100 protein-coding genes and 2 pseudogenes (1 of these 102 running past the window's edge) are annotated in these 115,343 nt (G+C 35.8%); 39 read left to right on the top strand and 63 right to left on the bottom strand.

Annotated features, from left to right (window positions below; all coding sequences use genetic code 11):
- From SP041_RS06600 to SP041_RS06615, 4 genes are all read left to right on the top strand, one after another.
- Positions 1–578 (top strand): transposase (locus SP041_RS06600; RefSeq protein ID WP_137297478.1); only part of this gene is annotated, 578 nt, incomplete at its 5' end.
- A gap of 179 nt (positions 579–757) precedes the next feature.
- On the top strand, positions 758–1,948 hold the full coding sequence (gene purT, locus SP041_RS06605; protein ID WP_205961176.1) for a formate-dependent phosphoribosylglycinamide formyltransferase: 1,191 nt from the start codon (positions 758–760) through the stop codon (positions 1,946–1,948).
- Between the two features lie 343 nt (positions 1,949–2,291).
- Positions 2,292–2,708, top strand: coding sequence for a SulA-like leucine-rich domain-containing protein (locus SP041_RS06610; RefSeq protein ID WP_025563705.1), 417 nt, complete (start codon positions 2,292–2,294; stop codon positions 2,706–2,708).
- A gap of 458 nt (positions 2,709–3,166) precedes the next feature.
- Positions 3,167–3,370, top strand: a complete 204-nt coding sequence (locus SP041_RS06615) for a YaeP family protein (protein ID WP_025563703.1) — start codon at positions 3,167–3,169, stop codon at positions 3,368–3,370.
- 812 nt (positions 3,371–4,182) lie between these two features.
- On the opposite strand, the gene serS is transcribed toward SP041_RS06615, so the two are convergent.
- Genes serS through fadR form a run of 6 tightly spaced genes read right to left on the bottom strand, consistent with a single transcriptional unit; the run spans position 4,183 to position 11,150 of the window.
- Positions 4,183–5,469: a serine--tRNA ligase gene (serS, locus tag SP041_RS06620; RefSeq protein WP_025563701.1), complete on the bottom strand. Its 1,287-nt coding sequence runs from the start codon at positions 5,467–5,469 to the stop codon at positions 4,183–4,185.
- Positions 5,470–5,477: 8 nt separating this feature from the next.
- The gene (gene crcB / locus SP041_RS06625; RefSeq protein ID WP_025563699.1) at positions 5,478–5,864 is read right to left on the bottom strand and encodes a fluoride efflux transporter CrcB; all 387 of its coding nucleotides are present in this window, start codon (positions 5,862–5,864) and stop codon (positions 5,478–5,480) included.
- A gap of 57 nt (positions 5,865–5,921) precedes the next feature.
- Entirely contained in the window at positions 5,922–7,250 is a 1,329-nt protein-coding gene (locus SP041_RS06630) for a replication-associated recombination protein A (protein WP_025563697.1), read from the bottom strand.
- Positions 7,250–7,864: an outer membrane lipoprotein chaperone LolA gene (lolA, locus tag SP041_RS06635; RefSeq protein ID WP_025563695.1), complete on the bottom strand. Its 615-nt coding sequence runs from the start codon at positions 7,862–7,864 to the stop codon at positions 7,250–7,252. Before lolA ends, SP041_RS06630 begins: the two co-directional genes overlap by 1 nt.
- A 2-nt stretch (positions 7,865–7,866) precedes the next feature.
- Positions 7,867–10,380 (bottom strand): DNA translocase FtsK, encoded by a 2,514-nt coding sequence (locus tag SP041_RS06640; RefSeq protein ID WP_025563693.1) that lies wholly within the window; start codon positions 10,378–10,380, stop codon positions 7,867–7,869.
- A 59-nt stretch (positions 10,381–10,439) separates the two neighbouring features.
- Positions 10,440–11,150, bottom strand: a complete 711-nt coding sequence (gene fadR, locus SP041_RS06645; protein WP_025563691.1) for a fatty acid metabolism transcriptional regulator FadR — start codon at positions 11,148–11,150, stop codon at positions 10,440–10,442.
- Between the two features lie 222 nt (positions 11,151–11,372).
- On the opposite strand from fadR, the gene dsbB reads away from it, so the two are divergent.
- Positions 11,373–11,891, top strand: coding sequence for a disulfide bond formation protein DsbB (gene dsbB / locus SP041_RS06650; protein WP_025563689.1), 519 nt, complete (start codon positions 11,373–11,375; stop codon positions 11,889–11,891).
- Positions 11,892–11,977: 86 nt separating this feature from the next.
- Here the strand turns inward: dsbB and SP041_RS06655 are convergent, their stop codons facing one another.
- The 3 genes from SP041_RS06655 to zipA form a co-directional block, all read right to left on the bottom strand.
- On the bottom strand, positions 11,978–12,238 hold the full coding sequence (locus SP041_RS06655; protein ID WP_025563687.1) for a DUF5062 family protein: 261 nt from the start codon (positions 12,236–12,238) through the stop codon (positions 11,978–11,980).
- 151 nt (positions 12,239–12,389) lie between these two features.
- The gene (gene ligA, locus SP041_RS06660; protein ID WP_025563685.1) at positions 12,390–14,405 is read right to left on the bottom strand and encodes an NAD-dependent DNA ligase LigA; all 2,016 of its coding nucleotides are present in this window, start codon (positions 14,403–14,405) and stop codon (positions 12,390–12,392) included.
- 90 nt (positions 14,406–14,495) lie between these two features.
- On the bottom strand, positions 14,496–15,434 hold the full coding sequence (gene zipA / locus SP041_RS06665) for a cell division protein ZipA (RefSeq protein WP_025563683.1): 939 nt from the start codon (positions 15,432–15,434) through the stop codon (positions 14,496–14,498).
- Between the two features lie 207 nt (positions 15,435–15,641).
- On the opposite strand from zipA, the gene cysZ reads away from it, so the two are divergent.
- The gene (gene cysZ, locus SP041_RS06670) at positions 15,642–16,421 is read left to right on the top strand and encodes a sulfate transporter CysZ (RefSeq protein WP_037048516.1); all 780 of its coding nucleotides are present in this window, start codon (positions 15,642–15,644) and stop codon (positions 16,419–16,421) included.
- 243 nt (positions 16,422–16,664) lie between these two features.
- On the opposite strand, the gene sodB is transcribed toward cysZ, so the two are convergent.
- Positions 16,665–17,249, bottom strand: coding sequence for a superoxide dismutase [Fe] (gene sodB, locus SP041_RS06675; RefSeq protein WP_025563679.1), 585 nt, complete (start codon positions 17,247–17,249; stop codon positions 16,665–16,667).
- A gap of 208 nt (positions 17,250–17,457) precedes the next feature.
- Here sodB and grxD point away from each other — a divergent pair, with 208 nt between their 5' ends.
- Positions 17,458–17,790 (top strand): Grx4 family monothiol glutaredoxin, encoded by a 333-nt coding sequence (grxD, locus tag SP041_RS06680; protein WP_025563677.1) that lies wholly within the window; start codon positions 17,458–17,460, stop codon positions 17,788–17,790.
- A gap of 120 nt (positions 17,791–17,910) precedes the next feature.
- Here grxD and SP041_RS06685 read toward each other — a convergent pair whose 3' ends face one another.
- Both SP041_RS06685 and rnt read right to left on the bottom strand, forming a co-directional pair.
- A complete protein-coding gene (locus SP041_RS06685) occupies positions 17,911–18,297 on the bottom strand; it encodes a fibronectin type III domain-containing protein (protein WP_025563675.1) in 387 nt (128 codons plus the stop codon).
- 255 nt (positions 18,298–18,552) lie between these two features.
- The gene (gene rnt / locus SP041_RS06690) at positions 18,553–19,161 is read right to left on the bottom strand and encodes a ribonuclease T (RefSeq protein WP_037048513.1); all 609 of its coding nucleotides are present in this window, start codon (positions 19,159–19,161) and stop codon (positions 18,553–18,555) included.
- Positions 19,162–19,287: 126 nt separating this feature from the next.
- Between rnt and SP041_RS06695 the strand changes: the two genes are divergently transcribed.
- The gene (locus SP041_RS06695; protein ID WP_025563673.1) at positions 19,288–20,157 is read left to right on the top strand and encodes an OmpA family protein; all 870 of its coding nucleotides are present in this window, start codon (positions 19,288–19,290) and stop codon (positions 20,155–20,157) included.
- A 72-nt stretch (positions 20,158–20,229) separates the two neighbouring features.
- Here the strand turns inward: SP041_RS06695 and SP041_RS06700 are convergent, their stop codons facing one another.
- The 5 genes from SP041_RS06700 to SP041_RS06720 all read right to left on the bottom strand — a co-directional run bounded on the left by SP041_RS06700 (position 20,230) and on the right by SP041_RS06720 (position 23,450).
- On the bottom strand, positions 20,230–21,003 hold the full coding sequence (locus tag SP041_RS06700) for an MnmC family methyltransferase (protein ID WP_025563671.1): 774 nt from the start codon (positions 21,001–21,003) through the stop codon (positions 20,230–20,232).
- Positions 21,004–21,006: 3 nt separating this feature from the next.
- Entirely contained in the window at positions 21,007–21,252 is a 246-nt protein-coding gene (locus tag SP041_RS06705) for a Rho-binding antiterminator (protein ID WP_025563670.1), read from the bottom strand.
- 53 nt (positions 21,253–21,305) lie between these two features.
- Positions 21,306–21,707 (bottom strand): phosphate-starvation-inducible PsiE family protein, encoded by a 402-nt coding sequence (locus tag SP041_RS06710; protein ID WP_025563668.1) that lies wholly within the window; start codon positions 21,705–21,707, stop codon positions 21,306–21,308.
- Positions 21,708–22,076: 369 nt separating this feature from the next.
- Entirely contained in the window at positions 22,077–22,700 is a 624-nt protein-coding gene (locus tag SP041_RS06715; RefSeq protein WP_025563665.1) for a MarC family protein, read from the bottom strand.
- A gap of 324 nt (positions 22,701–23,024) precedes the next feature.
- The gene (locus tag SP041_RS06720) at positions 23,025–23,450 is read right to left on the bottom strand and encodes a MarR family transcriptional regulator (RefSeq protein ID WP_025563664.1); all 426 of its coding nucleotides are present in this window, start codon (positions 23,448–23,450) and stop codon (positions 23,025–23,027) included.
- Between the two features lie 130 nt (positions 23,451–23,580).
- Between SP041_RS06720 and SP041_RS06725 the strand changes: the two genes are divergently transcribed.
- On the top strand, positions 23,581–24,342 hold the full coding sequence (locus SP041_RS06725) for a siderophore-interacting protein (RefSeq protein WP_025563663.1): 762 nt from the start codon (positions 23,581–23,583) through the stop codon (positions 24,340–24,342).
- A 258-nt stretch (positions 24,343–24,600) separates the two neighbouring features.
- Positions 24,601–25,614, top strand: a complete 1,014-nt coding sequence (locus tag SP041_RS06730; protein WP_025563662.1) for an LLM class flavin-dependent oxidoreductase — start codon at positions 24,601–24,603, stop codon at positions 25,612–25,614.
- Between the two features lie 234 nt (positions 25,615–25,848).
- Here the strand turns inward: SP041_RS06730 and SP041_RS06735 are convergent, their stop codons facing one another.
- The 3 genes from SP041_RS06735 to SP041_RS06745 form a co-directional block, all read right to left on the bottom strand.
- Entirely contained in the window at positions 25,849–26,478 is a 630-nt protein-coding gene (locus SP041_RS06735) for a LysE family translocator (RefSeq protein ID WP_025565409.1), read from the bottom strand.
- A 54-nt stretch (positions 26,479–26,532) separates the two neighbouring features.
- The gene (locus SP041_RS06740) at positions 26,533–27,195 is read right to left on the bottom strand and encodes a YoaK family protein (RefSeq protein WP_025565408.1); all 663 of its coding nucleotides are present in this window, start codon (positions 27,193–27,195) and stop codon (positions 26,533–26,535) included.
- 118 nt (positions 27,196–27,313) lie between these two features.
- Complete coding sequence (locus SP041_RS06745) at positions 27,314–27,787, bottom strand: Dps family protein (RefSeq protein WP_025565407.1); 474 nt, start codon at positions 27,785–27,787, stop codon at positions 27,314–27,316.
- 387 nt (positions 27,788–28,174) lie between these two features.
- On the opposite strand from SP041_RS06745, the gene SP041_RS06750 reads away from it, so the two are divergent.
- Positions 28,175–28,825, top strand: coding sequence for a hypothetical protein (locus SP041_RS06750; RefSeq protein ID WP_025565406.1), 651 nt, complete (start codon positions 28,175–28,177; stop codon positions 28,823–28,825).
- 66 nt (positions 28,826–28,891) lie between these two features.
- On the opposite strand, the gene SP041_RS06755 is transcribed toward SP041_RS06750, so the two are convergent.
- From SP041_RS06755 to SP041_RS06775, 5 genes are all read right to left on the bottom strand, one after another.
- Entirely contained in the window at positions 28,892–30,544 is a 1,653-nt protein-coding gene (locus SP041_RS06755; protein ID WP_025565405.1) for a bifunctional diguanylate cyclase/phosphodiesterase, read from the bottom strand.
- Between the two features lie 273 nt (positions 30,545–30,817).
- Entirely contained in the window at positions 30,818–31,294 is a 477-nt protein-coding gene (locus SP041_RS06760) for a BLUF domain-containing protein (RefSeq protein ID WP_025565404.1), read from the bottom strand.
- Between the two features lie 15 nt (positions 31,295–31,309).
- Positions 31,310–32,674 carry a bifunctional diguanylate cyclase/phosphodiesterase gene (locus SP041_RS06765; protein WP_025565403.1) on the bottom strand — a complete coding sequence of 455 codons (1,365 nt, stop codon included), beginning with the start codon at positions 32,672–32,674 and terminating at the stop codon, positions 31,310–31,312.
- 472 nt (positions 32,675–33,146) lie between these two features.
- The gene (locus SP041_RS06770) at positions 33,147–33,440 is read right to left on the bottom strand and encodes a hypothetical protein (protein ID WP_025565402.1); all 294 of its coding nucleotides are present in this window, start codon (positions 33,438–33,440) and stop codon (positions 33,147–33,149) included.
- Between the two features lie 198 nt (positions 33,441–33,638).
- Complete coding sequence (locus SP041_RS06775; protein WP_240791427.1) at positions 33,639–33,803, bottom strand: hypothetical protein; 165 nt, start codon at positions 33,801–33,803, stop codon at positions 33,639–33,641.
- Between the two features lie 475 nt (positions 33,804–34,278).
- On the opposite strand from SP041_RS06775, the gene SP041_RS06780 reads away from it, so the two are divergent.
- Complete coding sequence (locus SP041_RS06780; RefSeq protein ID WP_025565399.1) at positions 34,279–35,046, top strand: DNA/RNA non-specific endonuclease; 768 nt, start codon at positions 34,279–34,281, stop codon at positions 35,044–35,046.
- A 154-nt stretch (positions 35,047–35,200) separates the two neighbouring features.
- Here SP041_RS06780 and SP041_RS06785 read toward each other — a convergent pair whose 3' ends face one another.
- From SP041_RS06785 to SP041_RS06820, 8 genes are all read right to left on the bottom strand, one after another.
- On the bottom strand, positions 35,201–35,731 hold the full coding sequence (locus tag SP041_RS06785; RefSeq protein WP_025565398.1) for a hypothetical protein: 531 nt from the start codon (positions 35,729–35,731) through the stop codon (positions 35,201–35,203).
- Positions 35,732–35,979: 248 nt separating this feature from the next.
- On the bottom strand, positions 35,980–37,260 hold the full coding sequence (locus SP041_RS06790; protein WP_025565396.1) for a TRAP transporter large permease: 1,281 nt from the start codon (positions 37,258–37,260) through the stop codon (positions 35,980–35,982).
- Positions 37,257–37,769: a TRAP transporter small permease gene (locus SP041_RS06795; protein WP_025565395.1), complete on the bottom strand. Its 513-nt coding sequence runs from the start codon at positions 37,767–37,769 to the stop codon at positions 37,257–37,259. Before SP041_RS06795 ends, SP041_RS06790 begins: the two co-directional genes overlap by 4 nt.
- Positions 37,770–37,858: 89 nt before the next feature.
- Positions 37,859–38,890 carry a TRAP transporter substrate-binding protein gene (locus SP041_RS06800; protein WP_025565394.1) on the bottom strand — a complete coding sequence of 344 codons (1,032 nt, stop codon included), beginning with the start codon at positions 38,888–38,890 and terminating at the stop codon, positions 37,859–37,861.
- An 81-nt stretch (positions 38,891–38,971) separates the two neighbouring features.
- On the bottom strand, positions 38,972–41,167 hold the full coding sequence (gene eutB, locus SP041_RS06805; RefSeq protein ID WP_025565393.1) for an ethanolamine ammonia-lyase subunit EutB: 2,196 nt from the start codon (positions 41,165–41,167) through the stop codon (positions 38,972–38,974).
- Positions 41,168–41,184: 17 nt separating this feature from the next.
- A complete protein-coding gene (locus SP041_RS06810) occupies positions 41,185–42,624 on the bottom strand; it encodes an ethanolamine ammonia-lyase reactivating factor EutA (protein ID WP_025565392.1) in 1,440 nt (479 codons plus the stop codon).
- Positions 42,625–43,785: 1,161 nt separating this feature from the next.
- Complete coding sequence (locus tag SP041_RS06815; protein WP_025565217.1) at positions 43,786–44,028, bottom strand: hypothetical protein; 243 nt, start codon at positions 44,026–44,028, stop codon at positions 43,786–43,788.
- Between the two features lie 356 nt (positions 44,029–44,384).
- Entirely contained in the window at positions 44,385–45,296 is a 912-nt protein-coding gene (locus SP041_RS06820; protein WP_025565216.1) for a DUF6515 family protein, read from the bottom strand.
- 610 nt (positions 45,297–45,906) lie between these two features.
- On the opposite strand from SP041_RS06820, the gene SP041_RS06825 reads away from it, so the two are divergent.
- The 6 genes from SP041_RS06825 (at position 45,907) to SP041_RS06850 (ending at position 51,583) form a co-directional block, all read left to right on the top strand.
- Entirely contained in the window at positions 45,907–46,734 is an 828-nt protein-coding gene (locus SP041_RS06825) for a transporter substrate-binding domain-containing protein (protein ID WP_025565215.1), read from the top strand.
- Between the two features lie 399 nt (positions 46,735–47,133).
- Complete coding sequence (locus SP041_RS06830; protein ID WP_025565214.1) at positions 47,134–47,805, top strand: amino acid ABC transporter permease; 672 nt, start codon at positions 47,134–47,136, stop codon at positions 47,803–47,805.
- Positions 47,805–48,455: an amino acid ABC transporter permease gene (locus tag SP041_RS06835; protein ID WP_240791428.1), complete on the top strand. Its 651-nt coding sequence runs from the start codon at positions 47,805–47,807 to the stop codon at positions 48,453–48,455. Before SP041_RS06830 ends, SP041_RS06835 begins: the two co-directional genes overlap by 1 nt.
- Positions 48,452–49,174, top strand: a complete 723-nt coding sequence (locus tag SP041_RS06840) for an amino acid ABC transporter ATP-binding protein (protein WP_025565212.1) — start codon at positions 48,452–48,454, stop codon at positions 49,172–49,174. The genes SP041_RS06835 and SP041_RS06840 overlap by 4 nt, the downstream gene beginning before the upstream one ends.
- A 426-nt stretch (positions 49,175–49,600) precedes the next feature.
- The gene (locus SP041_RS06845) at positions 49,601–50,602 is read left to right on the top strand and encodes an XdhC/CoxI family protein (RefSeq protein ID WP_025565211.1); all 1,002 of its coding nucleotides are present in this window, start codon (positions 49,601–49,603) and stop codon (positions 50,600–50,602) included.
- A 285-nt stretch (positions 50,603–50,887) separates the two neighbouring features.
- Positions 50,888–51,583 carry a nucleotidyltransferase family protein gene (locus SP041_RS06850; RefSeq protein WP_025565812.1) on the top strand — a complete coding sequence of 232 codons (696 nt, stop codon included), beginning with the start codon at positions 50,888–50,890 and terminating at the stop codon, positions 51,581–51,583.
- A gap of 264 nt (positions 51,584–51,847) precedes the next feature.
- On the opposite strand, the gene SP041_RS06855 is transcribed toward SP041_RS06850, so the two are convergent.
- Genes SP041_RS06855 through SP041_RS06865 form a run of 3 tightly spaced genes read right to left on the bottom strand, consistent with a single transcriptional unit; the run spans position 51,848 to position 55,935 of the window.
- Positions 51,848–54,151 (bottom strand): molybdopterin cofactor-binding domain-containing protein, encoded by a 2,304-nt coding sequence (locus SP041_RS06855; protein WP_025564877.1) that lies wholly within the window; start codon positions 54,149–54,151, stop codon positions 51,848–51,850.
- Positions 54,148–54,615 (bottom strand): (2Fe-2S)-binding protein, encoded by a 468-nt coding sequence (locus SP041_RS06860; protein ID WP_025564878.1) that lies wholly within the window; start codon positions 54,613–54,615, stop codon positions 54,148–54,150. The genes SP041_RS06855 and SP041_RS06860 overlap by 4 nt, the downstream gene beginning before the upstream one ends.
- Positions 54,616–54,633: 18 nt before the next feature.
- The gene (locus SP041_RS06865) at positions 54,634–55,935 is read right to left on the bottom strand and encodes a cytochrome c (RefSeq protein ID WP_025564879.1); all 1,302 of its coding nucleotides are present in this window, start codon (positions 55,933–55,935) and stop codon (positions 54,634–54,636) included.
- Between the two features lie 494 nt (positions 55,936–56,429).
- Between SP041_RS06865 and SP041_RS06870 the strand changes: the two genes are divergently transcribed.
- Together SP041_RS06870 and SP041_RS06875 are read left to right on the top strand one after the other, a co-directional pair.
- A complete protein-coding gene (locus tag SP041_RS06870) occupies positions 56,430–57,392 on the top strand; it encodes a sensor domain-containing diguanylate cyclase (RefSeq protein ID WP_025564880.1) in 963 nt (320 codons plus the stop codon).
- Between the two features lie 421 nt (positions 57,393–57,813).
- On the top strand, positions 57,814–58,764 hold the full coding sequence (locus SP041_RS06875) for an AEC family transporter (protein ID WP_025564881.1): 951 nt from the start codon (positions 57,814–57,816) through the stop codon (positions 58,762–58,764).
- Positions 58,765–59,126: 362 nt separating this feature from the next.
- Here the strand turns inward: SP041_RS06875 and SP041_RS06880 are convergent, their stop codons facing one another.
- The 7 genes from SP041_RS06880 to SP041_RS06910 form a co-directional block, all read right to left on the bottom strand.
- Positions 59,127–60,158: an extracellular solute-binding protein gene (locus tag SP041_RS06880; RefSeq protein WP_025564882.1), complete on the bottom strand. Its 1,032-nt coding sequence runs from the start codon at positions 60,156–60,158 to the stop codon at positions 59,127–59,129.
- Positions 60,158–60,931, bottom strand: coding sequence for a spermidine/putrescine ABC transporter permease PotC (gene potC / locus SP041_RS06885; protein WP_025564883.1), 774 nt, complete (start codon positions 60,929–60,931; stop codon positions 60,158–60,160). The genes SP041_RS06880 and potC overlap by 1 nt, the downstream gene beginning before the upstream one ends.
- Positions 60,915–61,787: a spermidine/putrescine ABC transporter permease PotB gene (gene potB / locus SP041_RS06890; RefSeq protein ID WP_025564884.1), complete on the bottom strand. Its 873-nt coding sequence runs from the start codon at positions 61,785–61,787 to the stop codon at positions 60,915–60,917. Before potB ends, potC begins: the two co-directional genes overlap by 17 nt.
- The gene (potA, locus tag SP041_RS06895; RefSeq protein WP_025564885.1) at positions 61,771–62,877 is read right to left on the bottom strand and encodes a spermidine/putrescine ABC transporter ATP-binding protein PotA; all 1,107 of its coding nucleotides are present in this window, start codon (positions 62,875–62,877) and stop codon (positions 61,771–61,773) included. The genes potB and potA overlap by 17 nt, the downstream gene beginning before the upstream one ends.
- A gap of 540 nt (positions 62,878–63,417) precedes the next feature.
- The gene (locus tag SP041_RS06900; RefSeq protein ID WP_025564886.1) at positions 63,418–65,454 is read right to left on the bottom strand and encodes an FUSC family protein; all 2,037 of its coding nucleotides are present in this window, start codon (positions 65,452–65,454) and stop codon (positions 63,418–63,420) included.
- A 10-nt stretch (positions 65,455–65,464) separates the two neighbouring features.
- Entirely contained in the window at positions 65,465–66,325 is an 861-nt protein-coding gene (locus SP041_RS06905; protein ID WP_025564887.1) for an HlyD family secretion protein, read from the bottom strand.
- A gap of 5 nt (positions 66,326–66,330) precedes the next feature.
- Positions 66,331–66,534 (bottom strand): DUF1656 domain-containing protein, encoded by a 204-nt coding sequence (locus tag SP041_RS06910; protein ID WP_025564888.1) that lies wholly within the window; start codon positions 66,532–66,534, stop codon positions 66,331–66,333.
- 482 nt (positions 66,535–67,016) lie between these two features.
- Here SP041_RS06910 and SP041_RS06915 point away from each other — a divergent pair, with 482 nt between their 5' ends.
- The 3 genes from SP041_RS06915 to SP041_RS06925 all read left to right on the top strand — a co-directional run bounded on the left by SP041_RS06915 (position 67,017) and on the right by SP041_RS06925 (position 70,846).
- The gene (locus SP041_RS06915; protein WP_025564889.1) at positions 67,017–67,793 is read left to right on the top strand and encodes a haloacid dehalogenase type II; all 777 of its coding nucleotides are present in this window, start codon (positions 67,017–67,019) and stop codon (positions 67,791–67,793) included.
- A 604-nt stretch (positions 67,794–68,397) separates the two neighbouring features.
- Complete coding sequence (locus SP041_RS06920; protein WP_205961178.1) at positions 68,398–68,979, top strand: acyl-CoA thioesterase; 582 nt, start codon at positions 68,398–68,400, stop codon at positions 68,977–68,979.
- Between the two features lie 595 nt (positions 68,980–69,574).
- Entirely contained in the window at positions 69,575–70,846 is a 1,272-nt protein-coding gene (locus SP041_RS06925; protein ID WP_025564891.1) for an MFS transporter, read from the top strand.
- A gap of 134 nt (positions 70,847–70,980) precedes the next feature.
- Here SP041_RS06925 and SP041_RS06930 read toward each other — a convergent pair whose 3' ends face one another.
- Together SP041_RS06930 and SP041_RS06935 are read right to left on the bottom strand one after the other, a co-directional pair.
- Positions 70,981–71,391, bottom strand: a complete 411-nt coding sequence (locus tag SP041_RS06930) for a hypothetical protein (protein WP_025564892.1) — start codon at positions 71,389–71,391, stop codon at positions 70,981–70,983.
- A gap of 251 nt (positions 71,392–71,642) precedes the next feature.
- Positions 71,643–71,861 (bottom strand): annotated as a pseudogene (locus tag SP041_RS06935) (DUF1272 domain-containing protein); the annotation flags it as partial.
- Positions 71,862–72,349: 488 nt separating this feature from the next.
- On the opposite strand from SP041_RS06935, the gene SP041_RS06940 reads away from it, so the two are divergent.
- The 4 genes from SP041_RS06940 (at position 72,350) to SP041_RS06955 (ending at position 78,234) form a co-directional block, all read left to right on the top strand.
- Positions 72,350–72,931, top strand: coding sequence for a TrmH family RNA methyltransferase (locus tag SP041_RS06940; protein WP_025564893.1), 582 nt, complete (start codon positions 72,350–72,352; stop codon positions 72,929–72,931).
- A 524-nt stretch (positions 72,932–73,455) separates the two neighbouring features.
- Positions 73,456–75,009 (top strand): alanine/glycine:cation symporter family protein, encoded by a 1,554-nt coding sequence (locus tag SP041_RS06945; RefSeq protein ID WP_025564894.1) that lies wholly within the window; start codon positions 73,456–73,458, stop codon positions 75,007–75,009.
- Positions 75,010–75,300: 291 nt separating this feature from the next.
- On the top strand, positions 75,301–75,867 hold the full coding sequence (locus SP041_RS06950) for a hypothetical protein (RefSeq protein WP_025564895.1): 567 nt from the start codon (positions 75,301–75,303) through the stop codon (positions 75,865–75,867).
- Positions 75,868–76,245: 378 nt separating this feature from the next.
- Positions 76,246–78,234: a cation:proton antiporter gene (locus tag SP041_RS06955; RefSeq protein WP_025564896.1), complete on the top strand. Its 1,989-nt coding sequence runs from the start codon at positions 76,246–76,248 to the stop codon at positions 78,232–78,234.
- Positions 78,235–78,334: 100 nt separating this feature from the next.
- On the opposite strand, the gene SP041_RS06960 is transcribed toward SP041_RS06955, so the two are convergent.
- Positions 78,335–79,507 carry an MFS transporter gene (locus tag SP041_RS06960; protein ID WP_025564897.1) on the bottom strand — a complete coding sequence of 391 codons (1,173 nt, stop codon included), beginning with the start codon at positions 79,505–79,507 and terminating at the stop codon, positions 78,335–78,337.
- A gap of 289 nt (positions 79,508–79,796) precedes the next feature.
- Between SP041_RS06960 and SP041_RS06965 the strand changes: the two genes are divergently transcribed.
- From SP041_RS06965 to SP041_RS06980, 4 genes are all read left to right on the top strand, one after another.
- Positions 79,797–80,708 carry a LysR family transcriptional regulator gene (locus tag SP041_RS06965; protein WP_025564899.1) on the top strand — a complete coding sequence of 304 codons (912 nt, stop codon included), beginning with the start codon at positions 79,797–79,799 and terminating at the stop codon, positions 80,706–80,708.
- A 188-nt stretch (positions 80,709–80,896) separates the two neighbouring features.
- Positions 80,897–81,817 carry a LysR family transcriptional regulator gene (locus SP041_RS06970; RefSeq protein WP_025564900.1) on the top strand — a complete coding sequence of 307 codons (921 nt, stop codon included), beginning with the start codon at positions 80,897–80,899 and terminating at the stop codon, positions 81,815–81,817.
- Between the two features lie 133 nt (positions 81,818–81,950).
- Entirely contained in the window at positions 81,951–83,051 is a 1,101-nt protein-coding gene (locus SP041_RS06975; RefSeq protein ID WP_025564901.1) for an adenosine deaminase, read from the top strand.
- A 27-nt stretch (positions 83,052–83,078) separates the two neighbouring features.
- On the top strand, positions 83,079–84,410 hold the full coding sequence (locus SP041_RS06980) for an NCS2 family permease (RefSeq protein ID WP_025564902.1): 1,332 nt from the start codon (positions 83,079–83,081) through the stop codon (positions 84,408–84,410).
- A 296-nt stretch (positions 84,411–84,706) separates the two neighbouring features.
- Here the strand turns inward: SP041_RS06980 and SP041_RS06985 are convergent, their stop codons facing one another.
- The 3 genes from SP041_RS06985 to SP041_RS06995 form a co-directional block, all read right to left on the bottom strand.
- The gene (locus SP041_RS06985; RefSeq protein ID WP_137297479.1) at positions 84,707–85,060 is read right to left on the bottom strand and encodes a hypothetical protein; all 354 of its coding nucleotides are present in this window, start codon (positions 85,058–85,060) and stop codon (positions 84,707–84,709) included.
- 173 nt (positions 85,061–85,233) lie between these two features.
- Complete coding sequence (locus tag SP041_RS06990) at positions 85,234–86,199, bottom strand: TAXI family TRAP transporter solute-binding subunit (RefSeq protein ID WP_137297480.1); 966 nt, start codon at positions 86,197–86,199, stop codon at positions 85,234–85,236.
- A 408-nt stretch (positions 86,200–86,607) separates the two neighbouring features.
- Positions 86,608–87,900, bottom strand: coding sequence for an aminotransferase class V-fold PLP-dependent enzyme (locus SP041_RS06995; RefSeq protein ID WP_137297481.1), 1,293 nt, complete (start codon positions 87,898–87,900; stop codon positions 86,608–86,610).
- Between the two features lie 281 nt (positions 87,901–88,181).
- Here SP041_RS06995 and SP041_RS07000 point away from each other — a divergent pair, with 281 nt between their 5' ends.
- On the top strand, positions 88,182–89,126 hold the full coding sequence (locus SP041_RS07000; RefSeq protein WP_137297482.1) for a LysR family transcriptional regulator: 945 nt from the start codon (positions 88,182–88,184) through the stop codon (positions 89,124–89,126).
- Between the two features lie 392 nt (positions 89,127–89,518).
- On the opposite strand, the gene SP041_RS07005 is transcribed toward SP041_RS07000, so the two are convergent.
- From SP041_RS07005 to SP041_RS21345, 8 genes are all read right to left on the bottom strand, one after another.
- Positions 89,519–89,836 carry a DUF480 domain-containing protein gene (locus SP041_RS07005; RefSeq protein ID WP_240791429.1) on the bottom strand — a complete coding sequence of 106 codons (318 nt, stop codon included), beginning with the start codon at positions 89,834–89,836 and terminating at the stop codon, positions 89,519–89,521.
- 1,012 nt (positions 89,837–90,848) lie between these two features.
- Positions 90,849–93,161, bottom strand: coding sequence for a cellulose synthase subunit BcsC-related outer membrane protein (locus SP041_RS07010; RefSeq protein WP_025563237.1), 2,313 nt, complete (start codon positions 93,159–93,161; stop codon positions 90,849–90,851).
- 9 nt (positions 93,162–93,170) lie between these two features.
- On the bottom strand, positions 93,171–94,148 hold the full coding sequence (locus SP041_RS07015; protein WP_205961179.1) for a glycosyl hydrolase family 8: 978 nt from the start codon (positions 94,146–94,148) through the stop codon (positions 93,171–93,173).
- A 44-nt stretch (positions 94,149–94,192) separates the two neighbouring features.
- Entirely contained in the window at positions 94,193–96,490 is a 2,298-nt protein-coding gene (locus SP041_RS07020) for a cellulose biosynthesis cyclic di-GMP-binding regulatory protein BcsB (protein ID WP_051368454.1), read from the bottom strand.
- A complete protein-coding gene (gene bcsA / locus SP041_RS07025) occupies positions 96,490–98,694 on the bottom strand; it encodes a UDP-forming cellulose synthase catalytic subunit (protein WP_025563234.1) in 2,205 nt (734 codons plus the stop codon). Before bcsA ends, SP041_RS07020 begins: the two co-directional genes overlap by 1 nt.
- 3 nt (positions 98,695–98,697) lie before the next feature.
- Positions 98,698–99,138 (bottom strand): hypothetical protein, encoded by a 441-nt coding sequence (locus SP041_RS07030; RefSeq protein ID WP_025563233.1) that lies wholly within the window; start codon positions 99,136–99,138, stop codon positions 98,698–98,700.
- Positions 99,139–99,879: 741 nt separating this feature from the next.
- A complete protein-coding gene (locus SP041_RS21340) occupies positions 99,880–100,029 on the bottom strand; it encodes an aldehyde dehydrogenase family protein (RefSeq protein WP_137297484.1) in 150 nt (49 codons plus the stop codon).
- Between the two features lie 44 nt (positions 100,030–100,073).
- A complete protein-coding gene (locus SP041_RS21345) occupies positions 100,074–100,235 on the bottom strand; it encodes an aldehyde dehydrogenase family protein (protein ID WP_137297485.1) in 162 nt (53 codons plus the stop codon).
- 213 nt (positions 100,236–100,448) lie between these two features.
- Here SP041_RS21345 and SP041_RS21025 point away from each other — a divergent pair, with 213 nt between their 5' ends.
- From SP041_RS21025 to SP041_RS07060, 5 genes and pseudogenes are all read left to right on the top strand, one after another.
- Entirely contained in the window at positions 100,449–100,592 is a 144-nt protein-coding gene (locus SP041_RS21025) for a LysR family transcriptional regulator (protein ID WP_205961180.1), read from the top strand.
- A gap of 126 nt (positions 100,593–100,718) precedes the next feature.
- Positions 100,719–100,961, top strand: a pseudogene (locus SP041_RS21030) (LysR family transcriptional regulator); the annotation flags it as partial.
- A gap of 408 nt (positions 100,962–101,369) precedes the next feature.
- Positions 101,370–101,705: a hypothetical protein gene (locus SP041_RS07050; protein ID WP_025563230.1), complete on the top strand. Its 336-nt coding sequence runs from the start codon at positions 101,370–101,372 to the stop codon at positions 101,703–101,705.
- A 422-nt stretch (positions 101,706–102,127) separates the two neighbouring features.
- Positions 102,128–102,451 carry a Solitary outer membrane autotransporter beta-barrel domain gene (locus SP041_RS07055; RefSeq protein WP_025563229.1) on the top strand — a complete coding sequence of 108 codons (324 nt, stop codon included), beginning with the start codon at positions 102,128–102,130 and terminating at the stop codon, positions 102,449–102,451.
- Between the two features lie 145 nt (positions 102,452–102,596).
- On the top strand, positions 102,597–103,259 hold the full coding sequence (locus SP041_RS07060) for a Solitary outer membrane autotransporter beta-barrel domain (protein WP_081695327.1): 663 nt from the start codon (positions 102,597–102,599) through the stop codon (positions 103,257–103,259).
- Positions 103,260–103,861: 602 nt separating this feature from the next.
- Here the strand turns inward: SP041_RS07060 and SP041_RS07065 are convergent.
- Entirely contained in the window at positions 103,862–105,070 is a 1,209-nt protein-coding gene (locus SP041_RS07065) for an acetate kinase (RefSeq protein WP_025562926.1), read from the bottom strand.
- An 819-nt stretch (positions 105,071–105,889) separates the two neighbouring features.
- Positions 105,890–106,792: a LysR family transcriptional regulator gene (locus SP041_RS07070; protein ID WP_025562927.1), complete on the bottom strand. Its 903-nt coding sequence runs from the start codon at positions 106,790–106,792 to the stop codon at positions 105,890–105,892.
- Positions 106,793–106,973: 181 nt separating this feature from the next.
- Here SP041_RS07070 and SP041_RS07075 point away from each other — a divergent pair, with 181 nt between their 5' ends.
- Both SP041_RS07075 and SP041_RS07080 read left to right on the top strand, forming a co-directional pair.
- Positions 106,974–108,692, top strand: coding sequence for an L-lactate permease (locus SP041_RS07075; protein WP_025562928.1), 1,719 nt, complete (start codon positions 106,974–106,976; stop codon positions 108,690–108,692).
- Between the two features lie 296 nt (positions 108,693–108,988).
- Positions 108,989–111,820, top strand: a complete 2,832-nt coding sequence (locus SP041_RS07080) for an FAD-binding and (Fe-S)-binding domain-containing protein (RefSeq protein ID WP_037047987.1) — start codon at positions 108,989–108,991, stop codon at positions 111,818–111,820.
- 140 nt (positions 111,821–111,960) lie between these two features.
- On the opposite strand, the gene SP041_RS07085 is transcribed toward SP041_RS07080, so the two are convergent.
- From SP041_RS07085 to SP041_RS07100, 4 genes are all read right to left on the bottom strand, one after another.
- On the bottom strand, positions 111,961–112,824 hold the full coding sequence (locus tag SP041_RS07085; protein WP_025562931.1) for an ABC transporter permease: 864 nt from the start codon (positions 112,822–112,824) through the stop codon (positions 111,961–111,963).
- A gap of 10 nt (positions 112,825–112,834) precedes the next feature.
- The gene (locus SP041_RS07090) at positions 112,835–113,710 is read right to left on the bottom strand and encodes an ABC transporter permease (RefSeq protein WP_240791430.1); all 876 of its coding nucleotides are present in this window, start codon (positions 113,708–113,710) and stop codon (positions 112,835–112,837) included.
- Between the two features lie 5 nt (positions 113,711–113,715).
- The gene (locus SP041_RS07095) at positions 113,716–114,831 is read right to left on the bottom strand and encodes an ABC transporter ATP-binding protein (RefSeq protein ID WP_025562933.1); all 1,116 of its coding nucleotides are present in this window, start codon (positions 114,829–114,831) and stop codon (positions 113,716–113,718) included.
- A gap of 99 nt (positions 114,832–114,930) precedes the next feature.
- On the bottom strand, positions 114,931–115,343 hold the final stretch of the coding sequence (locus tag SP041_RS07100) for an extracellular solute-binding protein (protein ID WP_137297486.1). Its footprint extends 658 nt past the window's final position; only the last 413 of its 1,071 coding nucleotides appear in the window; its start codon lies off the right edge, out of view — the gene reads right to left on this strand; the stop codon is at positions 114,931–114,933.

The raw sequence follows: 115,343 nt of genomic DNA on the forward strand, positions 1-115,343 counted from the left end.
ATTTATTAATTGAAATGCCCGTATCCCCGCAAGCGAGAACTAAAAACCCAACATTACCAGAGACTTGGCAAGCAAGAATGATATGTTATCAAGATCCAAAGGGTGATATTAAAGGTTTTATTACCTCATTAATCGATCCGACAGCTTATTCAATGGAAGGTTTATTGTCTGTGTACTGGGAGCGATGGGAAATAGAGCAGAGTTTTGGGGAGCTTAAAAACAATCAGTTGAATGGGGAAATTACACTAAGAAGTCGTTTTCCCGAAGGAGTACGACAGGAGCTATGGGGGATATTATTGGGTTATAACTTGATCCGACTTGAAATGGTTAATATTGCGCGAGAAGCGAAGGTTGAACCTACACGGATCAGTTTCACTGCTGCCATTTGTATTATAGATACACAAATAAGAGCCTATGCACTATCAGGTAATGGGACCATTCCGAAAAAACTTCAACTTATGCGAGAAGATGTTAAACATTTTATTTTACCCAAAAAAAGAAAACACCGAACGTTTTCACGTTCAGTGCTCTATATTCCATCTAGATATCCGTTAAGATATAAGCCTAAAATCTCTTAACCGAACGGCATTGAGTTTAATGCTGGGCTTTTTTATGTATTACCTTTTCTTTTTAACACTATTTCACTGCATATAACTTCCTTTTTTAAGCGCTATTACTTTTCATAAACGCACACTTTAATAAATGTTATTATTGTTATCAGTTATCTTTTTAATTAATCAAACTGAGAGTGAATAACATGACGAGTTTAATTTTAGGCAGTGCAACAGCAAACAGTGCAACTAAAGCATTATTATTAGGATCAGGCGAACTTGGCAAAGAAGTGGCTATTGAGTTACAGCGCTTCGGTATAGAAGTCATTGCAGCAGACAGTTATGAAAATGCCCCAGCTATGCAAGTAGCTCATCGTTCACATGTAGTAAGCATGCTGGATGAAGAGCGTTTAGCAGAGATCATTCGCCTTGAACAACCTGATTATATTATTCCAGAAGTTGAAGCCATTGCCACAGATACCTTATTAGCCCTAGAACAAAAAGGCTTTAATGTTGTCCCTACTGCACGCGCTGCAAAATTAACGATGGATAGAGAAGGTATTCGTCGTTTAGCAGCTGAAACGTTATCTGTAAAAACCTCCCCTTATATTTTTGCAGATACTAAAGAAGAATATTTACAAGCAGTAAAAAATATCGGCCAACCTTGCGTGATTAAACCCGTCATGAGTAGCTCAGGTAAAGGCCAGAGTATTGTGAAAAGTGATGCTGATTTAGACTACTCTTGGACCTATTCACAGGAAGGAGGACGCACAGGCGAAGGTCGTATCATTATTGAAGGTTTTGTACCTTTTGATTATGAAATAACGTTATTAACGGTTAGTGCTGTTGACGGTATTCATTTTTGTGCTCCTATTGGCCATCGTCAAGAAGATGGCGACTATCGTGAATCATGGCAGCCACAAGTTATGTCAGAAAAAGCACTGCAACAAGCACAAGAAATAGCACGAAAGGTAGTGACTGATTTAGGTGGGTACGGCCTATTTGGTATGGAGTTCTTTGTAAAAGGTGATGACGTTTATTTCAGTGAAGTCTCACCTCGCCCACACGATACAGGATTGGTCACTCTCATATCTCAAGATCTTTCTGAATTTGCTTTGCATGTACGAGCTATTTTAGGTTTTCCTATCGGAGAAATTACACAATACGGCCCTTCCGCTTCTAGTGTAATTTTAGGAAATGGGGTTTCAAAGGATATTAAATTTGAAAATGTAGCCGACGCGTTAGGCAAAATATCAGGGTCACAGATTCGTTTATTTGCTAAACCTAATATTAATGGCGGACGACGATTAGGTGTGGCGATAGCACGTGGTAAAAATATTAAAGAGGCGATTGAAAATGCCAAACAAGTGAGTCAAACCGTTAAAGTAGTTTATTAAATAGCGCAGAAATATTTGAAATAGAAAATTAGTTTAATTTAAGGTAATTAGTTTAATTTAAGGAAATAGTTGAAAGACATAAATTCAACTAAATTAAACATCTTAATGACGAATAATACCGATTACATTAAATATGTTATCTAAATTTTGCACTTTTTATAAGGCAATACAGTCAATCTGTATTGCCTTTTTTTATTACTAACGATACTTAGAAACCCCATAAACGTCTATTAATTAGACATAAAACACAAAAAATGAGCTAATTATGTAATTTAAGCTTGATCAATAAACAAAATAACATTACTGTTGTTTTATACAGTGTTTATTTATACAGGTGAATCACATGCTATCTACATTATTGACAACAACACAAGCTAACCCATATTTATTACGCGATTATGACAATAGTGATGCAAAATCAAATGCATTAGTTAATGTGCATTACCAAGAAAATAACTACCAAGCTTTGTTAGAACACATACAAACAGGACAAGATCACGGTTGGATTTTATTCCTAGCTCCTCCTGGTAAACCGAATACACAGTTTTTCCAAAAGGCAGGAATCGATAAAAGTCGTGTATTAATGATCGATTCAAGCAAGGTCGGAGATAACCTTTCACTATTATCGACATTACTAAAAAGCAGCAACTATTGCACCGTAGTGACTTGGGTAAACGAACTATCAGAAACAACACGTTTAGCGATTGAAGCAGATGCTCAATCAACGAATACAAGCTGCTTTGTTTACTGTAAACAATAAAAACGTCTTTAATACATAGAAATTTATAAAGTAAAAAGTGTAGGCAACAACAATCGCTTAATGAAATAAGAACGGATTTTTTATTTCACAAAAAGTTAATGTAGGTGTGATGCAGGTATTGGTGTAGGTGTTAATAAAAATGCGTACTGAGCTTAATAGCCACAAAATACTCCACAGACCAATATGAATAACTTGTGACAAAATTGATTAAAATCAGTGATCACTTAATCAAATTAACTATAATCGTATCAACTATTAAGAATGCTCTAACAACTTAATATTAATAACTTAAGGTTAATCTTTTATAGTTTAAGTAATAATAAAGTAGTTTGAGATTATTAAATGAATAGTAATAATGCTTAAGTGTTAAAATAAGCCGAGATAATAAATACAATAATTTATCATTAATAAGTGTTTTTAATAAAGATCATTACTAATGGCACAACACAGGAAAGATTATGTACCCGTACAGTGATAAAACAAAGAATTTAATAAACTTGATTGGTAGTGGTGATGCAGCCTATGTACCTAAAGCAATTACCTGTGCAATTAAAACATTAGATGAAATAGCAAACGATACAAGCCTCCCTGAAACAACCAGAGAATCTGCAGCCTTTGCAGCCGCTAATTTAGTGTTAAGTGATTACAACGATAACGATTAAAGTGTATTCATGATTAATCATTAAAAGCATCGACAATACAGCATCATATTTTGTGTAAATAGATCAACGATTCAACAAGAGCATCACTCCACTACTTATACGCATGACTTAGACGCATGAGATTAATTATCCATAATAGGCATATTTCACTAGTTTTAGATTAATAGGTGCAACTGAAGGCATAAATTAGTAGATGATCATTGATAGGCCTTAATGAAAAAGTAGCGTAATAAGACCAATTACATTAAATAAGTGTTCTAAATTTTGAGCTGAATAAATGACTTAGCTTAAGGCGTAAATGGAGGCCTTTCGAAGATTAACTTAGTTAATCATCTGCCGGAGAATTAACTAAAAAATGTTAATTTTTGAATAGTTGTCTCCTTTACGGAACCTACAACGAAAAAATAAGTTATTTTGACAAGTAAAATAGATCAGTTAATTAGTGTGATTGATAAAACTAAAGCTATAAATGACTATTAATGGGTGATGTTAAAAAACCTATAAATAAAAGCATAGCTGTATTTATTAAATGGCTAAAAAGCTAAAAAATAATAGCGAGCTATTAGCTTTTACAGCAGAAATAAAAAGCATTGATAAAAAATATAAACCTACCTATCGCACCCATCGTATAACAAAAAAAAGTAAAAAATGAAAAGTAAAAAAGGAGCCGAAGCTCCTTTTTATGTATTTGATTACTAGCTAGTGCTTACTTGTTAATAGTTAATAATTTGTCATCCATTAATAGCAAGTAAAGAATGATTATCTATTCTCTTATCGACGGTAGAGTAATCATAAAACACCGTATTCAAATACTAACCAATATGTGTCAAACCACCCATATAAGGTTGTAATACTTTTGGCACTTCAATACGACCATCGGCACATTGATAGTTTTCTAAAACAGCCACTAACGTACGACCAACGGCTAAACCAGAACCATTCAATGTATGTAATAGTTCAGGCTTCTTAGCACCAGTACGACGGAATCTAGCTTGTAAACGACGCGCTTGGAAATCACCAACATTTGAACATGATGAGATTTCACGATAAGTATTTTGTGCTGGCAACCATACTTCTAAATCATAGGTTTTAGTTGCACTAAATCCCATATCACCAGTACATAAAATAACTTTACGATATGGTAGCTCTAAGTTTTTTAATACTTGTTCAGCGTGACCGGTTAACTCTTCTAGTGCTTCAAAACTTTTTTCAGGATGAACCAATTGCACCATTTCAACTTTATCAAATTGATGCTGACGAATTAAACCACGCGTATCACGACCATAAGAACCCGCTTCACTTCGAAAACAAGGTGTATGTGCCGTCATTTTGATTGGTAAATCAGTTTCATCATAAATAACATCACGGCTCATATTCGTTAATGGTACTTCTGCTGTTGGAATTAATGACATACCAACACCTTCTTCAGTAGCCGGATTTGTATTAAATAAGTCATCACCAAATTTTGGTAATTGACCTGTTCCATACAAACTATCTGCATTCACTAAATAAGGAACGTACATTTCTGTATAACCATGTTCATTAGTGTGCAAGTTAAGCATGTACTGTGCTAAAGAACGGTGCAATTTAGCAATTTGACCTTGCATAACAATGAAACGAGAACCAGAAATTTTAACCGCTGATTTAAAGTCTAAACCGCCTAACGCTTCACCTAATTCAACGTGGTCTTTCACTTCAAAGTCGTATTTTTTAGGGGTGCCCCAAGTTAATATTTCTACGTTTTCATTTTCATCTTTACCGATAGGAGCCGACTCGTGTGGTAAATTAGGCACCATGTCAGAAATCGTTTTAATCTGATCAGTTACTAAAGCAAATTCTTCTTTTGCTTTATCTAATGCTTCACCAAGCTCATTCATTGCTTCACGTAATGGTTTGATGTCTTCACCACGTTTTACTGCTTGGCCAATATCTTTTGAACGAGTATTACGCTCTGATTGTAAGTTCTCAGTAGAGACCTGTAACGATTTTCTCTTTTCTTCTAATTCACTGAGTAAACTAACATCTAAATCAAATCCACGTTTTTTTAATAACTCAGCAGTTTGTTCAATATCATTACGTAAAAACTTTGCGTCTAACATCTTATTCCCTAACTTTTCAAAACTAATAAAGTACCTAAATATGCAGCAAGTAAACATACTACAACATTCAAGACTACATTTAACATTGCTTTAAACAACTCACCTTGTTGGATCAATAACAAACTATCCATAGAAAATGATGAAAATGTGGTTAATGCACCTAAAAACCCCACGCCAATTAATGGCCACCAAGGTGAACTCGACATTGTTCCTTGTTGAACTAATTGATAAATACAACCCATTATCAACGAGCCAATCACATTGACGGTAAGTGTAGCAAAAGGAAAACCTTTTCCAAAGAGGCTAACTATGCCAAAGCCAATTAAATAACGGAAAGTTGCCCCAAATGCGCCGCCACAAGCAACTAAAGTAATATTCATCATTAAACTGTTCATATCGGTTCTCTTTTCTTTTACATTAAATACTCAATCACGCACCTAATCTATTCAATGTTAATAACGTTTTTTATCACTTTGTTGGTCACAATTTTTTAAATAGCGAAGCTTTTCGGCAATTTTTGTTTCTAAACCTCGTTCAACAGGTTCGTAAAACGCAACACCTTGTAAAGCTTCCGGTAAATACACTTCACCTGCGGCATAAGCCCCCACTTCATCATGGGCGTAACGATAACCTTCACCATAATGTAGCGATTTCATTAATTCTGTCGGTGCATTACGTAAATGGTGTGGAACCTCAAGATCAGGGTAGGCTTCAACAGCTTGTTTGGCTTTTGCAAATGCTTTATAAACAGCATTACTCTTAGCTGCGCAGGCGCAATAGACGGCAGCTTGCGCGATCGCTCTTTCGCCCTCTTTAGGCCCAATTCTAGTAAAGCAATCCCATGCAGACATGGCAACTTGCATTGCTCTCGGATCGGCATTACCGATATCTTCAGAAGCAATGGCTAATAAGCGTCGTGCTACATAAAGAGGATCGCAGCCTCCAGCTAACATCCGAGCATACCAATATAAGGCGGCATCGGGGTCTGAACCTCGTACTGATTTATGAAAGGCTGAAATTAAGTCATAAAAAAGATCGCCTTGTTTATCAAAGCTAACACCTTCTCGACCAGCTATTTCCATTAATAACGAAATATCGATTATTAATTTGCCCTGCTGTTGTTCACCCATATCACTGAGTAACTCTAAATAATTAAGTGCTTTTCGTGCATCGCCTTGCACTAATTGAGCAAGTTTATCTAATACACCTTCAGTAAATTCAATATTGTGCGCTGCCAAGCCTTGTTCAGATTCACAGGCTTGTTTAATAACATCAACTATTTCATGTTCAGTGAGTTTTTTTAATAAATAAACACGCGCTCGTGATAGCAAAGCATTGTTTAATTCAAAAGAAGGGTTTTCAGTCGTCGCACCAATAAATAAAAAAGTGCCATCTTCAATATAAGGCAGAAAAGCATCTTGTTGGCTTTTATTAAAACGATGGACTTCGTCAACAAATAATAAGGTACGACGTCCTGCAGCTTGATTTTGTTTAGCAATTTCAATAGCAGAACGAATCTCTTTAATACCAGAAGTGACGGCAGATAACCGTTCAACATGCGCATCACAGTATTCAGCAATTAATTCAGCTAATGTGGTTTTACCGGTGCCGGGAGGGCCCCATAGGATCATTGAATGTGCAAATCCGGCTTCTAATGCCTTACGTAATGGCTTGTCTTTGGCTATCAGATGAGACTGACCAATATATTGGTCGAAGTTCTTTGGCCGCATTCTAGCGGCCAAAGGTTGAAACTGATTATCGACTGAAAATAAGTCCTGCATTAGCGTTGATCATCTATCTCAATACCTTGTGGTATTTGAAACTCAAAGAAATCATCGCTTAACTTAACGGTTTGATCGTTATTGCTAAGTTTAAAAGTACTTTTTTGACCTTGTGCTTCTTGCACAATAAACTCACTCACATTATCTTTATTATCAAAAATAAAGGTAAAGGTATTGGTATTTAATTCATTTTTATTGTTTTTAACAACAAATTGATTGGCTTGTTTTTTTACATCAAAATTCATCCACTCAGAGGCATCTGCACCTGATAATAAGGCAAAAGGTGTACCTGCAATAGCATCAGAAAAATTCATGATAGTCACTTGTTCAATAAAAGGACTATATAACCACATATCAACACCATTTGAGACAATTAATTCTTCGTCTGGCTTAGTCACTTGCCAATGGAAATTACCAGGGCGAGAGATGGTTAACGTACCCCAACTTTCTTGAATAATTTGTCCTTCAGGACTCATTACTTGTTGTGCAAAGTCCGCACTAATAGTAGTGAATTTAGATAACTTTTGTTGTAATAACTCGCTATCCGTTTGCGCTTGAGCGATTTGAAACATTGAAATAAAAACACAACATGTCGCAATAATAATTTTTTTCATTTTTAATCCTTAATAGGCGGTGGTGCAAGCACATCACGGTTACTGTTTGCACCTGAAGGTGCGCTAATCACACCTTGCGCTTGTAATTGGTCAACTAAACGAGCTGAACGGTTGTAACCGATACGGAATCGTCGTTGAATACTTGAAATGGAAACTTTACGGGTTTCTGTAATAAAACTCACTACTTCATCAAACAATGGATCAATGTCCTCATCTCCTTCTGCTTGTTCGCCTGGTAATAACATATCTAGATCAGCATCACCGGCAAGAATCTCTTGAACATAATTTGGTTGGCCTCGTTTCTTCCAGTCAGCGACCACTTTATGTACTTCATGGTCATCAACAAAAGCCCCATGAACACGAGTTGGAACACCAACACCTGGCGGCATATACAACATATCACCATGGCCTAATAACGTTTCCGCACCTTGTTGTCCAAGAATAGTACGAGAATCAATCTTACTCGATACTTGGAAGGCAATACGTGTCGGAATATTCGCTTTAATCAAACCAGTAATAACATCAACCGACGGGCGCTGTGTTGCTAGAATCAAATGTATTCCTGCTGCACGGGCTTTTTGCGCAATTCGCGTAATTAACTCTTCACACTTTTTACCCACAATCATCATCATGTCTGCAAATTCATCAACCACCACAACTATCGTGGGTAGTTTTTCTAACTCAGGCGCACTTTCTGCCATGCTGTCACCGGGCTTCCATAATGGATCAACGATAGGCTCGCCAGCGGCTTTGGCTTTTTTAATTGCGGTATTGTATCCCGCTAAGTTACGGACACCGATTTCAGCCAATAGTTTATAACGACGCTCCATTTCACCAACACACCAACGCAACGCATTAGCGGCATCTTTCATGTCTGTTACCACTTCAGTTAATAGATGTGGAATACCTTCATACACATTTAACTCAAGCATTTTAGGGTCAATTAAGATCATACGTAAATCTTCAGGTGATGATTTATACAATAAACTGACTAGCATACAGTTAACACCAACAGATTTACCTGAACCGGTTGTACCTGCCACTAAAAGATGTGGCATTTTAGCTAAATCAACAACAACAGGTTGTCCTGAAATGTCTGCACCTAACACCATTGTTAATGGTGATTTACTTTCATGGAATCTTTTGCAATCTAATACTTCTGAAATATAAACGATTTCACGATGGCGATTAGGTAGCTCTAAAGCGATAACTGATTTACCTGGTATTTGATCGACAACACGTACACTCATTGCAGATAACGCGCGCGCTAAGTCTTTTTCCAGGCTACTAACTGTACTGACTTTCATTCCAGGTGCTAAATCTAATTCAAAACGCGTGATCACCGGACCCGGTAATACATTAACGACTTCCGCTTTTATTTTAAATTCAAGCAATTTAGATTCAACTAAACGAGCCGCTGTATCTAACTCTTTTTGTGAGATAGGGTTTTCTTTTTTGTCAGGCCTATCTAATAAATCAATATGGGGTAAAGGTGCAATATTTTGGTCGGCTACAAATCGTTCTACTGGACGAGCATGTTCTGGTAAATGAGAGAAATCGACCTTCGCTAGCTTTTTTTCTACTTTAGGTTCAGCGCTTATAGGTTCAAACTCTTGATCAGAAACATCATCTGATTGCCAGTCGATATCATCAATATTTAGTTCTGGCTCGCCCTCATTTGGTTCATCAATAAAACTAGTTCCTAAGAAAGAATCACCTGAGTCATCACCCTGCTCTGACAAAAACATATCATCGACTTCATCTGTCGCTTTGTTCGCTAAATTATCGAGTTTTTTCTGTTCTTTCATTGCTTGTTTTTGTTGTTTTTTCTCTAACTTTTCTTGCAACATTTGTTGTTTATCTAATAAGCGTTGTTGATCACTATCAGATCGTTCTTCTTTCATTTGCTTAAGATTATTAGGTAGGCTAGCTAACCATGAAATCCCGTTAAGCGTATATTCGCCAAGACCATCGATTAAACGAATCCACGAAAACCCAAACAACAACGTTGTGCCTGAGATTAAAAAAGTAAGTAATATAAGATTGACCGCCACTAAGCTAAAAAAACCTAACATGCTTTGTGCGAGAATATCGCCAATTAACCCACCAGAGGGATAGTAGAGATAATCGCTAACATTCAGTGCTATTAAGGCGCTTAAGCTCAAGAAAGTAAAAATAAAACCAACAATACGCAAACTCAGATTTAAAAAATCAACCTCTAAAGTAAAGGTTGGTTTCCATAATATAGCCCAAGCAAATGAAACAATGATCACTGGAATAAGATAGGCTAGAAAACCAAACCCAAAAAATAATATATCTGCAATCCAAGCGCCTACCCTGCCTCCTGAATTCTGAATTTCTGTCACCCATTGCTGTTGTGACCAACTTGGATCAACAGGTGAAAAAGTGAATAAGGATAAGGTAATAAATATGGCAACAAAAGCGCTGACAATAATCCCAACTTCTAATAACTTTTGCACCCCTGATAGGTGATTTAATAATTTGCTATTTGACAAGAAAATAACCCTAAAAATAAAAAATGCCTAATGGCATAATAAAAATAAATAAAACGATTTTAATCTAAAAAATTATCCGGTAATTGATCACGCAAACGTAGCCAAATTTTGCCACTTGCAAATGCAGAATCTCGTACGATTTGCATGATTTGTTGTCCATCACCTTCTTCAAATACTGTTTTAATATCAGCATAGAATGATAGTGCGATTAATTTTGCTTCCGTGTTGGAAAAATAAAACATACCTACTTTACGATATAAATCCTGTAAGCCATTTAAAATCAATACGTAAATCATATTATTCGATGAAACAGCAACATGATGATAAAAACGATAATCAAATTCAGTAAAGACTTCACTGCTCGCATCAACGGCAGGAATATCTTTTAAGAATTCAATAACGCTTTTACTATTATGTTTTGCAGCCATTCGTAAAATGATCGTACTGATATTTGTTCTTACAGACATTAGTTGGTCAATAAAATCGCCACGACGTTCCTTATCTAAACGCGTTAATGTACTTAAAACATTTAATCCTGACGTTTCCCAGAAATCATTAACTTTAGTTGCCTTACCGTGACGAATGGTTATCCACCCTTCTTTCGATAATCGTTGCAATACTTCACGTAAAGTTGTGCGAGTGACACCTATTTTATCCGCTAACAGTCTTTCCGCAGGTAACTCGGAATGGATCGGTATCGTACCGTTCCAAATAGACTCAATCAGGTATTGTTCTGCTACATCAGCAGGGCCTTTAACTTTCATTATCATGGTTATTCTGGTTTTCCAATATCATATCGCGACATCTTAACATATTCATTCAACTCAACGATGACTGTTTAGAAAAACAGTACCATTAAATGCTTAAATTAGGTGTAATTTTTAATGTGTCTTAAATTATTTAAATTTTCCTCAGTAATCCTCTGTTTATATTGAACTTTTAAGAGGTACAATAGAACTTATTAAGTTGAAATATTCTATTAGGAGAATCCATTGATTTCAAATTTAAAAGCACTTTCATTACAACGTTGGCCTTGGTTATTACTGGCAGCCAGTGCATTAACAATGGAATTATGTGCACTTTACTTCCAACATGTCATGAAACTTGAACCTTGTGTTATGTGCGTTTATGAACGCCTTACTATGCTTGCTATCGTCGCTGCAGGTTTAATCGGAGCGAGCGCACCTCACAATCTACTTGTCCGTCTTATTGCTTTTGCTACTTGGGGCGTAGGTTCAATTTGGGGATTGTTATTAGCCATGGAGCATACTGACTATCAAATGAATCCATCGCCTTTTGCCACTTGCGACTTTTATCCAAACTTTCCAAGTTGGTTACCATTGCATGAACTATTTCCGTGGTTATTTAACCCAACAGGTTACTGTTCTGATATCGTTTGGACCTTTTTAGATTACTCAATGCCACAATGGTTAATTGTTAGCTTTTCTATCTATGTTGTTATCTTTGTAGTGGTTACAATTACCGCATTATTACCTGCTAAAACTAAATAAGACGGTTAACTAAAGCAAAAAACTGCACTTATTATACGTTCCTAGGAAACGTTAATTTAGTGCAGTCTGCGATAATAACTTAAACGTTATTTTAAAAGTGAATGGTCAGCAGGTAAATTTTTCATTATCCAAGTCACTAACTTGTGGCGAATATTAGCTGTATTTTCGTCGGCTTCATTTAGCGAGTTAATTAATTTATCTTGCACTAATAAACGATAAATACATTCTTGTTTATCCTTTGCAGAAGTAGTGCTATCGATACCGACATACCCTCTTTTAATGGCATAAGCAGTACCCAATTTCGTTGCATGCTGTAATAACTGAGATTCATTTTTAATTTTTTTCATATCTATCCCTTAATCGTTCTTATATTGCACTTATTAAAATTCATCATACACAAAACAAATGTTAGTTATGTGAATGACTTACAACATTTTCACTTCAAACAAGTAATACAAGACGAGTCGATTATATTACTTGTTTAATACTCGTTGATGCCTATTTTCCTAATAGCGTTAATATTGCACTTTCATCCAATATTTCAATGCCAAGTTCAGTCGCTTTTGCTAACTTTGAGCCTGCAGCCGCACCAGCCACTAGCGTATTAGTTTTTTTAGACACACTTCCAGCAACCTTTGCACCTAAAGCTTGTAATGCTGCTTTGATATCATTACGGGATATTGCATCAAAACTTCCTGTGATCACAAACGTTTTATCAAGCAGTGGTAATTCACTAGCATCGACTTCTTTGATTTCAGGCCAATGTATACCTGCCGTTAATAATTGTTCAATAACGTCTAAGTTATGATCTTGACGCAGAAAGTAATAAAGATGCTTAGCAACAATTTCACCAACATCACTGACAGTTTTCAATGATTCAATACCCGCTTCTTTAATCGCTGTCAGTGTTTTATAGTGAAGCGCTAAGTTAGCAGCAGTTGCTTCACCTACTTCGCGAATACCTAATGAATATAAGAAGCGCGCTAAGGTCGTTTTTTTACTTAATTGAAGACTATTAACGAGTTTTTTAGCAGAGGTTTCTCCCATACGAGGCAAACTAGAGAGTTGCTGCACCGTTAATGAAAATAGCTGAGAAGGATCTTTGATCAGATTATGATCAACTAGCATGTCGACTAACTTATCACCTAAACCATCAATATCGAGCGCTTTGCGAGATGCAAAATGTTTAATAGCTTGCTTACGTTGGGCCTCGCAATATAAGCCTCCAGTACAACGAGTTACAGCTTCTCCTTCGATACGTTCAACATCACTGTCACATACAGGACATGTTTCAGGGAAAAGAATTTTAGTTGTTTTCGCGATATCTCGTTGCTCAATAACAACCCTTGCGACTTGAGGAATAACATCACCAGCGCGGCGAACCACAACAACATCACCAATTAATATCCCTAAGCGTTCTATTTCATCTTTATTATGTAACGTCGCATTAGAGACAGTCACTCCACCAACGAAAACAGGTTTTAATTTAGCAACTGGCGTAATCGCACCTGTTCTTCCAACTTGAAATTCAACATTCTCAACAGTTGTTACAGCTTCTTCAGCAGGAAACTTATAAGCCATTGCCCAACGCGGTGCACGTGCCACAAAGCCCATCTTTTGTTGCAGAGCAATATCATCTACTTTATAAACGACACCATCAATTTCATAAGCCAGAGAAGGCCTTTTTTCAGCAATATTAGTGTAAAAATCATGGCAAGCATCATCACCAACGACACGTTTCACTTCACTTGAAACAGGCAATCCCCAATTTTTTAACTGCTCGATTCTAGCGTATTGACTATCAGCGAGCTCCCCTTCAAATACACCGACTGAATAACAATAAAAAGCCAAAGGTCTTGCCGCTGCCACTTTAGAATCTAATTGACGTAAACTACCCGCAGCAGCATTACGCGGATTAACAAACGGTTTTTCACCCGCGGTAATTAAACCTTCATTTAATTTATTAAATCCCGCTTTTAACATGAAGACTTCACCACGAACTTCCAATAAAGAAGGGATGTTTTCACCACGTAATCTAAGAGGTAAGTTAGCAATAGTTTTAACATTTTCAGTAACATTTTCACCTGTTAAACCATCACCTCGTGTAGCAGCTTGAATAAGCAAGCCATTTTCATAAATAATACTGGCCGCTAACCCATCTAATTTGGGTTCAATACAAAAAGCCGTTTCTGCTAGTGTCGATTTATCCATTACACGCTGCATAAAATCATTCAATGACTCTGAATCAAATACATTGTCTAAACTAAGCATGGGTAATTGATGAGTAACTTGGTCGAATTTAGATAACGCGGCGCCGCCTACTTTTTGCGTAGGTGAATTCGTAGACAACAGCTCAGGGTGTTCTGTCTCAAGCTTTTGTAGTGCTTTAAAAATACGGTCATATTCAGCATCGGGGACAGAAGGTGCATCTTGAACATAATATTGATAATTATATTCTTCTAATAATTCACTAAACTGTTGTATTTGTTGTTCGACTTTATTGTTATTACTCATGGATCTTTGCTCTTATTGGTTTTTACTAATAAAAAAACCTCGTAAACGAGGCTCTCTTAGGAAGTCAGTCCTGATATTAACTATCAGCACTTATTTATATTTTTCTAAACGTTTACGATATTCGATAAATTGCTCTTGAGTAAACTGTTCACGTTTTTCGTTTAATACTTCACAATCAAACTCTTCAGCAACCTGCTCAACAGCTCTTAACATCATATCGAAGGATTTATTTACGCTAATTTTATGATTAGGAGCGGTAAAGAAAAATGAAATACCAGGTGAATTGAATTGCTCCATATAATCAACATCAAAGGTACCTGGTGCCATCATATTAGCAATACTAAATAACACTTCGCCAGTACCGTTTGAATGCTCATGACGATGAAAAATATTCATTGCGCCATAACGGAACCCTGATGTTAAAAAGAATTGTAATAACTCATGACCCCCTAAGCGTTTGCCTTCTCTTGCTGCCACATTGAATATAAATAATTCAACTTGATCATCATTATTCTCTGATGCTTTGTCTACCTTGCCTTCTGAGCTTGGTTTAGTGTCGATAGTATTTTTTTCAGTCTTTTCTAATGAGTGTTCATTTTTAGATTTTTGTGTCTCTGTCGCTAACAGGTCATCTTCTGATAATGCGATCGCTTGATCAATGGAGGTGATGACATCATTTTCTTGAGCATGATTTAATTTCACTTCCTCAGCTTTATCACTCTGTGCTTTTGAACCCAAGTTAAATTCAAAAGGTTCAAGTTCTTCCTTTTCATCTTCTATATGTGAAGAAAAAGAGACACTATCAAAATCTCGTGTTAATGATCGTTCATCATCAACCTCTTCAGACTCATCAACTTCCTCTTCTAGTTCAGCTTCTTCACGCTCTTGCTCTTCTAGCTCATCTAATTCAGCTTGTTGTTCAGCTTTTAATGCTAATTTGTTTTTTCTGTTTAATAAAAAACCGTGAATTGATACACCGGCAATAGCTAAAATGCCAATAACAATAAGAATAGATTGAAAATGCTGCATTATTGATTCTCTTGATTTATTTAAATAACTTGATTCATTTTAGATAATTTAATGACCCTAAATTACCCTGTATCGCCCTGTACGTCTATCGTTTGCATCTAATTTTTTATAAAACGGCGACACTATTTATAAAAGAATCTATTTATTAGCTGATATTTACTGTCTACAAGGTAATATTATCAGATATATCAATAAGAAGGCTTAATAATGAACAGTACAAACATAATTAATCAACCCTTAAGTGGTTTAGGCTACTTACTAAAAGGTATTCAACTACTCCGTCATCCACAACTTAGAATATTTGTGTTAATTCCATTACTGATTAACGTACTTATCTTTGCCAGTGCATTTTGGTTTTTATTTTCCAGTATCACGGCATGGATTGAAACCTACATGCAAGAATTACCGACCTTCTTAAGCTGGTTGTCTTACATATTATGGCCAATCATTATTTTTACTATTCTATTTTCCTTTTCATTTATATTTTCTACTATAGCTAATCTCATTGCTGCACCATTCAATGGTTTGTTAGCAGAAAAAACTGAGATCCTGTTAACCAATGCACAAATAAATGATGATGGTTGGCAAGATATATTTAAAGACCTTCCACGTATATTGAAAAGAGAATGCCAAAAATGGGTTTATTTTTTACCACGTATGCTGGGTTGCCTTATTTTATTTTTTATTCCTGTCATTGGACAAACCATTGCACCAATAGTTTGGTTTATTTTTGCGGGTTGGATGATGGCAATTCAATATGCAGATTACCCATTTGATAATCATAAAGTGTCTTTTGTTACGATGAGAAAAACACTTGCTACTCGTTTTGGTAAGAATATCACCTTCGGTATGATTATCAGCTTTTGCACCACGATTCCGCTGGTCAACTTTATTATTATGCCAATTGCAGTCTGTGGCGCCACTGCTGCCTGGGTGGATATTTATAAGCAACAAGTATTAGATGACCCGCTCAACCGTATTGATTAACTTAAGGCGACATAAACTCTATTTATCTAAACCTTAGAGTTAACTAAGTTGGTTGCAATGGGCTTTAGAGATAAGTTTAGTGATGTGTAAGGTCTAGTTTTGTAAACACACGAAAATTTTTTGATCTTTTTCACTTTGAATTCAATAAAAAATAGACAATAAAAAAGCCTATCAGATAATAATATCTCGATAGGCTTTTTTCATAATGAATAAATTAACGAAAGTTAATTATTCATTATCAAATTATGCAGCGAAGTTCTTAGCTACAAATTCCCAGTTAACTAATGCCCAAAAACCGTTTAGGTAGTTAGGACGAACGTTACGGTAATCGATGTAGTAAGCATGTTCCCATAAATCAACAGTAAGAAGAGGAGTAGTACCTTCTTCTGTTAATGGTGTTCCTGCATTTGAAGTGTTTACGATTTCTAGTGAACCGTCTGCTTTTTTAACTAACCAAGTCCATGAAGAACCGAAGTTATTCACTGCTTTATCATTTAATGCAGCTTGGAATTCAGCGAATGAACCAAATTTAGCATTAATTGCAGTAGCAAGTTCACCAGTTGGTTCGCCACCAGCATTTGGTGCTAAACAGTTCCAGTAAAAAGTGTGGTTCCAGATTTGTGCAGCATTGTTAAAAACGCCACCTTCAGAAGTTTTGATGATTTCTTCTAAAGATTTTTCAGCAAGATCAGTACCTTCAACTAAACCGTTTAGTTTAGCAACATATGTTGCATGGTGTTTACCATGATGAAATTCTAATGTTTCAGCTGAGATATGTGGTTCTAATGCGTCTTTTGCATAAGGTAATGCTGGTAATTCAAAAGCCATTTTAAATTCTCCTAATAAAGGCTGGGGGGGGATCTAACTTTATAGTGGTCATTTATACTTACTTTATGAATAAAAAGCCACCACAAAGATTGATCTAGATCATTTTGTATCTATGATAGAATAATTGCAAATTCATAGATAGATTGCGCGTATACAACTGTTATAATGCGCAATTAATTAATAACATTCTATCGTTAGAGGAAATATAATGGAAACATTAGATAAAATTAAAGAACAATTAAGCGAAAACACTATCTTGTTATACATGAAAGGTTCGCCAAAATTACCAAGCTGTGGTTTTTCATCACAAGCATCGCAAGCGTTAATGCAATGCGGACAACCTTTTGCTTATGTTGATATCCTACAAAATCCAGATATCCGTGCAGAACTACCAAAGTATGCAAACTGGCCAACGTTCCCACAATTATGGGTAGACGGTGAGCTAGTCGGTGGATGTGACATTATTTTAGAGATGTCTCAACAAGGTGAATTACAACAGTTAATCACTGCTGCAGCAGAAAAAGCAGAAGCAGCTAAATAATAAAGCAGCCTTCTATCAAAAAAGCCCATATTAACATTGTTAATATGGGCTTTTTTTAAAACTATTTTTTATATCTACACTTTCTATATCTACAATATGGTGAAGTGAGAGGCGACTTAATCAACTATCGTCATTACAACTTATATCAGAGTAAGCAATACCACTGTCATTATATGCACCAATGCGGTAACAATAAGTGTTATTAGACAAGACATTTGTATCGACATAGCTAATTTGATTTTCACCTACAGAAGTGAGTATAACAAAATCGCCTGAGCCGCCAAGGCTTCGCTCAATAAGAAACCCTTCTTCATTATCAGCTAGATCATCCCAACTAACCTCAAGAGATTCATATTCTTCTAATACATCGAAAATTTCAGTGCTTTCATTTGAAGAATCGTTGTAAGCCTTATTCGATTGCACTGAATCAGAGCTGCTATCCCCACATCCTATTAACGAAACAAAACACACAGACATAATGAGCTTATAGCACTTATTTTTTATCATTTTCTACCAAGTCCTTTTTAACCGATTTAACCTATTTTCAACAAACAAAATAGTCAGTTAAAAAATTCAAACTTATAGATCACCTTAGTAGCAAAAAATTCACTTTAAAACTCATCTATAAAACATTTTAAAATATAAATTTAATTTCGGAAAATATATCATTAAAACATGAACCTTGATAATAAAATAAAAAGTATTATTATATGAAAATACTGCTACTTTCGGTATTGTTTTTATTGTAGGTTACTGATTTAATTACCAACCACCAAATGCCTTGTAACGATTCACCATGTAATAAAACAACTCAGCAGTCACTTCTGTGTCATATAAAGCAGAATGCGCTTCTTTATTATCGTAATCTACGCCTGCTTTTTCACAGGCTTTAGCTAAAACGGTTTGCCCTAACGTTAAAGCTGCCATACTTGCAGTATCAAATGAAGCAAAAGGATGAAATGGAACACGCTTTAAATTACAACGCTCCGTCGCTTTATTAATGAAACCTTGATCGAACGATGCATTATGCGCCACTAATATGGCACGACTACAATCATTATTCTTTTGATATTTACGTACCTTTTTAAATATTTCAGTTAATGCTTCACGCTCATCAATTGCACCTCGTAGAGGGTTAAAAGGATCAATACCAGTAAAACTTAACGCTTTAGGGTCTAACTCTGCACCTTCAAAAGGCATGACATGAAAGTGAATTTTATCTACACTTTTTAAGTACCCTTGCTCATCCATCTCAGGAAATATAGCCGCAATTTCTAAAATAGCATGGACTTGAGGATCCAAACCTGAAGTTTCAATATCAATGATAACCGGGTAAAAACCTCGAAAACGATCTACTAATTTGTTATCCATTACATCTCACTGTTAAAATAAAGTTCGATTATTATGCCAGAAAGCATTAAAAACCTCATAATTTTACTAAAGATATTTATTCACTTGCCGATATAAACAACAGTGATTAAAAAATATCGAGCCATTATGAAAAAAATACTACCTTTAATATTCATAGTAACCACAATGCCAGCAACTTCTGCTAATAAGCAGTACCATGCAGGAATGGATAATTCTAATTGGTATTTAAGTAGTTCAACGCCTATACAATGTACGCTTGAGCACCCTATCCCTCGATATGGTCAAGCTAATTTTATCGCTAAAGCCAGTAAAAAAATCAATTTAGATTTTAGATTGGAAAGTAAAAGAGCAATGCCAACAACTGAAGTGGTGCAATTAAAATCAGTCCCGCCAGCATGGCACCCTGGGTCAGCCCCTGAATTAATAGATACTATTACATTTCATCAACAATTTGATGGGTACGTTACTAAGCAAAGTGCTTGGCGAATGCTCAATGAATTGGAAAGAGGACAAGTACCAACATTTTATTTTCACGATTGGTACAATAATAAGCAAATGGTTAGTGTTGGTTTATCATCAATCAACTTTAATAAAAGCTACGATGATTTCAACAACTGTATTTCTCAGTTATTACCTTATAATTTTGATGATATCTCCTACAGTATTTTACGTTATAAAAAAGATGGATCTTTACTCACTCAATTTTCAAAAAAACGTTTAAAAATGATCGGTGATTACATAAAGCATGATAAATCTATTAATGTTATTTTAGTGGCGGGTTATTCAGACGGTTATGGCGGTGTTAATACTAACCAAGTGTTATCTGAAAAAAGAGCAAATTCCGTTAAAGAATATCTCTCTGAACTAGGGTTTAATAATGACAATATTAAAGTATCTGGTTTTGGTGAGAAGCACCATGTAGCAGACAATAGAAATATTCTAGGTAGGCAAGAAAATAGACGTGTTGTTATTTCAATAGAAAAAGAAGATATATAGTGTCCTTTATAATAAACAGCTTAATTATGAATAGCTGATTAATAGTCGATATTTATCATGTAACATCGATGATTATATTTTTTGTACGTGACTTGGAATATAAGTCATTTTTTCAATTGTTTTATCCAAACCTCTTAAGTCCACTTCAGTAAAACCAAGTAAGCGTTGTTGTAATATTGATTTATTAGGGATGGTTTGATAACTACACATGATCACAATATTACTATAATCTTCAAACTCAATGAGTGTGATATTCGGAAAGTATTTTTTAATCGTAAACAACATTTTTAAAAGCTGTTGATTGCTTTGTGCTTTTATATTTAAAGAAACCACACCTTTAGGACTTGTTATTTTACTTAGTTGCTTATAAAAAAGCTCAGTAAACAAAAACTCAGGACTTTTTTCTCCTACAAACAAATCACATAAAATCACATCGTATTGAATCGTAGTCTCTTCAACAAACTGTTCCGCTTGTTGGCAATAAACATTGATAGAGTTAGGTAAATAAAAATACCGTTTAGCCATATCAATAATAGGTTGTGAGGCATCGATAGCAGTGATCTTTATATTAGGTAAAGAAACTAATGCGCGTTCTATTGATGCACCGCCTAATCCTAAATTAAGAATATTAGTTGGGTTATTCTCTAATAATAAAAAAAGTAATAATGATTGAGAAACTGGCATCACCACTTGTTTTGGGGTGGCTTTAGACATTAACGACTGAATCGACTTTCCATTATATTCAAACCATCTATATTGCGCCGTTTCTTTTACTTCTAATATACAACCACCAAGATCTTGTTGATGTAATAAGGTCGTGTTAGCTAATAATTGTTCGATTTCCATCAATTAAACAAAAGAAACTTGCTGAATATGTGGGTTTTCAACATCCACACTGAGCAGCGTAATATCACTTAACACAATATAAACAGTTGTCCCTTTATCATCCACTTTAATACACTCTTCACGTGCGCTATTACGCGCGGTATCTAAAGCAATCCCCTCGATGATCTGACCTGATTTTAAGGTTAACTTAAGAGGATAATGGTACAAACATACGATTTCAATATAATCATATTGGTGGCAACTTATCATCGTATTTCCTTTAATTTGCATCGTTCTTTAACTACATAATGAGAAATATTATATCAAAGTTCTTTATCTGAATTACCATAAGGATATTTAATATGACCATAGCGAATGACTAAAATCGCTAATACAATAATGAGTATTGACGCAGATAGTCCTAACATTCTCCACGTATCTAGATTTTTCATATCTAAAATCATATAACGAGCAAGTGCAACGACTGCGATATAAAGCGGCATTCTTACCGGTAATCGCCCCGACTTTAAATACAAACTAACCATTGCAAAAACTTCTAAATAAATAAACAGTAATAATAGATCAGCTAAAGTGACTTCCCAATTTTTAAATACAATCCACACTTCATTTGCCATTGCGACAACGGTTAATAAAGCAATAGTAAATAATGCAATATGCTCAACGAAAGACAACGCCTTATAACTCGCTTTTTTCACCTTCAACATAGTATTTCTCCTATACAAATATAACGTCCATATAAACAGCTGATTAATTAGCGATGTTCTTATTTTACTTTTAAGCACTGGTCCGGTTTTTTAATAGTTTAATAATCTAATTAACGGGTGATGTTTAATTTTTTCTAAAAAATATTAAACAATTAGAGACCGAGATCACAATATCAAATTTCAACGTAATATCAATATGTTAATAGTGATGATGGGGTATTTTCTGTATAGGCTGACCTAATAACACTTTATTATATGATAAATGGTTATATGAGAAATAGTTATATAGAAAATCGCAAGATACACAATTAAAATAACTGACTCACTAAAGCAACCAATCGTTTAAAGTTATATCTTATTGATAGCCTGTTAAACGAGACCTGAAATATTAAACGCACCAATAATCCCTTCAATTATCATTTGAACGCCTATAACTGTTAAAATTAATCCCATTAAACGAGTAATAATGCTGAGCGTCCCTTCTCCTATTATCCCTAAAATTTTTGAGCTAAAAATAAAACATAAAAAGGTAATTAAGCACAAAAAAGCAAATACTGAGACGGTAATAATTAACCCCGTAGTTCCGCCTGAAGCTGAGTAATTCATTGCTGTTGCAATAGTGCCCGGCCCTGCTAAAAGAGGCACAGCTAAAGGTGAAACAGCAATATCAGAATCATCGTTATTTTCAGGAGAGTGTAATTTAGAACCGGACCCGTTCAGCATGTGATAGCCAATTAAAAAGACTAAAATACCACCAGCGATTCTTAATGCAGGAAGTGTAATGCCAAATAGATGGAAAATCACTTTCCCAAGAATGGAGAAAAGTAAAATAATACCAAAGGTAATAATCAAGGCTCTTGCTGCAATACGTATTTTTTCAGCATGACTTTTATGCCCAACTAACCCAACAAAGGCAGCGGTATTAGCGATAGGATTCATAATAGCGAAAAACCCCATGAAAACAGTTATCAACTGCGTGTACAAATCGTCCATATAAGCCCTTTATTTATAAACAGTTAGTTGGAAATAGTTTATTTGTTATCGCACTTGATGACTAGGCGATACAAAATTTAAATCAACACAGTATTGAGCCCTGTTGTATTAACATTAAACAAATAATACTTAGCCTCTTCTAATCACTTTATATGATTATTCTATATAACTATTAAATACCATTCGAATAGTCGATGACGTCATATAGCAATTGCAATTAGCAACTTTGCATAACGACATAATGTCACTTATTAACATTAGTGACTCATTAATATTATCTATTTGTGTAGTTAATTAAGGCGCTATGTAGCTACTTTAGGATGGCTACTTTAGGTTTTCACTCATCATTGCGGCTACACTTGAGAAATCTTTAATCTGTTGAGGTGTTAAATTTTTGCACATTAACGTATTAACTTGCTTTTCAGCCTCTAATAATTTACTAAAGAGAACATCTCCCTGAGCCGTAAAAGACAAAATAAAACTACGTTTATCTTCTTCACTCGCACACTTATCAATTAAATTAAGTGTAATAAGCTCTTTAATTAAACGAGCAATTTGTGCTTTATCCCGCTGGGTTTGAGTAACAATATCATTGGCAGAGCAACGTTGAGTTGTAGCAATGATATGCAAACAACGCACATGCATGGCATTCAAACCAAGTTCATTTGCATTAATAGCTTTACGTATCGTGACGCGATAGCTTTGCATCAGTGTCAATAATGTATTAACAACAGGTTTAACAGTATTCATCTCTCGCCTTAAAGTAGTTGACAATGTCAATCAATTCGATATAGTTGATTTTATCAACCATATCGCGTTAGTGCAAACATTACTGCAATAACACCTAATAACAATTTAAATGAAGACTAAGTAGGCCAATATGAGCAGACAAATTCGACAAGCAACTGTGTTAGCGTCACAGCAAATAACACCACACTTACAACGTATTGTTATTGGGTCAGAAGCATTTAAAGAATTGACTGATGTTTCGAAGCACAACTACATAGGTAATTATGTCAAAGTGTTACTACCGAAAGAAGGACAATCTAATCTTAATGTCGACCCCAAAACAGCAATCATGCGCTCATATACCATCAGAGATGTTGAGCCTAAAACAGGGGCGCTTACATTGGATTTTGTGATTAATATGCATCAAGGGCCCGCTACAAAATGGGCGCAAACAACCGAAATAGGGAATAGCTTAGCTATCGCAGGACCAGGCCCTAAGAAAATGGATGATTTTAGTCAATCACATTACATATTATTAGGTGACTTAACCTCAGTTAATGCGATTAAAGGTTACTTACAACAACTTCCTAGTACAGCTAAAATCGATGCCTTTATCCATGTCCCTTCTAAACAAGATATTATTGATTTAGAGACAACACGACCAGTGAACTGGGTTATCACTAATACGCCAAATCAAGCAATGGAGAAGGCATTAAGCAACCTAAGCATAACAGCATCATTGCCGACTATTTTTATGGCATTAGAAGCAGGATTAGTCAGCCAACTTAAAAAAATGTTTGACCAACAGTACGCAATATCTCGCACTAACATTGTGGCATCAGGCTATTGGAAAAAAGGCCTTAACTCAGAGCGCTATAAAGAACAACGTCAGCAACAAGCGAATCAAGATTAAACTTAACTTAAAAGATCGTTTCTACTTGAATTGTCCTCTACGCCCCCCATCTCTAATTATATGCAGTCGCGATTGCTTAGATATATTATGAAACTAAATAATCGCTATAAGCACAGTATGTATAAACATACCGAGTCTAAGAACATTTCACTGACAAAAACTCATTGTTTACTTTGAATGGATAACAAAAATATAAAGTAAATAATGGTAATAAAAATGTATTTCAATTCAACATACATTTTACTGAGAGGTACTATTTTGTTATCAAACATTCCTTTTTCATTATTAGATCTTGCGCCTATGATAAAAGGGGCAAGCGTATCTGACACACTCACAAAAACAGTTCAATATGCGCAAAAAGCAGATCAACTTGGCTTTAACCGCTTTTGGCTAGCTGAACATCACAATATGCCAGGCATTATATGTTCAGCAACATCGATATTAGTAGGCCATATCGCAGGAAAGACTGAACGTATTCGCGTAGGTTCAGGCGGCATCATGTTACCAAACCATTCTACATTGGTCGTCGCAGAGCAATTTGGAACACTTGAAAGTTTATATCCAGGCAGGATCGATTTAGGACTTGGAAGAGCGCCAGGTAGTGACTCAATAACAAGCCAAGCTTTAAACAGTGATATGCGACGAGCTGAGAACTTTCCAAATGAAGTCAGTGAGCTACAAAAATTCTTAGGTCCATATAACAGTAACAGCCGAATTAGGGCCATTCCAGGTGAAGAGACCAATGTGCCTATTTGGTTATTAGGTTCAAGTTTATTCAGTGCACAATTAGCGGCGGAAAAAGGCTTACCTTATGTGTTTGCTGGACATTTTGCACCGCGTTTTTTACATGATGCAGTGGCTTTATATAAACAAAACTTCAAACCATCGAGTACGCTCAGTCAACCTTACTTTATGCTCGCATTGCCTCTCGTTGCTGCAGAAACAGATCAAGAAGCACAATATCTATCAACAACATCAAAACAACGTGTACTAGCACTCATACGCGGCAAAGCGTTATGGCTAACACCTCCTGTTGAAACAATGGATGGATTATGGACAGCACAAGAGAAACAACAAGTAGATAGCTTTTTAAGTTTAAGCGTCACTGGAGGCCCTGCCAGTATAAAACATAAATTAGAAATGATAGCGCAACAGCTCAACGTCGATGAATTTATATTTACTAATGATTTATACGATACAGAAAAGCGCAAGAGAGCACTTGAGATCTTAATGCAAGCAAAGCAATTAATACCAAAAGAATTAATAAGGTGATCATTCTTGCTGGTTAAAATCACCCCTAACTGCGTTGTGAGTTTTGAAGTGAGAACAACTATCTCCTACAACTCACGCCTTATTAGTGCTAATTTTTCCTGCGCAATCTCTGATCACTTATTTAATTCCATTGGTATAAGTAGAAATGATTAAACGATGAAAATCATCGGATTATACCCATTGATCAGCGATAGCCACCAAATAAGGTGGCTATATTCAATATGGTTTAGCAAATTAACGATTACTTGTTAACGCTATTTTAGCACTCAAGCCGACTAAAATAGTACCAGAGACCCCTTCTAATATTCTTGAGTATTTTTGCGCTTTAGGACTACTAAACAAAATACTACCTAAACTCGCATAAAATAGATTACAGCATGTCGCTAATGCACTAAATAACAAACCTAAAGTAAGTAGCTCCGTCGTCGCGTTAGTCGCTGAAGGGTCAATAAATTGAGGAAGAAACGCTAAAAAGAACATCGCCACTTTAGGATTTAATACGCTAATAATAACGCCCTGTTTAAAAATGTTTTTAGGTGGCTCATTAGATGTTTCAGCGGTTAATTTAGAATCGTTACGGTAACAACTCAATAATGAACTGATCCCTAAGTACAATAGATAAAGTGCACCTAAATACTTAATCACAGTAAACAAAAATGCAGAACTTAAAATTAATGCAGAAAGGCCTAACACAGCGGCAATAGTGTGAATTAAATAACCCACGCCCAACCCTAATGAAGCCTCAATACCAGACTTCATTTTATTTTTCATTGTCGTTGTTACGATGTAAATAACATCTGGACCAGGGATTAAATTGATAGAAAGCGCTGAAATAACAAAAAGTAGTAAGGTGTTCAGTTCCATGATAATCAAGCTCCATATATAAATTAAAACTTATCATTGCTAATCAGAAACAGATTACTGATTAGCCTTTATATTGTAAATTGAATAGGATAAAGCTAATAATAAACAAATACTTGCAGGAATATACAAGGCTTGAAATTTCAACAAATTAAAAAAATAAGCGCCGAATAGTCCACCAGAAATAAACCCCAAAATAATCAACAGAAATAATGTTAGTTTTCGTCGATCAAAGGGCTCCCCTCTTAATTTAGACCCCAACATAATCCCGATATCAGTAAATATTCCCGTTACATGTGTTGTTCTTACAACAGCCCCACTGTAAGTTGTCGCCAGTGCATTTTGCAGCCCACAAGCTGCTGAAGCTAAATAATGTCCATTAACAGAATCTTTGGATAGAAAATAAATAGCCCCAAACAAAAGCAGTGCTTCGAGAGAAAGAAGACCACTGTAATTACGCCCTAACTTTAATGATCCACCATTTAAAAAATACCCAGAAATGACAGAGCCACCCAAAAAGCTAAGTAGGATAAAGACTAAGTGTAAAGTATCAGAAAGACTTGTGTTGATAAGACCTGTACCCAGTAAAGTTGCAGTACCAGACAGGTGTGAAACGGATTGATGTTGAAAACCTAATAAGCCAACAGAGTTAACGAGACCCGCAACAAAAGAAAGCACAAACGAACCATATTCAACCCAACGAGGTAATTTTGAAATCACGTGAGTCCCTTTGGCTGGTTGTGCTTAATAAACGAAAAATAATAAGGTATATAGCACGCCTATATTATTTTTCGTTGTAGCTAATTGTAAATGTAGTTAACTAAATACAGTTGCTAATTTATGCAGTTTTAGTCGCTCTTAACATCCAAGCTGTTTTTTCATGTATACGCATACGGTCAGATACTAAAGAAGCAGTAGATTCATCGTCAGCTTCTTGCGCAACTTTCAATACTTGACGTGACGTTTTAATAACCTGTTCATGTCCTTTAGTCAATAATTCGACCATTTCAGATGAACTTGGCACACCGTCGACTTCTTTAATTGAGCTCAATTTTGCAAATTCTTTGTAAGTTCCTGGAGCTGGAACATCAAGCGTTCTAATACGTTCAGCAATATCATCAACCGCTGTAGCCAGTTCCGTGTAATGCTCTTCAAACATTAAATGTAATTCACGAAACTGCATACCTGTGACATTCCAATGGAAATTATGCGTTTGTAAATATAACGTGTAAGAATCAGCTAATAGTCGTTTTAAACCATCTGATATTTCCGCTCTATTTTCTTTACTTATACCAATATCTATATCAGCCATTTCATTTCCTCATGTTTTATAATTGTAATCACTAATTATTAGGCAATAAAAAATACCACATTAATTGTGTAAGAATACATCTGCCTAAAGGCGAATTAACAATATTAGAGTACTTGATTCACACTTATTCATCAACCATTGTGACACCAAAATAATGTCTATTTTTCAAACTATTTTGTATGCAAATCAAAACTATCAATTAGAAAAGACTTAACAATATTATGTTACCTTGCATGGCACAAATAACATCAATAGATGAGCCTATTAACCATTTATTAATCGGTAAATTTTTTATTCTGACATTCATTTTATATTCTATACAGCAATGTTAAATTAACTGTTAGAATCGCTTTTCTTTCAGTAGATTCAAATAAAAAGGCCATAATAATGGATGCTTTAATTTCCAAGCAGATTGATGATAGCGCACTAAGATCTCACCCTTGGACAACCATGGTATCAAATGATAGTAATGCTTATATCGATTTCAAAAAACAGCCTAAATTAATACGCAGTACATTAGAGGATCTTATTCCTTTTAAAAAATGGAATTTTGTAGAACAGTTTTATTCATTAATTGAGTGGGTAAACAGCCCTACCTCAACCCTGGAAAGTAATGATTGTGTATTTAATGCAGCAGAGAAAAATACAGATCAACAATATCCTTACGCTAAAAAATGCAGTGCTCGATTAATGATTTTATTTCGAGATATACCAGAAAACTGCCAAGAAAAGAGTGTTCATTGGCTTATCAATAAAATATTGACTTCGGTTTCAACCATGAAACCTAATTTTAAAGCGGGTGCGATTGCTTTATCACATTCTCAAACCTGTTATTTAGCATTGGGAGATCAACCAGATACTGGTGGAATGGGGTTTCAAGTAACACTAACGTTTTTAGCTTATGGTAAAAATGAAAGTAAATGTTATGAAAATATGGACATAGTAGTAAAGGTGGCGCAAAGCTGTTTACATAGCGTAAATAAAGATATTCAACATGGCGAGTTAGATGCACTATATAAATACAATGAAGCAATCTAGAGTCTATAAATTAAAGCACTTGTTAAACGCTGCGAAATTAAAAAACTAGAAAAAGTGTTCAAATGATTAACAAGTGGTGTAACTGTCCTGCATTACAGCTGTAATATCGTCACGAGATAAGGCTTTAGAAAAGTAATACCCTTGTGCATAATCACAACCAAGTTCAATTAACGCATCTAACTGTTGTTGTGTTTCAACACCTTCAGCTAATACAGTTAAATTTAAAATCTTACCTAGACCTATAATATGTCCAACAAAATTTCTATCAAGTTTAGTCTGACAAACTTTGTCAACTAAACTACGATCTAGTTTTAATTTATCTAATGATAAATGAAAAGTACGCACTAAACTCAATGAAGAATAGCCAGTACCAAAGTCATCTATTGCAATATGCATTCCTAATTCTTTCACCTGTAACATATTATCAGTAAGCATTTTAATATTATTAATTGAACTCGTTTCAGTGACTTCTAACTCAATAAAATGAGTAGGACAACTTGTCTTTTTTAAAATATATTTAATGCGGTCAATGAAAGTCGTCATTTCCATTGTTTTAAATGATATGTTGATAGCAACACGTGGTACATGAATCTGTTGATGCTGCCATGCAATGACTTGAGTACATACTTTTTCAAACACCCACAAATCAAACTCGAAATGCAGTCCTATATCCTCAGTGATCTCAACAAAAATATTAGGAGGAATACAGCCTAAAGTCTCATCATTCCAACGAGACAAAGCTTCAAGGCCAATTAATTCCCTCGTCTTCATATCGAATTGAGGCTGATAATGAACTTCAATTTGGTCCTTTACAATCGCTTCAGGTAAAGCTTCAATAATTAGCTTTCGTGTGAGTAACTCCGCCGCAGGTTCCGACGAGGCAATAAAAAACTTATTAATACTGTATTTTTTAGATTTTTCTTTTTCTGTTTCCGCTGCGATTTCCATTGCATGATAACAATCATAATCGTAACCAGGAGAAGTAACACCAATACTAAAAGATTTGGTTATTTGCAGTTCATTAGAGATCGTAATGGGTTTAGCAAGTGCCAAACATAAGTTTTGACAAATCAGTTCAATCCGGTTGTATAATATATTTTGAGGGAGACTTTCATAATCTTCTATTAGAATCGCATATTTTGCATTTGAAAAACGTATTACAAAACCAAAGCCTTTAACCATACCCTGTAAGCGTTTCCCTAATAAGACTAAGTACTGATCGCCTATACCATAATCATAGCGGTAATTAATCGTTGAAAAATTATCCGCTTCCAAAATGATTAATATCATATTTTTTAAAGTGAGTTTTTCATTACTCAGTAAATAATTAATACGAGAAGATAATGCCCAGCCATTGGGTAATTTAGAAATAGGATCGAGTGATTTGTTTTCTGACACAGAAAAATATAGCTTAAACGTTTCATTTTCTTCATGTACGCAATTTAACTTAACACTCACTGCATAATGTAAATTGTTAAACATTTTAGCTGAAGTAAAAACACCGTCAGAGGTATTCATTGCCATTTCAAATAAATCATCTAAATTTAAAAAAGAAGATTCATCACATAACACTAATTTATCCGCTAATGGGACATGCTTAATTTGAGATTCAGAAAAACCTAACATTTCTGTAAAACTAGCATTACAATCTTTAACGGTACGAATGTTACCATTATATATTGTCAATGAAGCTAGTAATGTTTTTGTTTTATCTGTCATAAGACCTCTAACAAATTATAAAATATTTATACATTATTAGCATAGCATATAATCAATTTTACACCTCAAAAGGTGTACCAATTATAGAGTATAAATACAGTGTTAAAGGGGTTTATACTTTTTGATGGGAAAATAAGAAGTATAGTTAATATTAATTTTAAATATAGTTACAATTAAGACTTATAGTAATAACTATTAATTGTGAGGACTCATTATTTTAGCTTATCTTTTATTGATGACCTCTTTTTTATTTTCCTGTTCTAATTAATTTTCTTAATTATTGATTTTTAACTCTTTATTTTTAATCATTACGACTTCGCTAGCTTGCTTTTTTCTCACTAACACTTCTAAGACATTAACAATGTTTTTCCCTGCTTTTTGAAGTGACGTTTGATCTTTAATATCTTTTAATCCCGTTATATCAAACCTCATTGACTCTTCAATACCAGCAAATGCCATTGACCATTCAGAAAAATTTCTTTCATTAGTTTTTTCAAAATTTAAAACTGTTATTTCTGCATGACGACTATCTTGCTGGATAGTTTCAAAAATAGATTCAAGGTTATCCTCTTCACCTTCAATAACTTGGCAAAAATAACCACCCGAATATAATAAAGCGCCTGTTATGCCGAGTTTTACATTATTGTTAGAAGCTGATGTTAATATTGATTCAATTTGTGATTGTAATATTTGCTTGTCTCCTTCTATCATGTTTTTACTGATATAGGATAATTGATATAAATTCTGCATTGGTATTTCACTCATTCAGTTTACAGGTTGATTCAAATAATTGAACATCTCAGATTCAAGCATTGGTTTAGCAAAATAGAATCCCTGTATTAAATCTGCCCCAAGGTTTGTCACGATTGCTAGTTGCTCTTTTGTTTCAACCCCTTCGGTAATAACACTTAACCCTAATGCGTCAGCTAAACCATAAACACCACGTGCAATCATTAAAGCTTGTTGAGATTTAATAGGATCTTGAGAGTCCAGTTGAAAGACAAAAGAACGATCTACTTTAAGCATATTAAGTGGAAGAGTCGTTAATTTTACAATCGAAGAATATCCCGTGCCAAAGTCATCAATTGCAATTTGACAACCTAGCGCTCTTATTTTTTGTAGAGTACTTGCCATACTATGCATAAACTCAGAAGACTCGGTTATTTCAATTCGAATTAATGTAGGTGATATACCTGATTCTGTAATAGCTTCTTCAATTGAGCTCATTAATAGTTCAGGGTCTAAAAATTGCAATGGACTTACATTAATATTCACCATCACATCATCTATTTCTGATAATTTATGCAAATTAACTATATCTAAACAAGCTTTACGTAATACCCATGCCCCTAATACATCCATTACCCCAATCTCTTCTGCTACGTGAATAAATTCATTGGGTGTCACAGCTCCCCTTAAAGGATGATTCCAACGTAGTAAAGCTTCAAACCCAGTGACTTTATTTTGTTTTTTTGAAAAAATAGGTTGGTAAACGAGATAAAATTCATCACTGTTTATGGCGTTATATAATTCATGTGAATTTGTCGTTAATGAACAACGTAAATCATTGGCTACTTGATGAGATTTCTTCGCTTTATCCAACATAAAGGGTTCAAACACAGACACTTTTAATCCATTATTATTGGCATAATGTAAAGCAGCCTCAGCGGCATGCATTGTATCGAGAAATGCTTGATCTTTTACTTGGGCTGAAGCTATCCCCATACGAATACTCAGTACAATGACATTACCACTAATAGCAAAAGGACGTTGAGCGAAGTCTGTTAAACGGCTGACTTCTTCGAGTAGATTAACATCGTCATTAAACACCAAACAAAAATGATCTCCATGGGTTCTGTAAAGACATAAAGCATTGCAAAAAACAGAAGATAATCGTTTTGCAACTTTGCTTAAGATCTTGTCTGCTAACGTATTACCGACACTATCACTTATTTGACCAAATCTAGATATTTCAAGCACGATGACATGCACTTTGGGCACATTATTTTTTAACAAAATACTTTCAGCTAACAGACAACCCGATGTTCTATTGGGCAAGTTAGTTAATGTATCTATTTGGTGATCTTGAATATCATTTTCAATGTGACTTTGAATATTGTCTACCTCCATAACAAAACCTTAAAATATGTATTTAAATGAATGGTAGTGAAAGCAGAAACAACTGTTTTTACTATAAATTTATAGAGAGGTTAAATAATGAGGTAGTTATCATTACTTTTCAATATAAAAAAATCAAAAATTAATAGTCAACGGCATTTCATTGGTAATTTATAGCTTTGGTGGTTGGAGGATAGTTTAAATGTGATCCGACATTGAGACCATTCGAGTCGTATTTAGATTTTTAAATACTCTTTAAACAAGTGCTATTTATTATTTTCAATTTGAAATCGACGCATAAAGCCAGCTAATGTATTTGCTTCTTCTACGCTTATATCGATTACATTAAATATGTTATCTAAATTTCACGCTGGACAAACAGTTCAATTCAAGACGTAAAAGGTTGTTTCCTTTGTAAAATTTACAACGAGGAAGTGGAATTTTTTAACAAATAAAATAGATAAGCTATTGATTGTTATTGACATTACACCATCGTAAAGACTCGTACAAAGGCAATCACTAACACCAAAAGATGTGAATTTTCGTAGACCAAGCATGCCTTTATGCTAGCTCTCAATAAGAACTTATGCGTCAGTTCTTTATCTTCACCATTGATATTAAATGTCACATTTATTCTGCTTCTTAATGCTTTATTATCAACAGGTATACCATAAAAGCCATTTGAATTATCAATCAAATCATATATACCCGTTACCGTTCCAAGTGCTTTGTTCGGTCGTGAATTTGGAGCCCAAATCAAGGCGCAAGATGATGGCAATACCTAGTCCTTATCGAAGGTTTACGCAAAGTTGGTTTTCAAGCTAACGACTCAGAGAGTAAGCGGTGAAGTAAACACCTCGTTGTTAGAAAGTGTCGATTTAACCCGCTTGCTCTTCCTCTTTCTGCCTAGCACCTGTTCACTCGACCGCTCGCTGGATTTTACACCTTGAAGGGTAACGAGTATAGATCATCAGACTTAGCAATCGTTCACAAGACCCCTCCCCCTTTCAGACCAAGTGCCATTAACAATATAAATTGCAACATTCGTTTGTTCATGACATAGATTCAAAGGCAATGTTGCAGATTGTCCATGCCCACCACCATGAGTAAATAACATTTCGTAGTCGTCAGGTATTTCCATTACCTTCCTAACCGCCAGAATGGCATGCTCAATAATATTTAAAAACTCACGCGCTCGATGTAAATCTGTATTCATTTTATGTCATCTTACATAATCAATTGGCGCTAACCCTCCACAGAAAAAGCTAATTTTTAATTAACCCAGTATGCAACCTATTTTACTGCCAGCTTAGAACCGACCTTCGCTTTTATTGATACCAACTTAATTTCAAATTTATCGAAATACATATCATCGTATTTATCTATTTCACCATGCGATCTATTGATAATGTTACGCTCCATGACATTTCACATCTAATGCACAAGCCTGGTGCAAGAACACCTCCAAATAGGTGCTTTATTTTACTTTTATCAATTTCATTTCAAATACTTAACCCTACTATCCCTTTAAATTCAGTATTTCCCTCTCTGTAATATTTTTGGCACATTTTATGTGTATTAATAACTTCGGATTAATCTACCTATAAGGAAATACCATGAAATTAAAAACAACTACGTTAATCATCGCTTCTCTATGGAGCTCTTTTAGTTTAGGCGCTAACTGTGTCTATGACTGCCCAACAGGATTATCAGGTCAAGAAATAGAGCGTTCAATCTATACATTAAGCAATAATGCAACGACCAAGTTTGCAGATTGGGTTGCGTATAATGTGACGAGTGAAACTATTGATGGCCCAACAAGATCTCGATACTGGAAAGCAGATCCTGATCTTGACTCAGATGACACATTAGAGCCCGATGATTACACTGATGCTAATGCGATACTCACTACAGATAGAGGGCATCAAGTTCCCTTAGCTTCATTCAGTAATACCGATGATTGGGCAATGCTAAACTATTTATCAAATATCACACCTCAGTCATCAACACTAAACCAAGGGCCTTGGGTCGATTTGGAAAGTGCAGTAAGAACGATGGTTTCAGATGGGCAAGATGTTTATGTGGTGAGCGGACCATTGTATGAATCTACTTTTGGAACATTACCAGGCGCTGATGAAACACATACTATTCCTAGTGGTTATTTTAAAGTCGTTATTACCGATGTGAATGGTTGGGTGGAAGCCTCAGCATTTATTATGGAACAAAGCGCAGCTCGTGCTGATGAGTTTTGTTCAACCGAGGTGACAATTGATGAAGTTGAAGAGCTAACTGGTTTAGATATCATGCCTTCTTTAGCTTCTTATAAAGAAGGCTCCGTTGAAGGTCAGATAGGTGGATTAACAGCAAGTTTGGGTTGTAGTTAATATAAGTAATATTAATCATATTTATAGTGTCAATCTAGACTAGCTTCTCAGTTACTGAAGCCAGTCTAGATATTGAAGCTCAAGAAAGTAAAGTGACTTTTTACCTTGATACTACTTTCATTCTAATAGGCACTTATAATTTGGTAATGTTTAATTAACCTTCGCTTTGGTAAAGACTCTCCGCTGATTGCATTTTAGCTTTACCTGATGTGATCAGTTTCTGACCTTTCTCAATATTAGCTTCGCCTTCAACAATGTTGGCTTTTCCGCGTTTAATGAGTTTATTACCTTCAATCAGGTTATCTTCACCATCTTCCCATTCGTTAGCAATTACCTTTAGTTTAGCAACTCGCTTCAATGCAAGATCTGCTGACTCAACGCCAACAACGGTTTGAGACAGAGTCTGATAAGCTAACTTATTTTTTTGGATTTTAAGATTACCAGAGGCAACTAATTTCTCACCTTTACTTAAGTAACCGCGACCTTTTTCTGCTAGTTTTTGACCGCTTACCAGTGTTTTTTCACCTTTAGTCAACGATTTTTGTCCATCTTCCCATTGTTCCGCTATTTTAACGCGAGACTCACCTTCCATTTGCATACGTTCACCAAATGTAGGAGGTGTCGTAGTACAACCAGCAATACTTAATAAAGTCGTTAATAAAATAATACGCATCGATAAGTTCATAAAATAATCCATATGTGAATTTAATAATTTTTGGATTCTACTTCTAAAACTTAATCTTTTACTAGCTTTTTATTCATATATTGTGCGTTTTTCAATCATAAACAAGATATCTTATTGAATAAAAATAGATTATTTTATTTTTAAATTTCAAAAAAAGATGAGAAATATACTAAAAAAACAGAAAAATGACTGGCTAAAATCAATATAGCCAATCATTTAATAGCGTTTTTTCATAAACGAGGATTAAATTACTTAAATAATGAAGGTAAAAATAGTGTTATCCAAGGAATATACGTAATCAATAAGACAATAATCACATTAGCTAGAATAAACGGCAATATTGCTCGGCTAATTTTTTCCATCGATTCACCTGATATAATTGATGACGCAAACAAACAGCAACCTACGGGGGGTGTTGCTAGACCTGTAATTAAATTAACACACATGAAAATACCCGCATGTAATGGGTCAATACCTAACATGTCAAACACTGGTAGTAATACAGGTGTCACTATCATCAAGGCAGGAATCGAATCCATAAACATGCCCAGAAAAAATAATAAAACGTTGATAAGTAATAAAATTAACCAAGTTGATTCAATATTTTCTACTAAATACTCTGCAAAGATCATTGGCAACTGTTCATTTGATAATGCCCATCCAAAAATACCCGCTGCAGCAATGATAATCGACACGCTACCTGTTTCAACAGTTGACTCTCTAATGGCTCCCATTAACCTCTTCCAAGTTAAAGAACGATAGACAAAAATAGCAATAAAAATAGAATAAAATACTGCAATAACAGCCGCTTCTGTCGGGCTCACAACCCCCATTAAAATACCACCAAGAATAATCACAGGCAGTAACATTGCGTAAAAAGCACCACCAACAATATCGAAACCTTGTTTGCGTGTTATTTTTTCTTCTCTTCTTGGTAAGTCATTTTTACGGCCGTATAACCAAACAACGGCAATTTGAGCAAATCCGACCATGACTCCAGGAATAGCACCCGCTAAAAACATATCTTTAATAGAAACTTGAGCAATTGATCCATACAGAATAAACATCAAGCTAGGCGGAATAATTGGCCCCATCGTTGAAGATGCAGCGGTGACAGCCGCACTAAAACTTTTTTTATAACCCGCTTTAGTCATCGCCGGGATCATTACTGAACCAACCGCGGTTGTATCAGAAATAGCAGTGCCGGTAATACCACCAAAAAACATACTCACGACAATATTCACATAAGCAAGATTGCCCTTAACACGCCCTACTATTAAATCAGCTAAACGGATAATACGATCACTAATACCCGATTCAGCCATGACTTTGCCAGCTAAAATAAAGAATGGAATGGCTAAGAGTACAAATGAATCAAAAGAACGAAATAATCGAACCACCATAATACTGAGAGGAATATCAGCTCCAATGAAGTAAACAAGTGTTGACGCAAGCAATGCAAAAGGAATAGGTATTCTAATTGCCATCAACAAAATAAAACAAAGGATCATTAAAAAAATAAAAGTCATGAAGCACTCCGTTTGCTAAAAATTGAAATCATTTTTGTTAATAAATAAAGAAAAATCAAAAAAGCAAATATTGGAACAGATAGATAAATGCTACCAATAGGAAGCCAAGGGATAATGGGTGGATGCACAGGCCACATAGTGGCAACATGTTGACTACCAACCACGATAAAAATAATGCAAAGTAACATCATAATAATGCAGTGAAAAAAATCGAAAATCTTTTTAGTCTTAGGCCCGACTCTGTCATATAGAATATCAATTCGAGCATGGCTCTGTTGTGTATAGGCAATAGCACTACCTACTAATGCAATAATGATGTAAATGTATCTTGATATAGTATTAGACCAAGCAATCGGCGAATCGAAGCTATATCGTAAGAAAATGTTAACCCCGAGTAATAAAATCAAAGCACACATTAATACCAGCAATGTTACGCCACATATGCTACTTATTTTGTTCATTACACTTTCGACTTTATTCTCTAGCACAGCTTTTTTTGTATCAGGCATACCACTCACCTCATTATTCTTTGTTTGCTGTTAATTGATAGATCAACCTCTTTAGTCAAAAAGGTTGATCTTATTGAAGTGATTAATGATTATTTAAATGCCTTAGGGAGACGGGCATTAGGATCAAGGTATTGAATTTCTTCATACCACGTTTTCCATTGAGGTTCTTTAGCAAACCATTTTGTATACACTGACTGCGATGCTTCTTTAAATTCATCAGTATTTGGATAAGTAATCGTTTGATCTTTATCTTCTTTTACTTTTTCGATAAATTTAGCTTCGCGGGCATACTGCCAAGCGTCTGTTAACTCTATTGCTTCATCAGCAATATCAGTCACAATCACTTTTTGTTCTGCAGTTAATTTGTCCCAAACTTTTGGAGACATAAATAATATTTTTTGCGTCCACATTTGATTCAATATTGCATAACTATCAACAACTTCACTCATTTTGAAAATATCGTTGCAATACACACCTAAATCATCAGCTTCTACCATGCCTGTTTGTAATGAAGTATAAAGTTCACCCCAGTCTGTTGGTGTCACCGTAAAGCCAAATGCTTCATAGATATCAATAAACAAAGGATTTTGCATCGCTCGTAACTTCACACCCTTAGCATCAGCTAAACTATTAATAGGCTTTTTACTGGCAATCGCAAAACCATTACAATCAGAATAGACGCCCAATGCTTTCATACCTGTTGCTTTACTGGCACCAGCAAGGATCTCTTTAACCACACTAGAACTTCTTGCTACTTTATAATGTTCCAAACTTTTAAATAAATAAGGAAGTTGAAGAAATTGAATGTCCTCGTAATAACCTGCTATATGACCCGCACTCGTCGCCGCTAAGGAAACCGTTCCAGCTTTAGCAAATTCTAAGGCTTCTTCTTCTGATCCCGTTAACGTGCCAGGGTAAATAGATACTTTTAAATCACCATTAGTTCTTTCTTCTAATAATGTTTTAAAGGTTTCTGCCAGTAATTGGTCAGCATCATAAACATTATTTTGATGGGCAAATTTAAGCCTCATTGAATCAGCTTGCACGACAGGTGCTAACAGCAACATCACACAAGTGGTCGCAAGTGTGACTTGTTTAATTACTTTCTTTCTCAATATCATTATTTATATCCTTATTTAATGTATGTAGATGTGTGTTGAATATTGATTAAAATATTTTTAGCATTACTTTGTTAAATTGGGTTATACATTTTTTTGAGCTTTCAATAGATCTTCTAATCGATTACCTGCTGCTTGATTTTCAAGAATTTCCATTACTTTTTCTGCAACAACACTGCCTCCTTCGATAGGCGGTAAACCTCCTTGATAAATGTTGGTAATTAATGTGTATTCATAACGAATTTTTTCATGTTCACTGTAAGTTGCTGCAGCCTTTTTTGCCTGTTCGTCTTTCAGTTTTAATACCAAATAAGCTGACATACTTTTTGAAGAAAGTGCATCGCCACCTGGTCTCTCTCCTGCCAATAAAATAGCAATATTACAATCCAATACATCAGCAATACATTCCGCTAATTTAACCCGACCAAAGTGTGCAACGATAGGCTCCCCTAGTGAGTAATTACGGCTTTTTAACCCATCCATTAATACTGGTATCATATCCGGAACATTATGATGTATGGCTTCAGCTGATAACCCATCTGTAATGATAATTTGTACATCATTACCTTCAGCAGAAAGGCTGTCTAAATCAACTTTTGAAAGTTTGGAGCCTACTTCAGGATTTTTTAAATGTTCAGCATGGTCGATAGCCGTAGTAACAAACTCTCTAAATTTAAAGCCAGTGAACAGTTCTGGTTTTAAATGTGAATGCACCGCTTCACGCCCTACCGATTGGTTAATTCGAATCACTTCTTGTACTTTATGTGCAGGACGTGGACCTGCATTTTCAAATCCAGGTGCATTTGGGGTCGCTTCATGTAGACGTTGAAACTCTAAATCACTCTTGATAAACAACCTTGGGTTTCCCCAGTTTGGACCGCGCTCAACGTTACCATCGGTATGTTGAATATAAATACCTTTTTGAACTGCCCATTGTAAAAACTCAGGCGCAGGATTACGGTGATATATTTCCCTTAAGGTTTGATCGTCGTGCCCTGAATTCACAAAGTGAGCAAGCATACGATCGGTACCTAAATAGATATCCATAAAGAAGTTTGCCCCTGCCGCTGTAGCCAATTGCACAGCCATTTGCTGACCTTCTAAATGTGAGTTTGAATGTAAGGTATAACTTGGGCTGATGCCCATCGGTAAGCCTAAGAGTTTCCCCATGAAGTGGTCTTGAAGTGTCGATACCATTAATTCAAAGTCATTAAGATGTGTTTCTGGACCAATGAAACCTGTTGCGTTATTGACCATAAAAGGATCATAACGTCGGCATAGTCCGTAACATAATGCTTCGCAAGTCGCCATATCCATACCGTTATGTTTACGGTAAGTCATTTCACTGCCTTGACCTGTTTCAAAGTACATAAATTGATCCGCTATATCTTTTAGCGGACCTTCATTTTTCATGGTTTCCACAGCTTGATCTAAAAACTCTACCGTTACGTCGAACTCTCCGGTTAATGTTTCATCTGTACCTGCAAAGCTTTGGAATAAGATTTCAACCGGTGCTCCCTGTTTTAAGGCAGTAAGTTGACTTTTAATATGCCCAAGTACACAAATTTGAGTGGGAGCGCCTGTTTCGCGACGCAACTTATCTATATGCCAAAGCATAGCGGCTATATTATCGACTGACCCATCAGATGGGTTAACACCAATTAAACAGTCGCCCATTCCCATGGCTAAATCGTTATAAACCATCATCGAAATAGCATCTAAATTATCTTTAGGATGATTAGGTTGAAGACGAAATGACAGTGTTTTAGGCGTACCAATCAAGGTTCTTGCTTTAGTTGGCCGAAATATTTTACCGGGTAAATAAACTAATTCATGTACATCCATTAACTTGGTTAAAGCGGATGCCATGACAGGTGTTAATGCTAAACCAATCGCAGCCACTCGCGTTCCATTACTGGCGAGCAAATGATCTTTAAGATCGCCCATAGTCATATGGGCAATACTTTGAAACAGTTCAAGATCTATCTCATAACCAGCACGCATGACAGAGTCAACACTGCCATCATCAGCAGTTAACGGATTATCATAAAGGTACTGCAATGTTAAAGAAGCTAGAATTGCTCTTGCCGCTTCTCTATCCATTGCATTTTTGGGTGCAAGGTCAGTTGTCCTATCCCCCGCTTTACTAATATCAGCGGCTCCTAATAGTTTTTTAAGCCCTTCAAAGTAAAAAATTTCATTCAATATTTTGAAAGAATAAACTTCATCAGGCCCTGGAACGGGAACATGAATATCTTTAAGTGGGATAATCTTTTTCATTAAATAAACCTTAAATTCTAATAAATACCATAAAAAGAAACGGGTACAACGCCGCGATACGGACTTCCAATATTTACAAACTGTGCATTACGATCTGGTATTTCATCTATGATCATTAATTTAGCGGATGATTTTCCCCAGTCCGTTGCATAGTTACCTAATGCTTTCCCAAAATTTCCGGGTACCAATATCACTAACGGTAAATCAATAGTGAGTGTCGCTAATGCTTGATTTATTCGATCACCAAGCGTTTTAATTTGTTGCAAAGAAGCAGGTAAAGCTCCCCCTTCTGAATCAGTTACTGGTAGCATTTGAATACAAGCTTTACCACTACGCTGTGCAACAACAGAAATAGAATTAAGAAGATCAGATAAGTCACAAGACATACTGAGTCGAGCAACAATAGGGACATCATTTAAAGGCAGTGCCGAGGTGTCTGGTAAAAATAAAGTTGCACCTGAAATTTCAGTATTATGAAGCGTCAACCCGTACACAGTTGCTCTACCCATATTTTCTGGGCGAATTGTTGTTATTTGTTTAGAAAAGAAAGGATCGGAGATAATTCTTTTAGCTAGGTCGATACCTAAATCACCATAAAAGGTGGTACTAGGTATCGGTTCGTTTTCAGTGATTTTATAAATAAGTTCGCCTACACCACCGGAAAATGTAATCAGAGGTGAATCAACGTTTGGAGGCAGTATAAAAGAAGTTTGGCAAAGACGCTGGCCAATATCGCTTTCAAAAAATGCTAGGCTTCCCCGAGCGATGGCTTTTAGTGCTTCAATGTAAAGGTCGAGGATTTTATTGAGGGTGCCAGCACAAAGAGTATCGCCAATTTCATTAGTTACCCCGATATGGTTTAACATTGAATAACCGTATTCAGAGATATTAATTAAGCGGTAAGTCCCTGGTTCAAACTGAAAATGCCTAGCGCCAATATAAAAACATCCCGTTGTTTTGACTTGTCCATTTTGACCTGCTGCGGGATTAGTTGTGCCGCCACCAATATCGAGATTAACGAGTGTTTCGTTCTTAAAGTGTCGAGATAATAATGCAGCACACCCCATGAAGGCTAACCATGACTCAAGGTTTGGATCATCAACCGTTGCAATAACAGCTTGTCCGATACGCTCTTTAATTAAAGCGGCAATATGCACTGAGTTTTGTTGTAAAGCAGCTAAACCAGTAATGATCACTCCGCCAGAAAAAATGTTATCGCCTTTTTCTAACCAAGTATCTAATAGTTCAGCGATAGCGGATGCGTCAATTTCAGCACCTTTAAAAGGCGTAAATTCAACATTAGAGCGATAGACAATTTCTGGTGCAGAGAATGCCATTCGACCTGTCGCAGAGTTCATTCCAACGCCTGCCACCGCGATCATCGCACTGCTAGTGGTTGAACCGAAATCCATCCCTATCATTTTTACTTGTTCTTTTATGTTTTGACTATTTTCCATATGCCTATACATCACCTTGAACAACTTGAGTGCAACTGCAATCAAAAGATATGTTCAAAACAAGAGCATTATTTATACCAAGTGTTTGATCTATGCTAAATTTTTGTTCTCTATTCTATTTAAAATAAATGTATTGGGTTGTTGATAACAACGCATTTATTTTAAAAAATAACCAATAAAAAACACTTTTAATACCATTTCTTTTAAACATTAAAAAAGCGCTCCCCTTTAGAAGAAATAAGCTTCTATTAATAATTAAGTGGTCACTTAATTAAAATGAATAACAGCTTTTTATCATGATAATTTTTATTTGATTTTTCGATAAAAATTTAAGTTTCATGAATTTTAAATTTAATGGTATTTAAGGTGTTTTTTAATTTAAATTGGAGTTTATTCTAGATTGGTACTGCTTACTTATTAAACAAATCCGAAAAAAGCACCATGTCAGCGCATTAATAATATTCGATTTCGCACTATTTAGGATCGCATTTAAACATTAGTGATTACATGTGGTTTATTACGTACATGTGAGAAGTATAATAAAAAGTTTAAATCGCATGTTATCCGGAACAGTAAAGGCTAGGTCTATGTTTATTGTTCTATCAAACAGAAATGCTATCTGATTTTGACTATCTTCTGGGAGGGCGTTTATCGCTATAGTATTCAGAGCACTGATAAAAAAGGTCAATTTATCCATACAAGTAATTAATACCGATTATATTATCTAAATTTTGCACGGGAAAACTATTCAATTCAAGGCGTAAATTGAGCCTTTCGAAGATTAACTTCGTTAATCGTCTATCGGAGAATTAACCAAAAGAGGTTAATGCTTTAATGACTGTTCCCTTTACGAAATTTACAACGAGGAAATGGGCTGTTTTAACAAGTAAAATAGATAAGCTATTTATTGTGATTGGTATAATATTTTCTGATAACTCGTATCTATACTCTTTACCATTCAAAGTGCGAAATCCAGCAAACGGTGAAGTGAACAAGTCCTAGGCAGAAAGAATAAGCTATAACGGTTTAAATCGACATTTTCTAACAACGAAAGTGTTTACTTCACCGATTGTCCTGTGGGTCGTTAGCTTGAAAAGCAACTCTGCGCTGCAACCTTCGATAAGAACTAACCAGAGTTATAAAGCCTGAGAAATGTGGAATTTATAATGAGGTTGGAAATCGGCTTATTTTACAATACGCCTTTTTTTTCTGTAAGGCTTTTAACTTACTTCTTAACTTATGACCTTTCTTGTCTGTATATATAACACGCATATTCTTTTTAGCTGTCGTAATTTTCGCATCAATTTTTAAACATAAGCTTTTAGATACTTTGGTATTTTGTTTGGCCATGATATTGCTTGATATAATAAGCACACAGGTAAATAAAATGATTTTATTAAACATAGTATTTCCTACTTTTAATCAAATAAATGTAAGACGAGAGGATCTATTAAACGTAAATCACAATTTAACAATACGCAAATTTAGCGAAGAATCATCAATAAATACATATTAAAACTCATTATCTTAGAATAGTAATAACGAATTAACATTATCACTTTTACAATACAAAACCTTTCCTCTTCAATAAAAAATTTCCGCTAAAAAATAGGTTTAAATGACCAGTGAATAAGCAACTAACAACGCATTTATGATTTAATCTAACGAGTATTAAAATGTTAATCTCGTTAGATTAATTGTTGGCATAAAGACTACAATTCAGAAATGAAGTACAGCATTTACTATTTAAAAATAAAGACTTAATCTAGCTTCACTGCTAAATAATCAACATCATTATCCGATGATTGAGGAAGAAAATAGATATTTTGATATTTAAAGTATTGTTCCCCGTTAACAACAACTAATTCAGCGCCTTCAGGTAATACTGAGTAACGTTGCCCAAGCTCAAAATAATCACTTTGTTGTTGCTCATATTGTGTTTCGTCAGTTACTGACAATGTAGTTGTATCATTAAATGGCGCTTCTACCACTTGGTAATAAGCACCAGCAGTAATATAGTAAATACCTTGGAAGAAGTAATAATGATGTCCATTAACAAACAGATTTTCAAAGCCATGTGGTAAATAACGGATTTTCAGCCCTACCGGAGGGTGTACGACGGTATATCCATTATTTAAATAACGATAATATAACCCACTACTAAAAATAAAAGAAAGGCCTCCAAAACTAAGACGACGACCATTTCTTGGTAGTTTATGACTCCTTAAGCCTATTTTATAAATGGCACGTTTACGAAAACTTTTACTGCGTTTAGTTTTTAAGTTTTTCGCCGCTATTAACCTTTTAGCCTTCTGTTTGTTACGCACCGCTTTATTTGGTGGTAATACTGACGTTTTTATTGTCGAGCGGTTTTTCTGAACAGCACGAGTATGAATGTTCCTATTAACATAAGTCTTTGAATTTTTATGCCTAATTGCATTTTTCTTATCCAACCTATTTTCTTTATGGCGAGCCGCACGGTTTTTAGGTAATACAGTGCTACTACCATAAAGAAGACGTTTACGTGTTATTTTGTCTGTTTTAGACTCAATTTTTTTGTGTACAAAGGATCTTTTTTGATGCTTTTTATTGTCTCTACTTTCAGCTGAACTAATACTTGGAAATACCATGATTAGACTTATGACAATAGGTAATAAGAATGCTAATTTCATTAGAGATCCTTTTAAAAAAGTAAATTTACAATCCATATTCATATAAATTGATACATTAAATAGTTGCTTACTAAATGATTAAGACCATGTTGAGTCCCTTTTTTAATTCAAATTTTATAAAACTATAAATGGTAAGTTGATTGTTCCATTGAATATAATGTTATGACAACAACAAGCAGTCTTTAGTTGCACACTTCCTTTCATCGCTTATTTAAACGTAATATCATTATGTTACAAGATACAAAACGAAAATTGATATCTTACTATCCTTCATATTTCGCCATGTAAAAAAATAAAATTTGTTAATAAAAAATGATAGATAAAAAAATAAATTTGAATTGCATTACGATGATCAGTGCTAAATACCTAGATATTTTTTGATCTCGAATAAATAATAAAAAGCTCAACAAGTTATTCTAAAGTTTGATAGAGTAATTAAAGTGTTAAAAGGATTAACATCTGCTTATAAAAATTAACAAATACTTATAAGAATTAACATCGACTTGTAAATAGGGATATCTAATTTAAATACAAGATACAAAAGTGCGGCACATTATGTTCTAGCCACCCTATGCACAAGTAAATTGTAAATAAAAATCAAGGAGAAAGTATGAAGTTAGTAAAGAAAATATCATTAGTTGTTGCTTCCATTTCAGTACTCGGTGCATTTTCAAGCGCAAGTGCAGATCAATTAGATGATGTAATCAGCCGTGGCACATTAAACTGTGGCGTCGTGCTTGATTTCCCACCAATGGGTTACACAGACAAAGATAACAAACCTGCCGGTTTTGATGTTGATTACTGTAACGATTTAGCCACTGTTTTAGGCGTAAAATCAAATGTTATCAACCTAACTTGGGGCGACCGAATCCCTTCATTAATTTCAGCTAAAACCGATGTAGTTATTGGTTCGACGTCAGACTCATTAGCACGCGCTAAATCTGTTGGCTTTACTTACCCATACTTTGTTTTTAAGTTTCAAGTAATTTCTAAGAAAGGTGTGAAAATGACATCTTTTGCTGATCTTAAGGATGTAAAAGTAGGTGCAGCACTAGGTACAACCTATGAAACAGAATACTTCAACTATGCAGATGCACAAGGTTGGGGAAGAGATAATTATACCGCATTTAAATCAGAAAATGATGCATTCCTAGGACTATACCAAGGTAAAGTTGATGCGCTTATTTCTACTAACACTAATATCGCAACTAAACTAACTTCTGGTCAATTTGATGATTTTGTTGCAGGTCCTTATGTGCCAAATTACGATGATGTAGTAGGAATTATTGCTAAACGAAGTGAACAAGCTTGGATTAAATACTTAAATCTTTTCTTAGTTCACCAAGTACGTGACGGTCGTTTAAACGAATTACATGTTAAGCATTTTGGTACGCCAGTTTCTGCTGATATGGTTAAAGCATTAAGAGAAAATAAGTAATTATTTTTGATTGTGTTAACTAAAAGTAAGTCATCCTCCAGTTCTGCTGGAGGATATCAATTTAGACATCCCAGGGTTAACCGACTACCCCATCTGTTATAAACCATCTGAAAATAAAAATAGAATCATACTCAAACATTATGCTTATTGTTATTGTTGAGTTATCAAAATCATTTAAGTTAGTCGTTCAGGTTCGTTGAGTTAGTTTAATAAAGTCAGTTAATAAGATCGTTTAATAAAGGGAAATAATTTATATCGCATTGTATTAGTCATTAAAAAATACGTCATAGAAAGTTAATGATGCCCGATAATCACAATTATCAAAGACAATCATACAACAACATCAAATTTAATAGGTATGACTCAAAGCCAAATGGAAATGCTTTTAAAAGAGGATATATGGATAATTATGAATTTCACTGGAATGTAGTATTCGATGCATTCCCACAACTATTAACAGGGGCATTTACTACCGTTCATGTCTCTGTTTTATCAATGCTAGTAGGTATCATCATTGCCGTATTATTAGCATTGGGAAAAATGTCAGAAACCAAAGTTTTTTATCATATTGCTAATATTTGGATAGAAATCGCAAGGAATACCCCTGCTCTTTTTCTTATCTACATGGCCTATTTTGGTTTAGGGGCTTATGGCATACATCTTAGCCCGTACGTCTCGGTTTTTTCTGCTTTAGTCTTTATAAATGCAGGTTACTTAGCAGAAACATTCAGGGGTGGTTTTCAGTCCATTCCTAAAACCCAATATAGCGCTGCAAAATCCTTAGGTATGAATAATATTAAAGTCTACCGCTACATCATTTTGCCACAAATGTTCCGTAGAATTTATCATCCAATGACCAATCAATTTGTTTGGTCAATACTAATGAGCTCACTTGGGATACTAGTTGGAATGAATGAATTATCTGGTGAAACACAACGATTGCAATCAACTTCATTCAGAACATTAGAGTTCTTTATGGTGGCCGCTGTTATGTATTATGTGATCACTAAATTGGTATTATTAGCCGCTGATTTGATTGCCAAAAAAGTATTTAAAGGGGAGATATCATAATGAACTTATTTACTCCTTTATCGTGGAATGACGCAGGGTTTATTTTAACGGGTATTTTAAACACTGTTTATATTTCAGTTATAGCTATTGTAGTTGGTAGTTTATTAGGGCTTTTAATTGGGTTTATTAGAGCAGAATCCAATAAAACAGTTAATGTTTTTTTAGGTGCTGTTTTAGATGTTCTTCGCTCTGTGCCTCTCATCATTCAGCTTATATTGTTTAGCACCTTTATCGGTGTGATGGGTTTCCCATTACCTCCTTTTGTGACAGGTTCAATTATATTATCGCTTTATACAATGGCATTCATGAGTGAAGTGTTCAGAAGTGGATTTAATAGTGTTCCAGTCTCTATGGTAAAAGCATCTAGGTCACTAGGCATGAATTACTTACAGACAGTGAGATACATAAGAATACCAATTGGCATGAGAGCCGTTTTTCCATCTTGGATTGGTGTTGCCTTAAGTGTTATTAAAGACTCTGCATTAGTCTCTGTGATTGGTTATATGGAATTACTAAGAACAGCAGAACAATTGATATCAAGAACGCAACAACCCCTTATGATTTTAATAGGTGTTGGGTTGTTTTACTTTATGATTTCTTACCCGTTGTCGCGTTACGGTAAATATATAGAAAGGAAAATGGAAATATGATTGAAATAAAAGGTGTTCATAAATCTTTTGGTGATTTAGAAGTATTAAAAGGGATTGATTTAACGGTAAACCGCGGTGAAGTAGTGAGTATTATCGGTGCAAGTGGCAGTGGAAAATCGACCCTTTTATATTGTATTAATGCCATTGAAAGTATCAATAAAGGTAACATTATTGTTGATGGTATCGATGTACATGATAAAAAAACAGATATCAATGCATTGAGACAAAACCTCGGTATGGTATTCCAACAATGGAACTCTTTTCCACATTTAACCGTACTAGAAAATGCGGCTTTAGCTCCTCAAGTTGTAAAAGGGTTTAGTAAAGAAAAAGCTGAAGAAATAGCGACAAAAGAGCTTAAACACGTTGGACTTGGTGACAAATTACACGAATATCCAACTAAAATGTCTGGTGGACAACAACAACGTTTGGCGATTGCAAGAGCATTAGCAATGGAACCGCCCTACATGTTGTTTGATGAAGTAACGTCAGCACTCGATCCTGAGCTTGTTGGCGAAGTATTAGATACGTTAAGACTATTACGTGATGATGGTATGACAATGATTTGTGTTACCCATGAAATAGCCTTTGCAAAAGAAGTCTCAGACAAAGTTGCTTTTTTCCATGAAGGCTTAATTGAGGAGATAGGCACACCTCAAGAAGTGTTGGATAACCCTCAAAAAGAGAGAACTCAACAGTTTTTGAGTAAAGTTCTTTAGTAAAAATTATTTAATGAAAGTTATTTAATAAAAGTTCTGAGGACAAAACTTAATTGCTTAAGCGATTTAGGGAATCAATAATAGTCGTAGCATTAAATTTAAAAAAGAAGAACGTGAAAACGTCCTTCTTTTTTAAACCAATAAACGTATCTTTTACTTCATAAAGCAGTGATTAAATGACTTAAAGCGAAGCAAATAAACTAAATATGACAACAGTAAAATTAACACACTTTCATTCTTTTTTAAGATACTAGCAAGCAGTAACCTAAATCCTCCCTTTAAATGAAATAACCTTGAAATAAACGCTTTAAAGCCTCAGACTTACTTCCTTTATTTTTTATAGTTATTCAGCTTAAGCATGCTGCATGGCTAATAATGACGTTAAATAGATTAAAAATAATTACTAAAAATTAAAATAGGAAATGAATGTCACATCATATTGAAGATTTACTTTCACAGTGGAATAAATTCCCTAATGATAAATGGGTACTAGCCGTTATCACTCGCATTCAGGGCTCTTCGTATCGTAAAACCGGCGCAATGATGTTATTTCACTCCTTAGGTAAAAGTATCGGACTTGTCAGTGGTGGATGTTTAGAAGGTGATTTACTGCGGCATGCACAACGAGCTATTCAACAAGATCAAGCCATTAATATCACCTATGACGCCAGTGATGAATCAGATGCTAGCTACCAATTGGGTTGTGGCGGTATTATCGATCTATTATTAATTCCCGTGACGGCTGAAAATAACTACCTGCATTTGCAGGCGTTAATGGAGAAAGTAACGTCAACCAATTGTGAATATCATTTACCCTTAGTTAAAACAGGTACACCAGCTGCCTCTATCTCTGCAAATGTAATACCAATAAATAATAAAACTGATTATAACTTTAGTAAGAGTACTTACAGTACCGCTAAAGATGATTCAGATACCACTATACTTCAGATCCCTTGCCGAACGCGTTTTCATCTGGCTATTTTTGGGGGAGGTTTAGATGCGCAACCTTTAGCAAAGATGGCCATACAATTAGGCTGGAAAGTAACAGTATTTGATGAACGATCTAGTTATGCGCATCAGCATCATTTCCCAGATACCCATATCATTAAACAACCCATTTCTACATTAGAAACAAAACACTTGTTAGATATTGATGGCGTCGTGGTAATGCAGCATAATTTAAGTTTAGATGCATTAGCAGTAAAACTGATTAGTCAAAGTAACCAAGCTTATATTGCATTGCTTGGGCCACTTCACCGTCGTGACCAGGTTTTTAGTAAAGCCAATATTACCTTGGATGACTTTAAAGGTTTCTTTTCAGCCCCTGCTGGATTCAATATAGGTGGTGAACTACCTGAGTCTATTGCATTAAGTATATTAGCTGAGTGCCATGCGGTTTTTCATAAGCGAACTGATTTAATCAACTAATACCAATCACAACAAATAACTTATCTATTTTATTTGTTGAAACAGCCCAGTTCCTTGTTGTAAATGTCGTAAAGGGAACAGCCATTAAAGAATTAACCTCTTTTGATTAATTCTCCGATAGACGATTAACGAAGTTAATCTTCGAAAGGCTCAATTTACGCCTTGAATTGAACTGTTTTTCCAGCATAAGATTTAGATAACATATTTAATATAATCGGCATAACAAGATGGATACTCTTCACTTTTTCAATGGCGAGTATCTATAATAAGATAATATGGAGCCTTGTGAATAAAAATCCTATTGAGACGAGAAAAGAAGAGCTTCGGTCTAATGCTATCGAACAAAAAACATTAACGTTAGTATTATTAGCGGCAGGCAAAAGTAGTCGATTTAACGGCATTAAATTAGCACAACTAGTGACAGACTTAAATGCCGATAATGTATTAATTGATCAACCTTTATTACTACATAGTTTAGATAAATTAAACTATGTAGCAGACTACTTAACGTCACGTAATATAATAAGTAATGTTGTTGTCATATTAGGGACTCACCACAATGTATTACGTCAATTACTGCCAACATCCACCGTCTCTATCATCAATGAAAACAGTGACGCTGGTTTATCGACATCAGTTAAAATAGGTGTTGAAGCTGCCCTTTCTGCTAATGGCTTATTATTAGCACTTGCTGACCATATTGGTGTGACTTACCAAGACTATATAAAGCTGGTTGATCTTTGGGTGACACAACAAAGCAATGTGTGTGCATCATACCAAAGCCAGTTAGGCGTTCCTGCTATCTTCAACAGTGAACAATTTGAGGCTCTAACACACCTTAAAGGCGACCAAGGAGCCAAACCAGTTCTACAACAATTAGCTGAGACGAATCAATTAACTTGTTTAGACTTACCTAATGCAATAAACGATATAGACACACTAGATGACCTTCTAAAATGGCAACAAAAGTTAGAAAATTAATGGTCGTCAATAATAATACCAATCACAATAAATAGCTTATCTATTTTACTTGTTAAAACAGCCCACTTCCTCGTTATAAATTTCGTAAAGGGAACAGCCATTTACATCAATTTACGCCTTGAATTGAACTGTTTTTCCAGCGCAAAATTTAGATAACATATTTAATGTAATCGGTATAAAGATAAAACGTAGAACGAGTCAAAAATAAAAGACAAAAAAGCCCGAATAAATCGGGCTTTTTTATGCGGAAACTTATGAGATTAACTAGGCTTTATCTAAAGCACTTTTTAATTCACTTGGCTTCATTGGGATTTTACGTAAACGTACCCCCACCGCTTGGTAAATTGCATTAGCAATAGCAGGTGCAACTGCCGTCACAGCAGGCTCACCTAATCCAGATGGCGGCATTTTACTTGCAATAAACTCAATTTTCACTTCAGGTGTTTGACCTAAACGCAAAGGTGTATAAGTATCAAAGTTAGTATCTTTATACTGCCCATCGCGTAGCTCTGTACCTTCATACAATGCCATTGATAATCCCCATAATGCAGCACCTTGACATTGTGCTTCAGCACCATTTGGATCAACGATAATACCAGCATCGATCACCACAACCAGTTTCTTCACATCCACAAGGCCGTTACTTTTATTGACTTGAACTTGCACTGCACAAGATACCCAAGTTGGCATATCACGCTCTTGACCAAAGGTAGAAGCGATACCAAGTCCGGTATTTTCAGGTTGCTCAGAACCCCAACCAATCATTTCTGCAGCTTTTTTCAAAACCACTGCTTGACGTGCTGCCCCCCCCTCTGCAACCGGTGTAGTACCGGCATTACGACCTTCAGCAATGAGCATATCAAGACGGAATTGCACTGGATCTTTGCCTGCATGATGCGCGGCTTCATCCATAAAGCTTTCAACAGCCCACCCTGTCCAACCAGGTCCTACTGAACGTAACCAACCCGGTCTAAAAGTGGCCATAGCAAGGTCATTAGAAATAGCACGTACTTTTTGTGCGCCAACGCTATACCAATGATCTGCACCTGCAATAGCAAATGGGTCATAAGGTTCATCATTAACACCTTTAGGCATAAAACCAGGTGCTAATACTTGTGTTGGCCAACCTGCCGTTGCATGGTGTTCCATTGCGGTCACTGACTTCTTATCATCAAAAGCCATTTTTAACTGTTGAACTGAAGCTGAACGCGCACTATCGAATAACATATCTTGTGGACGCATTAACACCATTTTAACCGGCTTACCGCCTAATGCTTTAGACGTTAACGCAGCAGGAATAGTATAATCACCATTTAACCGACGACCAAATCCACCGCCTAGCATATAAGTACGAATCACAATATTAGCCACATCTTCACCCAATGCGGTTGCGAGTACAGGTAACGTAAGTGATTGCCATTGACAACCAGAATGTACTTCCCACACGCCATCTGGATTTTTAAATACCAAGGCATTCACAGGTTCCATCTGAGCATGTAATACCGTACTAGTAATATATTCATGAGAAATCGAGCTACTCGCCCCTTCAAATACAGGTTCAGTTTTAGTATTACCCGTATCTAAAATACTACCTTTGCTTGAGTCGCTTAATAGTTTTTTACCATGATCTATAATATTAGCTTCAGATACATTAGCCGTTTCACCAGCATCCCACGTTACTTTAACCAGTTTTGATGCTTTTTGTGCTGCAATAAAGCTACTCGCAATCACCATTAGCCAACCAGGTACACTACCACTTGCATCATCTAGTACGATGGTTTTTTGATAACCTTTGACTGCTTTTGCAGCTGAGTCATCAAATGTTGCAACTTTAGAACCATAGCGAGTTGGTGGTAGAATAGGGTTCGCATATACCATGCCATCAACTTTAGCGTCGATACCGTATATCGTTTTACCATTCGTTTTATTAGCGACATCAAGCGACGTCACTTGTTGGCCAACCAACTTAAGATCTTCATTTGCTTTCAGTGGCAGCGTTTTTAGTTCTTCTTCTGTAAATTGACGTGTTAACCCTAAGCTTACTAATTCGCCGTAAGATAACTCACCTTTACTTGAGATGATTTTACCGTTTTTCGCTTCACACTCTTTGGCTGTAATGCCCCATTTTTTAGCCGCCGCTTCAATTAGCGCAGTACGACCTGCGGCACCTGCTTGACGATAGACAGGCCAACTTTGTGAAATAGACCAACTACCACCAGTGACCATGTAACCCCAACGAGGATCACTATCAACATGGATAATTTCAACATCATCCCAATCCGCTTCTAACTCATCAGCAAGAATACGTGCGATAGCTGTACCAACATGCTGACCCATTTCTGAGCGCATAATATTCACTTTAATCTTGCCGGCAGTATCAATTGAATACCACAATGACGGCTCATAAAGTTCACCTTCACTAGGCAGTACTTTACCGTCTGGACTTGCAGGGTCCATTGCCGCCATTAAATGACGTGGAAAACCAAAACTGATACCAACTGCAGTCATACCAATTAAAAAACCACGACGGGTTATACCCGGTGAATTACGTTTAGGTAATCGACTCATAATTGCTCTCCTTCAATGGCATTTGCTGCTTCATGAATGGCACTACGGATACGCACGTAAGTCATACAACGGCATAAATTACCGCCCATTACTGCATCAATATCTTTATCCGATGGTTTAGGAATGTCTTTCAACAATGCAGCCGCTTGCATAATTTGTCCTGACTGACAGTAACCACATTGTGGTACCTGTAAGTTTTTCCAAGAAATTTGCAAAGGATGATCGTCTTTTTCAGATAACCCTTCAATCGTCGTAATCTCAGCACCTTCAACTGATGATACCGGCGTAATACATGAACGTGTAGCACGCCCACCTACATGTACAGTACAAGCACCACAAGTACCAATACCACAACCAAATTTAGTCCCCGTCATGTCTAATTCATCACGAATAACCCACAGTAAAGGAGTATCACTTTCTACATCGGCAGTCATCGACTCGCCGTTTAAAATAAATTTTGCCATTGTCACTTCTCCTGTGAATTATTGCTCGAATCGAGGTTGGTTACGGATTTCAATTACTTTTTGTTGTAATTCAGGCCAAGCACTTTTACCTGCCGCTTGGCGTAAATACGCGGCGATGGCAGAGATATCTTGATCACTAAGCGCATCACGGAATCCAGGCATAACCACACCACTTATACCTTGGTCATTACGTACACCGTCCAGTATAACGTTAACCAAGTTAGTCGGTTGATCAAGGTGAGTTGCAGAACCCAACGTCAGTAATGGACGTCCTTTTACTAACTCATCACTACTGTAATGACATGCTTGGCAAGCCGTTGCATATAAACGAGCACCTTCGTCAATACGAAGATCAGTTTGTATATGTTGCGCAGCAATTGCCGTTTGCAAATTACTATTTGCAGCAGGATCATCACTTTCTTTTGCGCCTGAATGATCTGCAAAATAGTAACTAATTGCTTCGACATCACTCTTAGGTAACGCAGATAAACCTTTATGCATAACAGGCGCCATAGGACCGGCTGCACTGCCATGGTATGGAGAGTTACCTGTTGTTAAATATTCATAAAAGTCTTGTGCTCGCCAAGGAATTGGAGAGGTACTCGTCGATGTTAATGATGGTGCAATCCAACCATCAATTGCAGCTCCTTGATACATTTGGTCGTATTTTTCACCACCTAATACATTACGCGGAGTATGACAAGCACCACAATGGGCAACACCTTCAGCTAAATAAGCACCACGATTCCATTGCTCAGATTTACTATCATTAATTTCGAAGTTCTGTGTATCCGCGAATAATAATTTCCAGCCCGCTTGTAACCAACGAATATTAAGAGGGAATGGAATACCATTTTCTTTTTTAACTTGGTTAACAGCAGGAATTGACGTCATGATATAAGCGTATATAGCACCAATATCATCGTCACTCATTTTATTAAAATGCTCAAAAGGAAATGCAGGTAATAAATGATGTCCATCTCGACTTACACCAGTGCGCATAGCACGATTAAAAGCAGCTTCAGACCAGCCACCAATGCCCGTTTCAACGTCTGGCGTAATATTACTTGAATAGATAGTGCCAAATTCAGTGTGCATTTCATAGTTACCTGCATAAGCCTCTCCACCTGGAGTGGTATGACAAGTACTGCAATAACCTGCAGCAGCAAGGATTTTACCTTGTTCGATAACTTGTGGGGGGTAGTCTGCGTTAACTGGAGGTGCAATGGGATCAATTGAGGAATTCCAAGCATAAAAACTGAATAAACCAAGTCCAACAATAACTGCGCCAGATACGCCATAAACAATACGTTTTAGCATATTAAATAGCCTTATTTTAAAAATTTCGGGGGGGTGGGAATTGCTGTCCAACATTCCCTGTTTGGCTTTTCAGTATAGGTAATATTCATGAAAAATGATGAATCATAAGATGAAAAAATAAAACCTATAAGCCTACTCAATTTTAATGTTAATAAAATGTGAAAGCAACCTTAGTCAATCATCTGTGGTCGAACAAGTAACATGATTTTTTATAACGTACTTAAAATGAACAATTTTAGTTAATCATTTAAGCAATCTACACTTAAGCATTATTTTACCGAAAGCTTCATTAAATATATCTTGTGATCCACCATTTATCCCCCCTTAAAAATAGACTTTCAATACTTGAGATAAAGCGCTACAAAAAAAATCAAAATATAATCTAATAAAAAGCAGTTTCAATCACATAAATTGATTGATATTAGTTTTAATTAAACATTATATGTAAATTGAATACTACACTGGAGGTATTAAATAGAATTTACGGTGGCCCTATGATCAAACCTGATATTCCAAAAAATGAAGCAGAACGATTACATGCATTAAGAACATTAAAAATTCTTGATACTTCACACGAAGAGCGTTTCGATCGTGTGACACGAATGGCTAAACGCATGTTTAACGTCTCTGTTTCACTAGTTAGCTTAGTTGACGAAGATCGCCAATGGTTTAAGTCAAAACAAGGTGTTGATGTTTCCGAAACACCTCGCGATATATCATTTTGTGGACATGCTATTAATCAAGAAGGATTATTCATCATTCCTGATGCCTCTAAAGATGAACGATTCTTTGACAACCCTCTTGTCGTTGACGAACCAAAAATTCGCTTCTATGCAGGTTATCCATTGAAACTGAGACATGGAATTAATATAGGGACATTGTGTCTTATCGATCCTAAACCTAAAGGCTTAAATGAAGAAGACCAACAATTACTTCAAGACTTAGGCGCGATGATCGAACAAGAGATTCAGTCTGTGCAACTAGCGACGCTAGATGAGCTAACGTTAATATCGAATAGACGCGGTTTTTTAAATTTGGTCGGTCATAGTTTAAAAATGTGTCGACGTAATAAAATGCCAATTACCTTTATCTTATTCGACCTAGACAAATTTAAACTTATCAATGACACCCATGGCCACCACGAAGGCGACTTTGTACTAAGTACGTTTGCACAAGCAATGCTCAGTTCATTCCGTGATTGTGATGTCGTAGGGCGGATTGGAGGCGATGAATTTGTTGCGATGCTCAGCAACGCTCATGAAGAAAATTCAGAAATAGTATTAGAGCGCTTTTCTAATGCCATTGAAAAGATAAATGAAACATTAGATAAGCCTTATAAGATCGAATACAGTGCCGGTGTAACATATTTCGATTATGATACTGATAAATCAATTGAAGATATGATCCAAGATGCAGATAAAGCAATGTACGAACAGAAAAAACGCATTGCTCGGTAAATTTTCATAAATTCGGTAAGTTTTCATAAGTTCAGTTAATTTTCATGAGTGCTGTCATGCAATAAACTCAAAGTCATCAATAAGTATCAACAAATATAGGCCAAAAGATAAACGCGTATTAAAGAAGCTAAATCAGCAAGGTCAATCTACAGAGTTAATCATTCAATTTTATAGCAACAATGGCCTTGTTCATTTTTTAAAAGACTTCGCATACGTCACTTCCTAAAGTGCACAACTCAATCATCATTACCCTTCTAAAAACCATTTAGCTTAAAATTGATTCACTTTTTTATATAAAGAACTGAGTAATTAATGCAAAATGAAAGACTTAACCGTATTGTTCTAATCGTGCTTAACATTATATATAACCTAGCAACAGCAACTTACGCCCTTTTATAATCATTAATAAATGAGATATTTCATGTTTTTTGAATCATTACAGTTTTCGTTTTCCATTGTAGGACCGATTTGCCTATTACTTTTTTTAGGGTGGTTTTTAAGAAAAACGAATACGATTAATGATGCTTTTATTGAAGTAGGTTCGAAGTTGGTATTTAAAGTGACCCTGCCGGCTTTACTTTTTCTAGGCATTGTTAAAATGGATCATCAAGCAATCATAGACTTTGACCTGATCGCTTATGGCTTAATCGCCAACTTCCTATTCTTTATGTTATGTATCTTAGTCACTAAATATTGGATAAAAGACAAACACCATCATGGTGTCGTTATTCAAGGTGCATTTCGAAGTAATACCGCTATTATTGGTTTGGCGTATATGGCGAATGTTTATGGTGAAGCGAGTCTAGGACTAGCCGCCGTATATGTTGCTGCACATACCGTACTTTATAATATTTTATCAGTGATTATATTATCGCCTAAGAAAGAAGGCTTTAATCCAAAAATGCTGATCGGCTTAATGAAATCTATTCTTAAAAACCCACTGATTATCAGTATTATTTTAGGATTAATCTTCTTTGTATTAACGATTCCTGTGCCTGATATCGTCATTAATACAGGTCAATACTTTTCTGATATGACATTGCCTGTTGCCCTGTTGTGCACTGGCGGAAGTTTGAGTATTAAATCTTTGAAAGATAATAGCCTTAATTGCCGTTTTTCTACTATATTAAAAATTGTTATCGGGCCAATATTCATCACTGGTGGCGCATACTTTTTAGGTTATACCGGTGAAACTCTTGGGTTAGTTTTCTTCATGTCTGCCGCACCAACAGCAGCAGCAAGTTATGTGATGGCAAGAGCAATGGGCCACAGTGCAGAACTCGCAGCAAATATAATTGCCATGACAACAATTGGTTCATTAGTGACTTGTAGCCTTGGAGTGTCATTATTATATTGGCTACAGTTGATGTAATAAAAGCTTATAAAAAAGACAGTCTTCCATCATTAGAACATTGGATAAGCTTATCTTTTAAAATTAAATAAGAGCTTAAATAAATTGGGTAGGTCATATCTGCCCTTTTAGCCACAGAAATCCCCTTACTTTTTCCTATCTTACTTTTCCTATTTTACTTAAGGCAATGCTATTTAATACAACGTCGCTTAATGTAACGTAGCTTAATACATCCTTGCTCAAATCATTTAACACACGCATAGAAACTAAAATTTAGTGTAATTACATAAATAAAATACAATAAAAAACCGCTCTGATGCGAGCGGTTTTAAATAGAGTTTAAAGCTATTTATTTCAATAGCAGCAAAGCATTTAAACCATCATTATGATTTAGCTTGCTTTAGCATTTGCCAGTACTTTTCATAAATAGCATTCACTTCACCTAAATCTCTATGAAAAGAACCTTTTTCAATCACTTCTGCAGGAGGAACAACCATTGGATTGTTGCGCATCTCTTCACTTAATAATGGAATAGTTGCTCGATTAGGTGTTGAATTCCCTACCCCTTCTAAAATGATTTTTCCAATATCAGCACGTAAAACATAATCGATAAACTTATGAGCATTTTCAACGTTTTCCGCACCTTTTGGAATCACAAAACTATCCACCCAAAGCGTAACACCTTCACTTGGGTACACATATTCAACGGTACCTAACTCAAGTTGTGCCATATAGGTTTCGCCATTCCACATAACGCCCATTGGTACATTGCCTTGAATAAGTGGCCCCTTTGGTGAGTCAGACAAGAACAATTTAACATTAGGTAATAATTCAACTAATGCTTCATAAGCTTGACGAATTTCGTCTTCGTTAGTTGTGTTATTCTCAAAGCCTTTTGCTTTTAATGCCATTAAAAAGATATCTCGAACATCATCTAATAACAGGATTTGATCTTTAAACTCTGGTTTCCAAAGATCCTTCCACGACGTAATTGATGATGCATCCATCTCATCCGTATTAACGGCAACCGCAGTACTACCCCAAAGATACGGAATACTATATTTATTATCAGGATCGTAAGCCTGATTCAGTAAGGTCGGCTCTAAGTTTTTAAAGTTCTTTAACTTAGATTTATCGATAGGCTGTATCAAATCCGCACGTTTCATTCGTTCAATAAAAAACGTAGTCGGTACCGCTAAATCGTAGCCTTTACCATTAACTAATTGTAATTTAGCAAACATCGTTTCATTACTATCAAAGGTAGCAACTTCAACTTTAATACCCGTTTCCTTGGTAAACGAGCGTAATACAGAATCAGGGATATAATCAGCCCAGTTATAGAGCACAACCTTTTCTTGTGCCATTGATGAAAAACTGATCAGCATTGTTGCTGTTAGGGTTAACCATTTCTTCATTACAAACTTCCTTTTTTACGTAGTAGTAGTTGTGATATTACAATTAACATTACCGAGCCCACAAAGAGCAAGGTAGAGATAGCATTAACCTCTGGTGACACACCAACACGTACCATGGAATAGACTTTTAAAGGTAATATTTCATAGCCAGGTCCCGTCACAAAGGAACTTACAATTACATCATCTATTGATAAGGTAAAACTTAACAACCAGCCAGAAGCAATAGCCGGCAAGATCATCGGAAAAATGATTTTACTAAACACATTCCATTCATTAGCGCCCAAATCACGTGCAGCTTCAGTCACGGACATATCCATGCCTTTTAAACGTGAAAACACACTGATAATCACAAAAGGCAAACAAAAAGTAATATGCGCAATTAATAACGACATATAACCAAGCTCAATACCTAAAGTGATAAATAAAATGAGCAACGCAATAGCCATCACAATATCAGGCGTTAGCATACTCACGAACACCAATGATGAGACTGCACCTTTACCATAAAAACGGTAACGCTGTAATGCGACTGCCGCTAAAGTACCAATCACCGTAGCCGCTGTTGCGCTAGTAAGACCCACTTGTAATGTATGCCAACCGGCCTCCATTAAAGAATCATTCTCAAATAGTTTTTCATACCATTTAAAGGTAAAGCCGTCCCATTTATAACCATAACGAGAAGCATTAAAAGAGTTCGTCACTAAGATTAAAATCGGTGTATATACATATAAAAGCACTAAACCGATAAAACCTAATTTAAAAATTCGAGTCATTAATGCCTCCAGCGCGATTCGACATTTTAGTCGCACGGTAATAAAGCCAAAGCATAAATGACAACAATGCGATCATTAATATGCTCAGTGCAGCGCCGAATGGCCAGTCACGAGTTTGAATAAACTGATTCTTAATAACATTCCCCAACAATGCATGCTTAGAGCCGCCTAATAAATCAGCTACAAAAAACATCCCCATCGCAGGTAAAATAACCATCAAACAACCGGCAATAATACCAGGCAGTGTTAGCGGCAAAGTAATGCGTAATAAGCGTTCAGTGGCATTCGCCCCCAAATCTTTTGCCGCATCTAATAATTTAAAATCCAACTTTTCCATAGAGGAATAAATAGGCAAAATCATAAAAGGCAGCAAGATATAACTCAGTCCAAAAATCACAGCAAACTGGCTGTATAATAAATCTAACGGTTTATCAATTAAGCCAATAAATTCTAGCCCTTGGTTAATTAACCCTTTTTTACCCAACAAAAATTGGATCGCATAAATACGGACCAGTGAATTGGTCCAAAAAGGCACAATCAACAGGAACAAAATAATACTACGCCAGCGTTGTGGTAAGCCCATTAGGCAGATTGAAAAAGGGTAAGCAATACTCAAACAAATAGCAGCCGTCATCATTGCCATGAAAACAGAGTCCCACAACAATGAAATAAAGCTCGGATCAAGTACACTCTTCCAGCCTTCTAAACTAAATTGATACTGGATTAAAAAATCAGCATCACGCGTTAAAAAGCTCGTAACTAAAACCATTAAGCTCGGCACTAAAACGAACAGTGCTAGCCAGCTTGTTGCTAGGCCAATCGCCCAAAAACGAAACTGATTAAATTGTTTGTTCATATGGCAATACCACTTCCCAACCAGTTATCCATTGTAATGCGACCTTTTGTCCTAAACGGTAATCAAAATCAGGGTCGTCTTCGTCAAAAAACTCACTCGCAATCACGTTTGTCCCCGTTGATAAACGAATATAAGAATCTAACGTTTTACCTTTATAGTTACACTCATGAATGTGCCCTTCTATATGTACTGTATTTTCAGCTAACTCAGGCTTAGTTAAACGCACATCTTCAGGACGCAGTAATACATGTACTTTGTCATCAACAGCAAAAGGATAATCAGTTTGTACTACCCAATCAGCGCCTTCTGCGGTCACTTCAACATGCTTATCATCAATTCGACGCACAACATGGCCATCAAATTGGTTGATTTCACCAATAAAACGCGCCACAAAAAGGTTCACGGGCGTTTCATAAATCTCACGCGGCGTACCAATTTGCTGCACTTTACCTTTATTAAGTACCACGATACGGTCTGACATCGACAACGCTTCTTCTTGGTCATGCGTTACGTACACAAACGTAATGTTAAGTTGGCGCTGTAATCGTTTTAACTCAACTTGCATCTCTTGGCGCAATTTATAATCAAGCGCACTTAAAGATTCATCCAACAATAATAAACGAGGGCGATTAACCACTGCACGCGCAATAGCAACACGTTGTTGCTGTCCGCCAGACAATTGATGTGGTTTACGTTGTGCAAAGCTCTCTAAACGCACCATTCGAAGTGCTTCAAGTACGCGTTCATTGATCTCTTCTTTTGCTACTTTATGCATTTTCAAGCCAAAAGCGATGTTGTCATAAACACTCATGTGAGGAAATAACGCATAACTTTGGAATACAGTATTCACTGGGCGATGTTCAGCCTTAAGGATAGATATATCTTTATCGTCCAGCAGCACTTGTCCTTGGTCTTGTTGTTCAAAACCGGCAATAATACGTAATACAGTGGTTTTACCGCAGCCTGAAGGGCCTAATAAAGTAAGAAATTCACCGTCGTAAATAGTAAGGTCTAAAGCGTCTAATACCGTATTATCGGCAAACGTTTTACTGACCCCATATAGTTGTAAAAGAGGTTGGCACTCAGTCACATTCAATATTCCAAAAGTCGAGCCATAATGGCAGTTAAAATAAGCTTAAACTTGATAGGGTTTAAGAAAGTATAAAAAACAATAGATAGGATAAAGTGAAAACGCGATAGAGCCACTAAATTTAGGTGTTAGGTGAGTAATATCTTGTGTTTTTATGGGTGTAAAAACGGCCAAAATATTTCAAAAAATTAACCCCTTCTATTTTTTGCAGATTGTACATAGAAATTCTCTAAGCACAACGAAATAATTAAGCGATATCCAAGTTATTTATTAGCTTTTATTGGCGACTAAACATCAAAAAAATAAAGGAGTATTAAAGAGTGGCATCAAGGTTATTTTGATGTTCAAAATGAACGGCTTTTAGCGCTTTATTTGATAATAATAAAACTTATATTAAGACAGTTTAAAAGTAGGTTACGTTTTAAAATATAGTCTTTATTACGCGGTCTAAATAGACTGTTATTAGATTGGTTAAAGAGAAGCACTTTAATCATCACCACTCATTTAAAATCACTCATTCCTTTGATCAGCTTGAGGTATTTACAGGGCTATTTTACGTGCACTTCTTTCTAAAGTGAGATTAATACGAATAAACATCCCCTGAATCGCTTCTACTTGAGCAGAGTCGCCGACTTCAGAAATAAGCTCTTGCGATAATAAGTCGGAGGTTTGTTTGAAATCGTCATTACACTTGCCTGTGCTAGCTAATAGGAAGGCATCAGCCAATTTATGTTGCCATTGTTTTAAATGCTTTAAGTTTTTACCCGCTAAATTTTCGCAGATTGACTGTACCCGAACCGTGGCATGACCTAAATTAAGTCCGGTTAAAGCAAGGTCGGTAATAGCACGAGAATGAGAACCTTGATCGTGATTAATCAATCTTAATAATCTATCTGACATTCGACGGTTGTACCAAATTGCAGGCGCTTTCTGGTGCTCAATGTCTATCAAATCTTTATGGGTCGCTTTAAAAACTCGGCTTACTAATAGCTGAATACTAGGCCCTGTAAACAAATGAAAAATCCAAAACAAAATACTCACTCCGGCAAAAATAGCCATTGCCGCACTTAAGGTGTAATCAATTGAAAATGCCAAACTCATATCGGTACTGGGTCTCACTAAAATCGAAAACGGCACACAAAAGCCTAAGCCATACGGTAATGTTTCACGATCAGCAAGTAATAGTAGCCCCAAAAAATAAGGGCCAGCCAATACCAACAATAATATTTCCAGCTGTCCGCCACTTTGCGATAGTAAATTAAGTGCGAAGAAAATCGTGACAAAAGAAGCTACCACCACCCCCATTAATAAGCGTTTAATCACCACACGTAAAATAGATAAAGGTATACGCGCTAACATAATAGAAAAAATAACTGGTAAAATCATAACCATCAACGCAGCAGATGAACCAGTACTTATCCAAATACATGCACCAATCACAAAGACCAATAACGTTCTAAAACCAACAATCACGCCCGCTAAAGGATCTCGGTAAGTCAGCATACTTGGAGCATTCAACAAGGTTTTATCACGCTCTTCTAGTGCTTTATATGCACGCAGTAAAATAGTTAAATCCGCCGCTATATCTAAAGCAACATTAAACATGTGTGATTCAAATGGCGCCTCACATGTGTTATTGACTCGCCATTCAGTTAACTCTTTACGAAAGTGTTTAATTTCCTTAGCGCAAAATTCATAATTATCCGATGCAGCAATACTGGCCAGTACAGCTTTAAGTCGATCAAATAATTCTTTTAAATCAGAAGTAATTAGCGCTGAATGATTACGTTGTAAACGTCCAAAAATTTGAATCAATGCCAATAAAGATAATACTTTTTGTGCCAATTGATTGGCCGCTCTTGAACGACCTGGTCCTTTTGGCCCTTCATAACGTACTGCGCTGGAGTCGTCGTTGATAGCGCCTAACGTTGCCATCACACCATCGATTTGAGTATGGCGTTTTTCATGTGTCCCTTTAGTATCGAGTTCTTTCGCGAGATAATCTAACGTTTGGTTTATCACCGTTCTCGCTTGATTTTGTAGTGAGTGTTTTATTTTTACAGGCCAAAATAAATGGCTAACAAGACCGGCACAAATAGATCCTATAATAATCTCACTCATGCGAGCTTGAGCGACATCGAATATACCTTGGCTACTAACAGAAGTGGGATCAACCATCACTAAAAGGACAATAATTTCCGCAGTTACCGCCGCCATTGCAAAAGCATAAACAAAATTAGCTTGTCTCACCATGGCTGATAATGCTGAATTTAACCCTAACCAAATAGCCAGCGTGCCTAACGCTAAATACGGGTAAGGCATCAACATACTTAACAATAAGATGCCAAATAAGCCCCCGATAATGGTTCCTATTATTTGGCAAATTGCTTTTTCAATCACTAATCCACTTTCAGGACGTAACTGTAAAAAAATAGCAGAGACTAATGCCCAATAAGGTCGTTCGAGATTAAGCGCCATTGCGATAGTTAACGCCATGGCCATCGCAAGCACGCCTTTTATCGCAAAAATAACGGCCTGTTTTTTCGGGGAAAATAAATTACGTAAAACGACACCCAAAGTCTTCTCCTTATTGTGTCGCGAGATGTATGGTGGCTGTCATACCGGCACTCAGTTGAGTATCTTGTGGTAGTTCGTCTAACTGAATATCAACAGGAATACGCTGTGATAGACGTACCCAGTTAAACGTTTGTTGAACCTGTGGTAACAGTTGGCTATTACTTTGTGTATTAGTATTCGCAATGGCTTTACCGACACTCACCACATGCCCGGTGAGCTGTTTACCTCCACTCAGTAATGCTATTTTGGCTTGTTGATTTTCATGAATCAGTGGAATTTTAGTCTCTTCGAAATAGCCTGTTACATAAAAAGAGTCAGATTTTACAATGGCAAAAACTGAAACGCCCTGCGCTATGTAATTACCTTGGCGTAAATTCAAATTAATTATTTGGCCCGACACAGGGGCAACAACCTCAGTTCTATCAACATTTAACTGCGCTAAATCCTGCTCTGTTTTAGCAAGGTCATAACTTGCTTTTGCAATGTTTCTATTGATACGAGTTAGTTCTAAATCTTCTTCACTGATTGCTTTCTGAGTATTTAATGCTACACGGCGGTTGTATTTATGCTTAGCTAACTCCCACGTTAATAATGCACTTTCCGTATTCGCTTTAGCCTTTTCTAAAGCTGCTTGATAACGTTTATTATCCACACTAAAAAGTAATTGTCCTTTCTTAACGGCTTGACCATCTTTCACATTTAAAGCGGTCACCCAACCTGAGACATCCGCGGCTACGGTAACAATATCAGCTCGAATCCGTCCGTCACGAGTCCAAGGCGTATGCATATAGTCAGTCCAAACCCAACGCCCAGCAAACACAGCAGCAATCACGATAGCAATGGTAAAAGTAATACGTAGATATTTTTTCATAAAATTTATCTTCCACTCAATAAATAGACAGTTAAGGCGAAATAGCAGACAAAAAGTGACACTTCAAACCATGCGACTTTCCAAAGTCGATCATGCCAATCTAGACGGTGTAAAGTAAAACGAGTTAATGCAGATAAGAGAAAAGCTATCGGGATATAAATAACCAAAGGACTAAACGCCATCCCACCTAAGACTACTGCTTGCATCATAAACATATATCCTATATTTCATTTGTTAGAAAAGACCTGTCGTAAAATGAATACACCAAGATTTTTAATTAGGCAGCCGAAATAGTTAATCATTGGTCAGAAGAAAAGAACAATAAGAGTAGAGTTTCGTTCATTTGACATTGTTTGTTACCAACAATGTCATACAAGTTTACTAATAAAGCACCTCTTTTTAAAGTAACTAAACGTTTGTTTAACAATTAAAGATCACTACAACCTTACAATAAATAAAGCGTAACAACCTTTTTCTTGGGCATTACCACCAATAAAAAAATCATGAATAAATAGTTTATGTTAATAAATACAAAATAATTGAAATTTAAAATGATATTCAAGGGTCTGTAATGGAACGGTCTATTTCTATTTTCAAGTGTCAGACCGTTTTTCGTTTACTAAAGTGCTATAACGTCGTTTATAGGCTTTATTTAAAATCTTTACAATTTAACTTACAGGTACTTTTTATAATGATTCGTTTTAAAACTTTTATGATTGGCTTATTGATGTCGATGAGCTTAATGTCAACCGTTGCACACTCTCAAGATTCAACTTCAAGTCAGCAAATAAAACCAAAGGTCATTTTCTTTGATGTTAATGAGACACTTCTAGACTTAGGCAACGTAGGTAAATCAGTGTCTAAAGCACTAGGTGGAAGAGATGAGCTCGTCCCTTATTGGTTTACTACTATGCTACATTATTCATTAGTAGGTAATGTAACTGGCGAATATAATAGTTTTGCTGAAATTGGTATTGCATCATTAGAAATGATTGCAAACCAACAAAACATCAAACTAACACCAGAAGAAGCGCGCACAGCAGTACTAACACCCTTCAGAGACTTAGCACCGCATAAAGATGTTGTTGAAGGTTTGAAAAAATTACGTGCAATGGGATACACCATGATCACGTTAACTAATTCATCTGATGCAGGTATCGCGGCTCAACTTAAAAACTCAAATCTAGCGCAATATTTTGATGGTTCATTAACGGTTCAAAACTTAAAAACATTTAAGCCTGATTTAAAAGTATATGAATGGGCACAAAAAGAAATGAATGTAGCACCTGAAGATGCAATGTTAATCGCAGCACATGCTTGGGATTTAGCAGGCGCAGATAAAGCAGGTTGGAAAACTGCATTTATTATGCGTCCAGGTAAAGCACTTTACCCACTTGCAGCAAAACCAGACCTGATTGGACGCGATCTTATTGAGATAGCAAACCAATTAGAAGCAAGCGCTAAATAAGCATTAGGTTAAATATTCACTTTTATTCTGTTATTGAATGGAGTCAATAGAAGTGATATATCAAAACTGATTTAATATTATGTTGAACACCTTAGCCTTTTATTAGGTTCTGGTGTTCGTTAATAGCTTATTCAGCTTTATAAATTTTTATACTCTTATCTCTTTATAAGAATCAATCTCTTGCGATGTTCACTTTATAATTAATCATTTTATAAAGCTTTGCCTCCACACGATGATGTTGAACCTCCATTTTAAAGTCAACATATTACAATTGGTCAAATATCAAACAAAAATATTGAATAGTAACTTTGCTCAATAAAAATAATCTGTTCCCTGTTTTTATGGCTATTTACAGTTTCAGGTCACTACCTATAACTTAGTACTCCTAACAACAACCCTCTATTATCGCCTACAAATCATCCAACATTCATCATGATTAACATTAATTTTCATATTAAATGAAAATTAATAACAATTTATTAACAATTCTATTGAAAAATATTTATACTAGCCTAGAAAGCAAAAAGTGTGACGCAGATCCGAAATGGTGGCATTTTTTGCAAAGTCAGACAATTCTCAATACCGACCTTAATCTGGAGAAACCATGAAAGCTGTAAAAATCATCGATAGAAAACAAGTTAGACCCACTGACGCTTATATCGAAGACAATATGGAACCAAAAACAATTGCATTCAGTACCATTACGGTTGTTCAACAAATGATGGATGTCGACGCTAACATCGCCGGCAATGTTCATGGTGGTTCAATAATGAAATTAGTCGACAATACTGCTTGTATGGTCGGCATGCGTCATACTGGTGGCAATGCCGTCACGGCTTCGCTTGACCGTTTAGATTTCCACTCTCCTGTTTATGTTGGTGATATCCTAAGAATAAAAACAAGTGTTAATTATGTTGGTTCAACATCAATGGAAATTGGTGCTCGAATTGAAGCTGAAGCAGTATTAACCGGTGAAGTACGTCATACAGCATCTGCCTACCTTACTTTTGTATCACTTGATCCAGAAGGAAAGCCACGCCCTATCCCACAGGTAATTTGTGAAACGGATAGAGAGCGAGAACGTTTTGCAGCAGCGTTAAAGCGTAAAGAAAAACGTTCAGAAGCAAGACAAGAATTAAAAGACAGAGCAGAAGCGAAACACCCGCAAACTGAAAAAAGCGCTTAAATAATCAATAGTCTTGTAACATCATAAAATGAAGAAACATTAAGCACTAATAGTTAAAAAGGTTAAATTAGCCGTTGAGACCCTGTAAATAATTCTCTCAAATCTACATCAGCTAAAAATTTAACCTTTTAACCTTTTAACCTTTTAACCTTTTAACCTTTTAACCTTTTAACCTTTTAACCTTTTAACCTGGCAATAAAGCTTCAACAATTTCCAGTAAACAAACAAATAATCCAAATTGCCCATTGATATATTTTATATCGCTTTGAATTTAAGCCTTTATATTGAAAATAACATTGTTCAAAAAAAGTGCAGATTAATAACATTCAAACCAAATTGGTGCTAAACCATTAATTGTATTAAAGACAATATTACTAAACCAATGATAAATAAGTATAAAATATTAAAAACTTATTGGCATAGTTCTTTCATTAACTCATTTATTCGGTGAACTCTTTAAATAATCACTTAATTAAAGTTAACAATATTTTACAGCCCTATTACCTAAAAAAATGAATCACATACAAATAATCTTGGTATCGCCATAATGAAAGTGAAACAACCACTGCATTAAAGCCATCCCTATTGGAGTTATATGTTACGTGCACTAATCCCGATCTCCTCATTACTCATGTCTAATGCCTTTTTATTACTTGGGCACGGCTTGTTATTAACATTGTTACCGATTGCGGCTAGTGAAGCAGGTTTTTCTGATACTCAGGTCGCATTGACCGGATCAGCCTACTTCTTGGGATTTGTATCGGGATGCTTAGCAACGCCTTATATGTTAAAAAGAGTTGGCCATATCCGAAGCTTTGCAGTACTAGCAACCTCCTATTCTGTCGTGATCTTAATTTTCCCTTTATTACCTGAATTTTATAGTTGGATGTTACTTCGATTCGTCATTGGTATTGTTATTTCAGGCTTATATATGATCATAGAGAGTTGGTTAAATGGTAATGCGACGCCACAAAATCGCGGTTCAATACTTTCAATTTACACAACGCTCAATTTAATCATGGTGATGTGTGGACAACAATTATTTAACTTAGGGGCAGCTGTTGAAGATGTTATGCTATTTAGTTTAGCAGCGATATTAATATCCATTGCGATCATTCCTGTTTCACTTACACGCTCTGCAGCACCGGCTGTGGTACATCAAGTAAAATTAAACATGGTTAAGGTTTGGCAACACTCACATATAGCCCTTATTGGAGCCATCGTAGCAGGCTTAGTGACAGGTGCTTTTTGGTCTTTAGCCCCGATATATGCGACGGATAATGGTTTTGATAGCAGTCAATTAGGTCTGTTTTTATCCTCAACCGTACTGGGAGGAGCTTGTTTTCAATTGCCGTTAGGAAAACTATCAGATAAGTTTGATAGAAGAACGGTGTTGATGTATGCCGCTTTAATGGGAGCAGCCGTTTCACTATCATTCGTTTATTTACCTCATTTTGTTAGTGTCTTTGCGGGTTGGCCGGCTTTCATTTCTGCTTTTTTCTGGGGAGGTAGCTGCATGACCTTATATGCAATATGTTTAGCTCATGCAAACGATAACGCAACGTCTGATGATTTTGTGGAAATAAGCAGTGCTATGCTTATCACATTAGGAATATCATCGGCTATTGGCGCTCCTTTAGCATCATTAACGATGGGTTTAATGGGGGCCGATGGACTTTATGCTTTTACTAGTGGATCACTTATCATCTTTTTTATCATTGTTTTATTTAGACGTCGTAGTCATATCCCACCATCAACGTTAGAAGAAAAAGAAGAGTTTCGAACCGTCACTGATATGGCTGGACCTGCCGCCTATGAAATGGATCCTAGAACAGAAGTTGATGCTATCGAAGAGAATGAAAAATAAAAATTAAACGGCTATCACATTTAGTGACAGCCGCTTAATTGGAATAGAAAATTTAAAATGAAGTGATAATGGCCGTATTAATACCAGCTTTACATTCTATCTGGCATAACCATGATGAGATGGCGGGTGAAGCGTTATAAAAACCTAACTTCATTTTTAAAGTCACTGCCCATATTGTAACTTGATTGCACATCACTATCATTCAAACTAACAATATCGCCCGTCTGTTCTAAGATAGCTTGTTCAATTTTTTCATTCGTCACTTCACCGTCGATATATACAATATTCACATCATCGTCATCAACTGAAGCAGAACCGCCAGGTAAATAGATAGTGCCATTATTGAAATCGACTGCGAAGGCGATCACTCCAGGTACAAGGAAAAATAATAGGCCAATTGCATTTAATGCCACAATACCGACATCAAGTTGGCCAGAACGTTGCCCTTTTCTTTCTGGTTTTAAAATAGTGCCACAGCCTGATAGCTGGACAGTGAGTGCAAGCGCTAATGGTATGCCAATAAACTTTTTAAATTTAATATTCATTAAATTTCCCTTAGATTATAAAATTGTATTTAAGTGGTAAGTTAAGATGATTAAGCTGAGCAATTTAACAAACGATCTTTGGTTATTTGTTAACAACGTTATTCGATAGTATTTTGTGATGTGAATATTTTACAGTCTTTTTTATAGTGTTATTTCATAGTCTTTTTTTCATACCATTGATTTTTAACGCATTAATAGCTATAAAAGCATAGAAGATAAAACTCTTTAAAAGAGATAAATATTTAATCTTATTATTTTTTCATACAACTATGTGATTTTAATACGCGCAGAGTAGATGCAGGATTTTTTTTGAGAGACGCTATCGTTCTAATTGGACGTTGAACTAAATTCCCTGAGCAGTTAGGACAAGTAAAATCTAATATTGTTTCAGTACAAGTGGCACAAAATGTACATTCAAAAGTACAAATAAAAGCGTCAACAGATTCAGGAGGTAAATCTTTATCGCAACATTCACAATTAGGTCATAGTGTTAACATTTAAAGCTCCATTTTAGATAAATGTATAAGGTATGGTTAAACTTGGTTAAATGTACTTAAGTAAAAAATCAGATGATAGAGAGCAGTTAAACAGAATGATTTACAGAGTCACTATGCCCTATATTCAACAGCATTATACGTAATAAGCACATCAGAAGATCACTTTAACTTCACTGCACAGCGAAACGACTAATTATAAGTGCATATAATTTATTTCATTTTCCTTGTTAGCAAATCCATTTTATCTATTCATTTTATTTTTTTGTACAAATTGACCTACCAACATCGACACGTTCATCTACATAAGTGATAATAGCCCCCCATTAATATTCGCAATATTTATCATAAAATTCACCACTAAATTTGTTCGATTATTGTTCATTTCATTTCGTTCACTAGAAGCTTACTAAAGCAAAAATGACATTAAATAATAAACACTGCTAAAACCAAAAGAGTAAAAAATGACAGATAAAAATACTATAAATATAAGCAGTACAAACGATTTAAAGATACAAATGAGCAAAGAAGATCTGAGAGAGAACAAACCAACCCGTGACGAATACTTAGATAAACCAAAAACCCCCTTAATAGTTGTATTAGACAATGTCACTAACAGCTATAACATTGGCGCTTTTATTCGTTTGGCTGATGCCTTTGCTATCGAAAAAGTGATTATATGTGGTGCAGGCGCATTGAGTATTTCAGATAAAAAAATGAAGAAGGCTTCTCGAAATGAAGCAAAATGGGTAATCGTTGAATATAGTGATAGCACAACAGCAAGTCTACAAATGCTAATTGATGAAGGTTATACCGTACACAGTGTCGAATTATGTCATGAATCGATTGATTACAGTGATGTTAATTACCCAGAAAAAACGGTGCTAGTATTAGGTAATGAGCGTAAAGGTGTAAGTGAAGCGGCATTAAAACTCAGTCACCAACATATACACATTCCGATGTTTGGTATGGGAAACTCACTTAATGTATCTACCGCAGGGGCAATTGTATTAGCTGAATGCGCCAATCAAATTAGAAAGCGTTAATCAGAAAATGTCAATTACAGCGCTAGTGAAAAATGAAGATTAAAAAAGGCGTATTCAGTTCCTCTGGTTAATAACAAATTTAGGCAGGTATAAAGAACGCTTCTGCACTCTCATCAGATATAAAAATAAAGAAGCGTAAACACTGAGTACAACAACTTACTAGGTGACTTAGAAAGCACACTCTAATTGGTTAAAAGTATTTAATTCGTAGTATTATCACAACATTGCTGAATTTAGATTCACCTTTTCAAATTTACAAACGCGACATTAAAGTTAATTAACTCGATTCATTTACCTTTTTATTATTAAGACAAACCACTTAATATCAATACAATTTAGGTTTGTTTCACTTCACATTGTAAAAATAATAGTTTTTTATGCTGTTTAAGGAAAAAATTCAGTTTAATCCACTTCAAACGTATAAAATATCTGCAAAATACAGTTAATGAAACCAAAGAAAAATACCTATACTGTTTATACAAGAAAAACTTGTTTTAAATCAAATAACCTACAAGGAAGTAAATATGAGAAATATACGAGAAGTTTTATCTGTATTTTTATTAGCCTTTAGTACCAGCGCTTTTGCCGAAGAAGCGGGTTCTTTTGGTCAGTCTATTGCAGCATTTAGTGAATTAGTCGATGGTTTTTTTAATGACTATACGGGATGGTTTGTTGCTTTAATTTTTAAAAGTGTACCAATTGGCGAAGCTAACTTTCCTCTTATCGTAGGTTGGTTATTATTAGCAGCTTTAATCTTTACTATTTACTTTGGCTTTATTCAATTTAGACGTGCAGGCATGGCAATTGATATTGTTAAAGGTAAATACACTGACCCTAACGCTAAAGATGAAGGTGAAGTATCTCATTTCCAAGCATTAACAACTGCGCTTTCAGGGACTGTTGGCCTAGGTAATATTGCTGGTGTAGGTGCGGCTCTTGCGATTGGTGGCCCAGGTGCAACATTCTGGATGATTCTATGTGGTTTATTAGGCATGGCATCTAAATTTTGTGAATGTACTTTAGGTGTTAAATACAGAACGATTTTACCGTCAGGCGTTGTTTCTGGTGGTCCAATGTATTATTTAAGCCAAGGCTTAAGCGAGAAAGGTTTAGGCGGTCTAGGTAGAGCATTAGCGATCGGCTTTGCATTAATGTGTATTTTAGGTGCGTTAGGTGGCGGTAATATGTTCCAAGCCAACCAAGCACACGCAATGTTAACGTACGCGTTTGATGTACCAAGTGAATACGGCATCATCACTGGTGTAGTATTAGCAGCATTAGTATTCTCTGTTATTGTCGGTGGTATGCCTTCAATCGCATCAGTAACAGAAAAAGTGGTTCCTTGGATGGCTGCTCTGTATGTTGGTATGGCCGTTATTGTTATTGTAGTTAATATCAGTCAAGTTGGTCCTGCATTCGCCGCTATCTTCGAAGGTGCATTCACAGGTGCTGGTGTTGTTGGTGGTTTTGTTGGTGCGTTAATTCAAGGTTTAAAACGTGCAACCTTCTCCAATGAAGCCGGTGTCGGTTCTGCAGCAATTGCTCACTCCGCAGTAAAAACAAAAGAGCCAATCACTGAAGGTTTAGTATCATTACTAGAACCATTTATTGATACGGTTGTGATTTGTACAATGACAGCATTAGTTATCACCATTGCTGGTTTAAACGTTGCACCATATGACGGTAGCGGTTTAACAGGTGTAACACTAACTGCCGCTTCATTTACTGAAACAGCTGGCGTATTTAAATACTTACTAGCATTAGCAGTAGTTATGTTTGCATTCTCAACAATGATCTCTTGGTCTTACTACGGTCTAAAAGCATGGACTTACCTATTCGGTGAAGGTAAAGGTAAAGAGTTAGTATTTAAACTAATGTTCTGTGTATTTGTTGTTATCGGTGCGACGATTCAGTTTGGAGCTGTTATCGACTTCTCTGATGCAGCTATCTTTGCAATGTCTATTTTCAATATCATTGGTTTATATTTCTTAATGCCAGTTGTGAAGAAAGAACTACAATCTTTCATCGCACGTGTTAAATCAGGCGAAATAAAAACCTACGAAAAGCATTCTAAATAAGCATCTCAATAAAGTTATGATTGTTAATGTCCGACATTAACAATCAATTTATTAAACATGTGAATATCAACCTGTTTTAAAATGAATATTTAACTTATCCTAAGGCTATCGCAGTAAAATGCGCTAGCCTTTTTTTATACAAAAATTTCTGCTTTGTATATGTTATTTGTAAACATAACATCCTATACTCATGTTTTTTAAAATATGACATCAGCCTAAAAAGTAAACCAGACGGAACATGGTTAACCAAGCTCTCTATAACGGGAGAAAATACGGTAGGAAAGGATCAATATGCAAAATACGGCCAAACTAACCATTGATTTAAATCGCCCTTTACTCAAGGATGGTCCAAATTTTTTATCTCATACTGTAATTGTTGCAGACGATTTAGCGCACTTAAAACCAACGATTACCGCTATGTTATTCTGCATGGTATATATTGTAGTCGGCAGTTTTCTATTGATTCTTGCTACTTACCTATTAATCGTGACAACCATGTATGATCTTGTTATTTTTGTAGGTGGCTTTGGTATTGCTATTGCAACTTTTGGTTTATCTCTAATTCAGCCTTTTTTGAAACGAGCTAGCTTCAATAAGGCATCTGGCCTTTTTGATAACCATAGAGATAGAGACGTAAAATTACACCACATTATTTCTTTACACATTAACAACAAAATTATCCAGTCTAAACACGCTCCAAATTATCACTGTTATGAACTCAATTTATTAACAGAGCATGGGCGAAGAATTAATATTTTAAATCATAATAATCAACAGCAGCTGTTACAAGATGCTGAATTATTAGGAGATTTCTTGCAAGTTGAAGTGAATGATTGCCGTAGAGAAATCACCTTATAAGCTCAACAATATAAAATTTAAGCACCATGTTAATCTACATTGATTAGATAATAATGGAGTGTTTTGTAGACAATAGTTATGAAGCTTATAGTCATAACGAAAAGATTTTAAGCCATTGGTTAAGTCATTTCCCTTTCTTTAAAAGATTTATTTTATTAACGATGAATTAAAGCGTTAAATGAATGCAATTTTTAAAAAAATCTATCAATTATCACTTTTATATTAAGCTCCTATTGTTATATTATTGATTGCATTCTTTCAATCGTTGTTCACAACAAATCTCTCCATAAACGATTTAAATAATGACAAAAAATACGCTTAGTAACGTTCATTAATACTCTATTTTATTCATACACTACAATATAAAGAATTTACAATATGACCACTTATTTTATTCAAGCTGCTCTTTACCTTTTAGTCGCGGTAATATGCGTTCTTTTTGCTAAAAGATTTGGATTAGGCTCAGTGCTTGGTTACCTCAGTGCAGGTGTAATCATTGGCCCTATTACCGGATTAGCAGGTGAAGAAACGAACACTATTCAGCATTTTGCAGAATTTGGTGTTGTCATGATGCTATTTATTGTTGGCTTAGAGTTATCACCTAAAGCCTTATGGAATATGAAAAATAGATTGATTGGCTTAGGTGGTTTACAGATTGGATTAACAACGTTAATTATCACATCTATTGGTGTCGCATTAGATTTCCCATGGCAACCCTCGCTTGTTGTTGCGCTTATTTTCTCACTCTCATCAACAGCGATTGTGATGCAAAGTTTTGCTGAAAAGTCTCTCAACAAAACAGACGGTGGCCAAGCTGCATTTTCTATCTTGTTATCTCAAGATATCGCAGTAATCCCGATGCTTGCAGTGATTCCATTATTGGCTATTCCAGCCTATTTTGGTATGCCAGAAGCCAGTTCATTAGTCACAGAGCACCATAATGTTTCATTAGTTGAGAACTTATCGGGTTGGCAATATGCAGGCGCGATTGTGATCGTGATTGGTTTGATCATCGCTGCTGGACATTATATCTCTAAGCCATTATTTACGTTGGTTGCCAAATCTGGATTACGAGAACTTTATACCGCCACTGCATTATTATTAGTTATTTCTATTTCAGCGTTAATGAGCGTCGTAGGTTTATCGCCAGCGTTAGGTACATTTTTAGCTGGTGTTGTGCTAGCAAACAGTGAGTTTCGCCATGAATTAGAAAGTAATATCCAACCTTTTAAAGGGTTATTATTAGGTTTGTTTTTTATCACCGTAGGCGCTGGTATTAGCTTTGCTGTAATTAGTGATAACTTTTTATTAATCAGTGGATTAACTATTGCAGTAATCGTTATAAAAGCAGCCGTACTATTAAGTTTAGCGATTATTTTTAAGATTAAAAAGTCAGATGGTTGGTTATTGACGTTAAGCTTAGCGCAGGCAGGTGAATTTGGTTTTGTGGTATTAAGCTTTTCATCACAAAGTCAGGCGTTACCACCAGAATGGGTTGCGATCCTCTCCCCTGTTATCACGCTTTCTATGTTCTTAACACCACTTTTATTCATATTCTATGGCAAAGTGATCACCAAAAAATATCTCGTTGTTCAACCGAAAAAAGAAGCAGATAATATTGAGAAAAAAGGCCAAGTCGTTATTGCAGGCATTGGTCGTTTCGGACAAGTCATCAATCGCTTGTTGATGGCAAATGGTTTTGAAACAACCGTAATAGATCGTTCAACCGATATGATTGACCGTGTAAGAAAAGTGGATATTCATGCTTATTATGGCGATGCAACAGACTCCAGTTTGCTCTACACAGCCGGCCTTGAAGAAGCGTCGTTATTAGTGATTGCCATTGATGGCCCAGAAAACATATTGCACTTAGTAAAACATGTGAAGCAATTCCATCCGCACCTACCTATCGTTGCCAGAGCGTATGACCGTGGACATGCCTATCTTCTCGAAGAAGCGGGAGCAGATCACGTATTTATTGAATCTTACTTTACTGCATTAGAAATGAGTAAAAGCGCGTTAAAAGTATTAGGGTTTGATGAGAAAAAAGCTGAAAAAGCCAAAGCTCTTTATTATCAAACTGAGCTAGATCACCATGAAGAGCTGCATAAAGCTTGGAATGATGCGAATAAAGAAAGCTATCTATTTAACGACTTTATTGAATTGTTTGTTTCCTTAGAAAAAGAGATGAGAGCAGCAATGAAAGAGCAGATAAGTAACGATAGTAACGATAGTAACGATAGTAACAATGACCATGATGGTAATATGACCGATACTGATACTCGACTCAATAGTGATACAAGTACAGTTCCAGATATAAATGTAGGTGTAGATAAGGTTAAAGATACAAATAAAGAAGAGTATTAACCATATAGAAATTTCCCTTACTTTCAAATACATTAAGGTAATGAAAGTAAGGGATCTTTTACGAAACGTTAGTAAGGCTTAGTAAAACTTAGCTAATAGATTATTTTTTAGCGAAAGCATTAAAAACTGCGCTAATCAAAATAAAGATAATGCTCACGACAACGACGCCCGGCCATTGATACATTGCAAATGCTTTAACACCTGCCATTGAACCCAATGCCCCTCCTAAATAATAGCCGAGCATATAAATACCATTAATACGACTCTGTGCACTTGGATCAATGCTAAATACACGAACTTGGTTCGCTACCTGTGCACTGAAGATGGCAAAGTCGATTAAAATAATACCGATAATTAATGCAATAAGATTCCCAGCAAATACACCAGTAATCGCAAAACCAATCGCAGCTAACGTTAATACCATCAGAACTAACTTTTTAGAGCCTAATGTATTAACCCATTTTCCAGACGATTTAGCACCAATAACCCCTGCCAATGCAATCACGCCAAATAAACCTGCTTGTTGTGCATTGTAATTAAAAGGTGCATCACTAACATAAATAGCTAATGTAGCCCAGAGCACGTTAAAAGAAGCAAACCAAAAAGCACCTGCTAATGTATAAGTTTGTAATGACTTATGCTTTACAAATAAAGACACTGTACTTTTAATCAGAGAGAAATAACCTAAATCAGTATGCGGTTTATTGGTTGGCAAAAATGTACGTAAAAGCACACCAAAAATAGCAGCCAATAGCGCAGACATAATAAATACACTTCGCCAACCAAAGTGCTCTCCAATAAATCCACTTAACGTCCTTGATAATAAAATGCCAATGGTCAACCCCATCATTAACGTGCCTAATGTTGCACCTTTGTTTTTAGCCGATACCATTGAAGCGGCAAAAGGAATTAATTGCTGCGTGATATTCGCGCTGACTCCAATTAAAAATACTGCGATAAGTAAAATAGTTAAACTAGGCGCGACTACCGCAGCACTACAAGCCACCACCAATAAACACGATAAAATACCAATCAGTTTGCGACGAGCAATAGAATCACCTAAGGGTGAAATAAAGAGCAACGCAAAGGCATAACCAAATTGTGTTAACGCTGGGATACTACCAAGCTGTGAATGCGTTAAATTAAACTCATCAGCAATCAAAGGTAAGATGGGTTGGCTGTAATAAAGGTTTGCTGCTGTTGCTGCAATTGCGGTTGTCATTAATAATAATATGAATCGACTTAACGATTGATTTTTTTCTGTGTTGGTCATTTTTATCCTCAGAGAATAATGCTCAGTAACTCAATATGTGTGGATAATAGAGGTTCTGTTTGAATAACAAAAATGATAATATTTTATTGAATCTATACAATAATTGCATAGGTAATGATTTAAACGATGAAGAGTCATTGAACCCAGTATGATGAGATTATGTAGATAACCCTCTTTAAATAACTCTTTTTAAATACCCATTTTTAAATAACAATGTTTAGATAAAAATTTAGAGAAAAGTGTATAGATAAGCACGCTTAGATAATAATGTATTGATGAGAAAAGTAAGATGGATATAAAAACATTAAACAGCTTTATCGTGGTTGCTAGATATAAAAGCTTTTCTGAAGCAGCTCGAGATCTAAATACCGTCCAACCCGCTATTAGTCGTCACATTGCAGCATTAGAAGCAGAACTCGGCGTCACATTATTTAACCGTAACTCCAGAGACGTTGCCATTACAGAAGCTGGTGAGCAATTATTAAAGGATGCGAGCGTTATTTTAGCGCTGACCAAACAAGCTAAAGTTCAAGTTAAACGTGCTCATAATGGACAAACAGGAACCCTTAACATCGCCCACCTAAGTTCAGCATGTTTAACGTTTATGGCTGAATTAGTGCGTACTTATAAAGCACTGTTTCCAGAAGTACATGTAACTTTATTTGAAATGACCGCAACACAACAAATTGAAGCTTTCAAAAACGACCGAATTGATATCGCATTCTCACGTCCTTTACCTAGCACTATTAATAATGAATTTATCCACCATGATATATATATCGATAAGCTGGTCGCAATTGTTAATCAACAACATGAGTTAGCAGGACAAAAGAGCATCAATTTAGCAGAGCTGAAAAACCAATCGTTTATTATTTTTAATCGAGATGAAGCACTAGGGTTATTTGATGAAACCATCATACTTTGCAAACAAGCAGGGTTTTCACCAAATATTACTAGCCACCCAAGACACATGCAGACTTTAGTCACTGAAGTAGCAGCAGGTTTAGGTGTCGCTATTGCCCCTTATTGCATTCGTAAACTATACAGTGAAGGTTGCCATTTCATTACGTTAGATAATGCCACTACAAAAATTCCAGTACAAGTTCAATATAAGAAAAATAATACAAGCGCGACAGTTAATGCATTTGTTGACATTGCTTTAAACGCTAAGAATGAAATACAACGTAGTATGATGAATTAATATCTAATTAACTCAGTGGCGATTCCACATCGATATTAAATAAGCCTTGTTAAATAGGTATTGTTAAATAGGTATTACTCTGCAAAAAGTTTTGTTAAAGGCACTTTAAATAGTGATGCACTACAAGAAATTCAAAATCAGTTACCATTTTAAAGCCATTAGAGAGATTAGAAAAAGGACATGAAGCATTGAATATTGATACTAAATGGCTACAAGATTTTTTAGCACTAGCTGAATGGCAGCATTTTACACGTGCAGCAGAAGCGCGTCATATTACACAACCCGCCTTTGGCCGCCATATTCGTTCCCTAGAGAAAGCGGTTGGTAAAACATTAATTGATCGCGCAACGACGCCAATCAGCTTAACGCCAGCAGGACGTCAGTTTAAAAACATAGCCTATAACATGATTTCACAAATGGAAGATGGCTTAAACCTACTTAATAACATTGAAAAACCACTGTCTAATCCGATACGAATTGCTAGTCCACATTCGCTATCATCGCCTATTTTACTAGACCTCATTGAACATAACAGTCTTGAACAACAACGTTTTTCTATTGATATTCTACGAGTAGACTTTGCAATGCAATCACTGATGGATGGTAATTGTGACTTCTTTCTTGGTTTTGAGATTTTATCTTTATTACAACCACCCTTTCAAAATATTAAAATTGGCCATGGTAACTTCTTGTTAACCTCTTTAGCAGATAAAGAAGGTAAACCATTATTTAACCCGCACATCAGCAATACGCCTATTATTGGTTATAGTGCAGAATCTTATAGCGCTCGATTGATTGAACAATATCAACCGGAAGTAACAAAGCTTAATACTTACCAAGTCTTTGAATCATCAATGTGTCATTTACATAAAGAGATGGCTTTACGCGGGAAAGGTATCGCCTGGCTACCCGATGCGCTGATTCAAGAAGAGCTAAAAGCAGGTAAATTAGTGGCAATTGAACCGCTTTTATATCGACTGCCTTATCAAATACGTTTGTACCGTAACCCCTCTCCCTTAAGAAAAGAAGCTGAAGATTTTTGGAAAAATATTAACCTTCAAGTGCAATCTGATTGGCAAATAAACTACCCATGGGAAGTCGATAGCTAGCCTTTTTACAGCACTAAAATTAAAAATCAATGCCGAAACAGCACTAACATGTCGTTATTTGCATTTAACATTAAAGGCCAACAAGCAGATACTCTCTTAATCTATGCATTTTTATTAAATGATTAAGGCAGCTATGAGTTCACCTTCTATTACGTTAGATCAGTTTTATCATCAATTTCCTAAAGCCGACCTTCACTATCATCTACTCGGTGGCGTAAGACTTGAAACCATGCTCGCGTTTGCTGATAAATATCACGTTGAATTATCGGAATTTGATGCTAAATGTTATTACCGTGCTCATCAAGGTCAAACAGGTATCGCTAAAGGCGGTATTGAAGCACTGACATTGTTATACCAGTTAATGCGTGAACCAGAAGATTACATTCGCGTATTAATTGAAGTCGCAGAAGATGCACATGCCTGTGGCGTTCGCTATATCGAAACATTCTGGAATCCAAGTGATACTGAATTAACTTACCAACAAGTCACAGAAGCGTTAGCACAAGCGATTGACTATGTAGAACAAGAGATGGGATTGATCATTCGCTTAATTCCCTCTATCAACCGTGAAAAATCTCCAGAAGTTGCCGTTGAATTAATTGAGCAAATGATTACTTTTCCGCACCCTTATGTTCTAGGACTTGGCATCGACTATAAAGAACATCAAGCGCCCGTTGAGCATTTTTGGAAAGCCTATTCTCTTGCAAAACAACATGACTTGAAACTGACAGCACATTGTTCAGAGTTTGGTTTACATTGGCGAAATGTTGAGACAGGTATTGAACTGATTAACGTTGACCGTATCGACCATGGTTACACGATTATTGATAACCCAGCACTCACAGAAAAATACGCACAACAAGGTATTCCGTTTACCGTCATTCCATCAAACACCTTCTATTACAAGAAATGGCCAGATCATCGTGATTGGGCAGAAAAGCACCCTATACGCGACATGGCGAAAGCAGGCCTGAATATTATCCCTTGTACCGATGATTGGCATATTCACAATACCACCAGCGCTAACTGCTATCGAGTCATGGTTGAAGATTTTGGTTTCGACTTAACCAGCTTACGACACATGATGATCAATAGCATTGAAGCAAGTTGGGCACCACAACACATAAAAACACGATGGCTAGCTGAATGGGCTTTAGCATTTGACTCACTCAGATCATGTTTATCAGAACAACCTGTTACAACAGAAGCACAACTAATTAAATACCGACGCTAAATTAACCCCAAACTGAAAGGAAGCAACATGGACACAGTGACAAAAACATCTGGATTTAGCATCGCTAAATGGTTTGATTTTAAAGGTAATAAAACAAACTTAAAAACCGAAATTATTGCGGGATTTACCACCTTCGCCACCATGGCTTATATGGTTGCGGTTGTACCTGGTATGTTAAGTAAAGGAGGGATCCCTTTCGATAGCGCATTTACTGTGACTATTTTTATGACCGTAATAACCACCATTGCCATGGCACTCTACACCAACCGTCCTTTTGTATTAGGGCCTGGTCTTGGTAGTGTCGCTATCTTCTCTTATACGTTATTAGGTAACGATGTCCCTTTAAGTATTGCTGCAGGTATCGTCTTTATAAGTGGTGTCTTATTTATGCTTGTCTCATTCTTAGGTGTGCGAGACTTTGTTGTGCGTATCATTCCACAGAGTGTCAAAGTATCCGTAGGTGTAGGAATTGGTTTATTCATCGCCTTACTTGGCTTTAAACAAGCAGGCATAGTTGTCGCAAACGCACGTAAAAATGTACTGGTTTTTGGTGACTTAGCAACAATGGAAGTTTTATTGGCCATTGTTGGTTTCTTTTTGGTGTTGTTTTTTACATCACGTAACATTAAAGGTGGCATCATCATCTCAGTGCTTATTATTACCTTAGTCAGCATTCCATTAGGTATTACCAGCGTTCCCGACCACTTATTCCAAATGCCAGGTAGCATGGACGGAATGATGTTTGAACTCGATGTTATAGGTGCTCTTAGCCCTGTGTATTTACCTTTTTTACTGGCGTTCTTTATTCCAGATTTTTTCTCCACTTTAGGGGCGCTTTTAGGGTTAGGTTCACAAGCGGGTTACCTAGATAAAGATGGAAATTTACCCGGTATAGAGAAAAACTTCCATGTAGATTCAACAGCCACAACCGTCGGTGCATTATTTGCCTGCCCAGTGTTAACAACTTACTTAGAAAGTGCCGCAGGCGTAGAGTCAGGTGGTCGAACTGGTTTTACCGCGTTAGTCACCGCGGCTTGTTTTACGCTTATTTTATTCTTAGCGCCATTGGCTGCGATGACTCCTACAGCTGCAACAGCTCCCGTGTTAATGTACATTGGTATCATTATGATGGGCTCAATGCGAAAAGTGAATTACGATGATGTGTGTGAGTATCTACCCGCTTTTGTATGTGTTGCCGTCAGTATCTTCAGTTTTAACGCCGGTAATGGTATTGCAGCAGCGATGTTAGTTTATGCTTTCTTGAAATTGGCAACAGGACGATACAAAGAAGATCATTGGTCAATTTACTTAATTGCATCATCTATGATTTACTATTTTTATATTGTTTCGGCTCACTAAAAAATAACCTGATTAATCAACTTTAGTATATAAAAAAGGGACATACCGTTAGCATTATTAAATGCTTGTATGTCTCTTTTTAGTTTCTGACTTCTTCATATATCTAACAAAGCCCCTTCCACATAATTACTTATGATCAGAAATACGTTTCGTATTATTATTTGAATCTAAGTTATTGATAAAATAATAAAAAATATAAATTTATTTTTTATTATACTTGTGAGGAAATTAAAATATAGAGAATCGAGCAGTCGATGAGGTAATTAGCGTAATTGAAATGAATGATATTTGAATTTTTATACAAAAACGATGATAAGTGATGGAATATTCGGTGTGTGATAGATAGCCAACGCCCAATCAGCCATTGGTATTTGCTTTCGAGATGAAGCTTTAAATGCAGGGTAAGATAAAAAAGCTAAGAAAATAGCAAAACCCAAATGGATAGATCTCGCTTCCCCACTTGAGAATACACCCCAACCAAATGTAAAAGGTAAAGGAGAAGCAATCCAGATCTGAAATAGAGCCCACACTAACGCAACACCAGCCATCAGTTTTAGTATTGAAGTACTGGTTGGGTTTCGTCCACCAGTGTCGGTAGAAGCAACAAGATCTTGCAGTTCCTCGTCGCTCATTAACGTTTTTTCAGTCATCAGAAATTTTCTATTGGTAACTGCATTTTTAAAATTAAATTATTCTATATGATGCATATTTAATGTTCTTTATACCCAAGCTACTTCGAGTTAAAGCAGCTTGGGTATATTTCATTTTAAAAATGAAAAAGCGAAAGTATCAATACTTCCGCTTTATTTAGTTTACTGCTGAATTACATCCAGCCTTTTTCTTTGTAATAACGTACTGCGCCTTCATGAAGAGGGGCTGATAGATTTTTTGTGATCATATCGCTTTCTTTTAGGTTAGCAAAAGCAGGATGCATTTTTTTGAAACGTTTAAAGTTTTCAAATACAGCTTTAACCATTTGGTACACTACTTCTGGATCTGTATTGGTTGTACTGACAAACGTTGCAGCGACACCAAATGTAACCGTATCTGTATCCGTACCTTTGTACATGCCACCAGGAATAGTCGTCAATGCATAATAAGGATTATCAGCTGCTAATGCTTGCGTCTCTGCATTATCTACCGGTACGACAATCGCATCACAAGTAGTCGTTGCTTCTTGTGTAAAGCCATTTGGATGTCCAGCAGTGAAGATAATTGCATCTACTTTACCATCACATAAAGCGGCAGATTGTTCTGATGACTTAAGCTCAGATGCAACGGCAAAATCATCCATTGTCCAACCCATTTTATCCATAACAATTTCCATGGTACCGCGCGACCCTGAGCCTGGGTTACCTACATTTACTTTTTTACCTTTCAGATCTGCAAATGTCTTGATACCAGAGTCAGTGCGAGCAACAACAGTGAACGGTTCTGCATAAACAGAGAAAACAGAGCGTAGCTCTTTATATGCACCATCTGGGAATTGATCAGGTGCAGTACCGTTATAAGCGTGGAATTGCCAATCAGATTGAGCGACCCCCATATCCAGATTACCAGAGCGCAGACCATTAATATTAGTCACTGATCCGCCAGTAGTATGTGTACAGTTTATATCGTGATTCGCTGTGCCTTTATTGACTAAGCGACAAATTGCCCCACCAACCTGATAATAAACACCTGTTTGACCACCAGTACCAATAACAACATGCTTAGTCTGAGCCATAGCAGATGTTGCCATTAAGGTTGCGCCTGCGATTGCAGTAATCGCTAGTTTTTTAATAAACATATTAATTCCTTTCTTTAATTTGTTTTCAATATTTTCCTGTTTCATCCCTACTTATTTATCTTCAACAAGTTACCTAGCAAAACGATATTAGCCTTTAATACTGGATAGACTTGTAAACTCCAGCCGTCATAATTGAAGGCAGGGTCATAAGATAGTTAAGAACAAACAGAAATCGAAATAATGTTAGTTGAATATAAAACGCTAAATTAGCTATTATTTAACCATTCATTTGAATTGTATTTATGCGTTTATGTCGGTAGACAACTCATAGTCACCGGCAACAAAATACGCTAAAGATATTGCTACAACCCCAGCTCTATTTTCTTTATTTTTGATCTCTTTTGGTACGTCTATTTTCATTTTCTACTCCTTGAAATGTTAATGTTAACGGTTAAATTAATAGTTATATTAACTATCTGACTTATTACAAAGTTCTTCGGTTATTTTTAAAAATTCTTCTATATCTTGTAGACTATGGCAGTGAATAGGCGATACCCGGATAGCCCCCTTTAAGCCAAAGGATTCAAGCATTCTTGATGAGTAAGGACTTGATAAAAGACGTTCAAAAGTAATAACGCCTGCTTCCTCATACATCTCTACTGCTTTTTTATACTCTAGATTGTCAAAGCCAATGGCCATGATAAAATCTTTTTTGGTCAAATCATTACAATCCAGATAAGCATGAACACCTTCTATATGTCTAAGACCTTTTACCTTTCCCGTGCCTTCTAACATCGCATTCATCAAGGCTCTTTCATGCAGTTTGATTCGATTCATTCCTTCGACAAAAAGTGCCCTTCTATTGTCTGAAGAGCTATACTGCTCACCTATCCAACAGACATAATTAATAACTTCTGTAAGTGCTGCAAAATGCGCAGGCGCTGGGCTTCCGAGTTGCCAGAATTCATGTGGTTTAGCAATTAATTTATTGTGAGGTATTTTGGAAAGTCTTTCAGAAACATAACCTACGCCAAAACCACGAGGGCCAAAAAATTTATAGGGAGCAAAGTTAATCCCGTCAACGGGTACTTTAGTGACGTCAATAATCCCATGGGGAGCATGCTGAACTGCGTCTGCGATGATATAAAGATTTGGTTTTATTTTTCTAGCTTGTTCAACAATTTTTTCTTCATCTAGCAAAGCACCAGAAACATTTGATGCATACATAAAACACAGTAAACATGTATCTTCATCAATCAGTTTTGTAATTTCTTCAACATCCACACCGCCCGTCAAAGGGTTTGTTTTTGCTATTCTTAACTCCTTGCCGGTTTTTTCAGCATAGGAGACCATCGCGTCATAAGCTGATGGATGCTCTAACATAGTGGTAACAACGTTGCTTCCTGGGACGTTCTCCATTACCGCTCTAACCATATCGAACATAACCATTGATGCAGTAAGCGATGTGACAATACTTCCGGAGTCAATATTGAGCATTGTTTCAATTGATTTATAACCCTCCTTTTGTATATCCATAAGCCATTTAGCTGTCTCATTACCATGCTCTGGACAATCGGGTAATTCATCTAACTTTCTAAATGTTTCACTTGCAGCTTTTAGTCTAAAAGCACCACCTGAATTATCGTAAAATAATCTTTTTTTATTCGTAATTGGATCTATATCCACATGATAAAATTTTTCTTTGATCTCTTTTACCATTGAATCACTAAAAAACTCACCTTGCGGTACGTTGTAATTCATTAATCCTTTCCTTTTAACTCATTGAATATAAATATTTAAAAAAGTATTTTGAACTGTTTCTCAGCATTTCGATATTTTGCCTTCAAACATTATTCATTTTATCAGGGCAACTCCTTAGAATCTGATACAGCAACTACCCCCTAAAATTGTTGGTTATACGTTCAAAATCTGATTGGCTTTTAACCTAACAGCTTTAAAATAATTAAAATAATGAATTATATTGAGCTTATATATTAAATGTTTTAATGTTTCATTTTTAATATATACGTTTAGGTAAAACTATGAATCTTGAGCAGGTTGAAACTTTTTTGATGATCACAGAAACAAAAAACTTATCCTTAGCAGGTAAAAACTTGTTTATTTCTCAATCAGCAGTGAGTCATCGTATTCGTTGCTTAGAGGAAAAATTAAACTGCGAATTGCTAATAAGAGCGCGTGGTGAAAAGTTAGTGACACTGACACAAAAAGGTGAGGAATTTATAGAAATTGCAATGCGTTGGAAAGCGTTGTGGAACGAGACTAAACAGTGGTCATTACAAGAATCTAAAATGAACTTAAGACTTGCAAGTATTGATAGTTTAAACACCTGTGTTTTTTCAAACCTATATAAAGAATTAATTCATAACCACAGTGCAGATGCTGACAATATTAATGGTAAAAATAGTCAAAAAAGTAGCACAATAACGCTCAATGTCAGCTCTCATTGGAGTAAAACCATTTATGAGTTAATTGAAAGCCATGATATCGATATTGGTTTTACACTTAATTCACTAAAATATCCAAATGCAATTGCGAAATCTTTGTTTAAATCAAGAGGTGTCGTTATTTCTTCAGTTTCATCCAAATATCCGGAATTAGTGCATCCGCATGATTTAAATACCGCCAATGAAATTCTCTTTTCAAGCATTCCTGAGTACCATATCTGGCATAATTTCTGGTGGGGAAATGATCAAAATGAATACTCCAGTGTTGACACTGTTTCATTATTATTCACTATTTTCGATCTTGAAGAAAAGTGGGCAATTGTCCCTGTTTGGATTGCCCGTGTATTTGAAAAAATTCACCCAGTTAAAATATCTGAAATTTCAGTAGCACCACCTGAATATGCCTGCTATCAAGTGACTAACCGCAACCCTAAACCGAGTAAATTAAAAGCTATTGAGAAGTTTACTATTGCCTTAGAAACTTATATGAAAAAAGAGGTTTTTATTAATAGTGTGCAGTAATTTTAGGGATAAAGTATTAACAACATTTAATACTTTATCTTTTTGAATGTTATCCATTCATTTATAAACACCTTATTATTGTGAAGATTAATACGGTAAAAGATAACATCGTAAAAAGCATCGTAAAAACAAACAGCATGACCAAGACAACTAGAAAATCAAATTAAACTTTTAACACTTTCAATAGTTCTACAAATTTTGTGTTTAACTGTTCAGCTCGTGCTCTAATTGTGTAACACGTACTTCAAGGTTGTCTGCGAGTCATTTTGTAAAGAAGGAGTCACCATAGATTGTTGTTCGCTAGACTCTACATTGCAGGACAAAGTGTGATCTATATCTGAAAAGAGATGCATATATCTCGATTCTCTTGTGCCAGCTTCTCGAACGAGTTTTTAACTTTCGGGCAATTGTTCAAGAGTCACTTCGACTTCACTCACATCATCAAAATCAGCTAAACGTTGGGTACGTGCTCGTAACTCTCCCGGTATTTGTCGGCCACGCAAAAATAAAACACAAAGAATCGATTTTTGTAGTTCGGTTAATTGTAAATTTCCAAAAGTCGTATTACAAAACCGATGTTTATATTTATTAATTCGCCTAGAAGCCTCCGTATCAACAATTATACCAATGGAATTAAATAAGTGATCAAAAATTGCGCAGGAAAAATTAACACTAATAAGGCGTGAGTTGTAGAAGATAGTTGTTCTCACTTCAAAACTCAGAACGCAGTTAGAGGTAATTTTAACCAACAAGAATGATCACCTTATTAATTCTTTTGGTATTACTTGATTTAAATCTATTAATTCATCGATAGTGTGTTGACTTCTTTTTCAAGCATCACGCCAATAATCCGAATTTGTAAGGTAGTTAGTATAATCATCTACTCTGATTCCTTAAACGTTTAAAATATGAAAACATTTACGTTCTTTTTACAAAGTAATTAATTATCAATATCAATGGAAAAGCTTCTTTATTATTCTATTGCGTTACTTAATAGTACCGCTAAATAACATAATGTATCTCATTTATTAAAGTGCATAATATTGCTATAAAAAAGAATGCATTAACGCAGAGTAAATAACACTTTTGTCGTTATAGAGTTATTTTGTTAAACATTAATTAAAGAGTTGTTACTGCTTTATAACTTACTCCATTGCACAGCAAACGATTCCCTATACATAATTATTCAATAAACAGGTATTAAATGATTAGTGGCTCAACGAGCTAACAGGTTAAATCGATACTTTCTAAAACGAAGATGTTTACTTCACAACGTATATTAAGGCACTGAGATGCTCCAGTTGATCAGATAAAAGTGTATTACTATTTAAGCTCAATCTGCTTATAGGGTACGCTGCGCATATAAATACGCGATAGGAAATCGTATAGTAGCAGTAGTAACACAGAGAGACTTTTCATAAAATAAATAGAAAGGTAAGTAGAATAACTTACCTATTAAATGGCATTTATACCAATGGAATTAAATAAGTGATCAGAAATTGCGCAGGAAAAATTAACACTAATAAGGCGTGAGTTGTAGAAGATAGTTGTTCTCACTTCAAAAATCAGAACGCAGTTAGGGGTGATTTTAACCAGCAAGAATGATCACCTTATTAATTCTTTTGGTATTATTATCAAACTAGCTTAATAATTCACTATATATCTAACTAAGCGGCAATCATAACGACCATAGCGGCATAAAGTGAATCATTAATACTCTTTTTAATACCAAGCATAATCTGCATCATAAGGTGACGATGAAATAAGACCATCGCTTGTCACGCTCGATTTACCCATGAAATTCCAGCGTAGTTGTACTGCTACTCTTGTTTCATTATAACTATTGGCGACAGATGAACTAACTAACCCAGCAATTTCCCAATGACGATTGAAAAGCCACTGACCTTCTATTAACCACTCGGCAGCAATGCCACTATCCGATTCTTGAGATAAACTGTTGCTACTGGCCGCAGATGGGAATCGATCGATATCACCCGGATTACTCCAAAAATACCCAAGGTTCATTCTACTTTTAACTTGCCAACGCTTATCTTCTATCGTTAACAACTCCACTTGTCCACCAACACTAACGTAACTTTCAGGGCTATAATACCCGCCATTACCTTCTGTATAATAATTAAGGTTTTTATCATAACTCATCCAACTTATACTCGGCCCTACACGTAAGTAATCCAATTGTTCAGGGTACACATTAGGTAAGTTTCGTACTAAACTAAGTTGTAAAGCTAATTTTTTATTGTCTTGTACTTGCTCTCCACGAATAACCGCAGCGTCTAGTTCTGTAGAAATAGACCAATTAGGTTCAAACGAGTATGAGGCAACGCCTTTTATACCGTTCGCAATAACTGCTCCCCAACTTTCAGAGATATCTTGGTCGCTATACACTCCAGTTGAACTGAGTAAGCTATCTTCCACACGTTCGCGATACAGTGTACTTGCAACAACCCATTTTGGAAGAAACCAAACGGCAGAAAGTTTACCCGTCAGAGATGATGTTAAGCCATCGTTAGACTTCCAATACTCTAGCTCTGCAAGTGTATTAATATTACTACCCTGACGCTTTAAATAGGCGCTTAATCCTGTTTCGCTGAACGAACTTGGTTGATCAAAAGAACTGATTAATTCGTCTTGCCAAAAATCATCTCCAACGCTCGGGTCATCTCCATTAATACCTTGATAATTAACACGCATACCAAATCGATATTCATTTTTATATTTAGAAAAACCAAGATAGTAATGCTGACTATCTAAATTAGCCAAGGCATCATCACTTTCTTGAAAGCGCCAATCAATCCCAGTTTCAACAATCCACTGTTGTTCTGCTTTTTGTTCATCTTCTAAGCCATAAAAACGGTCGAATTGTTTTCGTCCCCAAGCCGTTTGTTGTTTTTTATTTTTTAATTCAATGGCAATTGATGGATATTGTTGTGCTAATAATACTAGTTGTTCATCATCTGTATCAATTAAACGAGTTAACGTAGAAGCATAGCTTTGATTACCTGGCTCTTGAGTAATAAGTTTTTTAAACAGCAATATGCTTTTATTTTTGTGTCCTAAATGATAATGAGACCAAGCTGACAGCTTTAGTTGATCGTTATTTAAAGTTTGGTATTGTTCTATTTTGTCTGCAAATGCCAAACTTTTTTGATATTGCTGTTGTTCGAAAAAATCTAACTGTTTTATAGAAAAATGATTAACACAATAATTCAACAATTCTAATTCAGAGGTATGCTTACATGCTAAATCACTGGCTTCCTGTTTGCGTTCCATTTTATCTAAAGTCAATACTTGGGCATAATGATCATCGGTAAATTCAAACCAATTAAGGGCAAGTTGATACTGCTTTTCTTGATGATAATCCCATGCTTGTGACTGTATTTGCTTGATAATGGGTTGCTGAGGATAACGCTTAAGCAAAATACTGAGGAGCTTTTTATCATCATCATTGACAGCTTGATGAACTAATCCTGATATAGCCGCTGAGAGCCCTTCTTCTGTATCAATTCCCTTCACTTTATTGAAGTGTTCAATCGCTAATTGATATTCTTTTCTATTAACAGAAACCCAGCCCATTAAATTGTTATTCGTAGATTTATCTTGTTTAAAAGCAAGTGCAGAAGCTCGTTCAAATAGATCCGTCGACATTGCCTGCCAATATGCTTCGTTACCTTTTCCAATCCTATAAAAGAGTGACGATTTCTTTTTACTATAGATTTTTTTGGGTTTATTGAGGTATGCAAGTGCATTCAGCATAACTTCATCAGGTTGCCATGAAGGTGTTAATTGTCTTAATCGATTCAACTCTTGTTGAGCTTGAGCACCCTTTTCACGATGTATATGAAACCAAAAATCACTAGTATCAGGCTCTTTTTGAGCTAATTCTATCTGTTGTTTATATGAATTCCGTTGAATAATAATATTCTGCGTTTTATATTCAACAGCAGCATCTGCAGCAGAGATATTGGCTGAGGTAAAAGACAAAAAAGATAAAAACATTAATTTAATGATATTCATTATTGGCCATTATTCCTTCAATAAAGACAGCTGAGAAAGTAAAATTAAACTAGCAGAATAATAATCTGTCTGTGCAGTAATAGCAGGGAGTGTAGGTAAAACTTTATTATCTATAATATGTTTCGTTGCTACCGCGATAGCTTCCATACCTGACGAGTAACGATATTCTGCCACAGTTCCTTTATCTAAATGAACAACAGCAGGGACAGTTGATTGATTCCAAAAGTCTAAAAAGGGAGATATTAGTGTTTTATCCTGAACATCTGCCAACATTAAATAAATAGGTAATCGACAGGCGTTATACCCGTAGTCTTGAGATAATGCCCCTTCAAGTCGCATCCCCTCTTCCGATATCATTAACCAATCAGGCGGAAGTTGCCATTGCCCGAAACGAGCTTCTTTTAATAGCCTAATTCCAGAATTATAAACATCATTCCATATTTGATCATTTGTCGCGTCAAAAAATGTATTAATAGCGGGAAAAACCCAATAAGATAAGTTAATTTGTATCTGACCATTTATTGAATCAAAACCATAGTTTGCAGGCATTAATAAATGGTAACCAAACTGTTGTCGAATAAGTTTAGATTTAATAGCATCTAAGATACTTATCGCCTGCGTTTTATATTCTTTTACACCCCAATGTTCTGCGGCAATTAATAACGCCCAAGCAATTAAGATGTCGCCATCTGTGGCATTATTTTTATCAGTAATACATGTTTGGTCAGTAGAAGTGCATGGCTCATATTTCCAACTAAACAAATGATCTGATCGTTGAAGTGTATGTTGGGTCCATGACCAGATTGCTTTAAACGCTTCGCGATCATCTGCTGATACGGCAAAAAGTAAACCATATCCTTGCCCTTCACTATGTGAAATATTTTTATTTACAGTATCTATTATTCGTCCATTATCAATAAACAACTCTTGATATAGACTCCAACTCTTTTGAAATGGGCTCTGCTTTACATCTGAGCACTGTGTCAAAAAGAGCGCCATAATAATAGATAAAAAAATTTTCACAAACATGCTTACCATTCAGCCTTAATATTTTTCTGGCGTCGTTTTAATAAAATATAAACAATAGCACTCAATAATAATGCGATCAGTAAAGCTGCAATTAACCAATACAAAGGATTATTCGAAAGCCATGCTCTCACTTCTAACCATGTATCCGCTTGACCAATTTGATATGGGTTCGAAATTTGCGTTACAAATAATGGCTTTTTAGCATTTTCCCATACGAAAAAATCCCCCGATAATTGTCCCCATAACGAAGACTGTACAAGTTGCTCGATCCTCTCAGTTAAAATATCACTACTATCAGCAACAATAATAAATAATGTTCCATCTTTTTGTGCGTAAGGATTTTCAGATGCAATTAAAACAGAAAGTTGTCCTAGTGAACTTTCTTCAGAGGTAAATATTGAGATTGGATTATTCTCTACATTATCATCGCGTTTATCACCTGAAACGTGTTTGTATAAATAATTTTGTAATCGATATGGCCATTTTTTAATATCTGTCACTGATGCAGATACATTATCAAATAATTGCTCATTTAAGTCTGATGGTTTAGCCAATACTAATGCGTTGTCAGTCATTGTTTCAGGTAACCCAAATACAATACTGAGATTGGGAATTAAATTATCCGCTGATTGTGCCAGCTTACCTGACATAGTTAATGCAGCAGACAACATTTCTGGTTGAGTAATATAAATACTAACATTTTCATCACTAGTAAATTTCGTAAACGGGTACCCTGTATCTGACATTAATTTCAAATCTGGTTGTCTTGCCAAATGCGCGGCGTCTGGAATAGAAATGGTTGAAACATTACTAAGTTGAAAATACAAATAGTCGCCCACTACATTGGTACATTGCCCTTGTACAGGTTCAGTTTTCTGACTGACATTAAAAACTAAGTTATTCACTCCACCTTTTAAGAATCGAGCAGGTACTGATAATTTGTAATTATGGAAAAAATCACCGTCACTATCATCCAATGTTAATCCATGGACCACTTCATTATTTAATAAAATATTCAAGGTAGAACCAGGACCGAATCCAGCACCATAACTAAAATCTAAAGATAATTTGATCATCGCATTCTCAGCAACATAAAAATCAGCCGGTAAACGAATCTCCACTTGTTTAGAAAATAAGCCTTCTCCGCTAAAAATCGTTGATTCCACGCCTATATTATTAAATGCGTAGGTTTTTCCAGGGTGCAACGTTACATTTTGCTGTGAAGGTCTCTCTGCTGAATTGGGTTGGGTAATGATATTAACTAAACTATCAGGGTTTAATTCATCATCCATATAAGCCAAGCTTTTAGCCGCTTCAATTAGCTCTTTTCCTGTTGTACCTGAAATAATTAACCGAACCTGTGATGCGACTAAGATATCTGTTCCAGTCTTAACTTCAGGTGTTTGCTCAATTTTTATAAATGGACCTTTAATACTTTCAAGCGTCGTTGTAGATAATGAATGAGCTAACGTTTCCTTTGTACCGACTAATACATGTAGCTCATCGCTTTGTTTTTTACCAAGATACCAACTACTACGATTATAAAGCTCATCTGCTTTATGAGAGCTTACACCGTTAAGTACTGCTGTTGTGTTATCAAGTTGAGCCAGTGTTTGGTAATCAAACTTAAGGCCTCTATATTGCTCTCGTAATGCTAGACCCTGTGCAATTGAAGATAAAACATTACGTTTTATATCAGGTAAATTACTATCATTATCAAAACTGAAAACTTTTACATCGCGTTGACTACCAATACCAGGGTGAAAGTAACTTGATAGTTTTTGTAAATTCAAATTTTCAATACTGGTGATTGTATTTAATGTCAGAGAAGACTTATGTAAATTGATTTCACTCCACAGCTCCGGTGCATCACCAGCTTGGCAGATGGTAGAGTGCTGGCTTGCAACAAAACTTAATGTATTGTACTCATTGAGCCACAATGATGGAGGTATATCTATACTCGCTGAAAATTCTGGCTTTTTAGGATCAAAAGCAATTTGTCCTATCGTCGTGTTATTAAAACGAATACTTAATACTGAGCGATGCTCTAATAATGCAATCGATGAAATTGCTTCAATATTGAGGGTGGCAGAAGTCACTTTTACTAACGGAGATAATGGTATAGAAAGATCTCTAATCGCTTTTTCTCCAGCCAATCTCAGCGTTGAATTTCCTGAATAAAAATCACTAAGAGGAAATTTTTTTAACGTCTCTGCTTGTGTATTCATTGAGAATAAAACAACCAGTAAAATAGAAACTAACTTAACGTTTTCTTTGAATATATTTATTATTGTCGACATCATGTTCTCTGTTTTAACTTCATTAAAATATGTAAAAAAATCGGTTTAACACTGACGCTTATTACATGCGTAACCCCATACAAATAAGAAATGCGACGAGTTCTTCGTTTGTGAAAATTTTCCCATCGAGAGCTATCACATAACGTATAGGCAATTATTTTGTCTTTATCTTTATCACTCAAAGCTACAAATTTAACTCTAACTTCACCTGAGTCAATATTTTGGTACATAATGTTACAAGATAGACTGACACTTTTTTGCAACGCATTGGAATACCCCAATAACGAAACGGTCTCTGACAATGTCTGATCGAAATTGAGTGTTATTTTTGCCCCATCCACAGACAGGTCGACTAAATTTCCTTTCCAACATTTCCCATTTTCATCATAAATATCTACATCGTCATACGCAGGTAATCTTGAGTTATTACGTAATTGTTTCTTTTCAATAAGTACTTTCATTAACCCAAGGCAAAGAATTAAATTAAAAGTATTCCAAATAAAAACCATTAAAGTGACTTCTCGGGTTAATGGTGATTCGATGAAATGGTATATAGCTCCAATATTGCCCGCACTTAATATAATTAATAGCCAATAAAAAATACCTGACAATGAGGAAACATAAGTTTCACTTAAACTTTCACCTTTAGGTGTCACGATAAAAGAAGGCTGCCTTGGGTTTCTAAATACAGTCAATAACGCTCTAAAAATAAACGCACTCTGTAAAATTTCATATAATTCTGAAACTAAAGGCCAGCGAGCATTGCCATACAAAAAATTACTTAGACGAAAACTAATAATAATATGAGGTACGGTATAAGCAAGTATTTCGATCAATGAAGCTTTAATAAGTTCTAAACCAAACAAAAGATAACCTAATGGAGACAGTAAAAAAATTAGTCGAGCAAAGGGAAAAAACCAAAAAAGAATAGAGCTCATATAACCGCATTTTTGATACCAAGTTAATCCACGATTTAGAAAAGGCTTTTTAAGGATCAGGATTTGAGCCATCCCTTGCGCCCAACGAATACGTTGTTGAATAAAAGAAGCAAACGTTTCAGTTGCTAGCCCACTGATCATAGGTTGCTCAACATATACTGACTTGTACCCTTTTGCATGTAACTCTAAGGCGGTTTCCGCATCTTCAGTAATTGAATCACCAGCAATACCGCCAACCATATCTAAATACTTACGTCTTAAAACAGCTGCAGAGCCACAGAAAAAAGAAGAAGACCAAAAGTCTAATCCTTTTTGAATGATGCCGTAAAACATATCATTCTCAGAAGGCATACGTGTAAATGATGAAAAATAGTTACGTTCTACTGGATCTGGATTTGCCATAAAATGCGGTGTTTGTACTAAAAAAACCATTTCATCTTTTATCATCCAAGGAACCGTTCTTGATAAAAAATCAGTGGTAGGAACATGATCTGCATCGAGAATAACAATTAACTCTCCATCCATATTCTCTAAAGCACTGTTAATATTACCAGCTTTAGCATGTTCATTTTTCTCTCGAGTATGGTAGTAAGTGCCCAATTTAAGGCATAAAGCTTGTAAGTTTTGGCGACGCTGTAAGGCCTCTTTACCCGCAACTTGATCAGATTGATTAATTTTCTGGTCAGTGCCACCATCATCTAAAAGATGAATTTTTAATTTTGCTTTAGGGTAATCTAATATCAGAGCAGCACGTAATGTAACTTCAAGTAATTCTTCTGATTCATTGTAAGTGGGTACCAGTAAATCAACGGTGGGAATTTCTTCTTCGGTATAACCATCTAACGATAATGCCGGTCGATTTAATGGCAAGGCATTAACTAAACAGCCTAATAAATGAATAACGCCAGAATAGACCTCTGCAGCAAAGACTAACCACATCGCAATAAGAGATAAAATATCATCAGCGTCTAAAGTGTATAAACCACGCCAAATTAAATAACGAATCGAGAGTAACGTCCCTACGATGATAACGATAATACGCAGTAAATCTTTCTTTTTACTATGCTGTAAAGCCTCCGATGAAGCGGTATAGACAAAAGCAATAACCCCAACAGATACACACATTTGAGTCATTGAATCTAAAGGCACTGCTGCAATCAATAAAAAAAGTACAGCACAGGCCCAAAAGCTAACCTTTAACATTACATTCGATAATCTAGTCATTAATGATGCTTTAGGGGGAATTAAAGAACTAGACTGTTTCATTATTTACCTATCCAGCTGACAGATTATATTGGCATTACGACGATCGATAAGCACAACTTTTAAATCAATAAATTCAATTATAAGATCATATTGATAAAAGCGCCTCGATAAACTGTTTCTATTATTTTTCCCTATTTTAACCAAAGGAATAATAAACAATAAAATAAAAAAGGACGTTCCTCCGCTTACTAAACCAGTCATAAATAACCATGCAGGCATAACTTGTGGAAGGTTGAAAGTAAAAGCCAGAAGACCGACACTACACGTAAAAATACCTAAGCATAATGAACGTATTAATTGACGCCTTCTTAATGAATATTCAATTTTTAAAAATGCTCGTAATCTAACTTCCCAGACAGATTGATTATCAAGGTCTGCCTTATCAACATGAATGCTTTCAATTCTACTAGAGGTAGGCTGAGCGTCTTGCAGCGCTTGATTCATTAATTAAATCTCTAAGGTGATTTCACAAAAAATAGAAGTATAATTAACCAAATCAGAAAAGCAAGGCGTAATACTTTAAGAGTATTTTGTATAAAGTATGTATTTAGATATTAATGATAAATCATCATAAATGCAGATAAATATTTGTCCATTTAACGAGAATTCACTTCCATTTAAATCACCTTTTTAAGGCCAATTCTGCCCCTCAATTTATCGAATTATTTTTTAATATAACGTTTACTACATTTCAATATTAATCACTCTGTTGTCTTTAGTAGATAGAGTGAAGGACAAATTAAAAAACGAATAATTTAATAGGGTATGAGTATGGAATATAAAGATATTTAATATCTTATTTTAGAAAAACAAGATTGTATTTAAATCTAGAGAAAGTAACTGACTAGAAATAATTAATGGAATAGAACGAAAAAAACAAGGATTAATAATAAATATTTGCTACCAACATCCTATTAAATAAGACTCAAAATAGAGATATTTCTTCTTTTTAGGCTGAGATATCGATTATAAGTAAACTTTTAATTGTGCCAAAACCTATATAGTCCTTTTAAAATTTGATAAATAATCAAAAAAAAAGCAAATGAATAAAATACTCCCTTACTTTTACCATAATTAATATATATTCGTTTATCAACAACATTAATAGTAAAAAGAAGTTTAGGGAAACCCCAGTGGATTAATATCGTAACTAACCAACATATTTTTAGTTTATTGGTCATACACTCACATCATTTTATGATTTCTCGTCCAAATATCTGACTGTTTGTAACCACCAAATACTGTTGGGGCAGTATATAAATGATAACAGTTTGTCCATGCACAACCTGCTTTCATACCACGTCCAACACGGTAGGCTCTATTGTTATCATGCATCTATAAACCAACACCTAAAGTAAACTCAGTCTCATTAGCAATGGTTAATGTATCCGCTTCATTTTTAAAGGGGTAATGCTGATTACTGGCATAAAGATCTCTTCTTGGAAGGCGCGCATATCGTTAGTGTCTTTTAATAAGGTTGGCTGAATGTAATAGCCTTCATGTGCACCATCAAATTCCTCATAAGCATTACCAGTCAACACTTCAACCCCTTATTAATTGGAACTTAGACACTTTATTATTAATAGAAAGTATTAGTGAATAGCTATAATAATTAATACAGAATAGAAATAATGATAGATAGAATTAATGCAATATATGTCTTTGTTGCCATAGTCATTGAAAATCGCTTTAGTAATGCAGTTTCAGTCATGCAATTGTCCCTCAGTTAATAGTAAATATTTTCAAAATTAGAAGTGCAATTTCATGTACGATTATTACTCCGTACAACACGTAAAGTCAGCTTGACTAAAGCGGGATATCAACATACCCAAAAAATATTATTAAGCATTGATTACATGGTTGATGACATGGACTCACAACTTGATGTTTTACAATAAAATTCCAAAGGTGCATGACGCATTAACACACCAGTTTCATTTGCATTAAGACACACGGCTAAGTTAGTAGTAGAGTTCCCATTACGCTATCCATGACCCTGTAAATAATTCAATGTAGATTTACAATTCAATAACCGAAAAGTTGATATCGTAGATGAAGAACTTGATGTGGCGATTCGTATTGATCAACTTAAAACCTCGCCATTAATTGTTAAAGATATTGCGCCAATTCGCGTTATTTTATGTGCTTCCTCAAATTACCTTAAGCAATACAGCACACCTACTAAGCCTGAAAATCTTAAAACACATCGTTACTTACACTGCAGCTACATGGAAAAGATGGTAAGGATGAAGTATTTCAATGATTAAGAACACAAAACACGAGCATTGCGTAATAAGAATAGAGATGTCTTATTGATTTTATGGAAAGATAATACGATTCACTACCCTATTAGTATAATAAACTATAAAAAATCTATTCGCTTTCAATACAATTGTTTCATAAACTTAACTACAACATTATTTATTAATGTAATTAACAATTTAAAACAACCAGATCACGCTAAACAAGTATTTCAAAGAAAATCCTTAACTTCTCGACTATCGCCAAAATAAATATTAATCATTTAAGGGTATATTTTTTACATTAAAGACTATTAAAAAATTAAATTTATGCAATAATGAAGTCTGATTGGATGTATTTTTGACTTTAACAATACCTTTTTATTATCAAATGTATTGTCTATATACTAAACACTGAAATATAAAGGCTAACTTATGAGTCGTTGGTATGATAAACGCCCTAAACTTGGGACAAATCTAGATAAGTTTAAAGGTATGAAGCAAGAGGCTAGAGAGCCTATCTTAAATGATATCATTGAACTGGTAAAGCGAAGCCAGCCAAACCTAATGACCATAGAACAGGCATTTGATTTCCGATTAAATTGCTCTCGATTACGTTGGTATGAACATGACCCTCACTGTTGGTTTGTTTTTAACGTATTAGAAATAGCAAATGTAAAAACCTTAAAATCAGTAGAAGATCTATTAGAATCAATTAAGGAACGATTAGTATCTGTAGACGATCAACTAGATTCTAAAATGTGTGCTTAAAAAATAAATTAACGTATAAAAATAAACATAGAATACTTATTCTAATGCATGTTTTATTAGTTTAGTTCCAAATTATGCTTTTATTCGAGTTAATGATTACCGCTTATTCTCTGGGTAAACTCATTATTATTCAAAGAGTATTTTGTGCTTGATAGCCATCACAAATACCTGAATTAACATTAAAACGTCAATCGTCTGACTTGCTTTAATCAGTAAGTTAACAATATTTATTTTTATCATATTGATAGCAATATAGAGCAGAAAATATATTCCTCATCATGATAAAAGGTATACACGGCCGACCTCCCCTTCAACTAATGAACAATATGTATTTGCTATATTACTTATCTAAATTACGACACACTTTTTCTTTTAATAGACAGCTTTAAGGAATTAAGTTAAATATAGAATGGATTCTTATAGTGATTAAATCTCTTACCTTATTATTGTTACTAGCCTATTCCCCGTTATCACTTTCCTCTACAGCACAGCGAAATTCAACTGAAGCACTTGCAACTGCAGTCGTACTTTCTGACAGTGATTCAATCAGTATCGGTATTAGTAATTTTGATCCACAGACTTTATTCAATAAGAATAAAGAAAACCAAACAGGCAGAGATGCGATTGCCTTACGCAACTCACTGAGCATTTATAACTTACCCTATACATTCGTATTAGATAAAAAAAATGAAGATTTTTCCAATAAAATAATGTTTCGTTTAACTTATACCGATTACATTAAATAAGTGATCTAAATTTTACGCAGAAAAAATGACTTAGTTTAAGGCGTAAATCGAGCTAAATGGTTATTCCCTTTACGAAATTTACAACGAAGAAATAAGTTATTTTAACAAGTAAAATAGATCAGTTAATTAGTGTGATTGGTATTATATAAAACAAAAAACTAATCATGATTTCTTTGACGATTTGATTGAACAACCCGATAAAAATGTAGACCATATCTACTCTATTTATAATGCTTATATTCAAGACCTACGACTTACAGAACACTTTAAATTAAGACTACGTCTGGGAGGCTATTTAATGCATCATAAAAATAAACATCATTATAATAGTGGATTCTCAAAAAGCTTAAAACCAGCTCTGGATAATGCTTATTTCAATACGAGAGCCAATGCCGCGATTATTGAACCTAATATACAATTAACTTATACCCAAGCAACTGATTGGGGAAAATGGCGAGTAACGTCGGATCTAAATTACTTAATAGGTAGGGTTTATTCAGGCTCTAAAGCGATTGTAGGCGCAACACCTGAGGGCGTGCGTCTGAACAATGGAGTTAAACTGCATTTTGATATTCACAACAACCCATTTGATGCAGAATCTATTTACTTAAACTTACAACGTACTGACATGCATGGCGATATGACCAACTCTTTCCAAACAGATCATTTTTACACTATGGGTTTAGGTATTTTATTTGATACTCACAAATTCAAAGATCTAGTCAAAAATATGGGAGTTGGGTTAAATCTTAATGTAGGAACGTCATTATCAGGCGGCAGTATTGTGTTTTATTTTAACGAGTTTTAAACTCGTCATTATTTAAAATAAATAACAATAATTTTATCATGTACTTATATTGATATTCTATTTTTAAAAACACAAATACTGCTTTAATTAATCATTTTTAATGTTGCTTTAATAACGACATCTCGAATATAACTAGAATTACAATGATGAAAAACGATTCAGATAATGAGACTTAAAGTTGGCGAAACTAAGTCATAATAAATCATTATCAACATACGGCAGATCCAACTTTGAAATACATAACCTCCAAGCAGCTATCACTACAATATGTTCAGCTATTAAGTTAACTTACCTTTCAACAGTTTGAAGTTAAAGATTAAGTCGATTATTTTACGATCTTAAGGTGCTTTTTTTCTTATTTGATTTACTTTTTTTGATTTTCAGCGTTTTAAATATAATGGGATGCTTTTCCAACATAAATGTCCATCTAGCCATTTAGCTGGCGCTAAGTTTATAATGGCAATGAGTAAACTAGACTAAAACCTTTATCTCATTTGAGCACTAAAAACTTAAAGTTGAAAAAGTAAACTATAAAAAAAACACCCACAAAAAAAAACCAATCATTTCTGATTAGCCTTTTCATTTTTAAAGCAATGTGAGAATTAAACGTTCACTAGTGCTAATGTATCTTGTGCGATAACCCACTCTTCGTTGGTTTGAATAACCATTGAGATAGTGCTGTCTTTTTCAGTGATAATACCTTGGTTAGAAGACTTACCGAAGCGGTTTGCTAAGTTTTCTTGTTCGTTAACTTTAAAGCCTAATAAACCTAAACGCTCTAATGTTAGTTGACGGATTGGTGCTGAGTTTTCACCGATACCACCAGTGAAGATAACCGCGTCTAAACGTCCATCTAAGGCTGCTGTGTAGCTTCCAATGTATTTAGCTAGACGGTAACAGTATAAATCCATTGCGCGTTTTGCAGCTTCATCTGTGTCGTAATTATCTTCAACAAAACGACAATCTGATGTTTTTTCTGTTAATCCTAATAAACCAGATTCTTTTGTTAGCATGTCATTGATTTCTGCCATGCTATAACCTAGCTCATCGTGTAAATGGAAGATGATTGCAGGGTCAACATCACCACAACGAGTTCCCATTACAAGCCCTTCTAATGGGGTCATACCCATTGAAGTATCTACAGAAACGCCATTTTTAATCGCACAAACAGAACCACCGTTACCTAAGTGACAATTGATGATGTTTAACTCAGACACAGGTTTTTGTAACACATCAGCTACTTGTAGGCTGATGTAGTAATGGCTTGTACCGTGCATACCGTAACGACGAATACCATTATCGCGGTAAAGTTTATATGGTAGAGCATATAAGTACGCTTCTTCTGGCATTGTTTGGTGGAACGCAGTGTCGAATACCGCTACATTTGATAATGCAGGTAAAGCTTTTTGAGCTGCACGAATACCGATTAGGTGTGCAGGGTTATGTAATGGTGCTAATGAGATACAATTTTCAATACCTTTCATTACTTCGTCAGAGATAACCGCTGATTTAGTGAACTGTTCACCACCATGAACAACACGATGCCCGATAGCAAATAGGTTTGCTTTTAATGCTGGATTTAAAGAAAGAATTTCATCTACGATGTACGTTAATGCTTCTTCATGTGCAGCGCCTGCGCCTAAATCAGCTTTTCCTTTAACACCTTCTAAATTCCATTTAATACTTGCATTATCTAACTGCAAACATTCAGAAAGACCTGAAAGTTTTTCATCGCCATTAACGGCATCAATGATGGCAAACTTCAAAGAAGAACTACCACAGTTAAGTACAAGAATCAGTTTGCTATCCATTTTTTAAATCCTATTTATCACAAAAACAAAGAGTTAGATCAATAAACAAGCCCAACTCTATAAAAGTTATATTTTTTGGCATTGTAAAGAAACAATAATCGATATAGCCCCTATGAATACTATCGCCAAATTAGAAGTGCGCAAGCATACACGTGAACGACAGAGATCACAAAACAGTTTTAAAAAGCTCATCCACCTTTGTTGATGAAAGATTATAAAGGGTATGTTAAAAAAAAGTGACGAAACGCACGTTTATAACATTTTCACTAGTTGTTGAGTATTATTTCACCAACAAAATAGCAACATTTAATTCACATTTGGCATTTGCCATCATCATAAAAAACATTCAAAAAAATGATTTCTTAGGCGGCATAAGCTCATTAATAAAGAGTATGAATAGAAGTGGTTAACATAATGTTATTAAAATAGACGTATTAGCAAAGTCCATCACAATGACAGCGCCGTTTAGTATCAATCAATGCGTTAACTTAATAACTCAATGATTTAAAGATCTGAAGGTTTAACAGTATAGCGTTCTAACTATATAGAAATTTAGTGGCTCAAAGGTGTAGTGGCTTAAGGATTTAGTTACTTGCAAGTTTAGTTACTTGGAGGTTTAGTTGCTTAAAGGTGTAGTTAGTTACAAGCTTAACTAGGTAGGCGTTAAATTGATTTTTAGTGGTACAGTGATTTTGGCTATTACAACTGCTATTACAACTACAGCTTTAATAGCTCAATAATTTACTGACTTAGCGGCTTAGCAATTTGATAAGCTAGCCGCTAGATTGATGATGTCGTTAATCCAACTCACTTAAATCACTAAAAAGACTCACCTATTGCTAAATAACTTTCTCGAATATGTTCAATCAACATACGAATCTTCAGCGGAGCCTGACGTGTAAATGGATAAACAGCATAAATACCTAGTTTCTTACCTACCTGCTCAGGAAAAATATCAATTAAGTCGCCTTTCAAAATATCTTGATACACTAAACAACGTGGCACATAAGCCACCCCATTCCCGCCTAATGCAATTTTTCGCAATGATCCCGCATTATTAGTGGTGAAGTTCCCTGACACTTTAATAATATAATTACTGTTATTCCCTTTGAACTCCCACTCAGAGGCCCCTGTTGTTTGATACGCGTATTGTAGGCAATTATGATTAACTAACGATTCTGGTGTAGTGGGTCTTCCAAACCGTTGAATATAAGCGGGGGCGACACAAATAACCCACTGAGAATCAATTAAGTGGCGAGCGATTAAATTTGAGTCGTTCATATCGCCGGTTCTAATCACTAAATCGTAGCCACCTTCCACTAAATCCACAAAAGAATTTCTCATAGACATGTCGACCGTGAGTCCAGGGTGCATATTACAAAACTCAGCAACAGTGTTCGCCAATAAAAGGTCACCAGAAATGGTTGGCACTGACATTTTTATATTTCCAACCATACTTTCGGCATATCCATATACCGCATCAATCGCTTCCACTGCGGCCTGCCTCACATTTTTAGCACCTTGATAAAGCACTTTCCCGGCTTCACTCAGTGTTAATTTTCGCGTTGTTCTATATAAAAGTTGTACGCCAAGCTCTTCTTCTAATCTGGCGATATGTTTGCTAACCACTGAATTTGTAAGGGAATTAATTTCTGCTACTTTGCTAAATGAGCCCTGCTCTACCACTTGAACAAATAGAATTAAATCATCAGTCTTTGTCATCATTACACCTGTTTTGGAAACAATGTTTGTCATTATCTCTATATATAGAGAAAAAACAAAGGAGTATCGTCACAATCCATTAACAAATGCACAACAAAAAACAAAGAAAGACGCGTTAATGTCACTCTGTTTTTAGTCATGGTTATGGGGACATAACAGTCATATAGAAAAGGAAAAATAGATGAACAGTACGTTACTTGCATTAATTGCATTTTTACCAATAGTAATGGCGGCAATCTTATTAGTTGGGCTAAATTGGCCAGCCAAAAAAGCAATGCCAGTCGCCTTTGTATTAACAGCCGTTATTGCTTTCTTTGTTTGGGATATGTCTTCAACGCGTATTATTGCCTCGTCCTTACAGGGGTTACTCATAACAGTATCGGTATTATGGATTGTATTCGGTGCAATTTTTTTACTCAACACATTGAAACATACCGGGGCCATTAATGTTATTCGTACAGGCTTCATCAATATATCTCCTGACCGCCGTATTCAAGCTATCATCATCGCTTGGTGTTTTGGCTCATTCATTGAAGGCGCATCAGGATTCGGTACACCAGCCGCTATCGCAGCGCCACTCCTGGTTGCTATAGGTTTCCCCGCATTAGCTGCTGTCGTCATTGGCATGATGATTCAATCAACACCCGTTTCATTTGGTGCTGTTGGTACGCCAATCATCGTTGGTGTTAACAAAGGCCTTGATACTCATAACATATCAGAAATATTGGTATCTGGAGGGTCAACGTGGGACATTTACTTGCAAGAAATAACCAATAATGTCGCTATCATTCATGCTGTTGTAGGGACTTTCATACCAGTATTAATGGCAATGATGCTGACACGCTTTTTTGGCAAGAATAAAAGCTGGACAGAAGCATTAAACATTTTACCTTTTGCCATATTTGCAGGCTTAGCATTCACCGTACCTTATGCATTAACAGGTGTTTTTCTTGGTCCTGAATTCCCATCATTAATGGGGGGGTTAATAAGCCTTACTATTGTTGTAACTGCCGCTAAAAAAGGATTCCTTGTACCTAAAAAAGGTTGGGATTTTGAAGAGGAAGCAATGTGGCCTAAGGAATGGTTAGGCTCACTTAAAATGGACCTAAAAGACGGTCTTAACAAAGTAGCTAAGAAAAAAGAGATGAGCCTTGCTTTAGCTTGGGTACCTTATTTGTTGTTAGCCATTATTCTAGTGATTAGTCGTGTTAGTGCTGAATTTAAAGACTTTTTAAGAAGTGTCAGCTTATCATTTACCAATATTTTAGGAGAAACAGGGATAAGTTCTGCTATTGAACCGCTGTATTTACCAGGTGGTATTCTGGTCTTTGTTGCGCTATTGGCTGTTTTATTACAATCACGAAGCTTCAAGCCATTAGGTAGCGCATTTAAAGAATCAAGCAAAACATTAATAGGGGCAGGTTTTGTATTAATATTTGCAATTCCGATGGTACGTATTTTTATCAACTCAGGCATTAACGGTGCTGCTTTAGCCAGTATGCCTGTCACTACGGCTAATTTTGCTGCAAATCTTGTCGGTGATTTATTTCCAGCACTCAGTGCTTCGATTGGTGCATTAGGGGCATTTATTGCTGGGTCAAACACCATTTCAAATATGATGTTTAGTCAATTTCAATTTGAAGTTGCGCAAACGTTAGCCGTTTCAAGTACAGCGATGGTGTCTCTGCAAGCCGTTGGTGCGGCAGCTGGTAACATGATTGCCATTCATAATGTGGTTGCAGCCTCTGCAACAGTTGGCTTATTAGGTAGAGAGGGAATCATTCTACGCAAAACTATTATCCCAACATTCTATTATGTTGCAGCTACCGGCATTATTGGTTTAATTATCATTTATGGTTTTAACATTAGTGATAGCTTGATGTCTGCTCAAGGAAGATAGTAAGAGAAAATAGTGTAGATAAGAGTAGCCTAAATAACAGTGGTATTTTGTTTAAACGGGTTTAGACACGAACTAAATCCGTACACCTTAACGATTCACTGTTAATTATTTAATATTTTGCAATAGACCAGTCAATTTTGACGATTGAATTTAAGTAAACAAGAAAATATAAAATAACATACAACGAATAGTGTATTAATTTTAAGTCTGTCTAATGCCATCGACATTCAATAAGCAATTATTTATGGCACACACCTTATTAGTCAATTCGTTGCAATTCACATTGAGGATTTATAATGAAAAACAGTCAACAACCCTACCAACAATTAGAAGACATGTTGTTGCAGCATATCGACCAAGATAGAATTTATACCGATCAAGCATTACGACTTGCCTACGGGACTGATGCCAGTTTTTACCGTTTAATTCCCAAGATGGTCTTACGCTTAAAAAACATTGATGAAGTCATTTTTACCATTAAAGCCTGCGGCCAACTAAACATCGCCTGTACATTTCGTGCGGCGGGCACCAGCCTCTCAGGCCAAGCAGTATCTGACTCAGTATTAATTACCTTAACCGATGATTGGCGTGGACATGAAATACACGATGATGGACACAAAATCACATTGCAACCGGGCGTAATCGGCGCTGATGCAAATAAATACCTTGCTTCATTTGGACGCAAAATAGGGCCAGATCCAGCCTCTATCAATGCCTGTAAAATCGGGGGCATTGCTGCTAATAATGCAAGTGGTATGTGTTGCGGTACAGCACAAAACTCTTACCGCACGATTGATAGTATGAAGTTAGTTTTTTCAGATGGCACATTACTCGATACCGCTGATAAAGACAGTATTGCCGCTTTCACGTTAAAGCAACCCGCGTTAATCTCAGGCATTGAAGCACTATGTGCAGATGTTGCCAATAATGCTGAATTAACAGAGCGTATTAATCATAAATATCGTCTCAAAAACACAACCGGATATTCGCTTAATTCGTTAGTCGATTACTCAGACCCTATTGAAGTAATCAAACATTTAATGATCGGCTCAGAAGGTACACTCGGCTTTATTGCTGAAATTACCTATAACACTGTGATTGAACATCCTCACAAAGCCTCTGCATTAATCGTATTTAATAATATTGAAGAAGCAAGTAAAGCGGTAACCGCATTAACCAAAGAGCCTGTTTCAGCAGTAGAAATGATGGATGGCAGAGCAATGCGCTCAGTCGCCGATAAACCAGGCATGCCTAGTTTCCTTGAAACATTAGATTTACAAGCAGGTACCCTCTTAATAGAGTCTCGGGCAAGTGATACAGCGCAATTAGATCAACAATGTCAGGCCATAATGCAAACGGTCGCTCAATTTAACGTTATAGAATCAGTCTCTTTTACCACAGATGCCAATATGGTGGCTACCTTATGGGGCATTCGTAAAGGCATGTTCCCTGCCGTTGGCGCAGTAAGAGAAGTCGGTACAACCGTTATTATTGAAGACGTTGCTTTTCCTGTCGAACATTTAGCTGCAGGCGTACATGATTTACAAACGCTATTTGAGCAATTCAATTACAACGAAGCCATTATTTTCGGGCATGCACTTGAAGGTAATTTACATTTTGTATTCACTCAAAGTTTCGATGCGCCAGCAGAAATAAAACGTTATGGCGATTTCATGGATGCTGTGGCGCAATTAGTGGCAGTAAAATATCAAGGTTCATTAAAAGCAGAGCATGGTACAGGCCGTAATATGGCCCCCTATGTTGAACTCGAATGGGGTAAAGACGGTTATGCTTTAATGCAAAAAATAAAAGCATTGTTTGATCCTAGAGGCATACTAAATCCAGGTGTCATTATTAACGATGATCCTATTTCGCATCTTAAAAACCTAAAACCAATGCCTAAAGCGGATGACTTGATTGACCGCTGTATTGAATGTGGTTTTTGTGAACCAGTATGCCCTTCAAGAACACTCAGCTTGTCGCCACGTCAACGTATTGTGTTGTATCGCGAACTACAGCGTAGAGAAAATAATAACGAGACAGAAGATGCTAAAGCATTACGCGATGTTTTTGAATACCAAGGTATAGACACTTGTGCGGCAACAGGTTTATGTTCTGAACGCTGCCCGGTTGGTATTAATACGGGTGATTTAGTTAAAAAATTACGCACCAGTAAATATAAAAAATTCACACCTATTGCCCGTTGGACGGCAGACCATTTCACCGCCACCACTAAAATGGCATCAATGGGACTTAAAGTGAGCAGCGTTGCTCAAAAAACCTTAGGCGATAAAACCGTCGCGAAAGTCACGAATAAAGTGCGTAGCTTAAGCGCAGGGAAAACGCCAATGTGGATCCCTGAAATGCCTACCGCTAACAAGCATAAAGTGAGCAGTACTTTTAGCCAAAATAAAGAAAATAAAGACAGCAAAAAAGTCGTTTATTTCCCGTCATGTGCGGCGCGAACCATGGGACAGCAAGCGAATAATAGCGATAGTCGTCCATTAACTGAAGTCACTGAATCATTAATTAAAAAAGCAGGCTTTGACATTATCATTCCAGAGTCTTTAACAGATCAATGTTGTGGAATGCCATACGACAGCAAAGGAATGAGTGAACTTGCATTGCAAAAGTCGCAGCAATTAGAAGCCGCACTATGGGAAGCCAGCGAACAGGGGAAATGGCCAATTTTAATGGACACCAGCCCTTGTGCTAAACAAAGTATCGATAAGTTTACACATGCGATGGAAGTATTAGAACCGACTGGATTTGTACTTAAATACTTACTGTCACACTTACAATTTTCGCCTATCAAAGAAACGGTGATGCTGCATATTACTTGTAGTGCTCAACGGATGGGATTAGAAAATAGCATGCTGACATTAGCTAAATCCTGTGCAAGTGATGTGATTGTCCCAGAGCATATTCAATGTTGTGGATGGGCGGGTGATAAAGGATTCACCACGCCAGAACTAAACGCAGCGGCTGTTCATACACTCAAAGATCAAGTGCCTGAACATTGTAAACGAGGATTTAGTAATAGCCGTACCTGTGAAATAGGCCTATCACACCATAGTGGTATCCCTTATCAATCCATCTTATACCTAGTTGATGAGGCAACCGCTTAATAACAATATAATCAGAAAATACAAAGAAGCCACTCATTGAGTGGCTTCTTATTCATTAACTTAAGTTGTTACATAGTCTTAAACAAATCATATTAAGAACTTCAGAGCAGCTAAAAGCGAACATCCTTGTTACATCATCTTTATTCGGCCGTACTTTTTCTGCCTGTTAAAAAGTAGTTACCTAATGCCAAAACAACACTCGCTAACATTAATAATAATGACACAACATTAATAACAGGTGTCGCTCCCTCTCGTAATCGGTCATAAAGGGTGATGGTTAACGGGCTATCTGAGCCTACCAGCATCAAGGTGGTATTGAAGTTTTCGAAAGACATTAAAAAACTGATCACCGCAGCACCAATAATTGCAGGTAACAGATAAGGAATAGTAATAGTGCGTATCGCTTGTAACTTGCTCGCCCCTAAGTTCAATGCAGCTTCTTCCAAACTTAAATCAAAATTGCGTAACCGAGCAGCAACAATTAATGTGCAAATAGTAGTAATGAAAGCAAATTGACCAATCACAACTAACGTTAAACCTGGTCTCAATAGTTCAATATCAATTGCCCACACATCATCAAAATAGTTAGCAATACTCGAACTCATGATTAAAATCGATACACCTAAAATAACCCCGGGTATTACCAATGGCAATAACATCAACATATATAAAATACTTTTTCCTCGGAATGTTGATCGCTCAAACAAAAAAGCATTATTAACCGCTAATGCGACCGCTAAAACCGTGGTGCAAGTTGCAACGAGAAAGCTAGTTGCGATTGATTGGTATAACTGAGGGTCATGAAATAATCCTAACTTTGGTTCACTATCTGAGAAAAACCAATCCCAAGTAAAACCATGCCAAGGCAAAGAGGGAAACATACTGTCATTGAATGCAAATACAGCAACAACTACTAAAGGAGCCATTAAAAAAGCAAAGAAGATAAAAGCATAAAGCCTAAAACTAGACTTAAAGAGTGTCGACTGAGGAATCGATGGGATCATACGGCGTCTCCTACGACATTACTTTACTGAAAGATTGACGACTAAGTTTCAAACCCAACCACACAATTAAAGAAGAAATACTTAAGAGTAAAACACCAAATGCCGAGCCCTGTTGCCAGTTAAATCGGGTAATAAATTGCGTAAATATCTGCTCCGTAAACCATAGGCTGGATTTACCTCCGAGTAAAATAGGCGTTAAATAATTACCCAATGTCAGCATAAATACCACAATACAACCGGATATAATGGCAGGTTTAGCATGCGGTACAATGATTTGCCAAAAAACAGATAAACCATTGCCTCCTAAATCATATCCCGCTTCAATATAACTATCGTCCAGGCTTTCTAAGGTTGATGTTAACGGCACAACCATAAATAACATGCTGCTATAGACCAACCCCAACATGATGGTTGCATCGGTATAAAGGAACTCAATAGGTCCTTCTGTCATACCTATGTATTGTAAAAAGGAGCTCACTACCCCACTTTCACGCAACAAGATCATCCAACCATAAGTTCTTACTAACTCACTGACCCAAAATGGAATTAAACAAAGCACCAACAGCAACCCTTTGGCTCGGCCTCGTAACATTTTTGCGATGTAATATGAAATTGGAAAAGCAATGATTAAGGTTAATACAGTGGCTATGATCGACATCACTGCCGTGCGTAAGAAGGTATTCCAATAAAGAGGTTCAGTAAAAAATTCAATGTAATTACTAAAACCATATTCATAAATGCGTGGCGCGACACGTTCTTGTAACGAAATATTTAACATGGTCAACTGCGGTAAAATAACTAACAACACTAACCATAATAAAAGAGGACAGAGTAGTAACAATAAGCCTAATTTAAGCGGTGTTTTTGATTTCCCTTTCGTCATCATCTTGGTTATTTATCCTGTAATTTGGGAAAGACATTAACTTGCTGCTTAGGAAATGATATTTGTAAATTATCACCTTTTTTCAAATGTATAAATTCCGCCGTTTGAGGCAATTTAACCTTTATCTCTTCACGAGAAGTTTGCTCCTCAACTAATAACTGGCTGTTTGCACCATCAAATAAAATATTATTCACTGTAGCCGTTAATTGGTTTTGATCTGCTTTAGGGGCTGACACCTGTGAGATATGGATAGCCTCTGGACGTATAAACACCTCCACTTCAGAACCAATAATAAAGGCTTTCTCATCTGATTTTTTTGTATATAAGATGAATCCTGTTGTTGTTTTTACTTGTAATGAATCCGATAAAATATCAATGACCGTGGCCGACCATTTATTACTATCACCAACAAAACCTGCTACAAACGCATTATCTGGTTGAAAATATAACTGTTGGGGATCACCTACTTGTTGAAATTGACCATGATTCATCACCGCAACCTGATCACTCATCACTAATGCTTCAGATTGGTCATGAGTAATATAAACAAAGGTGGTATCGAACTCTTGTTGCAGTTTTTTAAGCTCCACTTTCATGTGTTCGCGCAACTTCAGATCTAATGCGCCTAACGGTTCATCCAACAATAAAACATCTGGGTTCAACACCAAACACCGAGCAATCGCAATACGTTGTTTTTGCCCACCAGATAATTGTGATATTTCCTTTTGTCCGCTACCACTCAGGTTAACCCGCGCTAAAACTTGATCTACTTTGTGCTTTATTTCAACTTTATTAATACCTTGACGGTGTAAACCATAGGCAATATTTTCTGACACATTCATATTCGGGAACAGCGCTAAATGCTGGAAGACCATATTCACTGGGCGCTTATTCGGCGGTACGCCAATCATCGATTTACCTTTGATGAAGATATCACCCGATGTTGGATCATCAAATCCTGCTAGCATGCGTAGCAGAGTGGTTTTACCACAACCAGAAGGCCCTAAAATAGAAAAGAAACTGCCTTTTTTGATGGCAAATGAGACTTGGTCAACGGCAGTGAAATCATCAAACTGTCTAACGAGATCAGTGCATTGCAAATCAAAATCCGTATGATTAAGCAAATGAATTCCTAATTAATGATTGAATGGTTTTTACAATAAATAAAAAATTTAGGTGCAACCAAAGTGACACCTAAATAAGACTAATTAAAATACTGAATGCTATTTTGCCGCTTTAACGCGATCTAAGACTTTGCCTTCAATTATTTCTAAACCAGCAGGCACAGGTGGGTACCATTTAATGTTATCAACAGAGGCAGTATCAAAGCTTGATTGATACTTAGCTCTTAATGGTGCATTCACAAATTCATCAGCCCCTTTTGAAGCCGTGAAATTACCAGCAGAATCAGTAATCAACGCCGCTATTTTTGGTTGCATAACAAAATTTATCCATTTATAAGCAGCCGCTTCATTTTTACTTTTACGCGGTATTACAAATGCATCTATCCAGCCTAATGCCCCCGATGTTGGAGCAACAAAGTTAATCGCTTTATTATCATCATTTAATTGCCAGCCGCCTGCATCCCAAGCCATTGCAGCAACGGTTTCATTACTACGCATTAAGTTCTTCATGG

It is taken from the genome of Psychromonas sp. SP041 (assembly GCF_000470315.2).
Classification (GTDB): domain Bacteria; phylum Pseudomonadota; class Gammaproteobacteria; order Enterobacterales; family Psychromonadaceae; genus Psychromonas.

What these genes read in the sequence shown, in the direction of transcription:
- SP041_RS06815 (WP_025565217.1), bottom strand. Translation starts at nt 44,028, where the DNA reads ATGTTTAATAAAATCATTTTATTTACCTGTGTGCTTATTATATCAAGC.
- SP041_RS06760 (WP_025565404.1), bottom strand. Translation starts at nt 31,294, where the DNA reads ATGCAGAATTTATATCAATTATCCTATATCAGTAAAAACATGATAGAA.
- SP041_RS06810 (WP_025565392.1), bottom strand. Translation starts at nt 42,624, where the DNA reads ATGGAAAATAGTCAAAACATAAAAGAACAAGTAAAAATGATAGGGATG.
- SP041_RS06630 (WP_025563697.1), bottom strand. Translation starts at nt 7,250, where the DNA reads ATGCAGGACTTATTTTCAGTCGATAATCAGTTTCAACCTTTGGCCGCT.
- SP041_RS06845 (WP_025565211.1), top strand. Translation starts at nt 49,601, where the DNA reads ATGTCACATCATATTGAAGATTTACTTTCACAGTGGAATAAATTCCCT.
- serS (WP_025563701.1), bottom strand. Translation starts at nt 5,469, where the DNA reads ATGTTAGACGCAAAGTTTTTACGTAATGATATTGAACAAACTGCTGAG.
- SP041_RS06840 (WP_025565212.1), top strand. Translation starts at nt 48,452, where the DNA reads ATGATTGAAATAAAAGGTGTTCATAAATCTTTTGGTGATTTAGAAGTA.
- eutB (WP_025565393.1), bottom strand. Translation starts at nt 41,167, where the DNA reads ATGAAAAAGATTATCCCACTTAAAGATATTCATGTTCCCGTTCCAGGG.
- SP041_RS06820 (WP_025565216.1), bottom strand. Translation starts at nt 45,296, where the DNA reads ATGAAATTAGCATTCTTATTACCTATTGTCATAAGTCTAATCATGGTA.
- SP041_RS06865 (WP_025564879.1), bottom strand. Translation starts at nt 55,935, where the DNA reads ATGCTAAAACGTATTGTTTATGGCGTATCTGGCGCAGTTATTGTTGGA.
- SP041_RS06910 (WP_025564888.1), bottom strand. Translation starts at nt 66,534, where the DNA reads ATGATGCAAGCAGTAGTCTTAGGTGGGATGGCGTTTAGTCCTTTGGTT.
- SP041_RS06915 (WP_025564889.1), top strand. Translation starts at nt 67,017, where the DNA reads ATGATTCGTTTTAAAACTTTTATGATTGGCTTATTGATGTCGATGAGC.
- SP041_RS06795 (WP_025565395.1), bottom strand. Translation starts at nt 37,769, where the DNA reads ATGCCTGATACAAAAAAAGCTGTGCTAGAGAATAAAGTCGAAAGTGTA.
- purT (WP_205961176.1), top strand. Translation starts at nt 758, where the DNA reads ATGACGAGTTTAATTTTAGGCAGTGCAACAGCAAACAGTGCAACTAAA.
- SP041_RS07070 (WP_025562927.1), bottom strand. Translation starts at nt 106,792, where the DNA reads ATGACAAAGACTGATGATTTAATTCTATTTGTTCAAGTGGTAGAGCAG.
- SP041_RS06945 (WP_025564894.1), top strand. Translation starts at nt 73,456, where the DNA reads ATGAGAAATATACGAGAAGTTTTATCTGTATTTTTATTAGCCTTTAGT.
- SP041_RS06725 (WP_025563663.1), top strand. Translation starts at nt 23,581, where the DNA reads ATGAGCAGACAAATTCGACAAGCAACTGTGTTAGCGTCACAGCAAATA.
- SP041_RS06870 (WP_025564880.1), top strand. Translation starts at nt 56,430, where the DNA reads ATGATCAAACCTGATATTCCAAAAAATGAAGCAGAACGATTACATGCA.
- SP041_RS21340 (WP_137297484.1), bottom strand. Translation starts at nt 100,029, where the DNA reads ATGCATGATAACAATAGAGCCTACCGTGTTGGACGTGGTATGAAAGCA.
- SP041_RS06855 (WP_025564877.1), bottom strand. Translation starts at nt 54,151, where the DNA reads ATGAGTCGATTACCTAAACGTAATTCACCGGGTATAACCCGTCGTGGT.
- lolA (WP_025563695.1), bottom strand. Translation starts at nt 7,864, where the DNA reads ATGAAAAAAATTATTATTGCGACATGTTGTGTTTTTATTTCAATGTTT.
- SP041_RS07000 (WP_137297482.1), top strand. Translation starts at nt 88,182, where the DNA reads ATGAATCTTGAGCAGGTTGAAACTTTTTTGATGATCACAGAAACAAAA.
- potB (WP_025564884.1), bottom strand. Translation starts at nt 61,787, where the DNA reads ATGAACAAACAATTTAATCAGTTTCGTTTTTGGGCGATTGGCCTAGCA.
- crcB (WP_025563699.1), bottom strand. Translation starts at nt 5,864, where the DNA reads ATGAACAGTTTAATGATGAATATTACTTTAGTTGCTTGTGGCGGCGCA.
- SP041_RS06925 (WP_025564891.1), top strand. Translation starts at nt 69,575, where the DNA reads ATGTTACGTGCACTAATCCCGATCTCCTCATTACTCATGTCTAATGCC.
- SP041_RS06830 (WP_025565214.1), top strand. Translation starts at nt 47,134, where the DNA reads ATGGATAATTATGAATTTCACTGGAATGTAGTATTCGATGCATTCCCA.
- SP041_RS06785 (WP_025565398.1), bottom strand. Translation starts at nt 35,731, where the DNA reads ATGAACTTATCGATGCGTATTATTTTATTAACGACTTTATTAAGTATT.
- SP041_RS06880 (WP_025564882.1), bottom strand. Translation starts at nt 60,158, where the DNA reads ATGAAGAAATGGTTAACCCTAACAGCAACAATGCTGATCAGTTTTTCA.
- SP041_RS06995 (WP_137297481.1), bottom strand. Translation starts at nt 87,900, where the DNA reads ATGAATTACAACGTACCGCAAGGTGAGTTTTTTAGTGATTCAATGGTA.
- SP041_RS06755 (WP_025565405.1), bottom strand. Translation starts at nt 30,544, where the DNA reads ATGACAGATAAAACAAAAACATTACTAGCTTCATTGACAATATATAAT.
- fadR (WP_025563691.1), bottom strand. Translation starts at nt 11,150, where the DNA reads ATGATAATGAAAGTTAAAGGCCCTGCTGATGTAGCAGAACAATACCTG.
- SP041_RS06705 (WP_025563670.1), bottom strand. Translation starts at nt 21,252, where the DNA reads ATGATAAGTTGCCACCAATATGATTATATTGAAATCGTATGTTTGTAC.
- SP041_RS06825 (WP_025565215.1), top strand. Translation starts at nt 45,907, where the DNA reads ATGAAGTTAGTAAAGAAAATATCATTAGTTGTTGCTTCCATTTCAGTA.
- SP041_RS06835 (WP_240791428.1), top strand. Translation starts at nt 47,805, where the DNA reads ATGAACTTATTTACTCCTTTATCGTGGAATGACGCAGGGTTTATTTTA.
- SP041_RS06750 (WP_025565406.1), top strand. Translation starts at nt 28,175, where the DNA reads ATGGATGCTTTAATTTCCAAGCAGATTGATGATAGCGCACTAAGATCT.
- SP041_RS07090 (WP_240791430.1), bottom strand. Translation starts at nt 113,710, where the DNA reads ATGATGACGAAAGGGAAATCAAAAACACCGCTTAAATTAGGCTTATTG.
- SP041_RS06790 (WP_025565396.1), bottom strand. Translation starts at nt 37,260, where the DNA reads ATGACTTTTATTTTTTTAATGATCCTTTGTTTTATTTTGTTGATGGCA.
- SP041_RS06860 (WP_025564878.1), bottom strand. Translation starts at nt 54,615, where the DNA reads ATGGCAAAATTTATTTTAAACGGCGAGTCGATGACTGCCGATGTAGAA.
- potC (WP_025564883.1), bottom strand. Translation starts at nt 60,931, where the DNA reads ATGACTCGAATTTTTAAATTAGGTTTTATCGGTTTAGTGCTTTTATAT.
- SP041_RS07085 (WP_025562931.1), bottom strand. Translation starts at nt 112,824, where the DNA reads ATGATCCCATCGATTCCTCAGTCGACACTCTTTAAGTCTAGTTTTAGG.
- zipA (WP_025563683.1), bottom strand. Translation starts at nt 15,434, where the DNA reads ATGCAGCATTTTCAATCTATTCTTATTGTTATTGGCATTTTAGCTATT.
- SP041_RS06980 (WP_025564902.1), top strand. Translation starts at nt 83,079, where the DNA reads ATGGACACAGTGACAAAAACATCTGGATTTAGCATCGCTAAATGGTTT.
- grxD (WP_025563677.1), top strand. Translation starts at nt 17,458, where the DNA reads ATGGAAACATTAGATAAAATTAAAGAACAATTAAGCGAAAACACTATC.
- sodB (WP_025563679.1), bottom strand. Translation starts at nt 17,249, where the DNA reads ATGGCTTTTGAATTACCAGCATTACCTTATGCAAAAGACGCATTAGAA.
- SP041_RS07010 (WP_025563237.1), bottom strand. Translation starts at nt 93,161, where the DNA reads ATGAATATCATTAAATTAATGTTTTTATCTTTTTTGTCTTTTACCTCA.
- rnt (WP_037048513.1), bottom strand. Translation starts at nt 19,161, where the DNA reads ATGGATAACAAATTAGTAGATCGTTTTCGAGGTTTTTACCCGGTTATC.
- SP041_RS06990 (WP_137297480.1), bottom strand. Translation starts at nt 86,199, where the DNA reads ATGTTTATTAAAAAACTAGCGATTACTGCAATCGCAGGCGCAACCTTA.
- SP041_RS06610 (WP_025563705.1), top strand. Translation starts at nt 2,292, where the DNA reads ATGCTATCTACATTATTGACAACAACACAAGCTAACCCATATTTATTA.
- SP041_RS06940 (WP_025564893.1), top strand. Translation starts at nt 72,350, where the DNA reads ATGACAGATAAAAATACTATAAATATAAGCAGTACAAACGATTTAAAG.
- SP041_RS06975 (WP_025564901.1), top strand. Translation starts at nt 81,951, where the DNA reads ATGAGTTCACCTTCTATTACGTTAGATCAGTTTTATCATCAATTTCCT.
- SP041_RS07075 (WP_025562928.1), top strand. Translation starts at nt 106,974, where the DNA reads ATGAACAGTACGTTACTTGCATTAATTGCATTTTTACCAATAGTAATG.
- SP041_RS06695 (WP_025563673.1), top strand. Translation starts at nt 19,288, where the DNA reads ATGAAAAAAATACTACCTTTAATATTCATAGTAACCACAATGCCAGCA.
- SP041_RS06700 (WP_025563671.1), bottom strand. Translation starts at nt 21,003, where the DNA reads ATGGAAATCGAACAATTATTAGCTAACACGACCTTATTACATCAACAA.
- SP041_RS06905 (WP_025564887.1), bottom strand. Translation starts at nt 66,325, where the DNA reads ATGAAAAAATATCTACGTATTACTTTTACCATTGCTATCGTGATTGCT.
- SP041_RS06710 (WP_025563668.1), bottom strand. Translation starts at nt 21,707, where the DNA reads ATGTTGAAGGTGAAAAAAGCGAGTTATAAGGCGTTGTCTTTCGTTGAG.
- SP041_RS06685 (WP_025563675.1), bottom strand. Translation starts at nt 18,297, where the DNA reads ATGATAAAAAATAAGTGCTATAAGCTCATTATGTCTGTGTGTTTTGTT.
- SP041_RS06775 (WP_240791427.1), bottom strand. Translation starts at nt 33,803, where the DNA reads ATGGAAATACCTGACGACTACGAAATGTTATTTACTCATGGTGGTGGG.
- ligA (WP_025563685.1), bottom strand. Translation starts at nt 14,405, where the DNA reads ATGAGTAATAACAATAAAGTCGAACAACAAATACAACAGTTTAGTGAA.
- SP041_RS06930 (WP_025564892.1), bottom strand. Translation starts at nt 71,391, where the DNA reads ATGAATATTAAATTTAAAAAGTTTATTGGCATACCATTAGCGCTTGCA.
- SP041_RS06615 (WP_025563703.1), top strand. Translation starts at nt 3,167, where the DNA reads ATGTACCCGTACAGTGATAAAACAAAGAATTTAATAAACTTGATTGGT.
- SP041_RS06960 (WP_025564897.1), bottom strand. Translation starts at nt 79,507, where the DNA reads ATGACCAACACAGAAAAAAATCAATCGTTAAGTCGATTCATATTATTA.
- SP041_RS06780 (WP_025565399.1), top strand. Translation starts at nt 34,279, where the DNA reads ATGAAATTAAAAACAACTACGTTAATCATCGCTTCTCTATGGAGCTCT.
- SP041_RS06800 (WP_025565394.1), bottom strand. Translation starts at nt 38,890, where the DNA reads ATGATATTGAGAAAGAAAGTAATTAAACAAGTCACACTTGCGACCACT.
- SP041_RS06745 (WP_025565407.1), bottom strand. Translation starts at nt 27,787, where the DNA reads ATGGCTGATATAGATATTGGTATAAGTAAAGAAAATAGAGCGGAAATA.
- SP041_RS07050 (WP_025563230.1), top strand. Translation starts at nt 101,370, where the DNA reads ATGAGTCGTTGGTATGATAAACGCCCTAAACTTGGGACAAATCTAGAT.
- SP041_RS06655 (WP_025563687.1), bottom strand. Translation starts at nt 12,238, where the DNA reads ATGAAAAAAATTAAAAATGAATCTCAGTTATTACAGCATGCAACGAAA.
- SP041_RS06735 (WP_025565409.1), bottom strand. Translation starts at nt 26,478, where the DNA reads ATGGAACTGAACACCTTACTACTTTTTGTTATTTCAGCGCTTTCTATC.
- SP041_RS06955 (WP_025564896.1), top strand. Translation starts at nt 76,246, where the DNA reads ATGACCACTTATTTTATTCAAGCTGCTCTTTACCTTTTAGTCGCGGTA.
- SP041_RS06950 (WP_025564895.1), top strand. Translation starts at nt 75,301, where the DNA reads ATGCAAAATACGGCCAAACTAACCATTGATTTAAATCGCCCTTTACTC.
- SP041_RS06875 (WP_025564881.1), top strand. Translation starts at nt 57,814, where the DNA reads ATGTTTTTTGAATCATTACAGTTTTCGTTTTCCATTGTAGGACCGATT.
- SP041_RS07080 (WP_037047987.1), top strand. Translation starts at nt 108,989, where the DNA reads ATGAAAAACAGTCAACAACCCTACCAACAATTAGAAGACATGTTGTTG.
- SP041_RS07030 (WP_025563233.1), bottom strand. Translation starts at nt 99,138, where the DNA reads ATGAATCAAGCGCTGCAAGACGCTCAGCCTACCTCTAGTAGAATTGAA.
- SP041_RS06765 (WP_025565403.1), bottom strand. Translation starts at nt 32,674, where the DNA reads ATGGAGGTAGACAATATTCAAAGTCACATTGAAAATGATATTCAAGAT.
- SP041_RS07020 (WP_051368454.1), bottom strand. Translation starts at nt 96,490, where the DNA reads ATGTCGACAATAATAAATATATTCAAAGAAAACGTTAAGTTAGTTTCT.
- SP041_RS06920 (WP_205961178.1), top strand. Translation starts at nt 68,398, where the DNA reads ATGAAAGCTGTAAAAATCATCGATAGAAAACAAGTTAGACCCACTGAC.
- SP041_RS06985 (WP_137297479.1), bottom strand. Translation starts at nt 85,060, where the DNA reads ATGACTGAAAAAACGTTAATGAGCGACGAGGAACTGCAAGATCTTGTT.
- SP041_RS06965 (WP_025564899.1), top strand. Translation starts at nt 79,797, where the DNA reads ATGGATATAAAAACATTAAACAGCTTTATCGTGGTTGCTAGATATAAA.
- bcsA (WP_025563234.1), bottom strand. Translation starts at nt 98,694, where the DNA reads ATGAAACAGTCTAGTTCTTTAATTCCCCCTAAAGCATCATTAATGACT.
- SP041_RS07065 (WP_025562926.1), bottom strand. Translation starts at nt 105,070, where the DNA reads ATGGATAGCAAACTGATTCTTGTACTTAACTGTGGTAGTTCTTCTTTG.
- SP041_RS06715 (WP_025563665.1), bottom strand. Translation starts at nt 22,700, where the DNA reads ATGGACGATTTGTACACGCAGTTGATAACTGTTTTCATGGGGTTTTTC.
- SP041_RS06720 (WP_025563664.1), bottom strand. Translation starts at nt 23,450, where the DNA reads ATGAATACTGTTAAACCTGTTGTTAATACATTATTGACACTGATGCAA.
- cysZ (WP_037048516.1), top strand. Translation starts at nt 15,642, where the DNA reads ATGAACAGTACAAACATAATTAATCAACCCTTAAGTGGTTTAGGCTAC.